The sequence below is a fragment of the Roseateles rivi genome, assembly GCF_043555845.1.
Lineage (GTDB): Bacteria > Pseudomonadota > Gammaproteobacteria > Burkholderiales > Burkholderiaceae_C > Roseateles > Roseateles rivi.
Genome location: NZ_JBIGHZ010000005.1, coordinates 1 through 112,342, shown reverse-complemented (window position 1 = coordinate 112,342; position 112,342 = coordinate 1). Strand labels below are relative to the sequence as shown.

Annotated in this window: 101 protein-coding genes, 1 tRNA gene and 2 pseudogenes (1 of these 104 cut by a window edge); 52 read left to right on the top strand and 52 right to left on the bottom strand. The window is 65.3% G+C overall.

Annotation, left to right across the window (positions count from 1 at the left end; translation table 11 throughout):
* Both ACG0Z6_RS13210 and paeA read left to right on the top strand, forming a co-directional pair.
* On the top strand, positions 1-392 hold the 3' end of the coding sequence (locus ACG0Z6_RS13210; RefSeq protein ID WP_394462153.1) for a cell division protein FtsZ. The gene continues 679 nt to the left of window position 1, outside the view; only the last 392 of its 1,071 coding nucleotides appear in the window; the start codon falls outside the window, past its left edge; its stop codon occupies positions 390-392.
* A 36-nt stretch (positions 393-428) separates the two neighbouring features.
* Entirely contained in the window at positions 429-1,736 is a 1,308-nt protein-coding gene (paeA, locus tag ACG0Z6_RS13205; protein WP_394462151.1) for a polyamine export protein PaeA, read from the top strand.
* Positions 1,737-1,755: 19 nt separating this feature from the next.
* On the opposite strand, the gene ACG0Z6_RS13200 is transcribed toward paeA, so the two are convergent.
* The 4 genes from ACG0Z6_RS13200 to ACG0Z6_RS13185 all read right to left on the bottom strand — a co-directional run bounded on the left by ACG0Z6_RS13200 (position 1,756) and on the right by ACG0Z6_RS13185 (position 5,159).
* The gene (locus ACG0Z6_RS13200; RefSeq protein WP_394462149.1) at positions 1,756-3,354 is read right to left on the bottom strand and encodes a methyl-accepting chemotaxis protein; all 1,599 of its coding nucleotides are present in this window, start codon (positions 3,352-3,354) and stop codon (positions 1,756-1,758) included.
* A gap of 225 nt (positions 3,355-3,579) precedes the next feature.
* Entirely contained in the window at positions 3,580-4,350 is a 771-nt protein-coding gene (gene xth / locus ACG0Z6_RS13195) for an exodeoxyribonuclease III (RefSeq protein ID WP_394462146.1), read from the bottom strand.
* A gap of 3 nt (positions 4,351-4,353) precedes the next feature.
* Positions 4,354-4,581 (bottom strand): zf-HC2 domain-containing protein, encoded by a 228-nt coding sequence (locus tag ACG0Z6_RS13190; RefSeq protein WP_394462144.1) that lies wholly within the window; start codon positions 4,579-4,581, stop codon positions 4,354-4,356.
* Entirely contained in the window at positions 4,575-5,159 is a 585-nt protein-coding gene (locus tag ACG0Z6_RS13185) for a sigma-70 family RNA polymerase sigma factor (protein ID WP_394462142.1), read from the bottom strand. The genes ACG0Z6_RS13190 and ACG0Z6_RS13185 overlap by 7 nt, the downstream gene beginning before the upstream one ends.
* Before the next feature lie 90 nt (positions 5,160-5,249).
* Here ACG0Z6_RS13185 and ACG0Z6_RS13180 point away from each other — a divergent pair, with 90 nt between their 5' ends.
* From ACG0Z6_RS13180 to ACG0Z6_RS13170, 3 genes are read left to right on the top strand one after another with little or no spacing between them, the layout of a single operon-like run.
* Positions 5,250-5,540, top strand: coding sequence for a BufA1 family periplasmic bufferin-type metallophore (locus ACG0Z6_RS13180; RefSeq protein ID WP_394462140.1), 291 nt, complete (start codon positions 5,250-5,252; stop codon positions 5,538-5,540).
* A gap of 3 nt (positions 5,541-5,543) precedes the next feature.
* Positions 5,544-7,412: an MbnB/TglH/ChrH family RiPP precursor modification enzyme gene (locus ACG0Z6_RS13175; RefSeq protein WP_394462137.1), complete on the top strand. Its 1,869-nt coding sequence runs from the start codon at positions 5,544-5,546 to the stop codon at positions 7,410-7,412.
* Complete coding sequence (locus ACG0Z6_RS13170) at positions 7,402-7,917, top strand: DoxX family protein (RefSeq protein ID WP_394462135.1); 516 nt, start codon at positions 7,402-7,404, stop codon at positions 7,915-7,917. Before ACG0Z6_RS13175 ends, ACG0Z6_RS13170 begins: the two co-directional genes overlap by 11 nt.
* A gap of 9 nt (positions 7,918-7,926) precedes the next feature.
* Here ACG0Z6_RS13170 and tolA read toward each other — a convergent pair whose 3' ends face one another.
* The 14 genes from tolA to ACG0Z6_RS13100 all read right to left on the bottom strand — a co-directional run bounded on the left by tolA (position 7,927) and on the right by ACG0Z6_RS13100 (position 18,461).
* The gene (gene tolA / locus ACG0Z6_RS13165; RefSeq protein ID WP_394462133.1) at positions 7,927-8,844 is read right to left on the bottom strand and encodes a cell envelope integrity protein TolA; all 918 of its coding nucleotides are present in this window, start codon (positions 8,842-8,844) and stop codon (positions 7,927-7,929) included.
* 10 nt (positions 8,845-8,854) lie between these two features.
* Positions 8,855-9,289 (bottom strand): ExbD/TolR family protein, encoded by a 435-nt coding sequence (locus ACG0Z6_RS13160; protein ID WP_394462131.1) that lies wholly within the window; start codon positions 9,287-9,289, stop codon positions 8,855-8,857.
* Positions 9,290-9,301: 12 nt separating this feature from the next.
* On the bottom strand, positions 9,302-9,991 hold the full coding sequence (gene tolQ, locus ACG0Z6_RS13155; protein WP_394462129.1) for a protein TolQ: 690 nt from the start codon (positions 9,989-9,991) through the stop codon (positions 9,302-9,304).
* 97 nt (positions 9,992-10,088) lie between these two features.
* Entirely contained in the window at positions 10,089-10,514 is a 426-nt protein-coding gene (gene ybgC, locus ACG0Z6_RS13150) for a tol-pal system-associated acyl-CoA thioesterase (RefSeq protein ID WP_394462128.1), read from the bottom strand.
* 21 nt (positions 10,515-10,535) lie between these two features.
* Positions 10,536-11,033, bottom strand: coding sequence for a transcription antitermination factor NusB (gene nusB, locus ACG0Z6_RS13145; RefSeq protein WP_394462126.1), 498 nt, complete (start codon positions 11,031-11,033; stop codon positions 10,536-10,538).
* Positions 11,030-11,494 carry a 6,7-dimethyl-8-ribityllumazine synthase gene (gene ribH, locus ACG0Z6_RS13140; RefSeq protein WP_394462124.1) on the bottom strand — a complete coding sequence of 155 codons (465 nt, stop codon included), beginning with the start codon at positions 11,492-11,494 and terminating at the stop codon, positions 11,030-11,032. The genes nusB and ribH overlap by 4 nt, the downstream gene beginning before the upstream one ends.
* Before the next feature lie 19 nt (positions 11,495-11,513).
* Entirely contained in the window at positions 11,514-12,608 is a 1,095-nt protein-coding gene (gene ribBA, locus ACG0Z6_RS13135; protein WP_394462122.1) for a bifunctional 3,4-dihydroxy-2-butanone-4-phosphate synthase/GTP cyclohydrolase II, read from the bottom strand.
* A gap of 71 nt (positions 12,609-12,679) precedes the next feature.
* Entirely contained in the window at positions 12,680-13,810 is a 1,131-nt protein-coding gene (gene ribD / locus ACG0Z6_RS13130; RefSeq protein ID WP_394462120.1) for a bifunctional diaminohydroxyphosphoribosylaminopyrimidine deaminase/5-amino-6-(5-phosphoribosylamino)uracil reductase RibD, read from the bottom strand.
* A gap of 52 nt (positions 13,811-13,862) precedes the next feature.
* Complete coding sequence (locus ACG0Z6_RS13125; RefSeq protein ID WP_394462118.1) at positions 13,863-14,972, bottom strand: prepilin-type N-terminal cleavage/methylation domain-containing protein; 1,110 nt, start codon at positions 14,970-14,972, stop codon at positions 13,863-13,865.
* A 5-nt stretch (positions 14,973-14,977) separates the two neighbouring features.
* Positions 14,978-16,345 (bottom strand): hypothetical protein, encoded by a 1,368-nt coding sequence (locus ACG0Z6_RS13120; protein WP_394462116.1) that lies wholly within the window; start codon positions 16,343-16,345, stop codon positions 14,978-14,980.
* A complete protein-coding gene (locus tag ACG0Z6_RS13115) occupies positions 16,297-17,010 on the bottom strand; it encodes a PilW family protein (RefSeq protein WP_394462115.1) in 714 nt (237 codons plus the stop codon). Before ACG0Z6_RS13115 ends, ACG0Z6_RS13120 begins: the two co-directional genes overlap by 49 nt.
* A complete protein-coding gene (locus tag ACG0Z6_RS13110; RefSeq protein ID WP_394462113.1) occupies positions 16,995-17,450 on the bottom strand; it encodes a type IV pilin protein in 456 nt (151 codons plus the stop codon). The genes ACG0Z6_RS13115 and ACG0Z6_RS13110 overlap by 16 nt, the downstream gene beginning before the upstream one ends.
* A gap of 9 nt (positions 17,451-17,459) precedes the next feature.
* Entirely contained in the window at positions 17,460-18,020 is a 561-nt protein-coding gene (locus ACG0Z6_RS13105) for a GspH/FimT family pseudopilin (protein ID WP_394462111.1), read from the bottom strand.
* Between the two features lie 356 nt (positions 18,021-18,376).
* Positions 18,377-18,461: transfer RNA gene (locus ACG0Z6_RS13100), tRNA-Leu, on the bottom strand.
* 87 nt (positions 18,462-18,548) lie between these two features.
* Here ACG0Z6_RS13100 and cysM point away from each other — a divergent pair.
* Positions 18,549-19,463 (top strand): cysteine synthase CysM, encoded by a 915-nt coding sequence (gene cysM, locus ACG0Z6_RS13095; RefSeq protein WP_394462109.1) that lies wholly within the window; start codon positions 18,549-18,551, stop codon positions 19,461-19,463.
* Positions 19,464-19,507: 44 nt separating this feature from the next.
* Positions 19,508-19,735 carry a sulfurtransferase TusA family protein gene (locus ACG0Z6_RS13090; protein ID WP_394462107.1) on the top strand — a complete coding sequence of 76 codons (228 nt, stop codon included), beginning with the start codon at positions 19,508-19,510 and terminating at the stop codon, positions 19,733-19,735.
* Positions 19,736-19,825: 90 nt separating this feature from the next.
* Here ACG0Z6_RS13090 and galU read toward each other — a convergent pair whose 3' ends face one another.
* The 4 genes from galU to ACG0Z6_RS13070 all read right to left on the bottom strand — a co-directional run bounded on the left by galU (position 19,826) and on the right by ACG0Z6_RS13070 (position 27,795).
* Complete coding sequence (gene galU / locus ACG0Z6_RS13085) at positions 19,826-20,692, bottom strand: UTP--glucose-1-phosphate uridylyltransferase GalU (protein WP_394462105.1); 867 nt, start codon at positions 20,690-20,692, stop codon at positions 19,826-19,828.
* A gap of 105 nt (positions 20,693-20,797) precedes the next feature.
* Positions 20,798-23,626, bottom strand: coding sequence for a valine--tRNA ligase (locus tag ACG0Z6_RS13080; protein ID WP_394462103.1), 2,829 nt, complete (start codon positions 23,624-23,626; stop codon positions 20,798-20,800).
* A gap of 138 nt (positions 23,627-23,764) precedes the next feature.
* Entirely contained in the window at positions 23,765-26,083 is a 2,319-nt protein-coding gene (locus tag ACG0Z6_RS13075) for a penicillin-binding protein 1A (protein WP_394462101.1), read from the bottom strand.
* A 170-nt stretch (positions 26,084-26,253) separates the two neighbouring features.
* A complete protein-coding gene (locus tag ACG0Z6_RS13070) occupies positions 26,254-27,795 on the bottom strand; it encodes a methyl-accepting chemotaxis protein (protein ID WP_394462099.1) in 1,542 nt (513 codons plus the stop codon).
* Between the two features lie 143 nt (positions 27,796-27,938).
* Here ACG0Z6_RS13070 and sbcB point away from each other — a divergent pair, with 143 nt between their 5' ends.
* The 7 genes from sbcB (at position 27,939) to ACG0Z6_RS13035 (ending at position 36,994) form a co-directional block, all read left to right on the top strand.
* Complete coding sequence (gene sbcB, locus ACG0Z6_RS13065; RefSeq protein WP_394462097.1) at positions 27,939-29,378, top strand: exodeoxyribonuclease I; 1,440 nt, start codon at positions 27,939-27,941, stop codon at positions 29,376-29,378.
* A gap of 139 nt (positions 29,379-29,517) precedes the next feature.
* Positions 29,518-30,258, top strand: coding sequence for a hypothetical protein (locus ACG0Z6_RS13060; RefSeq protein ID WP_394462095.1), 741 nt, complete (start codon positions 29,518-29,520; stop codon positions 30,256-30,258).
* 296 nt (positions 30,259-30,554) lie between these two features.
* Positions 30,555-32,633 carry a type IV pilus assembly protein FimV gene (locus ACG0Z6_RS13055; protein ID WP_394462093.1) on the top strand — a complete coding sequence of 693 codons (2,079 nt, stop codon included), beginning with the start codon at positions 30,555-30,557 and terminating at the stop codon, positions 32,631-32,633.
* Positions 32,634-33,046: 413 nt separating this feature from the next.
* On the top strand, positions 33,047-34,876 hold the full coding sequence (locus tag ACG0Z6_RS13050) for a DEAD/DEAH box helicase (RefSeq protein WP_394462091.1): 1,830 nt from the start codon (positions 33,047-33,049) through the stop codon (positions 34,874-34,876).
* A 50-nt stretch (positions 34,877-34,926) separates the two neighbouring features.
* On the top strand, positions 34,927-35,571 hold the full coding sequence (locus ACG0Z6_RS13045; RefSeq protein ID WP_394462089.1) for a DUF1294 domain-containing protein: 645 nt from the start codon (positions 34,927-34,929) through the stop codon (positions 35,569-35,571).
* Between the two features lie 13 nt (positions 35,572-35,584).
* A complete protein-coding gene (locus ACG0Z6_RS13040; RefSeq protein ID WP_394462087.1) occupies positions 35,585-36,112 on the top strand; it encodes a GNAT family N-acetyltransferase in 528 nt (175 codons plus the stop codon).
* A gap of 30 nt (positions 36,113-36,142) precedes the next feature.
* Positions 36,143-36,994 carry an NUDIX hydrolase gene (locus ACG0Z6_RS13035; protein WP_394462085.1) on the top strand — a complete coding sequence of 284 codons (852 nt, stop codon included), beginning with the start codon at positions 36,143-36,145 and terminating at the stop codon, positions 36,992-36,994.
* 22 nt (positions 36,995-37,016) lie between these two features.
* On the opposite strand, the gene ACG0Z6_RS13030 is transcribed toward ACG0Z6_RS13035, so the two are convergent.
* On the bottom strand, positions 37,017-37,757 hold the full coding sequence (locus ACG0Z6_RS13030; RefSeq protein WP_394462083.1) for an arginyltransferase: 741 nt from the start codon (positions 37,755-37,757) through the stop codon (positions 37,017-37,019).
* Between the two features lie 9 nt (positions 37,758-37,766).
* Positions 37,767-38,528, bottom strand: a complete 762-nt coding sequence (gene aat / locus ACG0Z6_RS13025; RefSeq protein WP_394462081.1) for a leucyl/phenylalanyl-tRNA--protein transferase — start codon at positions 38,526-38,528, stop codon at positions 37,767-37,769.
* A 56-nt stretch (positions 38,529-38,584) separates the two neighbouring features.
* On the opposite strand from aat, the gene ACG0Z6_RS13020 reads away from it, so the two are divergent.
* Together ACG0Z6_RS13020 and ACG0Z6_RS13015 are read left to right on the top strand one after the other, a co-directional pair.
* Positions 38,585-38,950, top strand: a complete 366-nt coding sequence (locus ACG0Z6_RS13020) for an ArsC family reductase (RefSeq protein ID WP_394462850.1) — start codon at positions 38,585-38,587, stop codon at positions 38,948-38,950.
* A 15-nt stretch (positions 38,951-38,965) separates the two neighbouring features.
* Positions 38,966-39,697 (top strand): riboflavin synthase subunit alpha, encoded by a 732-nt coding sequence (locus tag ACG0Z6_RS13015; RefSeq protein ID WP_394462079.1) that lies wholly within the window; start codon positions 38,966-38,968, stop codon positions 39,695-39,697.
* Positions 39,698-39,757: 60 nt separating this feature from the next.
* Here ACG0Z6_RS13015 and ACG0Z6_RS13010 read toward each other — a convergent pair whose 3' ends face one another.
* The 6 genes from ACG0Z6_RS13010 to ACG0Z6_RS12985 all read right to left on the bottom strand — a co-directional run bounded on the left by ACG0Z6_RS13010 (position 39,758) and on the right by ACG0Z6_RS12985 (position 46,612).
* Complete coding sequence (locus tag ACG0Z6_RS13010; protein WP_394462077.1) at positions 39,758-40,267, bottom strand: hypothetical protein; 510 nt, start codon at positions 40,265-40,267, stop codon at positions 39,758-39,760.
* A 215-nt stretch (positions 40,268-40,482) separates the two neighbouring features.
* Positions 40,483-40,701, bottom strand: a complete 219-nt coding sequence (locus ACG0Z6_RS13005; protein ID WP_394462076.1) for a formate dehydrogenase subunit delta — start codon at positions 40,699-40,701, stop codon at positions 40,483-40,485.
* A gap of 21 nt (positions 40,702-40,722) precedes the next feature.
* Entirely contained in the window at positions 40,723-41,577 is an 855-nt protein-coding gene (gene fdhD / locus ACG0Z6_RS13000; protein ID WP_394462075.1) for a formate dehydrogenase accessory sulfurtransferase FdhD, read from the bottom strand.
* 16 nt (positions 41,578-41,593) lie between these two features.
* Complete coding sequence (fdhF, locus tag ACG0Z6_RS12995) at positions 41,594-44,470, bottom strand: formate dehydrogenase subunit alpha (protein ID WP_394462073.1); 2,877 nt, start codon at positions 44,468-44,470, stop codon at positions 41,594-41,596.
* Between the two features lie 22 nt (positions 44,471-44,492).
* Positions 44,493-46,064 (bottom strand): formate dehydrogenase beta subunit, encoded by a 1,572-nt coding sequence (locus ACG0Z6_RS12990; protein WP_394462071.1) that lies wholly within the window; start codon positions 46,062-46,064, stop codon positions 44,493-44,495.
* On the bottom strand, positions 46,061-46,612 hold the full coding sequence (locus ACG0Z6_RS12985; protein ID WP_394462069.1) for a formate dehydrogenase subunit gamma: 552 nt from the start codon (positions 46,610-46,612) through the stop codon (positions 46,061-46,063). Before ACG0Z6_RS12985 ends, ACG0Z6_RS12990 begins: the two co-directional genes overlap by 4 nt.
* Before the next feature lie 251 nt (positions 46,613-46,863).
* Between ACG0Z6_RS12985 and ACG0Z6_RS12980 the strand changes: the two genes are divergently transcribed.
* The 3 genes from ACG0Z6_RS12980 to ACG0Z6_RS12970 are packed head-to-tail and all read left to right on the top strand — an operon-like array spanning position 46,864 to position 51,772.
* Positions 46,864-48,240, top strand: a complete 1,377-nt coding sequence (locus tag ACG0Z6_RS12980) for a hypothetical protein (protein WP_394462067.1) — start codon at positions 46,864-46,866, stop codon at positions 48,238-48,240.
* Entirely contained in the window at positions 48,237-48,941 is a 705-nt protein-coding gene (locus tag ACG0Z6_RS12975) for a hypothetical protein (protein ID WP_394462065.1), read from the top strand. Before ACG0Z6_RS12980 ends, ACG0Z6_RS12975 begins: the two co-directional genes overlap by 4 nt.
* A complete protein-coding gene (locus ACG0Z6_RS12970; protein WP_394462063.1) occupies positions 48,941-51,772 on the top strand; it encodes an ATP-binding protein in 2,832 nt (943 codons plus the stop codon). Before ACG0Z6_RS12975 ends, ACG0Z6_RS12970 begins: the two co-directional genes overlap by 1 nt.
* A gap of 6 nt (positions 51,773-51,778) precedes the next feature.
* Here ACG0Z6_RS12970 and ACG0Z6_RS12965 read toward each other — a convergent pair whose 3' ends face one another.
* Genes ACG0Z6_RS12965 through lptF form a run of 4 tightly spaced genes read right to left on the bottom strand, consistent with a single transcriptional unit; the run spans position 51,779 to position 55,423 of the window.
* Complete coding sequence (locus tag ACG0Z6_RS12965) at positions 51,779-52,723, bottom strand: CysB family HTH-type transcriptional regulator (RefSeq protein WP_394462062.1); 945 nt, start codon at positions 52,721-52,723, stop codon at positions 51,779-51,781.
* Positions 52,724-52,731: 8 nt separating this feature from the next.
* Positions 52,732-53,127, bottom strand: coding sequence for a sirohydrochlorin chelatase (locus ACG0Z6_RS12960; protein ID WP_394462060.1), 396 nt, complete (start codon positions 53,125-53,127; stop codon positions 52,732-52,734).
* A gap of 26 nt (positions 53,128-53,153) precedes the next feature.
* Positions 53,154-54,332 (bottom strand): LptF/LptG family permease, encoded by a 1,179-nt coding sequence (locus ACG0Z6_RS12955; protein WP_394462058.1) that lies wholly within the window; start codon positions 54,330-54,332, stop codon positions 53,154-53,156.
* Positions 54,329-55,423 carry an LPS export ABC transporter permease LptF gene (gene lptF / locus ACG0Z6_RS12950; RefSeq protein ID WP_394462056.1) on the bottom strand — a complete coding sequence of 365 codons (1,095 nt, stop codon included), beginning with the start codon at positions 55,421-55,423 and terminating at the stop codon, positions 54,329-54,331. Before lptF ends, ACG0Z6_RS12955 begins: the two co-directional genes overlap by 4 nt.
* A gap of 28 nt (positions 55,424-55,451) precedes the next feature.
* Here lptF and ACG0Z6_RS12945 point away from each other — a divergent pair, with 28 nt between their 5' ends.
* From ACG0Z6_RS12945 to ACG0Z6_RS12930, 4 genes are all read left to right on the top strand, one after another.
* Positions 55,452-56,915 (top strand): leucyl aminopeptidase, encoded by a 1,464-nt coding sequence (locus ACG0Z6_RS12945; protein ID WP_394462054.1) that lies wholly within the window; start codon positions 55,452-55,454, stop codon positions 56,913-56,915.
* 33 nt (positions 56,916-56,948) lie between these two features.
* Entirely contained in the window at positions 56,949-57,383 is a 435-nt protein-coding gene (locus tag ACG0Z6_RS12940; protein WP_394462052.1) for a DNA polymerase III subunit chi, read from the top strand.
* Between the two features lies 1 nt (position 57,384).
* Entirely contained in the window at positions 57,385-57,720 is a 336-nt protein-coding gene (locus ACG0Z6_RS12935) for a hypothetical protein (RefSeq protein ID WP_394462050.1), read from the top strand.
* Positions 57,721-57,908: 188 nt separating this feature from the next.
* Entirely contained in the window at positions 57,909-59,009 is a 1,101-nt protein-coding gene (locus tag ACG0Z6_RS12930) for a branched-chain amino acid ABC transporter substrate-binding protein (RefSeq protein WP_394462848.1), read from the top strand.
* 89 nt (positions 59,010-59,098) lie between these two features.
* On the opposite strand, the gene ACG0Z6_RS12925 is transcribed toward ACG0Z6_RS12930, so the two are convergent.
* Positions 59,099-59,356: an acyl carrier protein gene (locus ACG0Z6_RS12925; protein ID WP_394462048.1), complete on the bottom strand. Its 258-nt coding sequence runs from the start codon at positions 59,354-59,356 to the stop codon at positions 59,099-59,101.
* A gap of 161 nt (positions 59,357-59,517) precedes the next feature.
* Here ACG0Z6_RS12925 and ACG0Z6_RS12920 point away from each other — a divergent pair, with 161 nt between their 5' ends.
* The 3 genes from ACG0Z6_RS12920 (at position 59,518) to ACG0Z6_RS12910 (ending at position 64,420) form a co-directional block, all read left to right on the top strand.
* A complete protein-coding gene (locus tag ACG0Z6_RS12920; protein ID WP_394462046.1) occupies positions 59,518-61,125 on the top strand; it encodes an acyl-CoA ligase (AMP-forming), exosortase A system-associated in 1,608 nt (535 codons plus the stop codon).
* Between the two features lie 35 nt (positions 61,126-61,160).
* Positions 61,161-62,426, top strand: a complete 1,266-nt coding sequence (locus tag ACG0Z6_RS12915) for a pyridoxal-dependent decarboxylase, exosortase A system-associated (RefSeq protein ID WP_394462044.1) — start codon at positions 61,161-61,163, stop codon at positions 62,424-62,426.
* 233 nt (positions 62,427-62,659) lie between these two features.
* Positions 62,660-64,420, top strand: a complete 1,761-nt coding sequence (locus ACG0Z6_RS12910) for a M14 family metallopeptidase (RefSeq protein ID WP_394462042.1) — start codon at positions 62,660-62,662, stop codon at positions 64,418-64,420.
* A 72-nt stretch (positions 64,421-64,492) separates the two neighbouring features.
* Here the strand turns inward: ACG0Z6_RS12910 and ACG0Z6_RS12905 are convergent, their stop codons facing one another.
* The 7 genes from ACG0Z6_RS12905 to ACG0Z6_RS12875 form a co-directional block, all read right to left on the bottom strand.
* Positions 64,493-66,460, bottom strand: coding sequence for a peptidase U32 family protein (locus ACG0Z6_RS12905; protein WP_394462039.1), 1,968 nt, complete (start codon positions 66,458-66,460; stop codon positions 64,493-64,495).
* Positions 66,461-66,522: 62 nt separating this feature from the next.
* On the bottom strand, positions 66,523-67,242 hold the full coding sequence (locus tag ACG0Z6_RS12900) for an energy transducer TonB (RefSeq protein WP_394462037.1): 720 nt from the start codon (positions 67,240-67,242) through the stop codon (positions 66,523-66,525).
* 6 nt (positions 67,243-67,248) lie between these two features.
* Complete coding sequence (locus ACG0Z6_RS12895; RefSeq protein ID WP_394462035.1) at positions 67,249-68,115, bottom strand: ATP-binding cassette domain-containing protein; 867 nt, start codon at positions 68,113-68,115, stop codon at positions 67,249-67,251.
* A gap of 4 nt (positions 68,116-68,119) precedes the next feature.
* Complete coding sequence (locus tag ACG0Z6_RS12890) at positions 68,120-69,220, bottom strand: FecCD family ABC transporter permease (protein WP_394462846.1); 1,101 nt, start codon at positions 69,218-69,220, stop codon at positions 68,120-68,122.
* A gap of 5 nt (positions 69,221-69,225) precedes the next feature.
* A complete protein-coding gene (locus ACG0Z6_RS12885; protein ID WP_394462033.1) occupies positions 69,226-70,143 on the bottom strand; it encodes a heme/hemin ABC transporter substrate-binding protein in 918 nt (305 codons plus the stop codon).
* Positions 70,140-71,246: a hemin-degrading factor gene (locus ACG0Z6_RS12880; protein ID WP_394462031.1), complete on the bottom strand. Its 1,107-nt coding sequence runs from the start codon at positions 71,244-71,246 to the stop codon at positions 70,140-70,142. Before ACG0Z6_RS12880 ends, ACG0Z6_RS12885 begins: the two co-directional genes overlap by 4 nt.
* A gap of 32 nt (positions 71,247-71,278) precedes the next feature.
* Positions 71,279-73,534, bottom strand: coding sequence for a TonB-dependent hemoglobin/transferrin/lactoferrin family receptor (locus ACG0Z6_RS12875; protein ID WP_394462029.1), 2,256 nt, complete (start codon positions 73,532-73,534; stop codon positions 71,279-71,281).
* A gap of 230 nt (positions 73,535-73,764) precedes the next feature.
* On the opposite strand from ACG0Z6_RS12875, the gene ACG0Z6_RS12870 reads away from it, so the two are divergent.
* Complete coding sequence (locus ACG0Z6_RS12870; RefSeq protein WP_394462027.1) at positions 73,765-74,196, top strand: hypothetical protein; 432 nt, start codon at positions 73,765-73,767, stop codon at positions 74,194-74,196.
* Here ACG0Z6_RS12870 and ACG0Z6_RS12865 read toward each other — a convergent pair.
* Positions 74,109-75,188, bottom strand: coding sequence for a S1C family serine protease (locus ACG0Z6_RS12865; RefSeq protein WP_394462025.1), 1,080 nt, complete (start codon positions 75,186-75,188; stop codon positions 74,109-74,111). The two genes, ACG0Z6_RS12870 and ACG0Z6_RS12865, sit on opposite strands and share 88 nt — an antisense overlap.
* 199 nt (positions 75,189-75,387) lie before the next feature.
* On the opposite strand from ACG0Z6_RS12865, the gene ACG0Z6_RS12860 reads away from it, so the two are divergent.
* Both ACG0Z6_RS12860 and ACG0Z6_RS12855 read left to right on the top strand, forming a co-directional pair.
* Positions 75,388-76,188: an ABC transporter ATP-binding protein gene (locus ACG0Z6_RS12860; RefSeq protein ID WP_394462023.1), complete on the top strand. Its 801-nt coding sequence runs from the start codon at positions 75,388-75,390 to the stop codon at positions 76,186-76,188.
* Positions 76,189-76,218: 30 nt separating this feature from the next.
* Positions 76,219-77,319: an ABC transporter permease gene (locus tag ACG0Z6_RS12855; protein ID WP_394462021.1), complete on the top strand. Its 1,101-nt coding sequence runs from the start codon at positions 76,219-76,221 to the stop codon at positions 77,317-77,319.
* Between the two features lie 12 nt (positions 77,320-77,331).
* On the opposite strand, the gene ACG0Z6_RS12850 is transcribed toward ACG0Z6_RS12855, so the two are convergent.
* A complete protein-coding gene (locus ACG0Z6_RS12850; RefSeq protein WP_394462019.1) occupies positions 77,332-77,781 on the bottom strand; it encodes a DUF3052 domain-containing protein in 450 nt (149 codons plus the stop codon).
* Between the two features lie 304 nt (positions 77,782-78,085).
* Here ACG0Z6_RS12850 and aceA point away from each other — a divergent pair, with 304 nt between their 5' ends.
* The 3 genes from aceA to ACG0Z6_RS12835 all read left to right on the top strand — a co-directional run bounded on the left by aceA (position 78,086) and on the right by ACG0Z6_RS12835 (position 81,385).
* Positions 78,086-79,381, top strand: a complete 1,296-nt coding sequence (aceA, locus tag ACG0Z6_RS12845) for an isocitrate lyase (RefSeq protein ID WP_394462017.1) — start codon at positions 78,086-78,088, stop codon at positions 79,379-79,381.
* 187 nt (positions 79,382-79,568) lie between these two features.
* Positions 79,569-80,510, top strand: a complete 942-nt coding sequence (locus ACG0Z6_RS12840) for an alpha/beta hydrolase (protein ID WP_394462844.1) — start codon at positions 79,569-79,571, stop codon at positions 80,508-80,510.
* A complete protein-coding gene (locus ACG0Z6_RS12835) occupies positions 80,507-81,385 on the top strand; it encodes a GNAT family N-acetyltransferase (RefSeq protein ID WP_394462015.1) in 879 nt (292 codons plus the stop codon). Before ACG0Z6_RS12840 ends, ACG0Z6_RS12835 begins: the two co-directional genes overlap by 4 nt.
* A gap of 7 nt (positions 81,386-81,392) precedes the next feature.
* On the opposite strand, the gene ACG0Z6_RS12830 is transcribed toward ACG0Z6_RS12835, so the two are convergent.
* Together ACG0Z6_RS12830 and ygfZ are read right to left on the bottom strand one after the other, a co-directional pair.
* Positions 81,393-81,656: a DUF4936 family protein gene (locus ACG0Z6_RS12830; protein ID WP_394462013.1), complete on the bottom strand. Its 264-nt coding sequence runs from the start codon at positions 81,654-81,656 to the stop codon at positions 81,393-81,395.
* A 3-nt stretch (positions 81,657-81,659) separates the two neighbouring features.
* Entirely contained in the window at positions 81,660-82,622 is a 963-nt protein-coding gene (gene ygfZ, locus ACG0Z6_RS12825; RefSeq protein WP_394462011.1) for a CAF17-like 4Fe-4S cluster assembly/insertion protein YgfZ, read from the bottom strand.
* Between the two features lie 52 nt (positions 82,623-82,674).
* Here ygfZ and mltG point away from each other — a divergent pair, with 52 nt between their 5' ends.
* The 7 genes from mltG to ACG0Z6_RS12790 all read left to right on the top strand — a co-directional run bounded on the left by mltG (position 82,675) and on the right by ACG0Z6_RS12790 (position 87,667).
* Positions 82,675-83,709, top strand: a complete 1,035-nt coding sequence (mltG, locus tag ACG0Z6_RS12820; RefSeq protein ID WP_394462009.1) for an endolytic transglycosylase MltG — start codon at positions 82,675-82,677, stop codon at positions 83,707-83,709.
* Positions 83,675-84,328, top strand: coding sequence for a dTMP kinase (gene tmk / locus ACG0Z6_RS12815; protein ID WP_394462007.1), 654 nt, complete (start codon positions 83,675-83,677; stop codon positions 84,326-84,328). The genes mltG and tmk overlap by 35 nt, the downstream gene beginning before the upstream one ends.
* Positions 84,322-85,365 (top strand): DNA polymerase III subunit delta', encoded by a 1,044-nt coding sequence (holB, locus tag ACG0Z6_RS12810; RefSeq protein WP_394462005.1) that lies wholly within the window; start codon positions 84,322-84,324, stop codon positions 85,363-85,365. Before tmk ends, holB begins: the two co-directional genes overlap by 7 nt.
* 21 nt (positions 85,366-85,386) lie before the next feature.
* The gene (locus ACG0Z6_RS12805) at positions 85,387-85,773 is read left to right on the top strand and encodes a PilZ domain-containing protein (RefSeq protein ID WP_394462003.1); all 387 of its coding nucleotides are present in this window, start codon (positions 85,387-85,389) and stop codon (positions 85,771-85,773) included.
* A 12-nt stretch (positions 85,774-85,785) separates the two neighbouring features.
* Positions 85,786-86,583, top strand: coding sequence for a TatD family hydrolase (locus ACG0Z6_RS12800; RefSeq protein WP_394462001.1), 798 nt, complete (start codon positions 85,786-85,788; stop codon positions 86,581-86,583).
* 2 nt (positions 86,584-86,585) lie between these two features.
* The gene (locus ACG0Z6_RS12795) at positions 86,586-87,284 is read left to right on the top strand and encodes an ankyrin repeat domain-containing protein (RefSeq protein ID WP_394462842.1); all 699 of its coding nucleotides are present in this window, start codon (positions 86,586-86,588) and stop codon (positions 87,282-87,284) included.
* Positions 87,285-87,409: 125 nt separating this feature from the next.
* Entirely contained in the window at positions 87,410-87,667 is a 258-nt protein-coding gene (locus tag ACG0Z6_RS12790; RefSeq protein ID WP_394461999.1) for a hypothetical protein, read from the top strand.
* A gap of 96 nt (positions 87,668-87,763) precedes the next feature.
* On the opposite strand, the gene ACG0Z6_RS12785 is transcribed toward ACG0Z6_RS12790, so the two are convergent.
* From ACG0Z6_RS12785 to ACG0Z6_RS12775, 3 genes are all read right to left on the bottom strand, one after another.
* The gene (locus ACG0Z6_RS12785) at positions 87,764-88,363 is read right to left on the bottom strand and encodes a PEP-CTERM sorting domain-containing protein (protein WP_394461997.1); all 600 of its coding nucleotides are present in this window, start codon (positions 88,361-88,363) and stop codon (positions 87,764-87,766) included.
* Between the two features lie 342 nt (positions 88,364-88,705).
* Positions 88,706-91,735, bottom strand: a complete 3,030-nt coding sequence (locus ACG0Z6_RS12780) for a Tn3 family transposase (protein WP_394461995.1) — start codon at positions 91,733-91,735, stop codon at positions 88,706-88,708.
* 549 nt (positions 91,736-92,284) lie between these two features.
* A complete protein-coding gene (locus tag ACG0Z6_RS12775) occupies positions 92,285-92,635 on the bottom strand; it encodes a hypothetical protein (RefSeq protein WP_394461993.1) in 351 nt (116 codons plus the stop codon).
* A gap of 79 nt (positions 92,636-92,714) precedes the next feature.
* Here ACG0Z6_RS12775 and ACG0Z6_RS12770 point away from each other — a divergent pair, with 79 nt between their 5' ends.
* Entirely contained in the window at positions 92,715-93,023 is a 309-nt protein-coding gene (locus ACG0Z6_RS12770; RefSeq protein ID WP_394461991.1) for a helix-turn-helix domain-containing protein, read from the top strand.
* A gap of 20 nt (positions 93,024-93,043) precedes the next feature.
* On the opposite strand, the gene ACG0Z6_RS12765 is transcribed toward ACG0Z6_RS12770, so the two are convergent.
* Positions 93,044-93,376, bottom strand: coding sequence for a helix-turn-helix domain-containing protein (locus ACG0Z6_RS12765; RefSeq protein ID WP_394461989.1), 333 nt, complete (start codon positions 93,374-93,376; stop codon positions 93,044-93,046).
* A gap of 139 nt (positions 93,377-93,515) precedes the next feature.
* Between ACG0Z6_RS12765 and ACG0Z6_RS12760 the strand changes: the two genes are divergently transcribed.
* A complete protein-coding gene (locus tag ACG0Z6_RS12760; RefSeq protein WP_394461987.1) occupies positions 93,516-93,965 on the top strand; it encodes a hypothetical protein in 450 nt (149 codons plus the stop codon).
* 104 nt (positions 93,966-94,069) lie between these two features.
* A complete protein-coding gene (locus tag ACG0Z6_RS12755; RefSeq protein WP_394461985.1) occupies positions 94,070-94,339 on the top strand; it encodes a hypothetical protein in 270 nt (89 codons plus the stop codon).
* A 361-nt stretch (positions 94,340-94,700) separates the two neighbouring features.
* Here the strand turns inward: ACG0Z6_RS12755 and ACG0Z6_RS12750 are convergent.
* A pseudogene (locus ACG0Z6_RS12750) lies at positions 94,701-95,930 on the bottom strand (efflux RND transporter permease subunit); the annotation flags it as partial.
* Here ACG0Z6_RS12750 and ACG0Z6_RS12745 point away from each other — a divergent pair.
* Positions 95,906-96,379, top strand: a pseudogene (locus tag ACG0Z6_RS12745) (transposase); the annotation flags it as partial. The pseudogenes ACG0Z6_RS12750 and ACG0Z6_RS12745 overlap by 25 nt on opposite strands.
* Positions 96,380-96,646: 267 nt before the next feature.
* Positions 96,647-97,564: a hypothetical protein gene (locus tag ACG0Z6_RS12740; RefSeq protein ID WP_394461983.1), complete on the top strand. Its 918-nt coding sequence runs from the start codon at positions 96,647-96,649 to the stop codon at positions 97,562-97,564.
* 123 nt (positions 97,565-97,687) lie between these two features.
* Here the strand turns inward: ACG0Z6_RS12740 and ACG0Z6_RS12735 are convergent, their stop codons facing one another.
* Complete coding sequence (locus ACG0Z6_RS12735) at positions 97,688-98,068, bottom strand: 4'-phosphopantetheinyl transferase family protein (protein WP_394461981.1); 381 nt, start codon at positions 98,066-98,068, stop codon at positions 97,688-97,690.
* A gap of 126 nt (positions 98,069-98,194) precedes the next feature.
* On the opposite strand from ACG0Z6_RS12735, the gene ACG0Z6_RS12730 reads away from it, so the two are divergent.
* The 8 genes from ACG0Z6_RS12730 to ACG0Z6_RS12695 form a co-directional block, all read left to right on the top strand.
* Positions 98,195-98,407, top strand: coding sequence for a hypothetical protein (locus ACG0Z6_RS12730; protein ID WP_394461979.1), 213 nt, complete (start codon positions 98,195-98,197; stop codon positions 98,405-98,407).
* A 142-nt stretch (positions 98,408-98,549) separates the two neighbouring features.
* Positions 98,550-99,068 carry a sigma-70 family RNA polymerase sigma factor gene (locus tag ACG0Z6_RS12725; RefSeq protein ID WP_394461977.1) on the top strand — a complete coding sequence of 173 codons (519 nt, stop codon included), beginning with the start codon at positions 98,550-98,552 and terminating at the stop codon, positions 99,066-99,068.
* 88 nt (positions 99,069-99,156) lie between these two features.
* Positions 99,157-99,387, top strand: a complete 231-nt coding sequence (locus tag ACG0Z6_RS12720; protein WP_394461975.1) for an MbtH family protein — start codon at positions 99,157-99,159, stop codon at positions 99,385-99,387.
* 4 nt (positions 99,388-99,391) lie between these two features.
* Positions 99,392-100,126: a thioesterase II family protein gene (locus ACG0Z6_RS12715; RefSeq protein ID WP_394461973.1), complete on the top strand. Its 735-nt coding sequence runs from the start codon at positions 99,392-99,394 to the stop codon at positions 100,124-100,126.
* Positions 100,113-101,078 carry a TauD/TfdA family dioxygenase gene (locus ACG0Z6_RS12710; protein WP_394461971.1) on the top strand — a complete coding sequence of 322 codons (966 nt, stop codon included), beginning with the start codon at positions 100,113-100,115 and terminating at the stop codon, positions 101,076-101,078. Before ACG0Z6_RS12715 ends, ACG0Z6_RS12710 begins: the two co-directional genes overlap by 14 nt.
* A gap of 25 nt (positions 101,079-101,103) precedes the next feature.
* The gene (locus tag ACG0Z6_RS12705) at positions 101,104-106,404 is read left to right on the top strand and encodes an amino acid adenylation domain-containing protein (protein ID WP_394461970.1); all 5,301 of its coding nucleotides are present in this window, start codon (positions 101,104-101,106) and stop codon (positions 106,402-106,404) included.
* On the top strand, positions 106,401-110,876 hold the full coding sequence (locus ACG0Z6_RS12700; protein WP_394461968.1) for a type I polyketide synthase: 4,476 nt from the start codon (positions 106,401-106,403) through the stop codon (positions 110,874-110,876). Before ACG0Z6_RS12705 ends, ACG0Z6_RS12700 begins: the two co-directional genes overlap by 4 nt.
* Before the next feature lie 13 nt (positions 110,877-110,889).
* Positions 110,890-112,342 (top strand): condensation domain-containing protein (locus ACG0Z6_RS12695; protein ID WP_394461966.1); only part of this gene is annotated, 1,453 nt, incomplete at its 3' end.

Here is a 112,342-nt window from a genome sequence, read left to right as displayed (position 1 = left end):
AAATCGCCGCGCGCCATGGCTTTACGGCCGGGGCACTGCCCGGGCGTTTGGTGCTGCCTTCGTCTGAAGAAGGCGCGCCGCCGGTGCTGACGCTGAGCTACGACGCCCAGGCCGCCATGGCCGACGAGGCTCAAAACGTGGTGGTGCGCGAGCTGACCCTGGCGCTGGATGTGCAGCAAACGCCGGAAGCTCTGGAGCCCTTTGCCGCCTGGCAAGAGGCCTCGCGCGGCCTGGCGCGCGACTTCGAGGCCGATGTCTGCGACGATAGAGGTCAGGTGCTGAACCTGCACGCCTTCCAGTCGATTGGGCAGGAACTCAGCACCCTCTACAAAGCCCTGGCCTCGCGCGACCTGGCAGCGGGCTCGTCCGCGGCGAGGCGCTTGTTCAGCTGAGGCCCGATTTGCGCCCATGCCCGTGAAGGAGCCCGCGTGAGCACCAGCCTGTTTTTGATCGGCTTGCTGATTGCCGCCAGCGCTTTCTTCTCCATGGCTGAGTTGTCTCTGGCGGCTTCGCGGCGTCTGCGCCTGCGCCAGCTGGCTGACGAAGGTGACGCCCGCGCCCTGGCCGTCTTGAAGGTGCAGGAGCAACCGGGCTACTACTTCACCGTGGTGCAGATCGGCGTGAACACCCTGGCCATCTTGGCCGGTGTGGTGGGCGAGGGCGCGCTCAGCCCGCACTTCGAAGACTTGCTGCGCTTGATTTGGGACGACGCCGCGGCGCAGCGCTGGGGCTTTGTGCTGTCCTTCTTCTGCGTCACCGCCCTGTTCACGGTGCTGGCGGATTTGCTGCCCAAGCGCCTTTCCATGAACGAGCCCGAGCGCGTGGCCATGGTGCTCATCGGCCCCATGCAGTGGCTGACGCTGCTGCTCAAACCCTTGGCCTGGGGCTTCAATGCGCTGGTGGACGCGCTGCTGCGCCTGCTGGGCCGCCCGGTGCGGCCGGACAACACCATTACGCACGCCGACATCCTGGCGCTGGCCGAGGCCGGGCAGCAGGCCGGTGTGGTGGCGCAGGCCGAGCAGCAGGTGATTGAAAACGTCTTCGAGCTCGAGACGCGCACCGTCGAGAGCGCCATGACCTCGCGCGAGCGCATTGTCTTTCTGACCCTGGATGACGATGACGCCCTGGTGCGCGTGCGTGTGGCCGAGGCTCCGCACAGCACTTATTTGGTCTGCAAAGACGGCATTGACGACGTGGTGGGTTATGTAGACGCCACCGATTTGTTCCAGCGCGTGCTCACGGCACAGCCCATACGCTTGGCGCAAGACACGGGGCTGGTGAAGAAAGTGCTCATCGTGCCCGACCGGCTGACCCTGGCCGAGGTGCTGACGCAGTTCAGGCAGGCGCACGAGGACTTTGCCGTCATCGTCAACGAATACAGCCTGGTGGTGGGTGTGATCACGCTCAACGACGTCATGAGCACCGTCATGGGCAGCATGCTGGCCACGGACGATGAAGAGCAAAGCATCATCCGGCGTGAAGACGGCAGCCTGCTGGCCGACGGCATCACGCCGGTGCCCGATTTGTTGCGCGCGCTCAACCTCGACGAGCTGCCGCACTCCGGCCAGTACGACACGCTGGCGGGCTTTTTGATGGTGATGCTGCGCCGCATTCCAAAGCGCACCGACCATGTGGAGTGGGCGGGTTGGCGCTTTGAGGTGGTGGACGTGGACAGCCACCGTGTGGACCAGGTCATGATCAGCCGCCTGCCCGGGGCTCCCGCGGCAGACGGCTAGAGGCGCCGCTCTTGTGGGTTCAGGCTGCTTCAGCCAGCTGCTTGGCTTTGGCCTGACGGCGCAGCGCCACAGCATCGCCGAGTGACTGCTGCCGCGCACCCAGCTTGAACACAGCCAGCGAGGCCTGCACGGACTGCGCGTGGTCGGAGAGCTGCACTGCGGCGTCAGCGAGTTTGTCCACCAAGCCCGCGTTTTGCTGCGTGATGCCGTCCATCTGGCAAATCGCCTCGTGGATTTGCGACACGCCACTGAGCTGCTCGCGCGCCGTGCTTTGGATGGCGCACAGCAAGCTGTTGATGTGCTGCACCGAGCCCAAGGTGTCACTCATCTGCGAGCGAGCCTGCTCGGCCTGTGAGGTGCCGTGCTGCATTTGCGCGGTCGAGCGCTGTGTGAGCTGGCGAATTTCCCGCGCAGCGGTGGAGCAGCGCTGGGACAGCGCGCGCACCTCGCTGGCCACCACGGCAAAGCCCTTGCCATGGTCGCCCGCCCGCGCGGCCTCTACCGCGGCGTTGAGCGCCAGCAGATTGGTCTGGAAGGCAATGCCGTCGATGGTCTGGCTGATGTCGGCAATGCGGTCAGAAACCTTGGCAATTTGCGCCATGGTTTCATGCACGCTGGCCACCACATCGGCGCCCTCTTTGGCCATGCTGCTGACGCGCTCGGCCGAGCTCACGGCCTGCATGGTGGTCTCGGTGTTTTGGCTGGCCGTGGCCTGAATCTGATGCGTGCTGGCCGCGGTTTGCTCCAGGCTGGCGGACTGCGCCTCGGTGCGCGCAGCCAAGTCTTGGTTGCCTTGGCTGAGGTCTTGGCTGACGCTCATCATGCGCTGCAGCTCTTGTTGGGTGTCAGACACCAGTGCGCGCATGTTCACGCTGAGCTGGCTCAGCGCACCTTCGAGCGGGCGCAGCAACAAGTTGCCGCTGACGGGCACTTGGCTGCTGAGGTCCCCGGCGGCAAGACGGTTGGCAAAACCGCAGATGCGCCGCAGCCCTTGCGCTTCGTGCCGGGTGAGCGCGGCGTTGTAGCCCAACGCGGCCACGAGGGCGGCCAGTGGCGCCGCCCAGCTCCAGCTGGCTGGCAGCGCCCAAATGCCCATGAGTAGCGCAAACAGGGCCAGTGAGGACAGGGGGTTGAGGCGTGGCCAAAGAGCGGCCACGCGCGCCAGACCCCGCGGCTGCACACGCCCTGCGCGCAGCGCAATGCTGCCAGGTGCATGGCGCATTTGCTCATAAAGCGCCTGGGCGGCCTGAACTTGCTCGCGGCTGGGTTCGGTACGCACGGACATATAGCCCACGGGGCTGTCGCCATCCATCAGCGGCGTCACATTGGCCTGCACCCAGTAGTGGCTGCCGTCCTTGCGGCGGTTTTTCACCAAGCCCAACCAGGGGCTGCCGCTGGCAATGGTTTGCCACATATCGGCAAAAGCCTCGGGGGGCATGTCTGGGTGGCGTATGAGGTTGTGGGGCTGGCCCATCAACTCCTCTCGGCTGTAGCCACTGACCTCAACAAATGCACTGTTGCAGTGCAGGATGCGGCCTTGCAAATCGGTGGTGGACACCAAAGACTCGCCGCTCGGAAAGGGGTACTCCTGATCTACAACAGGCAGATTCAGACGCATGGTGGGTTCAGGTTCAGGGATGTTGGTCGGAAGGTGCTTGGCAAGTGGTCAAGCGGGCGGTCACCCTGAATCACCACCGCGTACACGCCGCCTCTTTCGGCTTGATTCACATCAAGCGGGAATGAGGGTGCCTCGCCATGTGTGAGAAAGCTCACGCTGGGGACAGCATTCTCCCGTGGGTCAGGGGGTGCTCTCACCCTGCCCAAGCCCTGAACAAAACCGGAATCAGCCCTCTGATAGCTCGACCACCACGGGTGTGTGGTCGCTAGGGCGCTCGTTGCGGCGCGGTGCTTTGTCGATGCTGCAGCCCAGCACACGTTCGCGCAGGGGCTGCGAGACCAGGATGTGGTCGATGCGCAAGCCCTGGTTTTTGCGGAAGGCCAGGTTGCGATAGTCCCACCAGCTCCAGCTCTTGGGCGCTTGCTCAAAAAGCCTGAAGGCGTCGTGCAGGCCCAGCTGCAGCAGCTGCTGGAAGTGTTCGCGTTCTTGCGGTGTGCAGTGGATTTGCCCGGCCCAGGCCACGGGGTCGTGGACATCGCGGTCTTCGGGGGCGATGTTGAAGTCGCCCATCAGCACCAGCTGGGGGTGCTGCGCCAGCTCTTGCGCCAGCCAGGTGCGCAGCGCGTCGAGCCAGGCCATTTTGTAGACGAACTTCTCGCTGTCAGGAGCTTGGCCGTTGGGGAAGTAACCACCGACCACACGCACGCCGCCGACTGTGCCAGCAATCACCCGGGCTTGCGGGTCTTCAAAGCCGGGGATGTTTTTGACCACGTCCGTGGCCGCCTGGCGGCTGATCAGCGCCACGCCGTTGTAGGTCTTCTGGCCAAACCATTGCACCTGATAGCCTGCGGCGTTGATCTCGGCCACGGGGAATTTGTCGTCGGTGAGCTTGGTTTCTTGCAGCACCAAGGCGTCCATGGGGTGCTGGGCTAACCAGTCCAGCAGCTGGGGCAGGCGCACGGCCAGCGAGTTCACATTCCAGGTGGCGAGTTTCATGACTTACTTCTGCTTGGGCGCGGATGCGCCGGGGTCGGGGGTGTCGGTTTCGCTGTAGTGCCGCCAGGCCGCACCGGCGCGGTCCAGCAGTCGGACTTGACGCCCAAAGGCCGCACAGGCGCGGCAAATGCGCAAATGCAGGCGCTGGCGCCAGGGCAGCGGGTGGCCGCCATTGTCCCGCGCCTGGAGCAGGGCCAGGGCCACTTCCTTGCAGTTGGGTAACTTCAGCATGGCTGCTCCAGGGGGGTGTCAAACCAGCGCTGTTGCAGGCATTCGCGCAGCCGCAGCCGGGCGCGGTGCAGGCAGACAAAGAAGTTGCTGCTGCTCATGGCCAGCTCTTTGCAAATCTCGGCGCTGTCGAGGTCCAGCCATTCGCGCATCATGAAGACGCGGCCTTGCTGTGCGGGCAGCAGCTCCACACAGGCTTCGAGCACGCGCAGAAAGTCCACTTGCTGCAGGGCTTGCTCGGGCTGGTCGCCCCAATCTATGGGCGGGTTGATCCAGCGGCCCTGGGCGGTGAAGAGCAATTGCTCCAGCGCCTCGTCGTCTTCATCGCTGGGCAGTGCGACTTCGCGCCGCTGGCGGCGCAGCTGGTCCACCAGCTTGTGCTTGAGGATGCCCACCAGCCAGGACTTGAGCTGCGAGCGCCCTTCAAAGCGCTGTGGCGCTTCCAGCGCGGCGAGCAGGGTCTCGGAGACCACGTCCTCGGCCCACGCGTCGTTGCGCAGCTGCAGCCGTGCGTAGCGCAGCAACTCAGGGCGCAGCCGGTGCAGCTGCGATTGGATGTCGGTGGGGTTGGGGGTGCTCATGTGCGGGCCAGTGTAAGGTTTGGACCCGGTTCTTCGACTTAGCTACAACCCAGCCAAGGGGGTTGGGTTGAACTGCATCGGAGGACTCTTATGAATCAACGTGTTGCATGGATTGGCTCGGCCTTGGCCGCATCGCTGGCGCTGGGCTTGGCTCAGCATTCGCAGGCCCAGGACAAGATGAGCAAGGAAAAGTGCTACGGCGTTGCCAAAGCCGGGCAAAACGATTGCGCCAGCCTCGGTGGCAGCCATTCCTGCGCGGGCCAAGCCAAGGCCGACATGCTGCCCGATGAGTGGAAGTACGTGCCCAAGGGTGAGTGCAAGGCCAAGGGCGGCATGACGGCCGAGGAAGTCAAGGCCAAGATGGCCGACACCAAGAAGTAAGCCATGTGCGCTGCCCCAGCCGCAGCGCCTTGTGCTGGGTTGGCGCCCTCGGCCGTTGGGCTGGGGTGGCGCCAACCGCACTACCAGGTGCTCATGAACGCCGCGCATTGGCGCGAGCAGATTGATTTTCTTGAAGTCCACAGCGAGAACTTTCTGGCTCCGGCCAGTGCCTCGCGCGTGCTGCTGCAAGACATGGCGCAGCAGCGGCCCATTTCTTTGCACGGCGTGGGGCTGGGCTTGGGCTCGGCAGGGGCGCTGGACGCAGAGCACCTCGCCCAACTGCGCGATCTGGTGCAGGACATCAGCCCGGCGCTGCTGTCCGAGCACGCATGTTTTACGCGTGCGCACTGGGGTGGGCGCTGGCACCATGCGCACGACCTGCTGCCGCTACCCTGGAGTGCTTCGGCCCTGGCGCATCTCGCCGCTCAGGTGGCGCAGGCCCAGCACCGCTTGGGTCGAGCGCTGCTGCTGGAAAACCTCAGCAATTATTTGCAATGGCAGGGTGAGGAGCCCGAGCTGGCCGAGCCCGAGTTCTTCAACCGGCTCTGCGCCCAAGAAGGCTGTGGCCTCTTGCTGGACCTCAACAACCTGCTGGTCAACGCCCTCAACGACGGCTTGGCCCAGCCGGATGCTCTGGCCTATTGCCGTGCGTGGATTGAGGCCATCGAGCCGCAGCATGTGGGCCAGTACCACCTGGCGGGCCACAGCGCTGGACCGGACCTGGTGGTGGACGATCACGGCAGCGCCGTGCCCGAGCCCGTGTGGGCGCTCTACCGCCATGCGCTGCGGCGCATCGGCCCGCGCCCCACTTTGATCGAGTGGGACAACAACATTCCCGAGCTGTCCGTGCTGCTGGAGCAGGTGCGCTTGGCGCGGCAGCACCAACAAGCAGTCCAGAACGATCTTCCTCAAACCGCGCCGCCCAAGGGCTTGGTGCTGGCGCATGCAGAGTCTCCATCGCCCAGCACCGACGCCAGCACCAGCACTTGGCCGCAAGGCCAGCGCCAGCTGCTGCAAGCCCTGCGCCAAAGCCAGGCCGATTTGCCTGCGAGCTGGCAGGCCCGGCGTGGTGTGCGTGGTGCGGCCCCGCGCGCGCTTTTGGCCTACCGCCAGCATGCCGCCGTGCTGGCGCAACGAGTGCTCGCGCAGCGCCACCCCGTGCTGATGGGCTTGATGGAGGCGCAGGAGCCCGGCAGCTTTGCGCGCATGGCCTGGCAGGCCTGGCGCGAAGACGGGCCCTCGCAAGGCGATGTGGACACATGGTGCGGCCCGCTGCAGCGCTGGCTGGCGGCGGTGCCAAGCGAGCAAGCTCAGGCCTGGGCGCTGCTGGCGCAGCTGGAGGGCTGGGTGCAAGCTGCCGAGCGTCTGCCCCATCTGGGCCAGAACCCGGCCGAGCTGCAGCAGCTGTGGGCTGCCATGAGCCAAGGTGCGGAGGACTGGCTGGCCTGGCGCCTGCGTTTGGCGCCGCATCTGCGCTTTCTTGCCTTGCCCGAGGGTGTGCTGGGGCATTGGGGCGCGTGGCCGCAAGCGCCTGCGGACACGGTGCTGAGCCACTGGCTGCAAGCCCCGCCGGGTTTGCCGTGGTGCAGCGGCCTTGAGCGCCCAGAGCTCGCGCCCGCACTGCATCTGGCCGTGTGGCGTGCGCCTTCAGCCGAGGTGTGTGTGGCGCCGCTGCCTGCCGCTTTGGGGTCGTGGCTGGAGGCTTTGCAAGCTGGGCAGTGCTTGGGCGAGGCCCTGTCGGCGCTGCATCCCGAAAGCACCGCGGGCCAGGCAGCCTTGGCACTGCTGCCAGCTTGGTGGCAATGGGCCAGCGCACAGGCCTGGGTGTGGGGCTTTAGGCCCGATGGGGTGGGAGATCAACATGAGGAATAGGCTCAAGGCCGTTGCGGCCACAGAGACCCGGCCTGCTTTGCAGCGCGCAGTGGCATGGCTGTGCGCCACGCGCTCGGCACTGGAGCGCCCGCTGCAAGCGGCTCAAGACCTGGCGCTGCTGGCGGCCAGGCTTGATGTGGCCTGGGTGTTTTGGCGCTCGGGGCTGACCAAGATTCAGGATTGGTCCACCACCCAGCTGCTCTTCACCGAGGAATACCGAGTGCCCTTGCTGCCGCCCGAGCTGGCGGCTTGGCTGGGCACTGGCGGCGAGCTGCTGCTGCCCGTGCTTTTGGCCTTTGGGGTGGCGGGGCGTTTGGGGGCGCTGGGCCTGAGCGTGGTGAATGTGGTGGCTGTGCTCAGCCTCAGCACCATAGCGCCTGCGGCGCAAGAGCAGCACTTGCGCTGGGGCCTGCAACTGATGGTGCTGCTTCTGTGGGGCAGCGGGCGCTATGCCGTGGATGCGCTGCTGTGCCAGCGCCTGGGGCTCAAGCTCGCGCCGCGCTGAGAGGCGGGCTTAGAGCTCGCGCGGGCGGAAGGCGATTTCCAGCTGCGCGGGCACCCGGCCGTCGGTGTCGCGGGGCAAGACCTCGGTCTTGGTGATGGCGCGCAGCACGGCGCGGTCCCACTCGCTGTCGCCGCTGGACTTGATCAAGCGGCTGTCGACGATGGTGCCGTCGGGCGCCATGCGCAAGGCCACCACCGCCTCTGGGTTGGTGGCACCCACGACGTAGACGATGTTGGGTTTGATGCGTGCCTTGATGCGCCCGGCGTAGTTGGACGAGGGCCCTGCGCTCTTGAGCGCTGTGCCGCTGGCTTCCGCACCGCCCGAGGCTCCGGCCAGGCCTTGGATGCGCTTGAGGTGTTCCTGGCGCAGGGCTTCGCGCTGCGCGGCCTCGCGGTTCTCGGCGTCTTTGCGCGCTTTGGCTTGGCGGTCTTGCTCGGCCTGGCGTTGGCGTTGCTCGGCCAGGGCTTTCTTGTCGCGCGCTTCTTGTTCCGCGCGTTCACGCTGCTCGCGCTCGGCCTTTTCTTGCGCCAGCTTCTCGCGTTTTTGGCGCTCGGCCCGCAGGCGTTCGGCTTCCTTTTTGCGCTCTTGCTCGCGGGCCTTGGCCAGGGCGATTTCGGCCTCGCGCTGTTCTTGCTCAAGCTGCTGGGGCTCGGGCTCCGGGGCGGGCTTGGGCTTCGGGGTTTCGGCCGCAGGCTCTGGCGGGGGCGGTTCCTGCGCACGCGGTGCGGCCGCCACGGGCACACTGGCCCACAGCTCGGCTTCCAGCGCCACCACGGGCTGGCTGTGCCAGTGCGTGGCCACGGACAGGGCCAAAACCAGCGCCAAGTGAGCACCCAGCGCAAAAGCAATGCCGCGCGCCATGCCACGCTGCGCGGGCGGGCGCAGGGCATCGAGATCCAGTGGAGAGGCCGAGGCCAGAGCACTCATGGCGCGTGGGTCAGGGTTGTGCCGCTGCGTTCTTCACCGCCAGGCCCACGCGCAGCACGCCGGCGCGCTGCAGCACGTCCATGGTTTTCACCACGGCTTCGTAGCGCACTTTGCGGTCGGCCGAAATGACCACGGGCACTTGCGCATCGCCACCCTGGGCCTGGCGCACTGCGGCGGCCAAATCGGCATGGGTGAGGCCTTTTTGCTCGCCGCCGTCGATTTTCAGCTTGAGGCTTTCGTCTTCGGCCACGATGACTTGAATCACCTGCTTGGGCTGCTGGCGGCTCGCACCCACGCTGGGCAGGTCCACCACGCCGGTGGTGATGAGCGGCGCGCTGACCATGAAGATGATCAACAGCACCAGCATCACGTCGATGAAGGGCACCATATTGATCTCGTTGATGGTGCGGCGGCGACCCCGTCCGCGGGAGGCAATGGCGGCCATGGTTGGACTCCCTCAGGCGTTGGTGGAGCCAGGCTGCGTGGCGTTGCGCTGCAGGATGTTGGAGAACTCTTCGATAAAGGTCTCCAGCGTGATGGCGCTGCGGTCGATTTGCCGCGCAAAGCGGTTGTAGGCCAGCACGGCAGGAATGGCGGCAAAGAGGCCAATGGCCGTGGCCACCAGGGCTTCAGCAATGCCAGGCGCCACCGTGGCCAGGGTGACTTGCTGCAGGTTCGAGAGGCCCACAAAGGCGTGCATGATGCCCCAGATGGTGCCGAACAAGCCCACGTAGGGCGACACCGAACCCACCGAGGCCAGGAAGGAGAGGTGGGACTCCATGGCGTCGAGCTCGCGCTGGAAGCTCGCGCGCATGGCGCGGCGTGCGCCGTCCAGCAGCGCGCCGGGGTCGGCCATGCGGCGCTCGCGCAGCTTCAGAAACTCGCGCATGCCGGAGGCAAAAATGCGCTCCAGCGGCGCCGTTTCCTGCTTGGCGCTGACGCCGTTGTAGAGCTCGTTGAGGTTGCGGCCGGACCAGAACTCCTGCTCAAAAGCCTCGTTGCGCGACTGCAGACGCGACAGCGCAAAGAACTTGTTGAAGATGACGCTCCAGCTGGCCAGCGACACCAGCAGCAGCGCGGCCATGACCAGCTGAACCACCAGACTGGCTTGGGCAATGAGGTTGATGATCGAGAGGTCTTGGTTCATGGTGGCCGGTTCGCGCTCGGGTCAGAGAGTTCAAAAGAAGATCGTGCGGCTGGCAAGCCCCAAAGCCGGGGCCCTGCCAGGCCAAGCGCCGCAGCGCTCAGCCGCCCAATGTTCGCAGGATGTCTGCGGGGATGCGTGCCGGGCGCAGCTCCTGCGCGCTGACACAGCCAATGCGTATGCTGCCCTCGGTCAGCAACTGCTCGCCGCGCCAGGCTTGCTGCGTCACCACCAGGCTGGCGCGCCCGATTTGGCTGGGCACGACGGTGATGCGCAGCCAGTCGTCCAGCCGCGCGGGCGCCAGGTAGCGCATCTGGGTTTCGCTCACCACAAACAGCAAGCCCTGCTCGCGGCGCATGCGCTCTTGCTCAAAGCCCAGCTGGCGCAGCCATTCGGTGCGGGCGCGTTCTAGGAACTTCAGGTAATTGGCATAAAACACCACGCCACCGGCGTCGGTGTCTTCCCAATAAATGCGCAGCTCGTGGCTGAAAGGCGTGCTGGGTGGGACGGTCAGTTCACTGCTCATGAGTGCGGGCGGGGCAGGGGCTCAACGACGGTCTTGACGGGCGGCTTGCACTTCTTGGGGGCGCAGGTCGATGGCGGCGCGGTCCAGCACGCCGTTGACGTATTTGTGCCCGTCGGTGCCGCCAAACGACTTGGCCAGCTCCAGCGCCTCATTGATGGCCACTCGGTAGGGAATGTCCACGCAGTACTTCAGCTCGTAAGCACCCAGCAGCAAGATGGCGTGCTCGATGGGGGAGAGCTCGGTGGTCTTGCGGTCGGTGTGGCGGCCCAGCACTGCGTCGAGGTCAGCGGCTTCGTTGACCACGCCGTGCAGGATGGCGTCGTAGTGGGCTTGGTCGCAGCGGGCAAAGCCTTCTTGCTCGCGCGTGTGGGCGTCCACCGCGCCGATGTCCTCACCCGTCAAGAGCCACTGGTAGAGCCCTTGCAGGGCCGCTTCGCGCGAGCGGCGGCGTGCCGATTTGGCCCCAGGGCGCTTGGCGCCGGGCTGCTTGGACTTGGGAGAAGCTGGGGAGGTACTCACTGTAGTGCTTTCAACAACTGCGCCATTTCAATGGCGACTTGGGCTGCATCGCGCCCCTTCTCCTCGACACGGGCCCAGGCTTGGGCTTCGTTTTCGACGGTCAGGATGGCGTTGGCAATGGGGATGTGGTGGTCCAGTGAGAGCCGGGTCACGCCCGCGCCGCTCTCGTTGGCCACCAGCTCGAAGTGGTAGGTTTCACCGCGGATGATGCAGCCCAGCGCCACCAGCGCGTCGTGGCGCTTGGTGCGTGCCATGGCCTGCAGGGCCACGGGCACTTCCAGCGCACCGGGCACGGTGACGTGTTCAATGGCGGCCGCGCTCACGCCGTGGCGTTGCAGCTCGGCCATGCAGGCTTGGGCCAATTTGCCGGTCATCTCGGCATTGAAGCGGGCTTGGACGATGCCCACTCGCAGCCCTTGACCGTTGAGCTGCTGGGGGTTGCCTTTGTCGGAGTCTTGCATGGTGGCTGCGCTTGGCAAATCAGCGTTGGTGGGCGGTTTCGAAACCGGTGACTTCCAGGCCATAACCGGCCATGCTGGGCATGCGGCGTGGGCTGCCCAGCAGCTTCATACGCTGCACACCCAGTTCCCGCAGGATTTGCGCGCCCACGCCATAGGTGCGCAGGTCCACGGCGCTGGTGCCTGCGGGGCGCTGTGCGCCTTGCAGACGCTCCAGCAACTGCCCGTCAGCGTCGCCGGCGTTGAGCAGCACGGCCACGCCTTGGCCACGCTGCTGCAAAGCGGCGAGGGCCTGCAGCAGCGGCCAGGAATGCCCGCCTGCATGGGTTTCCAGCAGATCAAGCGCACTGAAGGGCTCGTGCACACGCACCAGCACTTCGTCTTGTGGCTGCCACTGGCCCACGGTGAGGGCAAGGTGGGTGGCGCCAGTTCGGTCGCCGAACACATGGCAGTGGAATTCACCTGCCGCAGTGCTCAGGCTGCGCTCGAAGTGGCGGTGCACCAGCGATTCATGGCGGCTGCGGTGCTCGATGAGGTCGGCAATGGTGCCGATCTTCAGGCCGTGCTGGGCTGCAAACACTTCGAGATCGGGCAGGCGCGCCATGGTGCCGTCGTCGTTCATGATCTCGCAGATCACGCTCGACGGTGTCAGGCCGGCCATGCGCGCCAAGTCGCAACCCGCTTCGGTATGGCCCGCGCGCATGAGCACGCCGCCGTCTTGCGCTTGCAGCGGGAAGATGTGGCCGGGCTGGACCAAGTCGCTGGCCTGGGCGTTGCGGGCCACGGCGGCCTGCACGGTGCGGGCGCGGTCAGCGGCCGAGATGCCGGTGCTCACGCCTGTTGCGGCTTCGATCGACACCGTAAACGCCGTGCCGTGGCGCGTGCCGTTGTGGCTGACCATGGGCGGCAGCTGCAGCTGTTCGCAGCGCTCGCGCGTGAGCGTCAGGCACACCAGACCTCGGCCGTACTTGGCCATGAAGTTGATGGCTTCGGGACTCACATGGTCGGCGGCCAAGACCAGATCGCCTTCGTTTTCGCGGTCTTCCTCGTCGACAAGAATGACCATGCGGCCGGCGGCCAACTCGGCAACAAGCTCAGGAATAGGGGAAATAGGCATGGCGCAATTGTAGGCGGCGCCACCGCCCGGGAGTGCGCTCGCGCGGCGCCCTAGGGGCGAGATGGCGATTTTTAGCGCAAGGCGCGCAGCCGCAGGTCGCTGCCAAGCAGCTGTGGCGCCAGCCAGCGCCAGCGTGTGGCCTGCGTCAGCGCCGTGAGTTCCGGCAGCACAGCCTGCGGCCGACCGGGGCCCAGCAAGGTAGGCGCCACATAGAGCAGCAGCTCGTCCACCAAGCCTTGCTGCAGCAAGGCGCCGTTGAGCACAGCTCCGGCCTCGACGTGCAACTCGTTGACTTCGCGCTGGCCCAGGGCCTGCAGCAGTGCTTGCAAATCCACCCGCTCGCCCTGAGCGGGCAAGGCCAGCCATTGTGCGCCCGCACTGCGCAAAGTCGCTGCGGCTGCAGGTTCACCCAGGCCGCACACCAAGGTGGCGCCGGGTTCGGCGAGGATTTGCGCCTGCAGCGGCGTGCGGGCGTGGGAGTCCAGCACCACACGCAGGGGTTGGCAGTGCGTGGGCAGCTCACGCACGCTCAGGCGGGGGTTGTCTGCCAGCACGGTGCCAATGCCAGTGAGCACGGCTTGTGCACGGCGCCGCCAGGCATGGCCGTCCCGGCGTGCCTCTGGTCCTGTGATCCATTGGCTTTGGCCGTTGCGCAGCGCGGTTTGAGCATCAATGGAGCAGGCTACCTTCATGCGCACCCAGGGAGTGCCGCGCGCCATGCGCGTCAAAAAACCGACATTCAGCGCTGCGGCCGCTACGGCCAGTGGGTGCTGCGGGTCGAGTACGCGCACCTCGATGCCCGCAGCACGCATGCGCGCCAGCCCAGCGCCGGCCACCTTGGGGTGGGGGTCGGCCAGGGCGACGACCACCCGCGAGAGCCCGGCGGCGATGAGCGCATCACAGCATGGCGGCGTGCGCCCAAAAAACGCGCAGGGCTCCAGCGTGACATAGGCCGTGGCACCCACTACGGTGTTCCCCTGCTGAGCCGCATCGCGCAACGCCATGACTTCGGCATGCGCTTGCCCCACCTGCTGGGTGTGGCCCTGACCCAAAACCTGACCGCCTGCCGAGGTGATGACGCAGCCCACGCGCGGGTTGGGGTCGCTCAGGCCAATGGCCTGCTCAGCCAGACTCAATGCACTGTGTAAGTGGGCCCAATCCGCCGACGCTGGTAGGGGATCAAATGACTCGGAGGTCGGCATGCGAAAACTCGGCGGTAGACATACGGGCAGTCTAGCGGCAGCGCCGCTGTGCTCAGGGTTGGTGCGCCTGTGTGCCCCAGCTCTGAGCGGGCTGGTTGGTGCCTTGGCCGCGGAGTCCGGGGCAGCTGCTGCCAAAGGGAATGACGAGGAAATTTTGGTGAATCAGCGCTTGGGTGATGTTTTCGTAGCGCGCGGGGTGTTCTTCGCGCTCGATATCACCGTCGCCGTCCAGGTCAGCGCTGTAGCGGCACACCCTCAGCCCACCGGGGGTGAGCGGCAAGTGCTGCAGCAGCAAACGGCCTGACCAGCGTGGGCGATCGGGCTGCAGCGGCACCACACACAGGTAGCGCACCATGGCCTGGGCCTTTGGGGCTGCTGGCGCATCGTCAAAGCACTCGGCGGGAGCGGCGTCTTCTGATTCGCGCTGCACCAGTTCCAGGCGCAAGGGGTAGGCGGGGCCCACAGCAGCGCCCTCTTGAGGCAGGCCGCCATCACTGAACTGCACATGGCCGCTGATGGGCAGGGCTTTGAGCTTGCCCATGCAGGCGCGCAGCGCTGCTGCGCTGAGCTGCGCCGGTGGCACATCGGTGCGGCAGCGCCCAAGCAGCAGACCACTGTCGCGCTCCCAGATCCAGACTTCGTCCGCCTGCATCCAAGGGCGCTCCAGCGACCACTCTCCCAAATCCACCGCCTGCGGCGGTATGGCCGCGTGCCTGCCCAAATGCGGGCGCCAGGGGTGGTGTGCCGCCGCGACGCTCAGGCTGAGGGACAAGACCGGGTCAGTGTCAGTCAGCAGGCTGTGCAGTTGCAGGCGCGCGGGCTGGCCCATGCGGTTCAGCCACAGTACCTCGGTGGAGAGGGCTTGCTTCACGCCAGCCTCGTCCAACTGCCAGCGCTGCGTGCCTGTGTACGCGGTGTTGCGGCCAGCAAAGGGGAGTTCTTGCTCATTGGGTGGGCCGATCAGGCCGCGCTGCTGGGCCAATTGCTGCCGCACCCAGGTGGCAGCTTCGCTCATTTGCTGACCGTGCTCAGCAGCCACGCGCCAATGGCGCTGCAGGGCCACCAGGCCTAGCAGCCCCACCGCAAGCACCAAACTGGCCACCAGTACTTCCAGCAGGCTGGCGCCGCGCTGGTTTGAGGTGCTTGATGGGCGCGGCGTCATGGACTTCAGCCCAGCTGATTCCAGCTTGCGGGCACGGGCACAAAACTGCCCTCATGGGCATGCAAGGCCATCAGCGCCTGGGCATCAAAGCGCACGGTCACGGGGCTTTCGACCCGCATGCTGCCGCCCACCAACACCGCACCAAGCACGTCAGACACGCCACCAGCCGCCGACTGCCACTGCAAATTGCCCGCCACCAGCAAAGCACCATGGAGCGTGAGCGCGGCTTGCACCCGCAGCGACCCGCGCGCTGCCAGCAGCAGTGGGGCGTCTGCGCTGCCCAGGTTCAGCGGTGTGCTCAGAACGGCACCGTCGGGCAGCACCACAAAGCGCTGCCCTTGGTCGACGGCAGCTTGCAGCGCCGCCGAGCAGTCCTCGGCGCAATCCAGCACCTGTGCCCCAGGCTGTTTGAGGTAGCGCTCCCAAGCCATGCCAATGTGATGGCGCAGCAGCTCGGTCTGGGCACCCTGAGCGCTGTCACCCACGCGCAGCGCCTGGGGCAGGGGTGTGCCACCAACGGAGCGCGAGGCGGCAGAGAGCTGCAAGTCCGCTGGGCTCAGCACTTGCGTGGCGTTGAGCAAGAGGCCTGGGCTGCGCGGATCTTGGTTGTGCAAGGTGAGCTGCTGGGCGCCGTGCAAGTCCTGCCCCAGCAGCAGGGCAGCCGCGGGCAGCACCTTGAGGCTGCTGACCAGCGCCAGGTCCTGGGTGATGAGCTGGCGACTCTGGCCAGGCGGTGCCTCGGCCTGTGCGCCATCTGCGGGAAAGCTTAGGCAGCCGCGTGTGCGGCCATTGCAGCCTACTGCCCAGACGCGAAGCACCGAGGGTTGCGCCGGGAGGGCCTGCAAGCGCAGGGCGAAGCCACCTTGCGCGTGTTCCGCATCTGGCAGCTCGGCGGGGGTGTCGCTGGCGCACTGGCACTGCAGGCGGCCCTCAGCAGTCATCACACAGGCGGCTTGCCAGGGCGCTGTGGGGTGACGCAGCTGCCAGCCGCCGTCTTCGCGGGCTTGCAGCAAATGGGCTCTGAGCGAGCGTCCGGCAGGCGCGCCTGCGCAGGGCGGCGCTGCGGAGGCCCTGGTGTTGAGCTGTTGCTGCAACCAGGCCAGGCCGGACTCCGCCATGTCTTGTGCCACCACACGCCGCCATTGGTTGGCGCCCAGCTTTTGCTCCAGCGTTTGTACACGGCTGATGTGCAGCATGGCCAAGGTGGTGAGGTAGAGCAGCACGGACACTGTCAGCAAGGTGCTGAAGCCTTTGATCCATCGACGTTGTGGGATCTGGCCGTGCTGGCGTGGTGTGCGGGTCATGGGCGCGCGGGCTCCTGTGCTCAGGCGCAGGCGGTGCGAAGCACCGGGGTTCGCAGTGGCACTTGCCATTGCAGCTCCCTGCTGAGTTCTGGCCATTTGGGGGACTGGACTTGGAGGCGCAAGTCCAACACCCGGCGGCTCACTCCAGGCGCAGCCGCAGAAGCTGCGGCACCCGGGGCGCACAGTTCGGGCGCATCAATGTCGTTGCCTTGAAGGCGGAGCTCGAAGGCGGTGACGCGCATCAGCGCGGTGTCGTTCAAAGGCTGAAAGTTGCCGCCGTTGAGCCTCTGCAGCAACTCGTTGCGCCGCCACGCCACGCCTTGCCATTCGTCGGCATCAATGCGCTGGTTTTCGGCGGACTCCGGTGCCTTGGGGCGCTGGCGGTTGTCGTGGCTGGAGCGAGCGAAGCTCAGGCCTCGGCCCCCTGGTGTCAGCTGCAAGCTGATGTAGGGGTTGTTGATGGGGCTGGGGTTGGTGGTGGCATCCCAGACACCGCGTTCCGGACTTTCCCAGGCGTTGGCACGCTGCAGTTCTTTGGTCAACAGATCTGCTGCGGCGCGCAGGTCTTGCTCCAGACGCACGGCCTCGGCCAAGCGGCTTTGATCGGCTAGTTGTTGCCCGACATGCTCCAGGGCCAGGCTGCTGACCAACAGCCCCAAAGTCATCGCGACCATGAGCTCAACCAAGCTCACCCCGCGGTGTCGGGTTTTGGAGCGCATCACTGTGGCCAGCATGATGCGGCGCTGTCGCGCCCCTGCTCGTCTTGCGCCAGGTAGCGGGTGTGGGCGTGCTGCACTTCAAGGCGGATGATTTGGCAGGGACGGTCCTTGGCCTGTGCCCCTTGTGCGTTGGCGCTGACGCGGTAGCCGCCCTCGATCAGCTCAAGGGTGAGTGTGTAGTGGCCGTGTGCGGAGCTGGTGCCCAAGCCCAGGCCTTGTGCGCCCAGCTCTGCGCTGTAGCTCGGGTTCAGGCTGCGCCAGCGTTCCTGAGCCAGCTGCACCTGGGCAAGGCTGCTCAGGGCATCGGTGCGGCGGGATTTGTGCACTTGCTGGGTCCAGACCGGCTGGGCTACCAGGGCAAGAATGCCCACGATGCAAAGCACAACGATCAGCTCGATCAAGCTCAGGCCCCGCATTTGCTGTGGCAGCGGATATGAGGTGCGGCGTGTGCTCATGGCAATTCCTCAAGCGCAGACGGGAAATCCCAGTGCTGGCGTGCCGGGGCTGCAGGCGCGTACGCGCCCCATGAGGCTCACCACATGGCGAATTCGAGCTTGTTCCGAGAGGCTGAGCTCCAGCGTGCCTGTGCTGCTGACCGTGCCGTGCTGCCCACTGAAGAGCAGCTGTTGGACATTGCTGGTAAGGGTGGGGCGGCCAGGCTTGTGCTCAAACATGCGTGTGGCAATGAGCTGTGCGCCGCTGTCGCAAATGGCCTCGCGCTGTTGGGTGCACTGGCAGGCTTGCTGCGCCCCGGTGTGGAGCACATAGCAGCGGCCACCGGGGATGTCTTGCAGCTGAAGGCGTACGGTCTTTGATCCCAGCAGCGCTTCGGAACGGGCCAATTGCAAGTCAGCCACCAAGTTGCGAGATGCTGACTTCAGCCGCTGTGCGGCCAGCAGGTCTGCAAACCAGGGGGTGGCCGCGCTCAGCAGCGCCAGCAGCACAGCCAGGGTGGTGCAGAGCTCAATTAGCGTCAGTCCGCGCGGCGTTCGGGCTGTTTCACAGCGGGGGTGGGGCCTGTGCATTGCAACCTCACGAGTACCGTGGAGGCGCAAATATTGCTGGCACTGAACGGCGCCGTCTTCGCTAAACAGTGGGGCGAACCGGTCCTGCCAAAGGAGGGGTCAGGTGAGGCATTTACACCCATTTGGGTGTGTTGTCCCAAAACTTTTGGGAGAAACCAAGTTGGCAGGTGCGTTGCTTGGCAGCGATAGCTGTCAGCATGATCAGACGCCTGCTGATCCAACAAAAGCGGATCAAGCGAACCCACGATCAGCTCGCCAGTGGCAATGATCTGCCTGGGTCTTTTGTGGAAGTTCAAGCCCATGACTGGGCAGGTTTTGCTGATGCACGCTGTCCACAACACTTGTGAGTTTTGTTGTGGTGCCCGGGGCCGGACTCGAACCGGCACACCTTGCGGCGGGGGATTTTGAGTCCCCTGCGTCTACCGATTTCGCCACCCGGGCGCATCAGCTTCGCGGCTTGTGTGTCTGCGCTGCGAAGCCTTGAATTATGCCATGAAATTTGTGCGTGGGGCTGAGACAATGCACAACATGACTCAGGCACATAACTACCCCACTTTGGAAGACGTGATTGGCCGCACGCCCCTGGTGCGTTTGCAGCGCTTGCTGGGGCCCGATTTGGAAGCACGCGGCAATGTGCTTCTGGCCAAGCTCGAAGGCAACAACCCGGCAGGCTCTGTCAAAGACCGGCCAGCCATCAGCATGATTCGTCGCGCTGAAGAGCGCGGTGATATCCAGCCTGGCGACACCTTGATTGAGGCGACCTCAGGCAACACCGGCATTGCCCTGGCCATGGCCGCTGCCGTGCGGGGCTACCGCATGGTGTTGATCATGCCCGAGGACCTCTCCATCGAGCGTGCGCAAACCATGAAGGCCTTTGGCGCGGAGTTGATCCTCACACCCCGTTCCGGCGGCATGGAATACGCGCGGGATTTGGCCGAGAAACTCCAGCACGAAGGCAAGGGCAAGGTGCTTGACCAATTTGCCAACGCGGATAACCCACGCATCCATTACGAGACCACCGGCCCTGAGATTTGGCAGGACACGCAAGGCCGGGTGACGCACTTTGTTTCCGCCATGGGCACCACGGGCACCATCACCGGGGTTTCGCGCTATCTGAAGGAACGCAAGCCCGATGTGCGCATCGTCGGCGCACAGCCTGCCGATGGCTCACGCATTCCTGGTATTCGCCGCTGGCCCGAGGCCTACCTGCCCAAGATTTACGACGCGCGCGCCGTTGATGAATTGGTGCTGGTGTCGCAGTCCGATGCCGAAGACATGGCGCGGCGTCTGGCGCGTGAAGAGGGCCTGTTTGCGGGTATTTCCGCAGCCGGTGCCTGCTGGGTGGCGTTGCAGCTGGCGCAACAGTTGCGCAATGCCACGGTGGTGTTTGTGGTGTGCGACCGGGGTGACCGGTATTTGTCGACAGGCGTTTTTCCGGCTTGAAGCCGGGCGTGCCAGAATCAGCCAACTTTTGCGCGAGGACGGATATGGAGATTCACAAAGAACTCGACACCCGCGGGCTCAACTGCCCACTACCCATACTCAAGGCCAAGAAGGCGCTGGCGGATATGGAGAGTGGCCAACTGCTCAAAGTGGTCGCCACAGACCCGGGTTCGCCCCGCGACTTTCAGGCCTTTTCGCGCCAAACCGGTAACGAGCTGGTGTCGCAAAGCACGGAAGGTGCAGAGTTTGTGCATGTGCTGAAGCGCCGCTGAAACTCGCGCAGCTTGCATCGCACTGGCGGCAGAAATAGCAAAAGGCCTCGCATGCGAGGCCTTTTGCATGGGCTCCACGCGAAGCGTGCTTTAGAGCTCCAGCGACTGCAAATACTCGCGGAAGCCTGCGCCCAATTGCGGGTGGCTCAAGGCCAAATCCACATTGGCCTGTAAGAAACCTTCCTTGCTGCCGCAGTCATAGCGCTTGCCGCGGTAGGTGTAGGCAAACACTTTTTCGCGGCGCAGCAGACCGGCAATGCCGTCGGTGAGCTGGATTTCGCCGCCCACGCCGCGCGGCTGGTTGGCGATTTCATGGAACACGCCGGGCGTCAGGATGTAGCGGCCGGCCACACCCAGGCGCGAAGGGGCGGCTTCCGGAGCAGGCTTTTCAACGATGCGGGTCACGTCCAGCAGGCGGTCGTTGACGGCAGTGCCCGCGACGATGCCGTAGCGGCGGGTGTGCTCAGCAGGCACTTCCTGCACTGCCAAGATGGAGGCACGCCACTCGGAGTACTGCTCCACCATCTGCGCCAGCACCGGGGGCTCGCCCACCATCAGGTCATCGGCCAGCAACACAGCAAAGGGCTCGTTGCCCACCAGGCGCTGCCCGCACAGCACGGCGTGGCCCAGGCCCAGGGCTTGGGCTTGGCGCACGTAGATGCACTCCATGTCGTCCGGTTTGACGCTGCGCACCACGCTCAGGAGCTCGTCCTTTTTGGCGTTCTCCAGCGCGACTTCGAGCTCAAACGTCATGTCGAAATGGTCTTCGATGGGGCGCTTGTGGCGCCCTGTGACAAAGATCATTTCGCGAATGCCTGCGGCGTAAGCCTCTTCCACGGCGTACTGAATCAGCGGCTTGTCCACTACGGGCAGCATTTCTTTGGGCTGTGCCTTGGTGGCAGGTAGAAAACGGGTGCCCAGTCCAGCAACCGGAAAAATGGCTTTGGTAACCTGCATGAAAGTTCCTCTCCTCTACGTTTCTGAAGTCAGCCGACTATCCCAAAGGTCTGTATCGGCTTTTGTGTATCGCATGTCGCTGCTTTAGGTGCCCTGGCTATGGCATCAGCCCAGACGCTGCAGTTGCTGCTGCAGGCGTGCCAGCGTGGCGCTGAAATCCTCAACGCGCGCGCGCTCCTGGGCCACCACGGCCTCGGGTGCACGGGCCACAAAGCTCTCGTTGGAGAGCTTGGCTTGCGCTTTGCTGATTTCACCTTCCAGGCGGGCGATCTCCTTGCTCAGGCGTGCAGTTTCGGCTTGCACGTCGACTTCCACCCGCAGCGCCAAGCGTGCTGGGCCATGCACCAACACAGGCAGGTTGCGGCTGGCATCGTCGAACTGGGCTTCGTCTTGCAACAACTGCACATCGGCCAACTTGGCCAAAGTCTTGAGCAGGGGCGCGGCCGAGGCCACGAAACCGTCGTCACCGCCCACGAGCAAGGGCACGCGCTCCGCGGGTGAGAGCCCCATCTCGCCGCGCAGGCTGCGGCAGGTGCCGACCAGGTCTTTGAGCTTGGCCATCCAGGCGCAGGCGGCTTCGTCGATTTTTTCCGGCTCGCCAACAGGGTAGGGTGCCGTGACGATGTGCTCGGTGTTTTTGCGGTCGGCCACCGGCGCGACGGTTTGCCACAGCGCCTCGGTGATGAAGGGGGCGATGGGGTGCAGCAGGCGCAGCACCACTTCCAGCACTCGAATCAAGGTGCGGCGCGTGGCTCGGGCTGCGGCTTCGTTGCCGCTGTCCTTGGCCACTTGCAGCTGCACCTTGGCGATTTCCAGATACCAGTCGCAGTACTCGTTCCAGACAAAGTCGTAGAGCACGTTGGCCACGTTGTCCAGGCGGTAGTCCGCAAAGCCTTGCGCCACATGGAGCTCCACGCGCTGCAGCTCGCTGACGATCCAGCGGTCGGCAGCTGAAAATTCGTTAAAGCCTTGCGGGCACTTGCCTTCTGGGTGCTGCGCGAAAAGCCCGGTGTCCTGGCCTTGCACGTTCATGAGCACAAAGCGCGTGGCATTCCAGAGCTTGTTGCAGAAGTTGCGATAGCCCTCGCAGCGCTTGGTGTCGAAGTTGACTGAACGCCCCAGCGTGGCCATGGCCGCAAAGGTGAAGCGCAGCGCGTCAGCGCCATAGGCGGGGATGCCTTCGGGGAACTCTTTCTCGGTGGCTTTGCGCACCTTGGGTGCGGTTTCAGGCTTGCGCAGGCCTTGGGTGCGCTTGTCCAGCAGCGGGGCGAGTTCGATGCCGTCGATCAAGTCCACCGGGTCCAGCACATTGCCTTCGCTCTTGCTCATCTTCTTGCCCTGTGCGTCCAGCACCAGGCCGTGGATGTACACATGCTTGAAAGGCACCTTGCCGGTGAAGTGCTTGGTCATCATGATCATCCTGGCCACCCAGAAGAAGATGATGTCGTAGCCCGTGACCAGCACAGCGGAGGGCAGGAAGAGATCTTGCTCCACGGATTGGCCCGGCCAGCCCATGGTGGAGAAGGGCACCATGGCCGAAGAGAACCACGTGTCCAGCACGTCTTCTTCGCGCTTGAGCGTTTTGCCCGGCGCCTTGGCCTGGGCTTCAGCTTCGCTGCGGGCGACGTAGATTTGGCCATCCTCGTCGTACCAGGCCGGAATCTGATGGCCCCACCAGAGCTGGCGCGAGATGCACCAGTCCTGAATGTTCTTCATCCATTGGTTATAGGTGTTGACCCAGTTCTCGGGCACGAACTTCACCTCGCCGCTGGCAACGGCCTCAATGGCGCCATCGGCAATGCTCTTGCCCTGTGCACCGGGCTTGCTCATGGCCACAAACCATTGGTCGGTGAGCATGGGTTCAATGACCTGGCCGGTGCGGGCGCAGCGCGGCACCATGAGCTTGTGCTTTTTGACCTCGACCAGCAGGCCTTGGGCTTCGAACTCGGCCACGAGTTTTTTGCGCGCCACAAAGCGGTCCAGGCCGACATATTCGGCGGGAATTTCGGGCACTTCGGCATTGCTGACTTTGGCCTCGAGGTCAAAGATGGTCAGCATGGGCAGGCCATGGCGCAGGCCCACTTGGTAGTCGTTGGTGTCGTGGGCTGGTGTGACCTTGACCACGCCGGTGCCGAAGTCCTTGTCCACGTAGTCGTCGGCAATCACAGGCACCAAGCGTCCGGTGATGGGCAGCTTGACTTGCTGGCCAATCAGGTGGCGGTAGCGCTCATCTTCGGGGTGGACCATCACAGCGGTGTCGCCCAGCATGGTTTCGGGGCGGGTGGTGGCTACCACCAGGGATTCATTGCCCTCGGCCAGCGGGTAGCGGATGTGCCACAGCGAGCCGTCTTCCTCCTCGCTCTCCACCTCCAGGTCGGAGACCGCCGACTTCAAAATCGGGTCCCAGCTCACCAGGCGCTTGCCGCGGTAGATCAGGCCTTCTTCGTAGAGGCGCACAAAGGCTTCGGTCACGGCCGTGGAGCGCGGCTCGTCCATGGTGAAGTACTCGTGTGCCCAGCTCACGCTGGCACCCATGCGGCGCATTTGCTGGGTGATGGTGTTGCCCGACTGCTCTTTCCACTCCCAGACGCGGGCGACGAAATTCTTGCGGCCCAGCTCATGCCGGTTCATGCCCGCTTCTTGCAGCTGGCGCTCCACCACGATTTGCGTGGCAATGCCGGCGTGGTCCGTGCCCGGCACCCACAGCGTGTTGTGCCCGCGCATGCGGTGGTAGCGCGTGAGCGAGTCCATGATGGTTTGGTTGAACGCATGGCCCATGTGCAGCGTGCCCGTCACATTGGGCGGCGGCAGCTGGATGCAAAAGGACTCGCGGCTGGCATCCAGCGTGGGCGCGTAAAGACCTTGCTGTTCCCACAGCGGGCCCCAGTGGGCTTCCAGGTCTTTGGGTTCGAAGGATTTGGCGAGTTCGGTCATGGCGTGGGCGCCCGCAGATGCGGGGCTCGATAAAAGTCTTTGGAAGGCTGTTGCAGCCAGTTGCACATTGTAGTGAGGCCCAGGGGCCGCTACGGCCGGGCACCTGGGCTGCGTACCTGGTATCGCCGCAGGCAGCGCTCAGGGTTCGACGTCGCTGCTGGCGTTGTGAGGCACCTCTGCGGCCTCAGCCGCAGAAGCCGCGCTGGCACGCTGCGGCGCACCGTTGCTGCCCAGGTAGTGCCAAGCGCCATCTTGCGCAAACTCGGCAAACAACCATTCAGGGCCTTGCGGGCCTTCACTCATCACCAGACCTTGGCTGGGCGCTTGAAGTGGCTGCAGCGGCGTGTTGCGCAGCGCGACGTTCATGAAGTCAATCCAAACCGGCAGCGCCAGACCGCCGCCGGATTCACGGTCGCCCAAGGAGCGGGGCTGGGCGTAGCCCAGCCACACGGCGGCCACCACTTGCTTTTGAAAGCCCACAAACCACGCGTCCATGGCTTGGTTGGTGGTGCCGGTTTTGCCGTAGAGGTCGTCTCGGCGTAGCTGCCCGCTGGCGCGCGCGGCCGTGCCGCTGCGCATCACCTCTTGCAGCATGGTGCTGGTGACAAAGGCATTGCGCTCGCTGATGGCGCGGTTGCTCTCACTCAGCTGCGCGGCGGGGGCTTCAAAAAGTACTTGCCCGCTGGCATCGGTGATGCGCTCAATCAGCCAGGGCTTGAGTAAATAGCCGCCATTGGCAAAAGCGGCGTAGGCGCTGGCCATTTGCAGCGGCGTGGCTGTGCCACTGCCCAAGGCCAGGGTGAGGTTGGCTGGCTGTTGCCGCGTATCCAAACCCAGCTTGCCGGCCCATTGCCTGGCGCGCTCAGGGCCTATGGTTTCAATGAGCCGAATGCTCACCATATTGCGCGAGCGTGCCAGGGCCTGGCGCAGGGTGATGGGGCCATCGAACAGACCGTCTGAGTTTTTGGGCTCCCAGTCGCCATAGACCAAGGGGGCGTCTTCCACCACCGTGCCTGGGTAAGCGCCATCTTCCAGCGCGGCGGAGTAGAGCAGTGGCTTGAAGCTGGAACCGGGTTGGCGCATGGCCTGCGTGGCGTGGTTGAACTGATTGCGCGCAAAATCAAAGCCGCCCACCAGTGCGACCAGCTTGCCACTGGCGGGCTCCAAGGCCACCACAGCGCCTTCAACCTCGGGGGCTTGGGCCACACGCCATTGCGCCGTGCTGCTGCTGCCGCGCGCGGCCGGCAGGGCTTGCACCCGCACCACCGCACCACGGCGCAGCTTGAGCTGCGGCGCGGCATTCGCGCTCAAGCCGGGCAGGGCTTGACGCAGGCCTTCGCCTTCGATGCGAATGACCTCGCCGCTGAGCAGGGCCAGCTGCAACTGCCTCGGGCTGGCCTCGGTGACCACGGCCACGCGCAGGTCGTCCAGGTCCTGATGGTCTTGGCTGGCTGCGGAGAGGGCTTGCTCAATGCTTTCGTCGTCAGAGCTGATGGGCACATAGCCCAGAGGGCCGCGCCAGGCTTGGCGGCGGTCGAAATCCACCAGGGCGCGGCGCAGTGCTTTGTAGGCGGCAATCTGGGCATCAGACTGCAGCGTGGTTTTGACACTGAACCCGCGCGTGTAGGCGGCTTCGCCGTATTGCTCGTACAGCGATTGGCGCACCATCTCAGCAGCGTACTCAGCGTGGATGGGCCGCTCTTGCACGCGGCGCAGTTGCAGAGGCTCGGCCAGGGCTTGGTCTGCAGCGGCTTGCTGGATGCGACCGGTGTCCACCATGCGCCCCAGCACCACGGCTTGGCGGCGCTTGGCGCGCTCGAAGTTCTGGATGGGGTTGGCGTAGTACGGGTTCTTGGGCAGGCCCGCCAGCATGGAGGCTTCAGCCAGTGAGAGCTGCTTGAGCGATTTGCCGAAGTAGGTGTTGGCTGCAGCCTCAAAGCCATAGGCGCGCTGCCCCAGATAGATCTGGTTCATGTAGATCTGCAGGATCTCGTCCTTGCTCAAGCGGCTCTCAATCTTGAGTGCCAGCAAGACTTCCACGAACTTGCGCGTGTAGGTTTTCTTTTTGCTGAGGTAGAGGTCCCGCGCCAGCTGCTGGGTGATGGTGGACGCACCCTGGCTGCGCGATTCGCCGAGATTGGCCAGCAGCGCGCGGCCAATGCCCAGCACCGAAATACCTTGGTGCGAGTAGAAACCATCGTCTTCCACCGCCAGCAGGGCATCGCGCATCAGCGGTGGAATGTCTGCAAGCGGTACCACACGGCGGCGCTCGCTGCCGAATTCCTGCAGCAGTTCGCCGTCCGCGCTGAAGATGCGCAGCGGCTGCTTGGGTTGGTAGTGGGTGAGCTCGTCCAGGTCAGGCAGCGTGGCATAGACCCCGGCGGTAGCCACCAACAACACGCTGCCCAGGCCCAATGCCAGCCAGGCCGCCACGCGCCACCACGGACGTTTTCCCAAGTGTTTGTCGCCCGAAGGTGAGGTAGGGGGAGTGTGCTGCGCGCGCGAAGAGTTCATGGGGGAGCAGGCGTGAGGGCGGCTGACGGTAACCGCTCAAGTGGCGGCGATTATTCCCCATCAGATCCCCCGTTTTGAGGGAGCAGCTCAACGCGCCTGAGCTGCTTGCGGCGTCAGCGCAGCTTGAATTTCGTCATGAGCGCGCTGAGCCGCTGCGCTTGCTCGGCCAGACTGTCCGCCGCCGCGGTGCTTTGCTCCACCAGGGCAGCGTTTTGCTGAGTGACTTGGTCCAGCCGCGACACGGCGCAGCCAATTTCCCCGAGGCCCGTGGCCTGTTGCTGGCTGGCGCGGTTGATTTCTTGCAGCAGGGCTGCCACTTCATTGACTTCCTTGACCATGTCTTGCACGGTGTCGCCCGCAGCGCTGACCTGGGCGGTGCCTGCATGTACCTTGGTGGAAGATTCTTGAATCAAGGTCTTGATTTCCCGCGCCGCCGAGGCGCTGCGCTGGGCCAGCGCACGCACTTCGCTGGCCACCACCGCAAAGCCGCGCCCTTGCTCGCCTGCGCGAGCAGCTTCCACCGCGGCGTTGAGCGCCAGGATGTTGGTCTGAAACGCGATGCTGTCGATCACGCCGATGATGTCGCCGATGCGGCTGGAGCTTCGGGCAATGTCTTCCATGGTGTGTACCACCTGGCTGACCGCATGCCCGCTTTGGCTGGCCGTGGAAGCAGCCGCCAGCGCTTTGGCTTCAGCGCGCTGGGCATTGGCCGCGTTTTCGCGCACCGTGCCGGCAAGCTCCTCCATGGACGCCGCGGTCTGCTCCAGATTGCTGGCTTGCTCTTCAGTGCGGCGGCTCAGGTCATTGCTGCCTGCGGCGATTTGCTCTGATCCTGTGGCAATGGTTTGAGCGGTGTCGCGCACTTCGCCCACCACGTGGCTGAGTTGCTGCGTCATGTCTGCCAGCCCTTTGAGCAAGTGCCGTGCTTCGCGATCACCTTGCTCCACCACCTCAGCGCTCAAGTCTCCAGTGGCTACCGTACGGGTCACGACCACCGCTTGGGCCAAGGGGCCAGCCACACGCCTTGCGGTCATGACGCTCAACACCAGCAGCACCACCGGGGTGGCTAGCGCCAAGGCGCCAATGAGCAGCAAGGTGTTGTCGCCCAACAGTTCGTTGGCGGCTTGCTGTTCCTCGTTGAGTGCAGCAATTTGGTCGCTGAGTTTTTCCATGTCCTCTTCGAGCACTTTGAAGGACTGGTCAAAGTGCGTGAGCTGTTGGCGCGCCGCTTGCGGGCGCTCAAAGGCTGCATGGACGACGCTTTGAGCCGTGCGGATGTAGTCATCCAGCTTGGGGCGCAGTTGAGTCACGGTTTGCTGCACGGGCTCGGGCAGGGGCATGGCTTTGAGGGAGTCGGCCAGCCTGGTGAAGTTTTCAACATGTTCACTGAGGTCTTTGTTGACGTCGTCTTGCTTGGGCGTATCGCCTTGGGACGCTGCGTAAAGCGCAGCCAGCACATCCGAGCGCAGGGCGTCGTGCATCATGTCCGCTTCGGTTTGAGCACGCAGCGCCTCACCAACGAGCTGCATATTGCGACCGGCGTCAATGAGCTGTTGCAGCGCGGTGAAGCTCAACGCGCCGCCCAGCAGCACACAAAGACTTGCGGCAGCGCCTTGCATCAGTAGGCGCTGTGTGATGGTCAGGCTTCGGGCCATGTGAGGTACTCCCTGGTACTGCTTTTGCCGCCCAATGACGGCGCTGTTGCTCGTGTCAATTCGGCGCATTGCAGGCGCCGCTGAAGTCAAAGGATGCGTAACACCGGAAGAATCACGCAAAGTCCTGGGGTATCGTTCATGCCATGAATGACACGAGCTTTTTTTGGCACGACTACGAAACCTTTGGACGCGTGCCGCGACGTGACGCGCCAGCCCAGTTCGCAGGCGTGCGCACAGACGCTGACCTCAATGAAATCGACGCGCCGGTGATGGTGTATTGCCAACCGCCGCGCGATCGCTTGCCTGAACCCGAGGCCTGCCTGCTCACCGGGATAGTGCCGCAAACCTGCGCCGAACAGGGGCTGCCAGAGCACGAATTCGCGGCACTAGTCCACGAACATTTGGCTAGACCTGGCACCATCGGGGTGGGCTACAACAGCATCCGCTTTGACGACGAGGTCACACGCTTTTTGTTTTGGCGCAATTTGCTCGACCCTTATGGAAGGGAATGGCAAAACGGTTGCGGGCGCTGGGACTTGCTGGACGTGGTGCGCTGCGCCTACGCCCTTCGCCCGGAAGGTATTGTTTGGCCCAGGCATGAAGACGGCAGTGCCTCCTTCAAGCTGGAACATCTCACCCAGGCCAACGGCATCGGCCACGCCAATGCGCACGATGCCCTCAGCGACGTGCGTGCCACCATCGCGCTGGCGCGGCTCATCAAGCAGCAGCAACCCCGGTTGTGGGACTTCTGTCTGAAGCTGCGCAAGAAAGAGGCGGTTTGGACTGAAATCGGTGTGGGCAAACCGTTTTTGCATGTGTCAGGTATGTACGGTACCGAGCGCGGCTGCATCGCACTGGTTTGGCCTTTGGCGCCGCACCCGACCAACAAGAACGAACTCATCGTCTGGGACTTGTCGGTGAACCCCGAGCTGCTCCGCGGCTTGAGTAGTGAAGACTTGAAGGCGCGCATCTTCACGCGCCAAGACATGCTGCCCGAAGGTGTGAGCCGTCTGCCCATCAAGACCATTCACGTTAACAAATCACCTGTGGTGATTGGGCAAATCAAGGCACTCTCAGACGCACAGGCTCAGCGCTGGGGGCTTGATGTCGCGCAGGCACTCAGTCACGCGCAGGCGCTGGCGCAGTGGGGGCGTGAGCTGGATGGTCTGTGGGGCGAGGTCTTCCACCGCGACTTCGACAGTGCCAGCACCGATGTCGACGAAGACCTCTATGGCGGCTTTGTGGGCAACACCGATCGGCGCAGGCTGGAGCGTCTGCGGACGCAGTCTCCACAGGCGCTGGCACAGCAAACTGCCAGCGGGGGGCTTGGCTTTGAGGACCCGCGCTTGGAAGAGCTGGTGTTTCGCTTCCGTGCCCGGAACTGGCCGCAGTACTTGAGTGAAGCCGAGCAGCAACGCTGGGTGCGTCATTGCCAACAGCGGCTGAGCAGCGAGACCATGGCACGCTATATGGACCATCTGGATGCACTGGGTCAGGAATACGAGCAAAGCGAAGACGCGGCCGCTCAGCGCTCGGTGGAGATCGTCGGTGCACTGATGGACTGGGCCTCCGAGCTGGCGTGACATCTTGGGCGCTTGCTGCCATCGCATATGTGCTGCGCGGCTTTGTTGGGCCTGGTGCCGTTACAGGGTGCGCGAGCTGTGCCGATAGTGAGGGCAGAGGTCACATAAATCTGAGTGGCTGATCGGAAGCGCGACGAATATGGTCTGGAAACGCCTCAAACGATGGTGGAGATTGCGCACCAACGCAGCGCGTTGGGCGGAATTTTCCGCCTGGGCGCAAGGCCAAGGCGGCAGCATGCGCCTGTTCCCAGACGGGCGTGGATTTGCGCTTGATTTCCCCAGCCATGTTGGCGGCGCGCTACGCATCGAGTGGGGGGGCTCCACGCGTCGGTACGTCGTCGGACAGGAGCTGCGAATTCGGCACCAATGTGGGTTGGATCCAGAATTGCAACTTATGGTGATTGAACGCACCTTGATGGAGGCGCTGGAGCGCGAGGTTTTCGAGGCTTACACCGATACCGTAAAAACCCGCAGCGACACGGATACCCCGGAAGAAATGCGCTGGCTCGTGATGTTCCAAAAACTCGGGGGTGACGTTGCACGTTTGGCACGGCAGCATTTCGGCGTTTTGGGCTTGAGGCGTGAACTGTGCACAGCCTGGATGGACCCACCTTTTGAAGAGGCATTGCATTACGCGGTTCAAGATTTGAAGTTGACTGGGCGGCCTCTGGTCTTGATGTGCATGCGCAGCGCCGTGGTCTTAAGGATACAAATGCCAGTGCCAGACCTGCATGCCATAGAGCACCTAGTGCGGCTGGTTCAGCGCGCTGGGCGCTCGGCTCACTCCATCTATTTGACACACGATCCAGTGCTTGGCGACAGTCTTTGGCGCTCTACCGCAGCCACGGCATGGACCCCGGAAGGTAATTCGCCTGCGTGATGGCAAATTGTGAATTTGTCCCGATATTGCGTTGCGATTCGCTGAGTGAGGTGCCATTAGGCACAAGAATTTGCACAATTCCAAATCGAGGGTGGGCTGAAAACCCAATCTGCCAGCAACGCTCGACTCGGGGGATCTTGAGTCCCCTACATGAGTGGACAGCTCGCACAGTGGTGTGAAATATTCAGACACTCTTGCCTACCCGAAGTTGTGCCGCATGATGTCCCGCATTGCGGCAGACGACCCTGTCGCGCGTTTTGTAGGGGTGGCGGCGCGCGGCCGCATGCTAGAGTGAAATGAAATCTCCCAATCGAAAAGTAATGCGAGGAAGCTCCCCAATTAACCGCTCGTGGCTGCGTGCAGCAGTGCCTTTGCTTGGCCTCACCCAGGCGTTGATGGGTGCGGGTTCGGTGTGGGCATTGGGCGTAGGGAAAATCGAATCTCACTCCCAGCTCGGACAGCCGCTGAAATTGAGCCTGCCCCTCCAGCTTTCCAAAGGGGAAACCATCTCCGCGGAATGTCTGCAGGTAGAGGTCATGGTCGGCGACGACAAATTGCCCGGCGCCCTGCTGCAAACTGATTTGGGCGCACAGTCTGCGCATGGCGTGAGGCTGCTACATGTGGAGAGCACGGGCCGCATTGATGAGCCCATGATTCAAGTGCGGCTCACTTTGGTCTGTCCGCTGCGGATGACGCGTCAGTTCGTGGTGATGCTTGATCCGCCCGGATTTCATCTGGGAGACAACGCGCTCGCAGCACTGGATGCCGCTGGGCAAGATGTGTCCACGGCGGTGGTCACAGCGTCAACTACATCGGCCACGCCGCTGGCTCACCGTGCAGGTCGAGAAAAGGGTGGCCGACAGGAACGCACGGGTAGTGGCCGCAGAGATGTGTCCGGCCAGGCGCATGTCGGCAGTCAACCATTGACCAAGCGCCCTGGGGCTTTGTCGCCGCAGCGCCTGGCTGCCAGCGAACCCACCGGGGCACAGTTGCGTCTTGAGGCCCCCAGCATGGGCTTGCGGCTGTTCCAGTTCGACAACACCTTGGGTCCGCAGGGCACCGCCCCGAGCGACGACAGCGCAATTGGCTTGGAGCGGCAGCTGGCGCAGTTGCGTGAACAGCAAGCTCGTACTGCGCAACGCGCTGCGCTGCTGCAGCAGCAGTTGGCTGCCAAGGACAGCGAGCCCAAGCTGGATATGCTGCATTGGCTGCTGGGTGGTGGCAGCGCTTTGTTTGCTGCTTTGAGTGTCTTTTTGTGGGTGCGCCAGCGTCGGGTCGCAAAGCATTGGTTGGAAGATGATGGTGAGGTCGCCGCGACCCCCGCAGAACCCAAGCCCCAAGAGTTCGATCCGGCCGTCAAGGTGGCGCAGGTCGATGGGAAGCTGAGCTCAGGCCCCTCTGGCGTGTCCAAAGTTGTGCGGCCAGCACTGGGCGGCAGTTTCTCGTTGCAGGCCCCAGATGTGGCGGTGAATGAGGGGCGTGATGAGCCTGTGACGTACCCAGGCGACCCCTACCATGACCAAGCCGTGCGGCAAGCTGAACCGCATTCGGTTGAGCCCCAGTTTGCTCGAGCTGAACTTCAGCCTTTTGAGGTGCAGGCCACCGAGGCGCCACAACTGTCGAAGATCTCCCTGGACTTCTCTCAGGACCAAGAGCAGCCTGTCAACGTGGACGGCCTTTTGGATTTGGAGCAGCAGGTTGAATTTTTCAAGGTACTGGGGCAGGAAGAGGCGGCGATTGAGCTGCTGAGTCAAAAAATGGCCGCTTACAAGCACGTCAGCGGCCTGCCGTATTTGCGCTTGCTGCAACTGCTTAAGCAGCACAACGATCACCAAAATTTTGATGCAGTAGCACTGCGCTTCGCCACTGAGTTCAAGGCCCCACTGCCACAGTGGGACGAAGATTTGGAGTCGGGTGCTGGTCTTGAATCGCAGGCTGAGTTGCTGTCTCACGTCCAATCCGGCTGGCGCGACAGCAAGAACATGCTACTGCTCTTGAACGATTTGCTGACCCAGCCCAATCCGTTGACGTCGCAACTGGATTTGCAATGCTACGGTGATTTGTTGATGCTCTATTGCGTCAGCAAGGACTTGGCTGAGCATCCTCAGCAGCATCTGGTCGATGACTTCAGTGTCGACGTGCTCTTGCCCTTGAGCGGAGCCGAGGGGGCCCGCCCGGTGTTCAATGTGGACTCGGGTCTTGAGGTGGATTTGCCGCTGGACATCGACTTGCCGGTGGTGGAGCTGCCCAAGGTCGATATGCCGAAAGTGGACTACCCTCAGGCGAGTGCATTCCCTGCCAAGGCATTGGATGTGGAGTTTGACTTTCAGCTCGAGCCCAAACTCCCTTCGCCGGTGGGCAGCAAAGACATCTAATGACGACGTGCCAGCACTTGAGTTGTCACGGGATTTGGTGAAAACCCGTGTCCCTGCTATAGTTGCGTTTCTTCGTTCGTCTCCTCTGACCAAAGGCGTACCCGTGTTGTCATCCCCTAGGGGCTAGGCACACTGCTACGTCGCCTTCGGGTTCGGTCGGCGGCGATGCCGTCGCTCACGACTGTTCCCCGGCGCCCCCGCCAGGCATTGAACGCATTGAGCTTGCTGCTGCGCTACGCATGGCGGTGAGGGTGCGCTTCGCCAAGCCCTGGTGGTCGACGCGAGCTTGTCTCCCAGCGACCTGACCCTAGCTGCCCTGTTGCCACGCTGTATGTTTGTGGCCGGCGCAGTGGTCGTGCCTTGTGCATGCCTTGATGCATGCGGATTCGGTACGGCAGTGCTTTGGATATGCCATGACTTTTGATCGCGAAACCTCCCCTGAATTGATTGCTGACGCTCCTGCCGTCGTACAAAGCAACATCACGGAGGCTACTCCCGCATTTGCCTCTTTGGGCCTGCATGAGGCTCTGGTGCGTGCTGTGCATGACTCGGGCTACGAGTGCGCCACCGAGGTGCAGGGCCAAGCCATTCCGCCCGCACTCAGTGGCGAGGACTTGATGGTCTCCTCTCGCACGGGCTCGGGCAAGACCGCCTCTTTCATCCTGCCCGCGCTGCAGATGGTCATCGCTGCTCGCGGTGAGCTGCAAGAAGCGGCCAAGCGCAAGGGCGCACCGCGTGGCCGTGCTCCCGCAGGTCCTACCGTGTTGGTGCTGGCACCCACGCGTGAATTGGCGCAGCAAGTGGCCAAGGCGGCTCAAACCTATGGCCGCCACATTCAAGGTCTGCGTGTAGCCACGGTGCTGGGTGGTATGCCCTATGCGCAGCAGATTCGCATGCTCTCGGGCCCCTTGGATATCTTGATTGCCACGCCCGGCCGCCTCATGGACCTCATCGACAGCGGCCGTTGCTCGCTGGAACAGGTGCGCATGTTCGTGCTGGACGAGGCCGATCGCATGCTGGACATGGGCTTTATCGAGGACATCGAGTACGTGGCCAGCAAGCTGCCCGAGCAGCGCCAGACGCTGATGTACAGCGCCACGTTCGCAGGCAATGCCGGTCGTCTGGCGTCGCAGCTGATGCGCGAGCCGCGTCGCATCGAGGTCAGCGGCCACACCGAATCGCACGCCAATATCGAGCAGCGTCTGCACTGGGCTGACAACAGCCAGCACAAGCGCAAACTGCTGGAGCACATTCTGGCTGAGCGCGATCTGGACCAAGCCGTGGTGTTCACCTCCACGCAGCAGGACGCTGAATGGCTGGCCGAGCAGCTGGCTGAAATCGGTCACCGCGTCGCTTCGCTGCACGGCGGCATGCCCCAAGGCAAACGCAATCGCACGCTGATGGCTTTGCGCCGCCGTGATCTGCGCGTGCTGGTGGCCACCGATGTGGCAGCCCGCGGCATCGACGTGCCCACCATCTCGCACGTCATCAATTACGGTCTGCCCATGAAGGCTGAGGACTATGTGCACCGCATCGGTCGCACGGGTCGTGCTGGCCGCTCTGGCGTGGCCGTGACCCTGGCTGAGCGCCAGGATCTGATGATGATCAAGCGCATCCAGCAATTCACCACGCAGCCCATCCCTGTGGCGCGTATTGAAGGCTTGGAGCCACGTATGGAAGAGCCGCGCATCTTCATGAACAGCCGCCCTGTGCGTGATGGTCGTGGTGCTCCGGCTGGTCGCGGTGGCCATGGCGGCCGCGGTGGTCCTCGCGGTGGCGATGGTTTTGGCCCCCGTGGTGGCAACTTCCGCGAGCGTGGCAATGAGCGCGTGTTTGACAACAACCGCTACGAAGGCCCTGCGGGCGAGCCGCGTTTTGACGCCCCTGCACGCGGTCATGCGCGTCCTGATGCACGCCCCAACGACCGCGCTGGCGCTGGCCGTTTCGAAGGTCGTCCGGAAGGTCGCTTCGAACCCCGTGGCGAAGGCCGCTTCGAGCGTGGCCCCCGTCAAAGCTTTGGTGGTGACCGCCGTGGCCCCGGCACTGGTCAAGGGTTTGAATCCCGTGGCCCAGCTCGCCCTGATGCCGCACTGGGTCAAGGCCCCCGCGCCGCCTTCCAGCGTGACCGTGACGCGGCCCCGCGTTGGGAAGGTGCACGCCAAGACGGCCCCGGTGCGCGTCCGGCGCGCAAGCCTGCCGGCGCAGGCAAGCCCTTTGGCAAAGGCCCGCGCAAGAGCTTCTGATTTGGCCTTGTTTGGGCGAAGGTGAGACGGCTTAGGCGCTCAGAGCTGACATGTCTGTTGGGCAAGTTAGGCAGCAAGGCCGCCTGGTGCATTGGAACCCTGCCAAGGGCTACGGTTTCATTGCGCCTTCTGGCGGTGGCGACAAAGTCTTTGTTCCCCGTCAGGCCTTTGAGCGCCAGGCTCAGGCACCGCGCCTGGGCGATTTGCTGAGCTTTGTGCTGGTGCGGGACGCCCAGGGCAAGCCGCAGGCGCAGCAGGTGCGTGTGCTGAGTGCGAGGGCCGCGAAGACGGCCAGCCCCTCAGCACCGAGTCCTGTCACTCCCTCTACGGGTAACGGCGACGCCTGGTCGCTGTGGCTGGTGCCCGGCTTTGCGGCCTTGGTGGGCTTGACCCACCTGGCTTGGCCGCTGCCGCGCGGGGTGTGGAGCTTTTACATGGCCATGAGCATGGCCACGTTTGTGGTCTATGCCCTGGACCGCCGTGCTGCCCGACTTGGGCGTTGGCGTGTGGCTGAAAACACGCTGCATCTGTTGGCCCTGCTCGGCGGTTGGCCCGGCGCTTTGCTGGCGCGGCGCGCGCTGCGCCACAAAATTCGCAAGCTGGCCTTCACGCGGCGCTTCTGGTGCACCGTGGCCGGCAACATTCTGGTTTTTGTTTTGGTGTTCACGCCGCTGCTCACGCGTTTCGTGGCGTGACTGTGTTTGGAATATGGTTCAGTACAAAGTGATCACCCCGGCTGATGTGCCGGTGGTGCTGGCGCTCCAGGCCCGCTGCTACGGGCCTCAGTTTTTGGAAAACGCGCAGGCCTTCGAGGCCAAGCTGCAAGCCGCGGCCGGATTGCACTGCAGCTTTTTGGCGCTGGACGAGCGCGAGCCCGCGCGCGCACTGGGCTACATCATCAGCCTGCCTGTTCAGGGGCACCAGCTGCCTGAACTCAATGCGCAGGCGCTGCCTGCGGCGGCACGCCCTTGCACGCTCTATCTGCATGACTTGGCGGTCTCTCCCGAAGGACGCTCGCAGCGCGTGGGTGCGGCCTTGTTGCAGCAGGTGATCGGCCGCGCGCGCGACATGGGCTTGCAGCACATGGCGCTGGTGGCCGTGCAGGGCTCGACGGCTTACTGGGAACGCCATGGCTTTGAGGCCGTCAACGACGCACTGCCCAGCGGTGTGCGCCGCCACCTCAGCAGCTTCGGCCCGCAAGCCTGCTATATGCGCCGCGCTCTGCGCCCGCACTGAGCCCCTCCAGCGGCGCCACAATCGGCGCCCATGGCTCTGACTTTTCTAGCTCCATCACTGACGCCCGCTGAGCGCGGCGTGCTGCGCGCCGCAGGTCTGCGCGCGCAGCCAGCGTGGCCTCCGGCACCCAGTACTCGGCTGTGGGTGGACGGTCACGCAGTGGGCTGGTTGGAAGCCCCGCAGCAGGCGCAATGGCTGAGCGTTGCGCCACTTCCTCCTCACGATTCCAAGGGCTGGCACTGGCACACAGGCGCTCCGCAATGCGGCTGGCGCAGCCGCCACATGCAGCGCTTGGCTCAGCGCCTCGCGGCTGTGGGGGCGATTGCGGGTTGGCGCAATGAATGGCAGGACGTGCCCGCATTGCAAAGTGCAGCAGGCAGCGAAACTGACGCCCCCGTGGTGGCATGGCTGGAGCGCGCCGCATTTCGGTTTTTCGGCCTGCGCAGCCGTGCCGTTCACATCAATGCTTGCGACGCAAGTGGGCGCTGGTGGTGTGGTCGGCGGGCCGCAAACAAGAGCCGTGATCCAGGCCTCTTGGACAACCTCGCCGCTGGCGGTGTGGCGGCAGGTGAAAGTCTGAAGCAATGTGCGCTGCGTGAGCTCTGGGAAGAGGCGGGTGTGCCGCTGGGCGCGCCCCTGGCGCTGCAGGGCTGCGGTGTTTTGCACAGCCGCGCATGGACCGTCGAAGGCTGGCACAACGAGCTGCTGCACTGCGCCGTGATGGCGCTGCCCCCTGGCTTTGTGCCCCACAATCAAGACGGTGAGGTGGCAGCTTTTGAGTCCTACACGCCCGCCGAGGTCGTGGCCGCCATTGATGCGGGCCTCTTCACGGTGGACGCCGCAGCGGCGTTTGCGCAAACCTGGTTGGGCAGCGAGGGCTGAGCGGGCCCACGGCTCACGCCGATCAAGCCGCATCCGCACCCGGCTCTGGCCCTTGCCATTGGCCGTCTTGCAGGATTTGATAGGGCGCGAAGCGGCTCTTGTAGGACATCTTGGGGCTGGCCTTGATCCAGTAGCCCAAGTACAGGTGGGGCAGGCCCAGGGCGCGCGCTTGTTCGATTTGCCACAGCACGTTGTAGGTGCCGTAGCTCGCGCCCTCGGTGGGTTCGTAGAAGGTGTAGACGGCTGAGAGCCCATCGCTCAAAACATCCAGCACCGACACCATGGCCAGCTGCCCCGCTGGGGTGCGGAATTCCACCAGGCGCGAATTCACCCGGCTTTGCAGGAGGAACTGGGCGTATTGGTCCATGCTGTCGTGGTCCATGCCGCCGCCGCTGTGGCGCTGCGTTTGGTAGCGCAGGTATAGGGCGTAGTGCTCTTCGCTATAGCCCAGCTGGATGACGCGGCTGCGCAATGCTTGGTGCTGCTTGGCAGCGCGGCGCTGGCTGCGGTTGGGTACGAAGTCTTTGACCAAGACGCGCAGCGGCACGCAGGCCTGGCAGTTGTCGCAATGAGGGCGGTAGGTGAAGAGCCCGCTGCGACGAAAGCCTCGGGCAACGAGGTCGGAGTAAACGTCGGAATGGATGAGGTGGCTGGGGGTTGCGACTTGCGAGCGCGCCATGTGGTCGCTCAGATAGCTGCAGGGGTAGGGCGCCGTGGCATAGAACTGCAGTTCGGCCAGCGGGAGTTCTTTGGGGTGGGTCACGGCTGGTGCTCAGGAGGGGAGGACCAAGGGCGCGTCTGCCCCCAACAGCCAGGCCCAATGCTGTGGTCGGTAGACCCAAGGCCCGGCGTTGGGGCCATGGGCGTGCTGGGCCAAGTGAGCTTCAAAAACATCCCGCGCCACGGGCCTGGCACCCAAAGAAGCCAAGTGCGCCGTTTGCTGCTGGCAGTCTATCCACGGGATGTTGAGCGCCCGACAGTGGCTGACCAAGTAACACAGGGCGAGCTTGGAGGCGTCGGTGCGGTGGGCAAACATCGACTCACCATAGAACATTTGGCCCAGCGCCACGCCGTAGAGGCCGCCCACGAGTTCGCCGTCCACCCAGGTCTCCACGCTGTGCACCACGCCTTGGTCGGCCAGCTCGACGAAAGCCTGCTGCATGTCCGGCACGATCCACGTGCCACGCTGGCCCTCGCGCGGAGTGCTGGCACAGGCGCTGATGACTTCGGCCGTGGCGCTGTCGACGCGGATAGTGCAGCCGGGGGTGCGCAGGAAATGGCGCAAAGTCTTGCGCAGCGAGCGCGTGAGCCGGAACTCCTCGACGGGCAACACCATGCGCGGTGCCAGCGACCACCACAGAATGGGTTGGTCGGCACTGAACCAGGGAAAGATGCCCTGCCGGTAGGCCGCCATCAGGCGTGCCGGACTCAAGTCGCCGCCTGCCGCCAGCAGGCCGGGCGCATCAGATTCTGCGCCCCAGGCCTTAGAGGTGGGCGGGAAGTCAAGCGTGCCGGGAAGTAGCCAATCAACCATGGGCTTGCATGGTAGCGTGCTGCCCTGGCCCATGCGGCAATATCACTGTGACGGACATGATCATCCTCTACGGCATCCCCAACTGCGACAGCGTCAAACGCGCCCGAGCCTGGCTCACGGAGCAAGGGCTCGGCTATGAATTCCATGACTTCAAAAAAGCCGGCGTGCCGCAGCCTGAGCTGCAGCAGTGGCTGCAAGCGCTGGGCTGGGAGCGGGTGCTCAACCGCGCGGGCACCACATGGCGCAAGCTGGACGACGCCACCAAGGCCCGCGCCCAGGACGCAACTTCCGTGGCGGCGCTGCTGTGCGAGCACCCCAGTGCCATCAAACGCCCGCTGGTGCGCTGGTCTAGCGGCCAGTACAGCGTGGGCTTTGATGCTGCGCAATTTGCGCTTCTGGCCGCTGGCGCGGCAACCCACTGATAAGCTCGCAGCCCTATGTTTACAGGCATTGTTCAAGGTGTGGCCCAGGTCCTGGCATTGCAGGACCGTAGCGGCCTGCGCAGCCTGCGCTTGCAGTTCCCCACTGGGTTTGGTGAAGGCTTGGAGATTGGCGCCAGCGTTGCGTGCGACGGCGTTTGCCTGACCGTGACGGCGCTGCCCGCGCCCGACCAGGCGGATTTCGACGTGATGCAGCAAACGCTCACCCTGACCACGCTGGGTGCGCTGGTGCCGGGCAGCCGCATCAATGTGGAGCGTGCGGCACGCGACGGCGCGGAGATTGGCGGGCACCCGCTCTCCGGCCATGTGGATGTGATGGGGCAGGTGGTGGAGGTGCGCCAGCCCGAGAACAACCATGTGTTGCGCATGGCACTGCCCGCGCCCTGGATGCGCTACGTCTTTGCTAAGGGCTATATCGCCGTCAATGGTGCGAGCCTGACGGTGGCCCAAGCCCAGCGCGAGCGCGATGGCTCAGGCTGGTTTGAGGTCTGGCTGATTCCTGAAACGCTGCGCATGACCACCTTCGGTGACAAAACCGTGGGCGCAGCCGTGCATGTGGAGATCGACCGCAGCACCCAGGTGTTTGTTGACACCGTGCGCGCTGCGCTCGACGAGAAGCTGGGGCCGCTGCTGCCTGCCTTGGAGCGCCTGCTGGCTCAACAAGGGCTGAGCCTGGATGAGTTGCAAAACCCGCCTGCGCAACTGGGCGCCGCCAGTCAAAAGGCCTAGGGTCTAAGGCTTTGGGGAAGGGTAGTCACCAGCGGCCGGGAGGCCGCTGGTGCGCTGTTTTCAGTGCAAGTCGTCGCTGCGCGCGGGCCAGCGGATGCTCAGGGTGGGGGCTTCGTCTGCGGCCTTGGGCCAGTGCAGCTGCGCCCCGGCCAGTGAGAGCTGGGTTTGTAGCGCGCGCAAGGTGTCAGCGGGAATTGCCGCGGCGCTGGGCGCGGGGTGAAGTTGCAGTGCCAGGCCATGCCCCTGTGCCTGCAGCGTGATGCGCGAGAAAGGCTGACCGGAGCTGAGCAGGTGGCGGCAGCTCTCGCTGACGCTGCGCACCACCATGCGGGGCAATTCTTGCAAGTCGCCGCTGAGTTCCAGCAAGGGCGCCTGCCAAGCGGTGTTTTGAGCGCCCAGTGTTTCCAGGGTGGCTTCCAGGGCCAGCACCAGCATATTGGGCAGCGTCTGCAGGCTCAGCGCCGGGCTGCTGCTCAAGGCCGCAGTGCTGGTGGAGGCGGAGGCAGACAGGCTGGAGCGAGCACCATCGGACAGCGGCGGGGCGAAGGTCACCAAAGTGGGGCTGGACATGAGCGGCTCCTGGAAATACAGCTGGCAGGGCCGGGAAATCGGCTCGCTATACCGATACTAAAGGCCGGGCCATGGGTGTCAATCCCAGTAGATCGGTCTGCCTGATGAGTGCTGTAGGAGGCGCTGTCAAATACTTCACGAAATACCCGATTGAGTGACGCGAGCTTGCATTCCGACCCCCTTTGACCATGGGGGTGAAAGGCTTGCGAGGGGGCTCAGGGCGTGCTGAGCTTTGCAAGGGCTTGCTGCACCAGCGGGTGCAGCCCTTGTGCGCTGCCTTTGCGTGCTTCATCCAGCAGCTGGCGGCGCATGCGCGGTTCCCAGAAGCGGCTGATGTGCTGGGCCACACCGCTGCTGGCCTCCTCGGGGTCTGGCATGGCGGCGAAGAAGTCGGCAATGCGGTTGGCCATGCGGATGAGGTTGTCGGTGTCCATAGTGGGGGCTTGGGTGAACTTTCACAAAGTAGCAGGCGGCGGCGTGTAGGCCACCAAAGCATTGCCGCGCACAAAGCCCAGCAGGGTCAGGCCGCAGTCCCGCGCCACCTCCACGGCCATGTGCGTGGGGGCAGACACCGCTGCGAGCATGCCCATGCCAGCACGGGCGGTTTTTTGCACCATTTCAAAGCTGGCGCGGCTGCTGATCACCACCATGCCCTGCTGCCGGGGTGTGCCCTGGCGCAGCAGGGCGCCTATGAGTTTGTCCAGCGCGTTGTGTCGGCCGACGTCCTCGCGCACCAGCTGCAGCTGGCCTTGGGCGTCACACCAGGCTGCGGCATGGGTGGCGCCGCACAGGGCCAGCCGTGTTTGGTGCTGTTGCAACTGCGCCATGGCGTGGCAGACCTGGGTGGCACTCAGCGCGGGTGGTGCCACAGCAGGCAGAGGCAGGCGAACTTGAGCCAGGCTGTCGGCACCGCAAAGGCCGCAACCGGTGCGCCCGGCCGCGGCACGGCGGCGCGCCTGCAGCTGCCAGGCGCAGCCCGCCATGACGCGCATGTGCACCTCCCAGCCCTGTTCGCTGCGCTGGGGCTCGCAGTCCAGCACGTCTTGCGGCTGGGTGATCCACCCCTCGGTATAGGCCAAGCCCAAGGCCAGGTCTTCGAGGTCGGCTGGGGTGGCCAGCATCACCAGCTGGGTGATGCCATCCACCACAAATGCCACGGGCACTTCCTCGGCCAGCACGTCAGGTTGGGCTTTGGGGGCACAGCCCTGGGCGTAGCGCCACACAGGCGCAGGCAGCAGGCCCTCAGGCAGCGGGCTGCCGCCATCGGTTTTTGGCAGGCTCGTGCTGAGGGGGGGGAGCGTGGCGGACATGGGGGATGGCGGCTCTTCAGTTGGGGCTGCGTGCCTGTGCCAGCAGAGCCAGCTGCTGCTCATGGAAGGTTTTGAAATCCTGCTGCCAGGCGCTGGGTTGCATGACCTTGCTGACCTGTACCGCCGTGACTTTGTACTCCGGGCAGTTGGTGGCCCAGTCTGAGCTGTCGGTGGTGATGACGTTGGCGCCAGACTCGGGGAAGTGGAAGGTGGTGTAGACCACGCCAGCGGGCACGTCTTGGCTGACGCGTGCACGCAGCACGGTGTCACCCGCACGGCTTTGGATGCCGACCCAGTCGCCGTCGGCAATGCCGCGCTCTTGGGCGTCGTGGGGGTGGATGTCGAGCCGGTCTTCGTCATGCCACTGCGAATTGGCGGTGCGGCGCGTTTGGGCGCCTACGTTGTACTGGGTGAGCACGCGCCCGGTGGTCAGCAGCAGCGGGAAGCGGCGGGTGACTTTTTCGTCGCTGGGCACGTATTGGGTGTTGAAGAAGCGGCCCTTGCCGCGCACAAATGTGCCCACGTGCATGGTGGAAATGCCTGCCTCGGGCGTGTTGGCGTTGCAAGGCCATTGCACCGAACCCAGGCGCTCGATCTTCTCGTAGCTCACGCCCGCAAATGTCGGGGTGAGCGCGGCGATCTCGCGCATGATCTCCTCAGGGTGGGCGTAGTTCATGGGGTAGCCCAGGGCATTGGCCAGGCGCTGGGTGACCTGCCAGTCCGCCAGGCCTGCCAGCGGTGCCATGGCTTGGCGCACGCGCGAAATGCGCCGCTCGGCATTGGTGAAGGTGCCGTCTTTTTCCAGGAATGAGCTGCCGGGCAGCAGCACGTGGGCGTACTTGGCGGTTTCGTTCAGGAAGATGTCTTGCACCACCAGACAATCCAGCTGCGAGAGGGCTTGGGCCACGTGCTGGGTGTTGGGGTCGGACTGCACGATGTCCTCGCCCTGCACATACATGCCTTTGAAGCTGCCAGCCAGGGCGGCCTCGAACATATTGGGAATGCGCAGGCCCGGCTCGGGCGAGAGCCTCACGCCCCAGGCCGCCTCGAACTGGCCACGCACGGTGGCGTCGCCCACATGGCGGTAGCCGGGCAGCTCATGCGGGAAGCTGCCCATATCGCAGGAACCCTGCACATTGTTCTGGCCGCGCAGTGGGTTCATGCCCACGCCTTCGCGGCCCACCATGCCGCAGGCCATGGCCAGGTTGGCAATGCCAATCACCATGGTGGAGCCCTGGGCGTGTTCGGTCACACCCAGGCCGTAGTAAATGGCCGAGTTGGGACCCGAGGCATAGAGCCGTGCGGCAGCACGCAGCTCGGCAGCGGGCACGCCGCTGACGGCTTCAAAGGCCTCAGGCGAGTTTTCCGCTCGGGCGACAAAGGCGCGCCACTCGTTAAAGCTCTTGGTGTCGCAGCGCTCGGCCACATAGGCTTCGTTGACCAGCCCTTCGGTCACCACCACGTGGGCCATGGCGGTGATGACGGCCACATTGGTGCCGGGGCGCAGCTGCAGGTGGTGCTGGGCACGCACATGCGGGCTGCTCACCAGCTCGATGCGGCGTGGGTCCACCACGATCAGGCGCGCACCCTGGCGCACGCGGCGCTTGAGGCGCGAGGCGAACACGGGGTGGGCGTCGCTGGGGTTGGCGCCGATGACCATGATCACATCGGCCTGGCTGATGCTCTTGAAGGTCTGCGTGCCCGCCGAGGTGCCAAAGGTCTGCCCCATGCCGTAGCCCGTGGGGGAGTGGCAGACGCGCGCGCAGGTGTCCACATTGTTGTTGCCAAAGGCCGCGCGCACCAGTTTTTGCACGAGGTAGACCTCCTCGTTGGTGCAGCGGCTGGAGGTGATGCCACCCACCGCATCCACTCCGTGCTGGGCTTGGATGGCTTTGAAGCGCGAGGCGGCAAAGTCAATGGCTTCGTCCCAGCTGACTTCGCGCCAGGGGTCGGTGATGCGCTCGCGCACCATGGGCGCACGGATGCGGTCGGCATGGGTGGCGTAGCCCCAGGCAAAGCGGCCTTTCACGCAGCTGTGCCCTTCGTTGGCTTGGCCGTCTTTCCAGGGTGTCATGCGCACCACGGTGTTGCCTTTGAGCTCGGCCTTGAAGGCACAGCCCACCCCGCAGTAGGCGCAGGTGGTGATGAGTTCGCGCGTGGGCTGGCCCAGCTGGATGACGCTCTTCTCGACCAGCGTGGCGGTGGGGCAGGTCTGCACGCAGGCGCCGCAGCTCACGCATTCGCTGTCCATCAAGCTCTGGTTCTGGCCTGGGGTGACGCGCGCTTCAAAGCCGCGCCCGCTGATGGTCAGGGCAAAGCTGCCTTGCACTTCCTCGCAGGCACGCACACAGCGGTTGCAGACGATGCATTTGGCCGGGTCGTAGCTGAAGTAGGGGTTGGAGTGATCGGCCTCATCCTGGGTGTGGTGGGCGCCGCAGACGCTGGCCACCTCGGCCCCGGCCACGCCATAGCGCACCTCGCGCAGGCCCACGGCGCCGGCCTGGGTTTGCAGCTCGCAGTCGCCGTTGGAGGCGCAGGTCAGGCAGTCCAGCGGGTGGTCGCTGATGTAGAGCTCCATGACGTTGCGCCGCAGCGCTTGCAGCCGCTCGGTTTGCGTGCGCACCACCATGCCTTCTTCCACCGGCGTGGTGCAGGAAGCGGGCGTGCCCTTGCGGCCTTCAATCTCCACCAGGCACAGGCGGCAGGAGCCAAACGGCTCCAGGCTGTCGGTGGCGCAGAGCTTGGGAATGGGGGTGCCCGCCAGCGTGGCAGCGCGCATCACCGAGCTGCCTTTGGGCGCGCTCACGCGCATGCCGTCGATGGTCAGCGTGACCATCTCCGTGCTGGTGCTGGCCGGGGTGCCGTAGTCGACTTCTGAAAACAAGGTGCTCATGGGTGGCTCCTGGGCGTGCGGGTCAGGCGGCAGTGGTGGCGCTTGCAGCGCTGCGCAGACCGAAGTCGTCGGGGTAATGATTGAGGGCAGACAGCACGGGGTAGGGCGTCATGCTGCCCATGGCGCACAGGCTGGCTTGCTGCATGGTGTCGCACAGCTCGCGCAGCAGCACTTCTTGCTGCTGCTGAACCTGGGTGTCGCGGGCGGCCACCAGGCGGTCTATGACCTCCACCCCGCGTGTAGAGCCAATGCGGCAGGGCGTGCATTTGCCGCAGCTCTCCAGCGCGCAAAAAGCCATGGCGTGGCGCGCCAGACCGGCCAGATCGGCGCTGTCGTCATGCACCACCACGCCGCCGTGGCCCACCGTGGCACCCAGCGCGGCGTAGGCCTCGTAGTCCAGCGGCACATCCCACTGCGACTCGGGCACGTAAGCGCCCAGCGGGCCGCCCACCTGAATGGCTTTGACAGGCCGCCCGCTGCGCGTGCCGCCGCCAAAGTCAAACACCAGCTGGCGCAGGGTCAGGCCAAAGGCCTTTTCCACCAATCCGCCGTGGCGCACATTGCCCGCGAGCTGAAACGGCAGCGTGCCGAGGCTGCGGCCCACGCCGTAAGCGCGGTAGAAGTCGGCCCCGCGCGCCAAGATCAGCGGCACGCTGGCCAGGCTGATGACGTTGTGGATCAAGGTCGGCTGGCCAAACAGTCCCTGCAGTGCGGGCAGCGGCGGCTTGGCGCGCACCACGCCACGCCGACCTTCGATGCTCTCGAGCATGGCGGTTTCCTCACCGCACACATAAGAGCCCGCGCCCACGCGTACTTCCAGGTGGAAGCTGCGGCCGCTGCCCAGAACGTCCTCGCCCAACCAGCCCTGTTCTTGGGTGCGGGCGATGGCTTGGCGCAGCGTGGCCACGGCGTGCGGGTATTCCGAGCGCGTGTAAATCACCCCTTGCGTGGCGCCCACGGCCAGCGCGGCAATGCACAGGCCTTCGATGAGCATGAAGGGGTCGCCCTCCATGACCATGCGGTCGCTGAAGGTGCCTGAGTCGCCTTCGTCGGCATTGCAGACCACATACTTTTGCGCTGCCTCGGCCGTGGCCACGGTGCGCCACTTGATGCCCGCCGGAAAGGCCGCGCCCCCACGGCCGCGCAGGCCGGAGTGCAGCACCTCCTGCACCACCTCGGCAGCGCTCAGGGCCAGGGCCCGGCGCAGCCCCTGCAGGCCGCCGTGCGCGAGGTAGTCCTCGGTGCTGAGCGGGTCGGTGAGGCCCACGCGCGCAAAGGTCAGGCGCTCTTGCTGCGCCAGGTAGGGCATGGCGTCGGTCAGGCCCAGAGCCAGAGGGTGAGGGCGGTCGTGCAGCAGGGCGTCCACCAGGCTGGGCACTTCGGCCACTTCCATGGGGCCAAAGGCCATGCGGCCTTGGGGTCCCGCCCATTCCACCAGGGGCTCCAGCCACAGCAGGCCGCGCGAGCCGTTGCGCACCAACTCCAGCGCCACGCCACGGCGTGCGCACTCGGCTTGCAGCGCGTCGGCCACGGCGTCGGCGCCCAGGGCCAGGGCCGCGCTGTCGCGTGGTACCCACAGTTTGAGTGTGCTCATCGGGCGGTCTCCTGGGGCTTGTCGCTCTCGTCATCGGTGGCTTGGCGCAGCAGCTCCACGAGCTTGTGCGCATCCACACGCCCGTGCAGGGCTTGGTTGAGCTGCAGTGCGGGCCCGCTGGCGCACAGGCCCAGGCAGTACACCGGCTCCAGGGTGAAGGCGCCGTCGGCGCGGGTTTGGTGCATGTCGCAGTCCAGCAGGCGCTGGGCGTGCTGGGCCAGGTCTTTGGCGCCGCAGGCCAGGCAGGCCTCGGCCATGCAGACTTGCAGCACATGGCGCCCCGGGGGCTGGCTGCGGAAGTGGTGGTAGTAGCTGATGACGCCGTGCACCTCAGCACGCGAGCGCGCCAGCGCCTCGGCAATGGCGGGCACGCAGTCCGGCGGCACCCAGCCCAGGCGGTCTTGAATGGCGTGCAGCAGCGGCAGCAAGGCGCCGGGCACATGGCGGTGCGCTTCAATCAAGTCAGCCACGGCAACGTGGTGGCCTTCGCCCGGCTTGGGTGGGTTGGGCTCGCCCCGTGTGGCGGTGCGGGTGGTGGTGGCAGTCATCAGGGCTCCTGGCGTCCGCGCTCAAAAAGCAAACAAGGCGGGGGCTGGGTCAATGCGAAGCAGTTTAGGCCGTGGGCCAGGGGCCATCCTCGCTTTGCATGAGAGGGGGCGCAATATGAAGCGTTCAGCGCAGCACATATGGCAACTCACCTCATAAGTGATTACCCCTTATTGCCACAAAGCAAGCGGCCTCATGCAGGGGAGCGGCTTGGCGTCGAGGGGAGCGAGCGGCGCAGTGATAATCCGCCGCCATGACGTTTGACTCAGGGCGCGCGGACGAGGCACTGCGCGAGGAATTTTCAGAACAAGGCTGCGAGAGCTACTTCCGAGACGGCCAGTTGCCGCAGGACTCGCTGCTGTGGTGGCAGCTCGAGCGCAATGACGCGCTGCTCAATGCGCACCGCGCGCTGTTCTACGGCCCGCCGGGTTTGGTGCGGCTGCGGGTGTGGGTGTTCATCGAGCTCCTGAGCCTGCCGCAGGCGCGCATCACGCGCGAGACCCTGAATCAGCACTTTCATGTGCTGCGCGACGAGGCGCTGGAGCTGGTGCTCAAGCGCCTGCGCGAGGCCAATTTGCTGAGCTGGGACGGCTCCCAGCAGCTCTACAGCGTGACCCCGCTGGCCCAGCAGATGTTGGCCTTGCTCTCACCGCTCACGCAGGCCCAGGGCGAGGACGGCGACCTCAGCGGTCTGCTGGCCACCGTGGCGGGCGCGCAGCAGCTGGGCACGCTGGAGCCCGCACAGCTGCAGCACTTGCGCGCGCAGCTGGCACGGCTCTACGACGAATTTGCCGACGCCATTGCCTCGGGCTCAGAATTCAATCTGCGCCGCGCGCGCAGCCGTTTTGAGCGGGCACTGAGCCTGGTGGAGCGCGCCAGCGAGGCGCTCAAAGCCATCATCGAGCAGGCCCAAACCGACGGCAATGCACGGTTGGAGCGCCTGGCGCGCGAGCTGGGCCTGGCGCAGGCGCGGCTGCTGGCCATGGCCAGCCAGTTCAACCGCGCGCTGCAGCAGGCCGACCGCCAGCGCGTCACCCTGGGCTCCACCGGCATCACCACCACCGATGTGCGGCGCTGGTTGCAGGGCGTGCCCTTTTTGGAAAACCTGGCACTGGGGGCGTTGTCGCGCCCCGTCCACCCGGTGTTTGTGGCCCAGCATGAGTTGCTGGACAGCTGCGAGGCTGAGTTCGAGCGCGACCGACCCGTGGCCGCCTTGCCCGAGCCACTGCCCCAGGGCGTGCAAGCCCCGCTGGGCGAGCTGGCCGTGATGAGCCTGCCGCCTGAAATGAGCCAAATGCAAGCCGTGCTGGAGCGCTGGCGCGCCGAAGGCCACACCCAGCACGATCTGCGCGAGGCCGTGCTGGGCGGCAGCTATGCGCGCGCGGCCTACCGTGCGCAGCTGCTGCCCCTGCTGGGTGACCCGCAGGCCCAACACCTGGCCGGCGCCACCGGCGACATGGCGCGCCAACCCTGGCGCGTGCGCTGGTCGGTCGAGCAAGGCCCGGTGGACGACAGCTATGTCTCCTGGATGAGTCAAGGCCTGCTGCACACCACCGACAGCGAACCCGAACTGCCGCCCCCGCTGCAAGCGCCGCTGCTGCACCCACCTACGCCCGATACACAAGCATGAGTTCTGCTCTCGACGACGCCGCGCAACTGGCGGCCCAACTGCTGGCCCGGCGCTGGCTGCCCCGCAACCAGCCCCTGGTGCGCCGTGCCCTCATCGACCAAGAGCTCTGGCGCGCGCTCAACGAGCGCCTGGGCGCTGTGGGCCTGCGCGTGGTGGACAACGTCTATGCCGACCACATCAGCGTGGCGCTGCTGCGCCCGGCCGAAGTGGCGGTGTTTGGCGAGACCGGCCTGGCCAACAACAACAACCTGGAACTGCCGCGCGACGGTGTGGCCCTCTTGGTGGTGCTGTGGGCGCTGATCGTGCTGCCCAAGCGCCAGCGCCAGCTCAACCGCGCTGATGCCCAAGAGGACCAGGGCGAAATGTTCGCCACCGACAAGCCCCTGCCCAGCGCCTCGGCCAGCGCCCCGACGCTGTCCTACCGCAGCTTGCTGGCGGACTTTGGCAACCAGCTGGGCAAGAAGATGCGCCTGGACGCCAACCTCAAGCTGCTGGAGCGCCAAGGCTTCATCACGCGCAAGGGCGAAGACATCACCGAGGGCCCGCTGCTGGACTTGCTGCTGGACTACGACACCCTGGCGCCGCGCATCCTCGACGGTGCGCTGGCCGATGTGCTGGCACGCAGCACCGATGCCCATGCCGGCGTGCAGATCAACGCCATCTTGGCCGCGCGCCATAACGAAGAAGCCGAAGACGCCTGATGTTTCACCTGCAATCGCTCGAACTGCTGCACTGGGACTACTGCCGCCGCGTCAGCATGCCGCTGGACGGCAACATCATCACCATCGCCGGGCCCAATGGCTCGGGCAAAACCACGTTGCTGGATGCGCTGCGCACGCTGCTGGGCTTGGAGTGCTCGGGCGGGCGCACCTACAAAACCTATGCCCGCCACGCCAACGCCGACGTGGCCTGGCTGCGCGCCCTGGTGGACAACCGCCCGCGCAGCCGCCAAAACAGCAGCCGGCCCTTTGCCAGCTCGCTGCTCTACGCCGACCAAGTCACGCTGGCCTGCCGCATTTCGCGCCAGGGTGGGGACTGGGTGCGCCGCTATGTGCTGGTCGACGGTGTGCAAGACATCGAAACCCTGGACCAACGCCCCGAGAAAGACTGGCTGGGTATCGAAGCCTGGAAAAAACGCCTGGAAGCCGCCGGCCTGACACGCGCCATTGGCCGCGTGCTGGCCCTGGAGCAGGGGCAGACCGACCGGCTGTGCGAGCTCAGCCCCAAAGAGCTGCTGCGCCTGGTGTTTGAAGTGTTTGGCGACCAGGAAGTGCTGGACCGCTACGAGCTGGCGCGCAACCACCAGCAGCAGCTGCTCAAGGAAGTCGAGCAGTCCAGCCACGAGCTCTCCCACACCCAGGCCCAGCTCTCGGACCTGGCCAACCGCGTCAACAGCTACCAGCAATACCAGCTGCGGCTCAAAGAACGCGAGCGCCTGGCCACCGAGGTGTTGCCCGTCATGCAGTGGGCCGAGGCGCGCCAGCGCTGCGCCCAGCAGCTGCGCGAACTGCACCGCCAGCGCTTGTTTGCGCAAAGCGATGCACGCGGCATCCGCCACCAGCGCCAGCAGCTGCTGGACTTCTTCAACGCTCAGGAAGCCGCGCGGGCGCAGCTCGGCGAGCTCGAAGCCGCCCGCAAGGTGGCGCGCCAGGCCTTTGACGCTGCGCGCGAAGGCGAGCGCCCGCTGGAGCAGCTGGCCAAGCGCGAAGAGGAGCTGCGCCAGCTCGCCGCCGTGGAAACCGATGGCGAGCAACTCACCCAGCGCTTGCAGGCCCTGGGCGAGCAGCAACACGCGCTTCGCGAGAACTACACGCGCAGCAACGACCAGATGCGCAAGGCCCAGGCCGCGCTGGACGCCCTGGCCGGCCAGCAACTGCCCCCGCCGCCGCCTGAGGTGACGCGCTTTTTGCGCCAGCTCAGCGAGGCCGGCATTGCCCACCACGTGCTGGCCGATGCCATCGACATCGCCAACGACACCTGGCGCGCGGCGGCCGAAGGCTTTTTGCGCCCCTCGCGCTGGGTGGTGGTGCTGGCCCAGCCGCAGGACGAGCGCGAGGCCCTGCGCATCGCTGCGCGCGAGCGCTATCGCCACTACGTGGTGGCGCAGGCCGAACACGCCCCCGCGCAAGTGCCGCCCGACAGCCTGCTGGCCGCGCTGCGACTCAATGCCAAGCTGCCGGGTTGGCTGCTGCGCCAGCTCGCCACGGTGCGCTGCGTCAAAGACACCGACCAAGGTGCGGGCGTCAGCGGCGAGTGGATCACCGCCGACGCCTACTACCGCGACGGCCGCGGCGGCCGCAGCCTGTGGGTGGAGCCGCGCGAGTACCAGTTCGGCCTCTCCGCCCTGGACTCGCGCCGCGCCAGTCTGGACAAAGAACTGGCGCGCTACGACTTGGAACTCTCGCGCCTGGCCAAAGAGCAGGCCGAAGTCGAACGCCAGCTCAAGGACGCCCAGCGCGCTGCTCAGGGCCACAAAGCCGCGCTGGAATTGGTCGAGCGCTCCGAGGAATTTGCTCAGGCGCGCGCCCGGCTGCCCGCGCTGCGCCAAGCGCGCATCGAAGCTGCCACACGCATGGGCCAGCTCGACCAGGACCACGAGCGCGCCGTGGCCACGCGCACGCGCGCTGAACGCGATTACGAGTCGGCGCAGGCCCAGCTCAAGTCCAGCGAAGACGGCGTGCTGCGCTCTGAGCGCGACTGGCTGCAACGCCGCACCGAGCTGCAGGCCAGCGCTCGCGCCTCGCGCGAGACGCGTGCGCGCTTCCCGCACAGCTGGATTCACGCGGCGCGCCTGGCCGCGCTGCGCGATGAGTTTGAGAACGCCAAGCAGGCCGAGATTGCGCTGCGCCACGTGCAGCAGGAGCTGGACCAAGGCCTCAGTGCGGGCACCTGGGAAACCGACCCACAGGTGGCCGAGCGCCACACGCGCATGCAAGTGGCCGTGCTGGAGCAAAGCACCCAGCTCGACGACCGCCGCGCCAGCAACGAAATGGCACGCATTGCCGCCTTCAACGCCCGCGAGCGCTACATCGACGTGCTGCGCGCCACCGTGCGCCGCTACAAAAAGAATGTGCAGGAGCTCGGCGAGTTGGCGGGCGTGCTGGCCCAGGCCGAGCTGCCGCACCTCGACAACGACGACACCGTGCTGGCCCAGGCCGGGCTGCATGTGCGCTTTAACTTCGACGGCAAGGGCGAAGTCGGGCTCAACGACGGCGAGGCCTCGGGTGGCCAGCAGGTGCTCAAGAGCTTGATCCTGCTGGTGGGTTTGATGAAGGACGACGACGCGCCGGGCGGCTTTGTCTTCATCGACGAGCCCTTTGCGCACTTGGACGTGCGCAACATCCAGCTCGTGGGCCACTTCCTCAAGAGCACGCGCGCTCAGTACCTGCTCACCACCCCCATCACGCACAACGTGGAGGTCTTCGAGCCCTCGGAAATCACCCTGGTGACGAGCAAGAAGCCGCGCGGCGAACGCTGGGCGCCGCCCATTGCCGTGCTGGCGCGCCGCGCTGAGGTGTCGCCCTACGACTGAGTGTGCTCAGAGATCGTAGGCGTCGCCGTCGCCACTCATGGCGCGCTGCAGCAGCTTGCGGTCCAGGCGGTCGGACAGCAGTTCGGCAAAGCTGAACACAAAGTTGCGCAAATAGGCACCGCGCTTGAAGGCAATGCGCGTGGTGTTCTGGCCAAAGGTGTGGCCCAGCGGGCGCCACACCAGGTCGCTGTCGGGCGGGTCGTCGCGCACGGCCATCTCCGCCACAATGCCCGCGCCCAGGCCCAGGCGCACATAGGTCTTGATCACGTCTGAATCAATCGCCTCCAGCACCACCTTGGGCTGCAGCTGGCGCTGCGCAAACGCGCGGTCAATGCGCGTGCGCCCCGTGAAGCTGGGGTGGTAGGTGATGAGCGGCTCTTGCGCCAAATCTTCCAGCGTGATGCGCTCGAGCTGCGCCAGCGCGTGCGCGCGCGGCACCACCAGTACGTGCTGCCAGTCGTAGCAGGGCAGGGTCACGAGGTCGGTGTAGTTGGACAGCGACTCGGTGGCCAGGCCGATGTCTGCACTTTCCTCGAGCAGCATGCGCGCCACTTGATCGGGGCTGCCCTGGTGCAGGCTGATGTGCACCTGCGGGTATTGGCGGCGCAGCTGCGCCACGGGATTGGGCAGCACGTAGCGCGCCTGCGTGTGCGTGGTGGCGATGGAGAGCGTGCCCACGTCTTGCTTGGAGTACTCCTCGCCAATGCGCTTGAGGTTGCCGACCTCGCGCATGATGATTTCAATCGACTTGAGCACCGCCTTGCCCGGCTCGGTGATGGTGCGCAAGCGCTTGCCGTGGCGCGAGAAGATGTCGATGCCCAGCTCTTCTTCCAACTCCAAAATGGCCTTGGAGACACCGGGCTGCGAGGTGAACAGGGCCTTGGCGGTCTCGGTCAAATTGAGATTGCGCCGCGCAGCCTCTTGCACGAAGCGGAACTGGTGCAGGTTCATGATGTGTTTCAGTTTGCCGCCGGGGCCTGCGGGCTTTGCTCGATGAGCTGGTGCGCCGCTAGGGCCATGGCGTTGATGACAGCGGCCTGTTCGCCCAGCGCGGCGTGCAGCACCCACTCCACCTGCGGGTGGGCCTCACGCAGGGCTTGCAGCCGTGGCGGGATGTCCCGCAGCACATGCCCGGCGCTGCCCAGGAAGGCAGGCAGCACGTCCACGCGCGTGCAGCCCGAGGCCACCAGGCTCTGGCCCGCGGTGTCCAGGTCGGGGCTCATGAATTCCAGATAGGCCACTGCCACGGGGTCTTGCGGGCGCAGCGCCTGCAGCTGGCTGGCGAGCTGGATGAAGGGGCGAGCCCATTCGGGATTTCGGGCCCCGTGGGCGAGAAGTAGCAAGCCGTGGCGCATGGTGTTGGTTCTGCGAAAAATTGGGCTCAGCGGTTGCGAACCAGCCAAGCGAATGAGGCCATGGACAAGCCCAGGAAGAGGGCTGCGGGCGCGCCCGCCACCAACCAGGGAGTCCAGTCTTTGAGCACGCCGAGGTGGCCGGCCAAGTTGTTCAACAGCACAAAGCTGATGCCCAGCATGATGCCGCCAAACACCTTGACGCTGACGCCGCCGGAGCGGAAGTGCAAGTAGGCAAAGGGCAAGGCCAGTGCGAGCATGACCATGCAGGCGAAAGGATAAAAGGCTTTGAGCCAGAACTGGATTTCAAAACTCTGGGCTGATTGCTCTTGGCTGGAGAGGTGGCGTGTGTAGCGGTAGAGCTCCAGCGTCGACATATTCCACGCGGGCAGTGTGGCGGCAGCCACCAGCTGTGGGCCTAGCGTTGAGCGCCACTGCAGCTGTGCCACCTGCAATTGGCGCACCTGGGGCGTGTCGAGCTGCGGTACATCTGGCTGGGCATTGGCGGCGACGGGTTTGAGCTGTTCACCCAGTGGCTCGGTCAGCGGCGTGGGAGGCGATGCCCAGGCCGTGACGAGGGCATCTTTGAACAGCCAGGTGCCACCGTCCTGGACCTGTGCGGACTCGGCCTGCAGCCGCGTCAGCATGCGCCCTTGAGGGTCGAATTCAAACACCACCACCTGCTCCAGCGCACCGCCGCCGCGCGCGCGTTCGATGCGCACCGCGTAATGCGTGTCGCCCAGCGCAGTGGACTGGCGGTCTTTGAGCCAGGCTACGCCTTTGCTGGCTGCGCTGCCGGTGGCCGTGGCGCGCACCTGCGCGGCCTGGCGGTCGGCCCAGGGGGCAATGAAATCGCCCACCACAAAGGCCACCAAACCAAAGCCCAGCGCCAGGGTTGAGAGCAGGCCCAAGGCCCGACCGGGGCTCAGCCCTCCGGTGCGCAAGATGGTGAATTCGCTGTTCTGCGCCATGCGCGACAGGCTGAAGATGCTGCCAATCAAGATGGCAATGGGCAGCAGCTCGTAAAAGTGCGAGGGCAGTTTGAGCACGCACATCCAGGCCGCCGCCGCCGCACCCGCACCGGCGCGCGTGAAGCGCTCCAGGTCGTCTACAAAATCCAGAAAGAAAAACAGTGCCAGAAAGCCCACCATCACAAAGCCCACCGAGCCCAGGATGTCCTTGTAGAGCATGCTGCGAACGGTCTTCATGCACAGGACTCCGCGCGGTGGCGCCATTGCAGGCGGTTGGCGTTGTCGCGCCACCAAATCAGCGCCAGCGCCAGCAGCAGGGCGCCGCCGTGCAGCGCCAGCAAGACTTGGGGCAGGCCCATCCAGCCGCGCGAGACCCAGCTCTCGCTGAGCGTGATGAGGTTGAAATACACAGCAAAGCTCAGCAGCGCAAACAGCAAATTCCAGCTGCTGGCGCGGCGCGGGTTGGTGGCGGCCAGGCCCAGGCCCAATAGCATCAGCGTCACACAGCCCAGCACTTGGCCAAAGCGCCAGGCCAGCTCGCCGTCACCGGCTTTGCTGCGTTCGCGCAGCAGCTCCAGCGTGCTGCGGGTTTTGGGCTTGCGCTCTTCGGTGCGGCGCATCACCTGCTCATCCACTTCCAGGCTGTAGCGTTCAAAGCGCGCCAGGGTTTTTTCGCCGTCGCGCAAATCCATTTCGTTGCGCTGCCCATGCTCCAGCACCAGCAGGCGCTGGGTGTCGGTAGTCTGGAGGTAGCCGCGCGAGGCGGTGGTCACAGACTCTTTGTTCTCGCCCGAGAGCATGATGAAGACATTGCGCGCAATCGCGTCGTCTTGGTGGTCGCGTTCGATGAAGAACACGCGCTGCCCGTCGGCCGAGCTTTGGAACTGGCCTGGTGCCACACGCGAGAGGTCGCCGCGCCGTTCAAACTGTTCGCGCAGCTGTTGGCTGTTTTGATTGCCCCAAGGCCAGATCAGCAGCATCAGCACCGCCACGGCCCCAAATACTGGCCAAGCCATGCGCAGGGTGGGGCGCACAAAGTTGCGCAAGCCCACGCCGCTGGCAAACCAGATGGTGGCTTCGGAGTCGCGGTACATGCGCCCCAGCGTGGCCACCACGGCGACAAACAAGGACAGGCTCAGGATATTGGCCAAGTAGGACAGCGTGGCATAGCCCAGGAACAGCAGCACATGCTGGGGCGACACGCTGCCCTTGGCCGCCAGACCCACGGCCTTGATCATCATCATGGTCACGACGATGGTGATGATGACGGTGAAGCTCACGCCAAAGGTCTTGGCCAGCTCCTTTCGCAACGTGGAATCGAATAACATCTGCGGACTTTGTCTACCTCTCACTATTATGGACTTGCGTTTTCAGTCGGCCGGGTTTGACGCGCTCAATAGCGTGGCTACAGACGCCCTGGTACTGGTGTTGGCGGGCGGCAGCGTGCCCGCTGATTTGGACCCCACCGTGTCGGCATTGATCAAAGACGCGATCAAGCTCGGTGACTTTGAGCTCAAAGCCGGACAAAGCTTGGTGCTGACGCGCCCGCAAGGCCTCAAGGCGCATCGCCTGGTGCTGGCAGGCACGGGCACTGACCACGTCAAGGGTGCTCGCGCTGCGGCGCAGGCCGCCATTGCTCAGCTGAAGTCGCGCGGTGCGGCTTCGGCCGCCGTGGCTTTTGTGGGCTACGCCGCTGAGCACGCTGAAGCGCTGGCGGAGCAGCTGGCGCTGGCCGCTGCCGATGCGCTCTACACCTACCGCCACACCAAGCCCAGCGCCGCTGCGCCGAGCAAGCTCGCACGCATCAGCCTGCTGGGCGACAAGGCTGCCATGAAGGCCGCCAAGGTGGGGCTGGCACGCGGCCAAGCCATTGCCGCTGGCGTGGAACTGGCACGCGAGTGCGCCAACCGTCCGGGCAACTACGCCACCCCGAGCTTCCTGGCCGAGCAAGTGCGCGCCCTGGGCCGCAGCCACGCGCTGAAGGTGGAAGTGCTGGATCAAAAAGCCATTGAAAAGCTGGGCATGGGCTCCTTCCTGGCCGTGGCCAAGGGCTCTGACGAGCCGCCGCGTTTCATCGTGGCGCGCTATGACGGCGCCGCCAAGAGCCAGGCCCCCGTGGTGCTGGTGGGCAAGGGCATCACCTTTGACTCGGGCGGCATCTCGCTCAAGCCCGGTGCCGACATGGACGAGATGAAGTTCGACATGGGCGGCGCTGCCAGCGTGCTGGGCACGCTGCGTGCCGTGGCCGAGCTCAAGCCCAAGGTCAACCTCGTGGCCATCATCGCGGCCTGCGAAAACATGCCCAGCGGCCGTGCGCTCAAGCCCGGTGACGTCATCACCTCCATGTCCGGTCAGACCATCGAAGTGCTCAACACCGATGCCGAAGGCCGCCTGATTCTGTGTGACGCTCTGACCTACGCCGAGCGCTTCAAGCCCGCGGCTGTGGTGGATGTGGCCACGCTCACGGGCGCTTGCGTCATCGCCCTGGGCGGCGTGCGCAGCGGCATGTACGCCAGCTGCGACCAACTGGCTGCCGAGCTCGAAGCCGCTGGCGACCAGGCGTTGGACCCCTGCTGGCGCATGCCGCTGGACGCGGAATATGACGATGGCCTCAAGAGCAACTTTGCTGACTTGGCCAACGTGGGCTCGCGTGCCGGTGGTTCCATCACGGCGGCCAAATTCCTGCAGCGCTTTGCCAGCAAGTACCGTTGGGGTCACCTGGACATCGCCGGTACGGCCTGGAAATCGGGCGCAGGCAAAGGCGCTACGGGCCGCCCCGTGGGCTTGCTGACGCACTACGTGCTGTCGCAGGCCAAGTAATCCGCAGAGCAGTTGCAAACCCAGGCCCAAGTCATGTCCGAGGTGCTGTTCTATTCAGGTGTTTCGGACAGGCTGGGCTTTGTCTGCAAGCTGCTGCGTAAAGCCGTGGCCAGCGGCGCGCGCGTGGGGGTGTGTGGCCCGCAGCGCGCGCTCGACAAGCTAGACCAGGCCCTGTGGGTGCATGAGCCCCACGAATTTGTGCCGCACCTCAGCGTGCGGCCCGATTCCGACCCCGAGCTGCTGCAGCGCACGCCTGTGCTGCTGGTCTCGCAGCTCGAGCAACTGCCGCATCGCGAGGTCTTGCTCAATCTCGAGACCGAGGTGCCCACGGCGTTTGACGAATTCCAGCGCATTTTGGAAGTGGTCTCTACCGAGGCACAGACAGTGCAATGGGGCCGCCGCCGCTACAAACACTACCAGCAAGCCGGCTGCGAAATGCAGCACTACGTGGCTGGGGAAGGGCGTTGAAATGCGCAATGACCGCCCAATGCCGCGCGTGGTGCCCACGCTCACGGAAGTTCTTGATGTGCCCGCAGCCAGCGGCTTTCTTGACTTGAGCGAAGAGCTGCCAGGGCCCAGTCCGGCACTTTTGCCCAAGCCCGAATCTCTAGCCGTGGATGCCGCCAGTCTCGACAGTGATTGGCAAGACTTGGCGCCAGCGGCTCACGCCGATTTGGAGGCGCTGTGCCAGCAGATTGAGGCCCGGCTGCGCGGCCAGCTCAGCTTGCACGTGGAAGTTTTGGTGCGCGATGTCATGGAGCAGCTGCGCCCTGTGCTGGACCGCGAGCTGCGCCGCCATCGTTGAGCGGCAGGCCTTAACGGCCCTCCAAACTGTTGGTTGACCGCCGCGCGCCCATGCTTTCCCCATGTGGCTGGTCCTTGAAATCGGGTTAAGGTCGAACGCGTTGAAAGATTCAACAGCAACTTCACTCTAGTGGTTTGGAGGATTACATGCGAATCAACGCAAACGTGTTTGTCGGGGCCATTGCACTCATGCTCGGTACCGGAGCCATGGCGCAAGAACTGGTGGTGAAAATTGGCCATGTGGGGCCAACCAGTGGACAAATCGCCCACCTGGGCAAGGACAACGAACTCGGCGCGCGTCTGGCCATCGAGGAACTCAACGCCAAGGGCGTGACCATTGGCGGCAAGAAGGCCAAGTTTGAGCTGCTGGCCGAGGACGACGCAGGTGATCCCAAGCAGGGCACGGCTGCCGCGCAGAAGCTGGCGGATTCCAAAGTCAACGGCGTGGTGGGTCACCTGAACTCGGGCACCTCCATCCCCGCGGCCAAGATCTACAGCGACGCAGGCATTCCACAAATCAGCCCTTCGGCCACTCATCCCAAGTTCACGCGCAGTGGCTACAAGACCACTTTCCGCGTGGTGGCTGACGACGTGCACCTTGGCGGCACGCTGGGCAAGTACGCTGTGCAGCAAGTCAAGGGCAAAACCATTGTGGTGGTGGACGACCGCACGGCCTACGGCCAAGGTGTGGGCGACGAATTCATCAAGGGCGTGAAGGCTGCAGGTGGCAAAGTGGTGGCGCGCGAATTCACCACCGACAAAGCCACGGACTTCACCGCCATCCTGACCACCTTGAAGGGCAAGAAGCCCGATGTGATCTTCTTTGGTGGCATGGACGCAGTGGCCGGCCCCATGCTGCGCCAGATGAAGCAACTGGGCATCAGTGCCAAGTTCATGGGTGGCGACGGCATCTGCACGGCCAACCTGCCCAAGTTGGCCGTGGACAGCTTGGCTGACGACCAAGTGGTGTGCGCCGAAGCCGGTGGCGTCGAAGGTGCTTCCAAGAAGACTTTGGAAGACTTCAAGACCCGCTTTGAAGCCAAGTTCAACACCAAGGTTGAAATCTACGCGCCCTATGTGTACGACGCCGTCAACGTGATGGTGGCTGCCATGGTCAAGGCAGGCTCGGCCGAGCCTGCCAAGTACCTGCCGGTGTTGGCCAAGACCGAAGGCTACAAGGGCGTGACGGGCACCATCAGCTTTGACAACAAGGGCGATATCAAGAATGGCGCCCTGACCATGTACACCTACCGCGGTGGCAAGCGCGCTGAAATCGCTGTGGTGCGTTAAGCCTCATGAGTAGAGGCTCGGTTTGAGCCGCAGCACGCGACGGGCGCCCTCTGAGAGGCGCCCGTTTTCTTTGTGCGCTGAAGTGAAGCTCAGCGTTGGGCTTGGCGCAGCTGCAGCACGAAGTCATGCAGCGCTTGCAGCGTGGCAAAGCGGCTGCCGTCGAGGTCGCCCACTTCGATATTCAAGCCGTAGCGCGCCTCCAGCGCGGCCAGCAGGCTCACCACGGCCATGGAGTCCAGCTCGGGCAGGGCGCCCAGCAGCGCGGTGTCTGGGGTGAAGCTGAGCGCACGGCCCTGCAGCTGTAGCACATCGTCCAGCAGGTGACGGAGCTCGTCGAACAAATCCATGGCGGTCAGGGGCGGCGCAAAGCAGCGTGGGCGAAAAAACGCGCGATTCTAAATGCACGCCCTCAGCTCGGCAGGGCTGGGCAGAACAAGCCACAATGCCGACTCGGTCGGCCACGCCCGGCATTGCCTTGGTTTTGGGCGCTTCAGCGCTGTTGCTTTTGATGACTGTGTCTTCTTCGCCTTCCATTGAATCACCGCGTCTGTTGCACGATTTGTGTGCCGCAGCGGCCCAGCGCTGGCCTCAAAGCGCGGCCTTGGTTGATGCCCGTGGGCAGCTCAGTTTTTCGCAGCTGCACCAGCAGGTGGGGCAGTTCGCCAAAGGCCTGAGCGCGCTGGGCGTGAAGCGCGGGCAGCGCGTGGCCGTGTACCTGGACAAGCGCATCGAAACCGTGGTGGCCTGCCTGGGCGCCACGGCGGCGGGCGCGGTGATGGTGCCCATCAACCCCGTGCTCAAACCCGCGCAAGTGGCGCATGTGCTGCAGGACTGTGGCGCCGTGCTGCTGGTCAGTAGCGCCAGCCGTTGCAGCGTGTTGGAGGGCTGGACGGGAGCAGGGCTGCGCCACCTGGTGCTGGTGGACGGTGGGCTGGCTCAGAGTGCCGAGCTCGCCATGCATGACTGGGCGGACTTGATGGCACAGCCTGCCGCTGCGCCAGAGTTGCCCATCCTGATTGATGCTGACCTGGCCGCCATCCTCTACACCTCGGGCAGCACCGGCAAGCCCAAGGGCGTGATGCTGTCGCACCGCAATTTGGTGGCGGGGGCGCAGAGTGTGGCCAGCTATTTGGGCAACACCGAGCAGGACTGTTTGCTGGCGGCGCTGCCGCTTTCTTTTGACGCGGGCTTCAGCCAACTCACCACTGCTTTGTGCAGCGGTGCGCGCCTGGTGCTCTTGAACTGGCTGTTTGCGCGCGATGTGCTGGCGGCGATGGCGCAGCATGGCGTCACGGGCTTGACGGCCGTGCCGCCGCTGTTCATGCAACTGGCGGCCTTGCCATGGCCCGACGAGGCACTGCGCACGCTGCGCTATCTGGCCAATACGGGGGGGCGCATGCCGCTGGAAACCCTGCAGCGCCTGCAGCAGCGCGCCCCTGCCGCACAGGTGTATTTGATGTATGGGCTGACCGAGGCGTTCCGCTCCACCTATTTGCCGCCGCAGGAATTGGCACGCAGGCCCGATTCGATGGGCCGCGCCATCCCCAACGCCGAGGTGCTGGTGCTGCGCCCCGATGGCACGCCTTGCGACGCTGACGAGCCCGGCGAGCTGGTGCACCGCGGTGCGCTGGTGGCGCTGGGCTATTGGCGCGATGCCGCGCGCACGGCCGAGCGCTTTCGCCCGCTTCCGCCGCAGGCGCTGCCCGAGCATGATGCGCGGCCCCTGCCGGAAATTGCCGTCTTCAGCGGTGACACCGTGCGCCGCGACGCCGAAGGCTTTTTGTACTTTGTGGCGCGCAGCGACGAGATGATCAAAACCTCGGGCTACCGTGTCAGCCCCACTGAGGTGGAAGAGGTGCTCTATGCCACCGGTCTGGTGCAAGAGTGCGTGGCCTTTGGCGTGGCTGATGCGCAGCTGGGCCAGCGCATTCAGGTGGTGGCTGCGGCGCCTGCAGCGCAAAGCCTGGATGTGGCCGCGCTCATGAATGCCTGCCGCCAACAGCTGCCCAGCTATATGCTGCCCGCCCATGTGCATGTGCTGCCCGCGCCCCTGCCGCGCAACGCCAACGGCAAGCTCGACCGCGCCGCCTTGCGCGCCCAGTTTCAGGCCGACTGAAGGGCTGCTGGCGCTACTCATTTTTGCTGTTCGATATGTCCACCACTACGCCGCCCATCCACGCCCCCATGCACCAATTCGAATGGCGCGAAGGCGCACCGCTGCTGGGCGGCTTCACGCTGGAGCAGCTCGCCCAGCGCGCCGGGCAAACGCCGTTTTATGCCTACGAGCGGCGCGCGCTCACGCAGCAAGTGCAGGCCTTGCGCGCGGCATTGCCTGCGGAGGTGGAGCTGCACTACGCCATCAAGGCCAACCCCATGCCCGCGCTGCTGGCGCACCTCAAGGGCTTGGTGGATGGGCTTGACGTGGCCTCGGGCGGCGAGCTGCTGCGGGCGCTGGACACCGGCGTGGACCGCCAACACATCAGCTTTGCTGGGCCCGGCAAGCGACCTGCTGAACTGCGCCAGGCCCTGGCTGCGGGTGTGCTCGTCAATGTGGAGTCGTTGCGTGAGCTTGATGTGCTGGCCCAGCTCAGCGCCGAGATGGCTTGCCCCGCGCGCGTGGCGCTGCGCATCAACCCCGACTATGAGCTCAAGGGTGCGGGCATGCGCATGGGCGGCGGCGCCAAGCCTTTTGGGCTGGATGTGGCGCTGATTGAGCCAGCCTTTGAGCGCATTCGCGCAGCGGGGCCAGAGCGGCTCGGTTTCGAAGGCTTTCACCTCTTTGCCGGTTCCCAAAGCCTGCGGGCTGACGCCATCGCGCAAGCCCAGCAGCAAGCCTACGAGCTGGCCCTGCACTGGGCGAGCAAGGCCAGCGCGCCCGTGCGGGTGCTCAACCTGGGTGGCGGCTTTGGCATTCCCTATTTCCCGGGCGACCAGCGCCTGGATTTGGCCCCCATCAGCGCCATGATGTCGGGGCTGGTCGAGCGCGCACGCCACGAGCTGCCGCAGGCCCGCCTGGTGCTGGAGCTGGGGCGCTACTTGGTGGGCGAGGCGGGTGTCTATGTCTGCCGCGTGGTGGAGCGCAAGACTTCGCACGGACAGGTCTATCTGGTGTGCGACGGGGGGCTGCACCACCACCTGGCCGCTTCAGGAAATTTTGGCCAAGTGCTGCGCCGCAACTACCCCGTGGCCTTGGTGCGCCAGCAAGCGGGCGCTCAGGGCCAGGGCGACGGCGAGCTCGAAACCGTCAACATCGTCGGCCCGCTGTGCACGCCGCTGGACCTGATAGCCGACCGCGTCAGCCTGCCACGCGCAGACGTGGGCGATTTGGTGGTGGTTTTCCAGTCGGGCGCCTACGGTGCTACGGCCAGCCCGCAAGGCTTTCTGGGTCATCCGACCGTGTTGGAAATGGTGGTCTGAAACGGACCTGCGGGCAAATCAATCGACGAAATCCCAGGCCCACCCCAGGCATGGGGGCTCCATGACCTGGGACGCTGTTTGAAGGGGCATGGCGGCTTGTAGGCGGAAATTGAAGTGCCTATGCTCGCGCCACCTTCCAGCGTGTACCGCGAGTTTGCGTGGCCTGTTCTGCCGCAGTACTGGGTGGTGCCGGATGACCGTGCCAGCGGTGCGCGTGTTCACAGGAGACCCCGATGACACGCAAAGCTTTTTCCTGCAACCCGGGCTATTGTTTGGCGGCTTTGCTGTCCTTGGCCGCACCTGCCCTCGCCCTGGCTCAGGCCTCGCTGCCTCAGCCCACCATCCATGGTCGCGAAGCCGCTCCGCGCCAAACCATGCGCGCCTATTTCGATGATGTGCGCAAGGCTCGCGCCATTGCGCACAGCCGCTTTGAGACTTTGGCCTCGGAGTACGAGCTGGGCTATGTGATTGTTCAGCTCAACGAGCAAGAAGCCAGCGAGCTGCGCGCGATGGGATTCCGCCTGGTGCCAGACCCCCACTGGATGACGCAGCAGCTGGAGCAAGCCCGCAAGGAGTCCGAGGCGCGAGCCCGGGCGTCACAAGCGACGGCTACCGGCATTCCCAACTACAGCTGCTACCCCACGGTGGAAGAGGTGTTCACTGAGGCAGAAGGGATGGCCGCCAACAAGCCTCAGCTGGCCAGTTGGATAGACATTGGCGACTCCTGGGCCAAGGGCGCGGGGCAGGGCGGCTACGACCTGCGCGTGCTCAAGCTCACCAACAGTGCGGTGAGTGGCGACAAGCCCAAGCTGTTCATCAACGCCGGCATTCACGCCCGGGAATACACCACCACGCCGTTGGTGCTCGAGTTCGCGCGCAAGCTCTACAACGGCCACGGCGTGGACGCCGATGCCACCTGGATACTCGACCACCACGAGGTGCACCTGCTGCTGGCCACCAACCCGGACGGGCGTAAAAAGGCCGAGAGCGGTATCTTGTGGCGCAAGAACACCAACACCGCCTACTGCGGCGCCACCAGCAACTACCGTGGGGCTGACCTCAACCGCAACTTCGGCTTCACCTGGAACATCAGCAACGGCGGCGGGTCCAGCGGCAACGCTTGCTCTGAGACTTACCGCGGCCCCAGCGCCGCTTCAGAGCCTGAAACCCGAGCCGTTGAGGCTTACATCCGAAGCCTGTGGCCGGACCGGCGCGGCCCCAACCGTACCGACCCTGCACCGCTGGACACCAGCGGCATCCATCTGGACATTCACAGCCACGGCCGCCTGCTGCTGTGGCCCTGGGGCTCCAACGGCGCGCCTGCGGGCAACGACACCCAGCTGGCGACCTTGGGCCGCAAATTTGCCTACTGGAACCGCCATACGCCTCAGCGCTCGCTGGATCTGTACGAAACCGATGGCACCAGCGATGGCCCCAGCTACGGCGAGCTGGGCGTGGCCTCGTTCACCTTCGAGCTGGGCACGGCCTTCTTCCAGCAGTGCAGCTACTACAACTCCACCGTGCTGCCGGACAACATGCCCGCGCTGATGTATGCCGCCAAGGTGGTGCGCACGCCCTATCAAACGCCCGCTGGCCCTGACGTCACAGCCCTGGCGCTGAATTACAAGCGCGTGCCGCAGGGGCGTCCGGCCACTTTGGTGGCGCGCGTGGACGACACGCGCTACAACCAGACCAACGGCACAGAACCGACCCAAACCATCGCTGCCGCCGAGGCCTATATCGACGTGCCGCCCTGGCTGAGTGGCGCACGCGCCATACCGCTGTCAGCGCGCGATGGCAGCTTTGATGCCAACAACGAATACGTTGTGGGCCAGATCGATACGACTGGGCTCTCCGTGGGGCAGCATTTGGTCTATGTGCGCGGACAGGACGCTGCAGGCAACTGGGGCGCATTCAGCGCGCTCTTCATGCAGGTGGATGCGCCAAACCGCACCGCGCTCACAAGCCCTCAAAAAGAAGCGCAGCGGCGCTGAGGACGGCTTACCGCGATGCCGATGCAGCCGCTTGCGTGGCTGCGTCGGCTGGCTTGGTGCAGCCAGGCCTCATCAGGCCTGGGGCCTGGCTTTGTAGAACTTCACCGGGGCCGCGTGGGTTTGTTGCAGCACGCTTTTCTTGATTTTGCCCACCACATGCATTTCGCAGGGTTTGCAGTCAAAGCGCAGGGTCAGCTTTTCTTTGCCGTTGATGAGCTGTAGCGGCTCGGCGCGCACCGTGCCTTGCACGCCCGTCACGCCCTTGGCTTGCTTGGGGCAGAGCGAGAGGCTGTAGCGCACGCAGTGCTTGGTGATCATGAGGCTGACGTCGCCCAGCTCTTGCTGGCTCTCGTACGCAGCGTCGACCACGCGCACGCCGTGGTGCAGGTAGAACTGCTGGGCGGCGTGGTTGTAGACGTTGGCCAGGTAGCTCAGGGTGTCGTCGGGGTAGGCGGCGGGGGGCTGCACGGGCGTGGCACGGGGCAGGCGTTGCCAGGCTGCGGCGCGGGCGGCTTCCAGTTCAGCCAGGGCCTGGCGGCGCAGGGCGTTGAGCTGGCTCAGGGGCAGGAAGAGCGCTGGGCCGCTCCAGTGCAGGCTCAGTTCGCGGGCTTCGAAGTCGGTGCCGCCGAGCTTGGCCAGCGCCTCGCGCAGCTGGGCTTGGGCTTTGTCGGGTTGCTGGGCGCGCTGCTTTTGCAGGGGCAGTTCCACATAGGCGGCATGGCCGTCTTCGTCGCTGAGCTGCAGGGCCACGCCGTCGGGCACTTCCAGCAGCGTCATGTCCAGGGCGATGCGGCGCTCGGCCGATTTCTTTTCCAGCACGCGGTCCCAGGCCATGTCGCGGTTGCGCGAGAGGGCCACGTCGCGGCGCAGGTCTTTGAGCGCGGCCAGCGGCTCGTTGGGCTGCACACGCCACTGGCGGAGGCTGGCGTCCAGCGCGGTGGCGATGTTCACGCGCAGGCCCACCAGCTCGTGCTGCAGGTCCAGGTAGGTGAGGGCGTCGCCGTTGTTGAGTGGGCTCACGCCTTCGTCCAGCCTGCAGTCGAAGTGGTCGCTGCCCACGTGGCTCACCCAGCCCAGCGGCAGGCCGGCGTGTTTGGGGGTGTCGAAGGCGCCGATGTCGTCTTGGCGCCCGTTGACGAAGTAGTCCGTGGCGCCGCGGTTGAAGCTGCGCTGTGGGTCGGGGGTGAAGCGCAGCCGGGTGTGGCCGCTTGAACCGCGCGCCAGGCTGGGGCGCTCGTGCAGGACTTCGTCCAGCAGGCGCCGGTAGTGGCCGGTGATGTTCTTCACATAGCCCATGTCTTTGTAGCGGCCTTCGATCTTGAAGCTGCGCACGCCCGCATCCACCAGCGCGCGCAGGTTGGCGCTTTGGTCGTTGTCCTTCATGGACAGCACGTGTTTTTGGTGCGCCACGATGCGCCCCTGGCCGTCCACCACCTCATAGGGCAGGCGGCAAGCCTGCGAGCAATCGCCCCGGTTGGCGCTGCGCCCGGTGTGGGCGTGGCTGATGAAGCACTGGCCGCTGTAGGCCACGCACAGCGCACCGTGGATGAAAAACTCCAGCTGCGCGCTGCTGAGCGCCTCGGCCATGGCGCGGATTTGCGCCAGCGTCAGCTCACGCGCGGCCACCACCTGCGAAAAGCCCACGTCTTGCAAAAAGCGCGCTTTCTCGGGTGTGCGGATGTCGCATTGCGTGCTGGCGTGCAGCTGTATGGGCGGCAGGTCCAGCTGCAGCAGGCCCATGTCCTGCACGATCAGCGCATCGGCCCCGGCCTCGTAGACCTGCCAGGCTAGGCGGCGCGCGTCTTCGAGCTCGTCGTCGCGCAAGATGGTGTTGAGCGTGATGAAGATGCGCGCATTGAAGCGGTGTGCGTGGCGCACCAGGCGCTCAATGTCTTCAATCGCGTTGCCCGCGTTGTGCCGCGCGCCGAAATCCGGGCCGCCGATGTAAACCGCGTCCGCCCCGTGTTGAATGGCCTCGATGCCGATGTCTGCTGTGCGCGCCGGTGCCAGCAGCTCTAGGTGTCTGGGTGATGCACTCATGGTGGTGGGGGATTTTGGCGCAGCTGCGCTGCGCATCCCCATGCGGGTAAAGCCGCACCCGATCACCCCTCCAAACTGAAACGCACCGGGAACTGAACCCAGCTGGCAATGGGCTGCTGATTGATGTGGCCGGGGTGAAAGCGCCAGTGGCGCACGGCGCTGAGGGCGGCGTGGTCCAGCAGCTCCCAGCCGCTGCTGCGCAGCAGCTCGATGAGTTGGGCGCGCCCGTCGGCCTCAACGCGCACGCGCAGCCACACCACGCCTTCTATGCCCTGCTCACGCAGCAGTTCGGGGTAGCGCGGCGGCGGGCTGTGGGCATGGTCGGGGCGGGCCAAGGCGGTGGGCGCGCCGGCACCTGGGGCCGGATTCAAGGGCGTTGGCTTGGGGGTGGCGGGGGCCGCGGGCGTCGCATCGGCAAGGGTTTGTTGTGGCAAGGGCGTGGAGGGCCCGGTGCTGCTTGGCGGCGGTGGTGCCGTGACCAGATCGGTGGCCTTGCTCGAGCTGAGGGCTTCAGCGCTGGCTTGAGGTGGCACGCGGCTTGGCTGCGCCGCCTGCACCAGGGTTTGGCGGCGCGTGTGTGAGCCCTCTGGATGGGGCAGCGGCAACAGGCGCAGGGTGATGGTGTGGCCAGGCTGGGTGGCGGCGCGTGCGCTCTTGTGTGCTGGCCCCAAGGTGCCGCCTGTGCCCAGCACCCACAGCAGGAACCCCAGGTGCAGCGCCGCGCTGGCCCACAGCCCGCTGTGACTGGGCTTGGGGGACCAGGGCGGCGTGGACTGGCGCATGCGACCTCAGGCCCCTGCGGCGCATGCCGCGCTGCGGGTTTGGCGTGTGGCGCGCCAGCGCTGCAGGGCGGGGACCACGGCGCTTTCGCCCTCGGCGCTGTAGGCGTGGCACAGAGGCAGACCGTAGAGCGCTTCGAGCAAGGGCAGTGCACGGTTGGGGGTGGCGGGCAGGTCGGCCACCAGCTGGCCTTGCTGCATGAGCCACAGGCGCTCAAAGCTGTTGAGCGCTTGGTTGATGTCGTGCAGCACCGCCACCACGGCGTGTTGGCGCTCGCGGGCGTAGTGCTGCAGCGTGTCCATGAGCTGCCATTGCAGCCCGGGGTCTAGCGCAGCCAGCGGCTCGTCCACCAGCAGCAGGCCGCCCTGGCAATCCCACAGCTGGGCCAGCACGCGCGCCAGTTGCACGCGGGCTTTTTCGCCGCCCGAGAGGGTGTCAAAACGGCGCTCCAGCAGGTGTTGGGCCTGCGCGCTGGCGGCGGCTTGGGCCACGATGGCCTCGCGCTGCGGGTCGTGGCGCAGCGCCACGCGGCCCAGTGCGATGACCAGCGCCACCGGCAGCCCGAACGCCACCTCGTGGGACTGCGGCATCACCGCGCGCTGGCGGGCCAGCTCGGCCAGGGGCCAGCGTGCCAGCGTACGGTCGTGCAGCTGTAGCGTGCCGCTGGCTGGGCTCAGCTCCGCGGCCAGCAGCTTGAGCAGGGTGGACTTGCCCGCGCCACTGGGGCCCAGCACGGCCACGCGCTCGCCCTGCTGCAAAGACAGATTGATGGGCCCCAGCGGCTGGGCGCCCAGGCGCAGCCGCGCCTCGCGGCACTGCAGCAGCAACGGTGTCAAGGGCCAACGCCGGGGGGTATTGAGATCCAAAGGACGCATGGTGTCAGCCTCCGTGGCGCAGCCCGCGCAACAAGAGCAGGAAGAAGGGCGCGCCCAAGAGCGCAGTGAAAATTCCCACCGGGATTTCGGCCGGCACGGCCAGGGTGCGAGCCAGGGTGTCGGCCCCGAGCAGCAGGAGTGCGCCCAGCACCATCGAGAGCGGCAGCACGCTGTGCTGGTCGGCCCCCAGCAGCAGGCGCACCAGGTGTGGCGCCAGCAGCCCGATGAAGCCAATCATTCCGCACCACGCCACGGCCAGGCCGTTGAGCACCGCCACCACCAGCACAATGCCCCAGCGCAGGCGCGGCAGCGACACCCCCACATGCCCGGCTACGGCCTCCCCCAGGGCCAGGGCGTTGAGGGCAGCGGCCATGCGCCGCGCCAGCACCGCCGCCAGCACCAGTGCCACACCGAGCACGGCCACCAACACCCAGCGTGCGCCGGCCAGCGAACCCAGGGTCCAGAAGGAGAGGCTGCGCAGTTGCTCGTCTGTGGCCAGATAGGTGCACAGGCCAATCACCGCCGCAGCCAGCGCATTGAGCGCAATGCCGCACAGCAAGAGCCCGCTGACCGAGTGCGCACTGGTGAGCCAACGCGCCAGCGCGTCCAGCAGCACGCACACCCCCACAGCACCGGCAAAGGCTGCCAGGGGCAGCAGCCAGTAGCGCCAAGCCAGGGCCTGAGCCCAGGCGCTGTCGGCCAGCAGCACGATGGCGAGCGCTGCTGCGCAGGCCGCGCCGCTGCTCACGCCCAAGAGGCCGGGGTCGGCCAGCGGGTTGCGAAACAGCCCCTGTGTGAGCGCGCCGCAAAGCCCCAGCGCTGCGCCAACCAAGACCGCCAGCCCCACGCGCGGCAGGCGCAGCTGGGCCAGCACATAGGCGCCGCCGCTCAAAGGGGCGTCCTGCCCCCATTGAATCCACGACCACAGCGCCTCCACGTCGTGCAGGCCCACGCGCACTGCACCGCGGCTGGCCGCCCAGACCATGAGCAAGGCCAGCACGCCCAAGCTCCAGCTCAGCGGGTGCTGGCGCAGCCCGTTCATGGCGCGCTGTGCCAGCACCTGCACCGGGCTGGCGGGTGCGTGGTTCTGCAGGGCTTGGGGCAGGGCGCTCATGGGCGCTGCCCCTGCATGGCGCTGTGCAGCCGCGCATCCAGCTCGGCCACGGCGGCTGGCAGGCGTGGGCCAAAGCCCAGCAGGTACATGGTTTCCATGGCCAGCACGCGGCCATGGCGGCCGGCCGGTGTTTGCGCCAGCCCGGGCAGTTGCAGGGCGCCGTCGTGCCCGCCCATGGCTTGGTAGCCCTGTTCGGTGAGCAGCAAGACATCGGGTTGCGCGGCAATCAAGGCCTCTGGGGTGAGGGGCTTGTAGCCCTCAAAGCCCTGCACCACATTGCGCGCTCCGGCGTAGGCCAGCACGGCATCGGCACTGGTGGCGCGGCCGCTGACCATCATTTGGCTGGGGCCGTGGGACATCACAAACAGCACCCGCGGTGCGGGCGCACTGCGCCCAGCCACACGGGCGCGCGTGGCCTGCCATTGTGTGCTGAGCTGCTGGGCCAGCGCTTGCGCGGCCTCGCGCCGGCCCAGCAGTTCGCCCATGCGCTGCACGCGCTGGACCACACCCTCAAAGCGCTTGTTGGCAGGCAGCACGGTGAGTGGCACACCGGCTTGTTCGAGCTGGCGCAGCACCGCTGGCGGTCCGGCGTCTTCGGTGGCCAGCACACGCGTGGGGGCCAGCGCCAGCAAGCCCTCGCTGGAGAGCTGGCGCGCGTAGCCCACGCTGGGCAGCTGGCGGGCCGCGGTGGGGAAATTGGAGGTGGTGTCCACCCCCACCAGCTGGGCTTGTGCGCCCAGGGCATAGACGGTTTCGGTGAGCGCACCACCCACACACACCACGCGTGCGGGGCTGCTGCCGCGCGCCGTGGGGGCCAGCGTCAGGGCCAGCAGCGGTGCACCACTGAGGCACTGCAGCAGGCGGCGGCGCGTCGGGCTTGTGTTGGGGCAGGGCGAGGGCAGGCGGCGGCTCATGCGGCCTCCTGCTGGGCGGCGGGCATAGACTGCAGCAGGGCGCGCCAGTCTTGGCGCTCGGGCTCTCCGGGTTTGCGCACGCCAAAGAACATGGCGATGACCTGGCCGTGGCTGTCAAACAGCTCCAGCGAACTGACCACGCCGTCGCTGGTGGGCTTGCGCACCAGCCAGGCTTGGGCAATGTGGTCAGCGCGCAGGTGCAGGTTGAAGCCTGGGTCCAGCACATTCACCCAGGGCCCCAGCACCGTGATGCGCTGCACCGCCCCGCTGTGGATTTGGATGATGCCGCGGTTGCCCACAAACACCATCAGCGGCACGCTGTTTTGCGCACCGCGCTGCAGCAGGGGCAGGGCGCAATCGGGGCTCAGGCGCTGGGCAAACTGGGGCTCCGCCAGGCGCAGGGCTTGGGTGCGGCTCAGGCCGTGGGTTTTGAGCAGACCGAAGAATTCATGCGTGTCGCGCAGGTCGCGCCAGGCTTGGCGAAAGGCCAGCACGTCCACTTGCGTGTCGGGGCATTCGGGCTCGGGCTGCGCGGCCGCATCAGGCGCCAGCGCTGGGGGCTGTGCCGTGCTGAGCTCTGGCGCTGCGTAGTGCTGCACCAGTGCGGCATAGGCGCCGTGGTCGCTGTTTTGGCGCAGAAAGACTTTGTGCACGGCCTGTCCCTGCTCGTCGAAAAACTGCAGGCTGTGCTGCGCGGTTTTGCCACTGCAGTCCTGCACCGCGAAGCCCCAGCGCCAGTGTTTGTAGAAAAGCCGCAGGTCGATGTCGGCGCCCAGCACCAGCCCGACATTGGCGTTGTGGCTGGCCTTGCGGTAGACGCCCACCTTCTCGTGCACGCAGGCGGCGTTGCGCGTGAGGGCCATGAGCTCGCCCAGGCTCTCCAGGCGGCCCATCAAGCCCGCCCAATCGGGCTGCAGCGCCGTGGCTTGGAGCGAGGCGTCGCTGTGCTGGGTGTGGGCGGCGAGCAAGGCCGCCTCGCTCACGCCCAGTTGCTGTGCGATGTCGCGCTGGCGCAGCCCATCGCGGCGCAGCTGGGTGAACTGTTGGCGCAACACTTGGGGGCCTGGCTCAAGAGGGCGTGTGGCGGCAGGGGAGAAGCTCATGGGGAACTCCTGAAGCGTTGTGGGTTTGTGGGTCAGAAGTCGTGGCGCAGGCTCACGCGAGCGTTGCGGCCGCTGGCGGTGTAGGCATCGGCCACGGGGCTGTTGGCAGGCAGACCACGCACGTCAGACCACAGCCAGTAGCGGCGGTTGAAGAGGTTGTCGACATGCGCTTGCAGCGTGAGTGCGGGCGTGGCCTGCCAGCGCAAACTGAGGTTGAACACCGTGGACGCGGGCGGTGCAAACGGCACTTGCCTGGGAGTGGCGTCGATGTCTGAGAGCTTTTTGGCGCGCTGGTGTTGCACGGCCAGTCGCGCGCCCCATTGCGCCCGCTCCTGGGCAAGCCAGGCCTGCAGCTGCAGCGGGTTGACGCTGTTGAGTGGCCGGCTCACGCCGGCGTCCACAGTGTGGCCGCGTGACCAGGCCAGACCGCTGCCCGCGCTCAGGCCTTGGGTGCCCAGCCACTGCAGGCGCAGCTCGGCGCCGCGTATGCGGGCCTGTGTGCTGTTGACGTACTGGAACTTGAGCGGGTCGCTTACCGTGCCGGTGCCGCCCACGGTTTTTTGCTGGATGAAGTCGCTGTAGCGGTTGTCGTACAGCGCCAGCGACCAGCGCAGGCCCGCGCCGGGCTGGCTCTGACTGGCGCTCCAATGGCCGCGCACACCCAGCTCCAGGCTGTTGGCGTGCTCGGGCTTGAGATGGGGGTTGCCCAGCGTCATATAGCCCGAGGCCACGTTGGAGAAGCCGTTGTTGACCTGGTCGGGTGTAGGCGCGCGAAAGCCTTGCGCCCACTGCGCATAGGGCGTGGCCAGCGGCGCGAGGCGCCACACCAGGCCCAGGCGCGGGGTCCAGGCCTGGTCGCGCAGCGCCGTGACGGGCCCGCCGCCATAGCCCGCCAGGCTGGGGCTGAGTTGGAACTGCTCCAGACGCAGCGCGGGGATCAGGTCCAGCGGGCCCCAGCTCAGCTCGCTTTGTGCAAACAGCCCGGATTGGGTGAAGCGGGTGTCCGGAAAAGGCTTGGTCGGAAAGGTTTCACCCCCTGGGGGCACGGTGCCGTCGCGCACGCTGCTGATGCGTGCTTGGCTCCAGTCCAGCCCCAGGCTCAGGCGCTGGCGCAGCGCTCCATCAAGCGCGCTGCCACCGTTGAACTCCAGCTGTGTGCTCATGCCCGAGAGCTGGGTGTCGTAGCGGTTGTCGCGCAGCCGGTCGCTGGCCGTGTGGCGGTCTTCCTTTGCCCATTGCCGGGTGTCGGCGCGCTGGGTGTAGAGCAGCGTGTGGGCGCGCTGCAGCAGCGCGGCCTGCGGCTGGTGGTAGCGGTGGTGGGCCGAGAGGCGCTGGCGTTGCACGCGGTCTTGGGCATCCAGATCCACCACGCTGCTGGCTTGCAGCGGGGGCTTGGCGCGCGCGGAGTAGACCTCGGTGTTCTGGTGCCGCTGCAGCACTTCCAGATGGGCTTCGAGCTGGTGGGCTGCTTGGGGCTTCCAGCCCAGCTTGCCCAGCACATAGCGCTGGCGGTAGTCCAGCGGGTTGGGGCGTGTGCGCTCCAGATTCTGGGCGCTGTTGAGGCCTTGGTTGCTGGTCTCGTGGCCTTGGGTGCGGCTCATGAGCAGCAGACCTGACCATTGCTCGCCTTGGGCGGCGGCGCTGCCGCTCAGCGCCAGGCTGCGGTCCAGGCTGCTGTAGCGTGCGCTGGCAAAGCCGCCGCTGTTGCGCCCCGGGCCCAGCACATCAACCACGCCCAAGGTGCTGAAGTTCACCGCACCCGCCAGGCCGTCGCTGCCGAATTGGGTGGAGGCCGGGCCGCGCAGAATTTCGGCCTTGCGCAAGCCCTCAAGGGCCACATAGTCGCCCCGTCCCGTGGCAAAGGCACCAAACGAAAAGGCCAGGGGCAAGCGTATGCCGTCCACGGCCATCAGCACCTGGTTGCCCTCCAGCCCGCGCACGTTCACGCCCTCAATGCCGGCACGGCCCGCCGCAGAGCCTGCTGCCGTGAAGCGCGGCGCCACCTGGCGCACCGACACGCCCAGCTCCTCGGCAAACCACTCTTTGATGTGCCGTGCGCCGCGCTGCTGCGCTTGCGCCTGGCTTGGCGCTGTGACGGTGGCCGGTGTGTTCTGCGCGCTGCGCGCAGTGCGCGTGGCGCTGACGGTCACCTCCTGCAGCGGGGTGTCCTTGAGCGCCGTGGCGCTGAGCGCAGTGCGGGAGGTTTCGGGTGATGTGTTGTGTTGAGCGTGGGCCTGGGGCAGCAGCAAAGAGCCCAGGGCGCAGGCCCAGGTGGTGGTGCGCAGCATGGATGTCTTGTGTGTGAGACGAACCCTTGCTGGCGCTGCGGCTGGCCGGTTGGTAGAACTGAAATTCAGGCCAAAGTATAAATGCGATCTATTCGCATTTGTTGCAATCCACGCTGGCTTTACGGACTTGGGGGTTGGGTCAGTGCCATTGCGGTGACGGCTGTGAATTCCTCACGGAAGCTGCGCTTGGCAGATTTGATTCGGAACGCTGCATCAACCACTATTGATTCATGAACACGCACACCACCCCCTATCTGGTCCGAGCCCTGTTCCTGGCGGGCTTGGTGTTGAGCTCCGTGCCTGCACATGCCGAGGTGTTTGGCACGACCTTGCCAGGTGAGACGACGGTCAGCTTTGCGACCGTGCAGTACGCGGACGAAGCTCCAGCAGAGCCCCATTGGCGCAGCCAGCCGCTGTGGCAGGAGCAGCAGGAGCCCTCTAGCGTCGGCGTGGTGACACGCGTCGTGTTGCAGTCCGCCGAGCCACGCAGTGTGCCGGAGCCCGCGCAGGCGGCCTTGTTTGTGGGTGGGCTGATATGCCTGCTGCTGTGCCTGCGCCGCCCGCGCAAGCGGTCTCAGTCGTCGCTGGCAGACAAGGTCACGGCCACGGTGCGTGAGCGCCCGGCGTTCCACACCGTCAGGCTCACGCGCTCGCCCATCTGACGTGCTTCCAGCAGGCTGAGCAGGTCGTCCCAATCGGCCACGGCTTGGCCGTTGAGGGCGGTGATGACGTCTCCGGCCACGATACCCCCGTCGCGCCCGCGTCTGAAGGGCTGTAGCCCAGCCTGCGCGGCCGGGCTGCCGCCTTGCACCGCCACCAGCGGCACACCTTTGGGCAGGCGCAGGGCCTGGCTCAACTGTGCAGAGCCCCCGCTGACCCCCAGCGCCGGGCGGATGAAGCGCCCGTCTTTGATGAGCCGCGGCACCACGCGGTTGACCTCGTCCACGGGAATGGCAAAGCCAATGCCGGCGCTGGCACCGCTGGGGCTGTAGATGCTGGTGTTCACACCGATGAGCCGTCCGGCCGAGTCCAGCAGCGGCCCGCCGGAGTTGCCGGGGTTGATGGCCGCATCGGTTTGAATCGCACCGCGAATGGTGCGCTGGGTCATGGACTCGATCTCGCGGTTGAGCGCCGACACCAAGCCCCGCGTCAGCGTCTGATCCAGCCCAAAGGGGTTGCCAATGGCGTAGACGGTTTGCCCCACTTGCAAGTCGCGGCTGCTGCCCAGGGGCACGGGCTGGAGCTTGTCGCGCGGGGCTTGGATGCGCAGCACGGCCAGGTCGCGGTCGGGGAAGGCGCCCACCAGGCGCGCGGAGTAAGTGGATTGGTCAGCCAGCGTCACGCGCGCGGCATCGGCGCCCTGGATGACGTGGTAGTTGGTGACGATATGCCCCTGCTCATCCCAGAAAAAACCCGTGCCCGTGCCGCGTGGCACCTGGTGCACGGCGCGGCTGAAGAGGTCGCGCTGCGTGTCCAGCGTGGTGATGTGCACCACCGAAGGCGAGGCCTTGCGAAACAGCGCCATGGTGCTTTGCTCTTGCGCGTCTAGCGGGCCGCGCGGCGTGACGGCGCGTGGGCTTTGCGCCAGTGCGGGCAAGGCCGCGCAAAAAATCAGGGCACACAAGGCCCGACGAAGGTGCGGGTGACTCAGCATGTAGCAGCTCGCCAAAACAGTTTGCTTCAGTGACCAAAGCCCAGCGCTGCAGAAGCACTCCGGGCTCTGGCAATGATAGGGGGCTGGCTGTCGATTCACGCCTTGCACTCACCGTTGGGCGCATGCCCCTGGCTGCGCGGGCCCGCGCTGCCTACGCTGGCGCCAGCTCGGGTGGTCCGGGCCAGAGGAGTGACTGGCAATGGAAGCAAAACAAGAGGTCGCAAACCCGTCTCAAGGCATCTTGCTGCAGGCCTGGGGGCTCAAGAAGAACTACGGCGACCGTAGCGCCGTGCGCGGCTTTGACTTGCAGCTGCGCCGCGGCGAAATCGTGGCCTTGCTGGGGCCCAACGGCGCGGGCAAGAGCACCACGGTGGGCATGTTGGCCCAGCTCATGGCGCCTGACGGGGGCAGCTGCCAGCTGTTGGGCCAGGAGGTGCGCGGCGACGCCGACCCGATCAAAGCCCGCCTGGGCCTGGTGACACAAGACCTTGCTCTGCACGAGCCCTTGAGCGCACAGGCCAATTTGCGTGCTTTCGGTGGTCTCTATGGCCTCAAGGGGGCGGTGCTGGCACAGCGTGTGGAGGCCGCGCTGAACCTGGCCGGTTTGAGCCAGCGCGCGCACGAGGCTGTGAGCCGCTTCAGCGGAGGCATGAAGCGGCGCCTGCACATTGCCTGCGCCTTGCTGCACCAGCCCGACGTGATCATCCTGGACGAGCCCACCACGGGCGTGGACGCCCAAAGCCGCAACGCCATCTTCGACATGCTGCTGCAGCTGCGCGACACGGGCCATGCGCTGCTCTACACCACGCACTACATGGAAGAAGCCCAGCGCCTGTGCGACCGTGTACTCATCATGGATGCAGGCCGCGTGCTGGCCCAAGGCACGGTGGCTGAACTCAGCGCGCTGCTGCCCGCCGCTGAGCGGCGCCACGACGGCAGCACCGATTTGGAGCAGGTCTTTCTGCACCTCACCGGCCGCGCACTGCGCGACTGCGCCTAAGCCGCAATCTCTACACACCAAGGAGTTCCCATGACCGCATGGATGTCATTGCTGCGCCTGCAGCTCCAGCTCTACTTCAGCAACCGCAAGGCCGTGCTGCTGAACCTGCTGCTACCTCTGGTGGTGGCTGCATTTTTTGGCAGCATCTTTGTGCCGCAAAGCCGTGAGGCCAAGGCCGTGGTGCTCACCGTGGGTTGGGTGGACGAAGACGCCAGCGCACTGAGCCAGCGTTTGGCGCAACAGCTCACCCAAGGCGGCAGCGTGCAGCTGCTGCGCCTGAGCAAAACGCAGGCCCAGCAACAGGTGCGAGACGGCAAGCTCTCCCTGGCCGTCTGGCTGCCCCAGGGCTTTGGTCAGAGCATGGCGACCGCGGCCACCCGCGAGCCCCTGATGCTGTGGCACGAGCCCAGCGCCACGCTGTCCCAGGCACTGCTGCAGTCCTTGCTGACGCAGTCGCTGAGCCATACCGCTGCGGCCGCGAGCAGCGGCCCCGTGCTGCCCGTGCAGGCGCAGGCGCTTTCCAACTACAGCGGCTACAACAGCTATGCCCACGCTTTTGCCGGCACGGGCGTGCAGTTTGTGATGATGCTGGGCATCGAGTTGGGTGTGGGCCTGCTGGTCCTGCGCCGCAGCGCCCTGTGGCAACGCCTGCGCGCCGCGCCGCTGTCCAAAAGCGTGCTGGTGGCGGCGCACTTTGCCAGCATCGCCCTCATTGCTTCAGCCCTGTTGACCCTGGTGCTGGCGCTGGGCATGGCGGTGTTTGGCTTTAGCGTGCAAGGCAGCGTGCTGGGCTTGGCACTGGTGGTGCTGGCTTTTGGTTGCTTCACCGCGGGGCTGGGCCTGTTGCTGGCCGCCGTGGGCGGCAGCCCGGAAGTCACGCGCAGCCTGGCCATCATGGTCACGCTCGTGCTGGTCATGCTGGGCGGCGGCTGGGTGCCCACCTTTGTGTTCCCGCCCTGGCTGCAAAGCCTCACCACCTGGGTGCCCGTGCGCTGGGCCGTGGACGGGCTCGAAGCCATGACCTGGCGCGCCCTGCCCATCGAGGTGGCTGCCACTCACGCCAGCGCGCTCATGCTCACGGGCGCAGCCCTCGTCGCCCTGGCGGTATGGCGCTTGCGGTGGAGGGAGTAGGCGAACTGCCCCTCACCCCCTGAGCTCTTTGCGGATCACCAGCTTCAGGCCTGACCAAATCTCGCTCACGGCGCAGACTTTGACGTCCACCAAGCCCAGCGGCTGGGCCACGGCGCGGATGGTGTCTTCGGTGATGTCGGTCTTGACCTTGGAGGCCTTTTTCGGCCACGACACCCAAACGGCCGCTGTTGGGTTCATGGACTGGCGGATGGCTGCCAGCGTTTGTTCCAGTTCGGCGCGGGCTTGCACAAACAGGTGCAGCACCGTGGTGGTGGGGCTCAACTGCTGCACGCGCTGCAGCCCGTCGGGCAGCTCTCCCAGCAGCGCCATGTACTCAGCGGGTTCGTTGAGCACCCACAGCTGTGTGCTGGCATGGAGCCCCAGCTTCTTGGGTAGCGGTGTTCCTGAGTAGCCAGCGGGCATGGGCAGCTCCAAGCGGTGAAGGGCGTGAGGCCCTTCCATGAGGATAGCCTAGGCGAGCTCGCGGCCAGTCGCCTTGGGTGAATTCCCGGCTCAGCTTGGGTGGGGGCAATTCGCATATTGAAAACGTGTTTTCACAATGTGGCATTTGCGTTTGTTGCGCTGCATCAATCTTTCTCATTATGGGGATTCGCTTTTTGCATGCCGAAATGAAAACTCCAACCTATTGATTAGAAAGGGAAATATTTTTAGTCTTATATAAGACACAAGTCTCCCGCTCCCGCGCCTGTGCTCATAGGCTTGAAGCCAAGCAATCCCGCTTTTTCTTCATCGCTAGGAGTCACCCATGAGCCAAGCCACACGTGAGCAGCAGATCGCAGCCCTGGAACAAGACTGGGCCACCAACCCCCGCTGGAAGGGCATTGAACGCGGCTACAGCGCCGCCGACGTGGTGCGCCTGCGCGGGTCGGTGCAGTTGGAGCACACGCTGGCCAAGCGTGGCGCAGAAAAGCTCTGGAAGCTCTTGAACGAAGAGCCTTTCGTCAACGCCCTGGGCGCGCTGACGGGCAACCAGGCCATGCAGCAGGTCAAGGCGGGCTTGAAGGCGATTTACCTCTCGGGCTGGCAGGTGGCGGGCGACGCCAACAGCAATGGCGAGATGTACCCCGACCAGTCGCTGTACTCCGTGGATTCGGTGCCCAAGGTGGTCAAGCGCATCAACGCAACCTTCAAGCGCGCCGACGAAATCCAGTGGAGCGAGGGCAAGGACGAGATCGATTTCTTCGCCCCCATCGTGGCCGACGCCGAAGCGGGCTTTGGCGGTGTGCTCAACGCTTTTGAGCTGATGAAGAGCATGATCGACGCGGGCGCGGCGGGCGTGCACTTTGAGGACCAGCTCGCCAGCGCCAAGAAGTGCGGGCACATGGGCGGCAAGGTGCTGGTGCCCACGCGTGAGGCCGTGGCCAAGCTGGTGGCAGCGCGTCTGGCCGCCGACACCATGGGCGTGCCCACACTGCTGGTGGCGCGCACCGATGCTGAAGCGGGTGACCTCATCACCAGCGACATCGACGACAACGACAAGCCTTTTTGCACCGGCGAGCGCACGGTGGAGGGCTTCTACCGCACCGCCAACGGTCTGGAGCAAGCCATCAGCCGCGGTCTGGCCTACGCGCCCTATGCCGACTTGGTGTGGTGCGAAACCGGCAAGCCGGACCTGGCCTTTGCCAAAGCTTTCGCACAAGCCATCCATGCCAAGTTCCCCGGCAAGATGCTGGCCTACAACTGCTCGCCCTCGTTCAACTGGAAGAAGAACCTGGACGACGCCACCATCGCCAAGTTCCAGCGCGAGCTCGGCGCCATGGGCTACAAGTTCCAGTTCATCACCCTGGCCGGGTTCCACAGCCTGAACTACTCCATGTTCGACCTGGCCTACGGCTATGCGCGCCAGAACATGAGCGCCTTTGTCGAGCTGCAAGAGAAGGAGTTCGCAGCGGCCGAACGCGGCTTCACCGCCGTGAAGCACCAGCGCGAGGTGGGCACGGGCTATTTCGACGCCGTGACCACCACCATCGAAGCGCAGGCCTCCACCGCGGCGCTCAAGGGCTCCACCGAGGACGAACAGTTCTTCGACGGCAAGCATTGAGCCAGCGCTAAAGCCGGAGCCGGGCCTTTGTGCCCGGCTTTTTGCTTTGCCGCGCTGAATCAAAGGGGGAGGGCGGTCGCCCAAAGCAGGGCGTTGGGCTTTGCGACAATCGCCCCCTCACACCCCCAAAACACTGCGCCAAAAGTGCAGGAGCGCCTCGTTGTCCACCTCACACCTCACCCCCCGCATGGCGGCGGTGCTTGAACGCATACACCGCGCCAACCGCCCGGCCTTTCACAGCCTCAGCCCCAAACAGGCGCGCATTGCCTATTTGATGGGCGCGGAAATTCTGGATTTGCCCCGCGCGCCACTGCCCCGCGTGCAGAACTTGAGCATCCCCGGTCCGGCAGGACCCCTGGGCGCACGGCTTTACGCCGCGCAAACGCAAGAGGCCGGGCCCTTGCCGGTGCTGCTGTACTTTCATGGCGGTGGCTTTGTGATTGGCAATCTGGAAACGCACGACTCGCTGTGCCGCCAGTTGGCGCTGCGCAGCGGGGCGGCGGTTCTGGCGCTGGACTACCGCCTGGCGCCCGAACATGTTTTCCCCGCCGCCGTGGACGACTGCTGGGCGGCGCTGCGCTGGCTGGTGAGCCAAGCCAGCGAGTTGGGGCTCGATGCCCAGCGCGTGGCCGTGGGCGGCGACAGCGCGGGCGGCACGCTGGCCGCGGTAACGGCGCTTCATGCGCGCGACATTCGCCAGCAGCTGGGCGTGGCGCTGTCGCTGCAGCTGCTCATCACCCCCGGTGCCACGGCCCATGCCGACACCGACTCGCACCGCCGTTTTGCCCAAGGGCATTTGCTCGATGCCGAAGGCATTGCCTGGTTTTTCGACCACTACATCGAGCCCACCCAGCGTGAGGACTGGCGCTTTGCGCCCCTGCTGGCCGAGGACCATGCCGATCTGGCCCCCGCCTGCGTGATCCTGGCCGAAGCCGACCCGCTGGTGGACGAAGGCCTGGCCTACGCCGACATGCTGCGCGGCCAAGGCAACGCCGTGCAGCTGGAGCTCTACCGCGGCGTGACGCACGACTTCATCAAAATGGGCCGCAGCATTCCCGAAGCCGAATTGGCCTTGGATGCCTGCGCCAGCGCACTGCGCGCCGCCTTTGGCCTGGAGGCCACCCTGTGAGCAAGCTCCCCCTGGCGCAAGACCGCCACAGCTACCGCTGCGTGCAGCGCCTGCGCGTGCGCCCCAGCGATGTGGGCGCCCAGCAAAGCGTGGCGCCCGCGCAGTTTCTGAGCTATTTGGAAGCCGGTGTGAGCGCCTATTGGCGCGCGCTGGCCCTGAGCGAGGGCACGCGCAAAGCCTTGGTGAGCGAGGCCCTGCAGCTGCGCCGCTGCGAGCTGAACTACGCGCTGCCCGCGCGCGACGATGAACTGCTGGAAGTGGGCCTGCGCTGCCTCAGCGCCCAAGGCCCCAGCCTGCGCATGGCGGCCGCCGTGTTTCGCGGCCCCGATTGCCTGGCCCACGGCGAGCTGGAGTTCCAGTGGCAGGGTGAGCCCGCACGGCTTGGCGAAGCCTCGCCCCAGGCGCTGCAAGCCCTGGTGCAAGCCTACGAGAGTGGCCAGAGCATGACCCTGGTGCGGGTGGGCTCGTGGGCCGAGCTGGGCGCGCATGCTCAGGCCATTCGCCAAAGCGTGTTCGTGGACGAGCAGGGCATTGCACCCGAGATGGAATGGGATGCGGCCGATATGGGCTGCGTCCACGCCGTGGCCTACAACCGCTTGGAGCAGGCCCTGGCCACGGGCCGTTTGCTGGAACACGTGCCCGGCGTGGCCAAAATCGGCCGCATGGCCGTGCTGCCCGCTTCAAGAGGCAGCGGCGTGGGCCGCCAGGTGCTGGACGCCTTGCTGCAAAAAGCCCGCCAGCACGGCTTTCGCGAAGCGCTGCTGCACGCCCAACTCAGCGCCGAGGGCTTTTATGTGCGCGCCGGTTTCCAGCGTCGCGGGCCGGTGTTTGAGGAGGCCGGCATCGGCCATGTCGAGATGGTGCGCCCGCTCTGAGCGCGGCTCACAGCGGGGCAAAGCGCTCGATGTGGCGCGGCCCCGCAATCCAGGGCTGCAGCGCTGCGGCCACCTGGGGTTCCAGCTGCGCGGCCTGGGCGTCCTCGTAAATCTCCATCCACGTGGCCTGTTGCAGGGCGCTGGCTTCAACGCGCTGCAACAGGCGCACGCCCGCAGCCCCAGCCGTGGCGCGGGCAAACGCCGCGTGTGCGGCCTGGGTCTGGCCCCAGTCCAGCCGGTAGTAGACGTAGAGCTGCTGGGCGTGGGGCATGGCTCAGGTCACGTCGACGAATTCATAGGGCAGGGTCAAGAGCGTCAGCACCGGCCCCGAAGCCTCGGCCAGATGCACCTGCCCAGAGGCCAGTGCGGCGAGCTTGAGCTCGGCCAAGATTTGGCCGGGCGCTGTGGCCACCACCATGCCAGCGGGCTGCTCGGGGTCGTCGCTGTGAAACAGCTCTTGCCCCACTTGTGCTTGCACGCCTGGGGGCAGGGCCAAGCGCTGTGTGCGGCGCTTGAGGGTGCCGCGGTACTGGCTGCGCGCCACCACCTCTTGCCCGGGATAGCAGCCTTTTTTGAAGTTCACGCCACCCAGCAGCTCCAGGTTGAGCATTTGCGGCACCAGCTGCTCCACCGTGGCGCTGCGCAGCCAGGCCATGCCCGACTGCACCTCCAGCAGCTGCCAAGCCTCGGCGGGGAGGGGCGGCAGCTGCGGCGCGGCTGCGTCGCTGGGCCACAGCAGCTGCCAGCGCGGGGTTTGGCCGTCGTCGGGCAAGCGCGTGACCCAGGCGCTGCGCCCACTGGCGCTGCTGCTGGGCAGAGCGCTGGCATCCCAGGTTTGCTGGGGCGCATGCGCACCCAGCCACTGATGGGCCGCCTGGCCAGCCAGGCCCCAGACTTGCCAGCCATGGGCGGCATCGTCAGCGGCCGGTGCGCTGAGCTTGCAACGTGCGCGCAGCACAAACATCGACAGGCGCTTGAGCGTGGGGGCCAGCAGCTCGGTGGGCAGGGCCAGCAGCAGTTCGTCGGCTTGGGGCTTGAACGCCAACATCACGGCCAGCAATCGGCCTTTGGGTGAGCAGTAGCCCACCAGGCGCGCTTGCTGTGCGGACTGCAGTTGCACGTCCTGGGTCAGCTGGCCTTGCAAAAAGCTGGCGGCATCGTCACCGTGGGCGCGCATCACGCCCCAGTCTGTGAGCGCCAAAGCGCCGCCTGAGGTGAGGGTAGAGGTGTGGTCCATCATGGGCCGCATTATCATCAGCACCGCGTTTCACCCTTTGAGAGACAGGACTTTGAGCCGACACGGCAGACCGCACCCATCACGCCGTTGGCGCTCCTCGCTCTTGCTGCGCCTGCTGGCTTTGCTGCTACTGGCCGCGCTGAGTTTGGGGGCTGCGCTGGCCTGGTGGTTGAGCCGCCCGCTGGACTTGGCCACACCCTCGGTGGAGCTCTCTGTCGAGCCCGGCCAAACCCCGCGCGAGGTGGCGCAGGCCTGGGTGCAGGCCGGTGTGCAAACCCGGGCGTCCTGGCTGTACTACTGGTTTCGCTTTTCGGGCGATGCGCGCAAGCTGCGCGCAGGCAGCTACGAAGTCCACACCGGCGTGACCCCCATCAGCCTGCTGGACAAAATGGTGCGCGGCGAGGAGGTGCTGGAGCAGCTGCGGCTGATCGAGGGCTGGACTTTCGCCCAAGTGCGCCAGGCCCTGGCCCTGGCCCCGGCGCTCAAACCCAGCACGGCGGGCATGAGTGAAGCCGAACTCATGGCCGCACTGGGGCGCCCCGGGCAGCACCCCGAAGGTCGATTTTTTCCAGACACCTACACCTACAGCCGCGGGGTCAGCGACCTGACCGTGCTCAAGCGCGCCCACGCGGCCATGCAGCGCCGCCTGGACGCCGCCTGGGCGCAGCGCAGCGCCGACTTGCCGCTCAAGAACGCCGAAGAAGCCCTCATCCTGGCCTCCATCGTCGAGAAGGAAACTGGCGCGGCCGCCGACCGGCCCCTGGTGGCCTCGGTTTTTGTGAACCGGCTGCGCATCGGCATGCCGCTGCAGACTGATCCGACGGTCATTTACGGCATGGGCTCGAGCTTTGACGGCAATCTGCGCAAGCGCGATTTGCAAACCGACACACCCTACAACACCTACACGCGCCGCGGCCTGCCGCCCACACCCATCGCCATGCCCGGACAAGCCGCGCTGCAAGCCACACTGCACCCGGCCCGCACGCGAGCCCTCTATTTCGTGGCGCGCGGCGACGGCAGCAGCCAATTCAGCGAAGACTTGGCCGCGCATAATGCCGCCGTCAACAAGTACCAAAGAAAGCAATAACAGCGTGCGCCAGCCCGGTTTGTTCATCACCTTCGAAGGCATTGATGGAGCAGGCAAGACCACCCACATCGACGCGACCAGCCAATGGTTGCGCGAGCGCGGTCACACCCTGCTGCACACCCGCGAGCCTGGCGGCACCGAGCTGGCCGAAGCCCTGCGCGCCCTGTTTCTGCACAAAGACATGGACGGCCTGACCGAGGCCCTGCTGGTGTTCGCCGCCCGGCGCGACCACCTGCGCCAAGTCATCGCGCCCGCGCTGCAGCAAGGCCACACCGTGCTGTGCGACCGCTTTGCCGACGCCACCTTCGCCTACCAAGGCGGCGGGCGCGGCATGGACTGGGCGCAGCTGCAAACGCTGGAGCAATGGGTGGTGGGCCCGCACCAACCGCAGCTCACCCTGTGGTTTGACCTCGACCCCGCTGTGGCCGCGCAGCGCCGTGCCCTGGCTCGCAGTGCCGACCGCCTGGAGCAGCAAGACCTCGACTTTTTCGCCCTGGTGCGCAGTGCCTACGAGCGCCGTGCCGCTGAGGCGCCTGAGCGCGTGCGCCGCATCGACGCGGGGCAAAGCATCGAGGCGGTGCGCACCCAAGTGCTGGCCCAGCTGGAGGCGCTGTGTTGAGCGCGCTGCCCTGGCTGGCTGCACCGCTGCAGCAAGCGCTGGAGCGCGCACGCGGCCATGCCTTGCTGCTGCACGGGCCTGAAGGGGTAGGGCAGTTCGAGCTGGCCTGGCAACTGGCCAAAGCCTGGCTGTGCGAAGCACGCGCCGACGCCCAGCACAGCGCCTGCGGCCACTGCCCCAGCTGCCACCTGTTTGAACAGCGCGCTCACCCGGACTTCCAAATGTTGCTGCCCGAAGCGCTGCAAGAAGCCCTGGGCCTGAGCACAGAGTCCGACGGTGAGGGGGCTTCCGGAAAATCCAAGGCCAAGCCCAGCCGTGAAATCAAGGTGGAGGCCGTGCGCCAGATGCTGAGCTTTGCGCAAGTCAGCAGCGCGCGCGGTAGTGCCAAAGTGGTGCTGGTGCACCCGGCCGAAGCACTCAACACCGTGGCGGCCAATGCCCTGCTCAAGACCCTGGAAGAGCCCAGCGGTCAGCTGCGCTTTGTGCTGACCAGCAGCGGGCTGGAGCAGGTGCTGCCCACCATACGCAGCCGCTGCCAGCCCATGGCGCTGACCCTGCCTCCTGCACACGAGGCCCTGCCTTGGCTGCAACAGCAAGCCAAGCTGGAGGACGCACAAGCCGCCGCCGTGCTGCTGGCCGCCACAGGCGGGCGCCCCCAAGAAGCCTTGCAGTGGCTCGAAGCTGGCATTGGTGCTCAGCAATGGCTGGCTTTGCCGCGCGCCATCGCCATGGGGCAGGCCAAAGCCCTGCAAGACTGGCCCCTGCCGCGCGCCGTGAGCGCCATGCAAAAGCTGGTGCATGACTTGCTGTGCCTGAACTGGGCTTGTGCACCCCGCTATTTCCCGCGTGAGGCCCTGCCCACGCGGCAGTTGCGCCGCCAAGCGCTGCAAGACTGGGCCCAGCAACTGCAGCAGCTGGCCCGCCAGGCCGAACACCCTTGGAATGCCGGCTTGTTTTTGGAGGCGCTGGTGGCGCAAGGTCAAACGGCCATGCAGCCCATGCCACGCCAAGCGGCGCCTACCGCGCCTCAGCACTGAACTCCCACAGGGACGCGCTCCATGGCAGACAACCCACCCAGCACCGCGAGCGGGCCGCTCACCAGCACGCCACGGCCCAGCGTCATTCAGCTGGTCTTCAAGGAGAAGGGCGCGCTGTACGCGGCCTACATCCCGGCCATGAAAAACGGCGGCGTTTTTGTGCCCACACAGCGCGAATACCGGCTGGGTGACGACATCTACCTGCTCATGAGCCTGCCCGACGACGCCCAGCGCTACCCCGTGGCCGGGAAAGTGGCCTGGATCACGCCCGGCAACACCTCCGGCGGGCGCACCCAGGGCGTGGGCGTGACGTTCCCGCCCGATGAAAAAACCCAGCTGCTGCGCCTGCGCATTGAGCAGGTGCTGGGCACCAGCATCGCCTCGAGCAAACCGACTCAAACCCTCTAAAGCTCCCCCCGGATGTTCATCGATTCCCATTGCCACCTGAGCTTTCCCGAGCTGCGCGAACAACTGCCCCAAGTGCTGCAGGCCATGCACGAGGCCCAGGTTCACCAGGCCATCAGCATCTGCACCACCATGGAAGAGTTCCCCAGCGTGCTGGCGCTGGCGCAGGCCCATGAGCCGCTGTGGGCCACAGTCGGTGTCCACCCCGACTCGGAAGATGTGCATGAGCCCAGCGAGGACGAACTCGTGGCCGCCGCTGCGCAGGCCAAGGTGGTGGCCATTGGCGAAACCGGGCTGGACTACTACCGCCTGGCCGGCCGCAGCGTGCAAGACATGCAGTGGCAGCGCGACCGCTTTGCCACCCACATCCGCGCCGCACGGCGGGCGCGCAAGCCCTTGGTGGTGCACACCCGCGCTTCGGCACAAGACACGCTCGACCTCATGCGCGAGGAGGGCGCTGATCAAGCCGGTGGCGTGATGCATTGCTTCACCGAAACCGAGGCCGTGGCCCGCGCTGCGCTGGATCTGGGCTTTTACATCTCGCTCTCGGGCATCGTGACCTTCAAAAACGCTGCCGAGTTGCGCGCACTGGCCCGCTTCATCCCCGCTGACCGGCTTTTGATCGAAACCGACAGCCCCTACCTGGCGCCCGTTCCGTACCGCGGGAAAACCAACCAACCCGCCTACGTGCGCCATGTTGCGGCCTGCTTGGCCGAGCTGCGCGGCGTGGACCTGCCCACACTGGCCGAGCAATGCCACAACAACACCTGCCGTTTGTTTGCGCTGCCCCCCAACTCCAGCGCCACGGCTTGACTGTGCACCTGTGTGTGGGGCTGGCGCTGCTCTTTGCCAGTGCCTGGCCCCTCCAAACGGCTGCGGGAAACCTCCCTGAAGCGGCCGCTGAGGCCAGCGGCACGGCAGCAAACCCGGGCCTCACCGGGCGCAGCACTGCATTGCACCGGGCCGCCAAGCTGGACCGTGCTCACGACATCAGCCAATTGCTGGGTGCCGGGGCTGATGTCAACGCGCGAGACGAGCAGGGCTACACGCCGCTGCACCAAGCCATTCGCGAAGAATCGGCCAACGCCGTCAAAGCCTTGCTGGCGAGCGCTGAGCTGGACGTTGCCGCCATCACCCCCGCAGGCGAAACACCGCTCATGCTGGCCGCCATCAAGGGCCAGCTGGGCTGGTGCCAAGCTTTGGTGCAACGCGGCGCGCCCGTCAACGAGCCGGGCTGGAATGCCTTGCACTACGCCGCCTCGGGGCCTTCGCATGAGGTGGTGGCTTGGCTGCTCAAGCAGGGCGCCACCGTCGACGCCCGTGCGCCCAACGGCAACACCGCGCTAATGATGGCACTGGGCTACGGCAGCATCAGCGCCGCCGAGTTGCTGCTGCAGGCCGGTGCCGACCCTGAGCTGCGCAATGACAAAGGCCTCAACACCTGGGACTACGCCCGCATGGCAGGCCGTGAAGATATGGTTCGTCGCCTGGGTTTGCGTCGAAAACCAGGGTAATTGCTTAGGAATTCCGCTGGCTTGACTAAGAGTTTGTCTGACAAAGGTTTTGGCTCGGGGCCGACTGTGCACCCAAGGGCCAGGCTTCTACAGTGGCTTCACACACTGCAAAAGGAAACCACGTCATGCCGCAACTCAACCCCAAAACCCTGGTTGGCAACCCCTTTGCCATGCTGATGAACCTGGAAGATGTGGTCCACGCCATGGAGGAGTCCGAGCCCCTGGCCTTGCTCAACCGCCGACTCTGCCGTCCTCTGGACAAGCCGCAAATCGTCAGCGCCAACGCCAGCCTTCAGGAAGAAGATGACGCTGAAGACGACAGCGCCGAACTGCCAGAGCAGACGACAGATGCCTCAGAATCCGAAATTGGAAACTGTGCTTGAGATTGATTCGAATATCATCCGATGAGAAATATAAAAACAAAAACAGCCCCTTGGGGCTGTTTTTGTTGGAGATGAGTTTTGAATCGAGGTTGGGAATTAGCGCTTGACGCGACGACGCGACATCACACCGAAAGCACCCAGGCCCGCCAGCAATAGCGCATAAGTACCCGGTTCTGGCACGGCGGTGATGCTGACGTTGTCTAGCGAGGTTCCCAGGGCGTCGCTGGTATTGATGGCGCGAAACATCAGCTCTGTGGTGCTGCCTGTGGCCACGAACTGCCCACTGAAGCTATGCCAGACGTAATCAGTCGGGGTCACAACGTCGTTCCATGTGGTGCCCCCGTCCAGTGACCAAGACATGCCATTGGTGCTGAGCGCTGTGCCCCTGCGATTGGAATAGTCAAAGCTGAAGCTGTAGGCACTTCCTGTAGTCAGCCCACTCACGGTCTGGTGAATGGTGGAGTTGATGCGTGCATCCAACTCCAAAAATTGAACACCTTGCGAGGCTGTGCCAGCAACATTGTTGCGAATTTCAATCTCGCCAACGGTCGCATTCCAACCAGTCACATTGGCGTAAATGCCAAGCGTACCGGCGGCCAAAGAAGGCTGCTCAAAACTGCCGTTGACCACCAAGTTTTGTGCTTGGGTCAACATTGGTAGAGCCAGTGCGGCAACTATTGCAAGAGTACGTTTCATTTGGATTCCCCATAAATATTTTCTGAACCTGGAAGGTGATTGCAAATGGATGCAAGCTCGCCGATCAGGGCTGGCCATATTGTTTAATGGTGCGCATATATTTATTACCCCTTATCCAATGGGGTGTGCGGACCTTTGGCCACAAAACTTGAACACTGATCTTGGGACATACAAGGTGCACCAAGCTGCAGCGCTGCAGCTCAGTCCAGTCCTTGTCGGGGTGGCCACAAGAAACGGAAAATTTAGTACGTTAAGCCATCGATGTCTAAGGGTGCCAAGTATTCTGGAGGAAATGGCATAAGGACATTCCGCCTGCTTCGCGGCGGACAATGGCGGTCGTTCTTAGCTCTCGTCAGTCGCAGACGGCTGGTGGTCGCTCGCGGCATCACTATCAGGCTGGGCCTCTGCTTGTCGCGGCGTGAATGGCCGGAGCTGTCTGAATTCACCCGGCTTCGGCTGTTTGCTACTTGCCCAACTGTAGTCACCGGTTAGCGAGATGTGGTTCCAACCCAGCGGCGAGATGTGCGCCAGCAGAGCGTCGTTGACCGGCTGTTGCAACCGGATTGTTTCGATGGCTCGTTCAAGATAGACGGTATTCCATGCGGTAATGGCTTGCATCACCAAGTTCAATCCGCTGGCACGGTTCTGCTGGTCCTCGAATGCGCGATCGCGTACTTCGCCGAGGCGATGGAAGAACACTGCCCTCGCGAGCTTGTGACGAGCCTCGCCCTTGTTGAGGCCGGCGCCTACTCGGCGCCGATAGGCTGGCTCGCGCAGCCATTTGAGCATGTGAAGACTGCGCTCAATGCGGCCGAGTTCGCGCAGTCCGAGCGCGATGCTGTTCTGCCGCGGATAGGAGGCCAGCTTGCGCAGTAGCAATGAGGCAGTAACGGTCCCTTGCCGGATTGAAGCCATCACGCGCTGACAGTCGTCGAACGTTTGATCGATGAGCTTGATATTCAAGCTCCCGCCAATGATCGCGGCCAAGGTCGGCCAATCGGCAGCCTTCCCTGGCGCAAATAAGACCTTGTCCTGCATATCGGCAATGCGCGGCGCGAAGGCGAAGCCGTGCATGAAGCAGGCAGCGAACACCTGGTCTGTGAAGCCTGCCGTGTCGGTGTAGTGCTCTTCGATCTGCAAATCCGACTCGTGGTAGAGAAGCCCGTCGAGCACGTGCGTGGCATCTCGAGCCGGCCCATTGATCACCTTGATGTGGTAGCCGGCGTACTGGCCGGACACATGGGTGTAGAACAGCACGCCCGGGTCATCCCCATACTTCGGATTCTGGAAACCGCTGCTCTCCGCATGCCCGCCGGCTTTGAACCTCTGCCCATCGGACGAGGATGTGCTGCCATCACCCCAATGGGCTGCGAACGGAAGTTTGTGGTGGAAGTTCACGAGTTCGGCCAAGGCCTTCGAGTACGTTTCCGTTCGCACGTGCCAAGCGACCAGGTATGCCAGGCGGGACGCCGTCATGCCCGGACAGGCCTCAGCCATTTTTTCCAAGCCGAGATTGAAGGCATCCGCCAGCACTGCCGTCAACAACAGCGTGTGATCCTTGTGGGGCGCCCCGCTCTTCAGATGCGTGAACTGGGCGCCGAAATCAACCCAACTGAGCACCTCCAGCAGCAGGTCCGTGATCTTGATACGCGGCAGCATGGAGTACGCCTGGATCTTCAGGGCTTCGGCCTCCGGCGGGACCTCGTTCTCGATGGGAGATATCTTGATCCCCCTGTCGTCGATCCGCACGTCGGTCAGCTCGCCTGCGGCCGCGAGTCGATTGGCTTCGTCAAGCGCTTCCCGCAGCAGCCCCAGGCGCTCCTCGAGATATTCGTTGACGTCGGTCGGTACCGGAAGGTCCAGCCGGCCCTCGGCCTTCTGACTTTCGAAAACGGCCTTTGGCAGCAGGTAGTCCTCGAAATCCTTGAACTGCCGGCTGCCGACCACCGAAACGTCTCCCGATCTCAACGCGTCCTTCAGCTCGCTCATGGCCGCCATCTCATAGAAACGCCGGTCGACGCCGTCCTCGGTGAGGATGAAGCGTTGCCAGCGCACCTTGAAGAAGTCCATTGGCGCGTTCGGGGGAACATCGCGTTCGCCCGCTTTGTTCATCTCGCGCAGCACGTCGATGGCGTCGATTAGGGGCTGCCTTGCCGGCGCGGCCCTGAATTCGAAGAGCTCCAGGAATGCTGGCGAATAACGGCGCAACTGACCGAAGTACTCGGTCAGCAGTTCCATCGAATCGAACTCCTTGTCGCGGGCAAGGCGTTTTGCCTCCTCCACGCTGCGCTGAAATTCTTCCCAGCTCAGCACGGTCTCAATGGCCGCGTAGGCATCACCATCGGCGTCACGGGCTTCAATGAGCGCTGTGCCGACATCTGCAAACAGACGTACCTTGGCGTTCAGTGACTTTCCGTCGTCAGCGAAGCGCTGCGCATACTTGTGCTTGGATTTGTTGAAGAACTGTCCGATCAGGCGGTCGTGCAGGTCCAGGATCTTGTCGGTCAGTGTGGAACCGACATCCAGCGCGATCGCCACGAGCGTGGCCTGCCGCCGAAGCGGTTCGTACTCTTTCAACTGATAGACCGCCATCTGCGCCCCTTCGCGGGCCATGCGCAGCACGCGGTCGGCGTTCACGTCGCGCCCCAGGTCGACGGGAAGATTGAGGGCGCGCACAGCTTGCAGCCGGGCCGTGTGCGCGAGGATGGTCCGAGCGCTGGGCTTGCCTGGCGGTTGACGCAGCCACGTCAGGACTGTGAGCGGGCCGCCCTTGTGGGGTTCCAGCAAGCTGTCCAGGGCCGAGCGCTGCGCGTCGCTCAACGGGGCCGTCAGCATCTTGAAGATGCGCCGTTGCGCTCTGGTCTGCACCTCGGCGCACAATCGCTCAATGGTACCTAGGGCCGGCAGCACCATCAGGCGCTTGCGCATCTCGTCTACCAAGGCTTGGGCCAGCACAATGCCCTGAGTGGACTGCATTGCGATTGGCATCAGCCAGGTCGACAGACTGCGGTGGTCGGTCAGGCCCATATTCTTCAACCCGAGCCAGCGGATGATGCTGCCGGCATGCTCGCGCCGGGTTTCATCACGGCTTGCGTACAGGGTCCACGCCGATTCCGGCGTTTTCAGTTGCGCAGCAACCATCGCCAGCAATGGCGGATGCGGGTTCTCGCCACGCGCTATCGGCTGCCCCGGAAAACGCAGATAGGCGATCTGCACGGCAACGCCCAGTCGGTTCTGAGCGCCTCGATGAGCCCTGATGAATGCCTGATCGGCTTCGCCCAGTGTGTATAGGCGGATCAGCTCGGCTTCGTCGGTAGGGAACGCGAGCAGTTGCTCGCGTTGCGCCGGGGTGAGGAGTTCGCGGCGCGGCATGCGTCAGCCGGGATTCGGTCGAGTGAGATTGAGCGCCACTCCCGGTCTCGAACAGGAAGCGCCACCGGTCGCGGCAGGCATCTCGGCGCGAGACCGCGGCTTGCACGAGGCAGAACGCTCGCCGGCTGCTGGAGTCTGAGGAAGTGCTGGCTCGATATAACGCATTGGTTGGTCGTGCTTGGTGCCGTGGTTCACTCATGCAAGGCCGATCGGTGTTCGAGATGCTTGCAGGCCCCGCCCAGCCCGATGTGTTCGAGGCGGAAGCCGGGCGGTGTCGCGATGCTGATACCCGCCAATGACGCATGGGACTGCGGCGATCGACGCGCAATGTAGCGGCCCGAATTCGACGCAACGCTAGGTGCTCGCCCGACCTGAAGGATCCTTCAGGGTCGAACGATTGACATCGCGGACATCCCGTACCGCGATAGACGGAATCTTTCGATTTTGCTTTGCTTCTCTTTGCTTTTGAGTCCGGCAGAGCGTGAAGAGAAGCGCATCGCTTTCCAATGAAGCCCCGACAGAGAGCCGCGGCAACTTGATGGCATCCCCTCAATGTGCAGGCGATGTCCACGTCATGCGCGTCCACATGTCCTCGCTGACGTCGACGGACTCGCCGAGGCCGTTGTGCGCCGCAACTGTCATCAGCATGAGCAGGACAAGCTCTTGTTCGACGGGAGGCCCGCCGAGTTCGTAGGTACGCCCTGAGGTCGTGATTGCAGATCGTTCTCTGACATTCAGGCCTTCGATGGCCGACGTGATGCGACACGAGCCGCAGTCCAGCAGCGCAAGGATATGGAAATCGCCCTCGGGCGTTCGAAGCATTCGCCACCACTTCAGCGGCACGTGCGGCTGCTCTTCAACGGGTGAAGGATCGCGCACGTTCGCAAGAACAAAGTTCATCGGGTCGCCTCATTCCTCAATGGTTCTGTATTTTTAATAACGTGGCTCCGGCGCCACAGCTTTGGGAAGCTCAGGCGACATGTCCACTCGCCCGAGAAAAATCGCACCGAAGCGCGGCCGACCCAAAGGCGCTACCAGCTTCAATGCCGAAGTAGCGCTTGCGTTCGGTGCCGTCGTGCGTGCGCTGCGGCTGGACTCCGGCCTGTCGCAGGAGAGCTTCGCGCACGTCGCTGATATCGAGCGCTCGCACATGAGCAGGATTGAGCGTGGCGCGAGTCAGCCGACCCTGTACGCCATCATGCGGATCGCCACGGCGCTCGGCATCGAGGGCAGCACGCTCCTGCGGAAGACCGAGCGCGAGCTCCGCAAGGCAGCGTCGGGCGAATAGCTGAGCATTTGGCGCGGTCCTCATCGCGCGCGGCGGCGGCCACTGCTGAAATGCACCCGGGCCGACGCTGACTTCGAAGCCGAGGTCAGTCTCGGATCGATCGAGGTGTGCGTGGCCAGCGAGACGTCGAGCTCCAGCATGAAATCGATGAAGTTCACGTCGAGCGCGCGCAGCCACGCCCGCAATTCGATGATGTCGAGCTTGCGCGACCCGCGTTCGACCCGACTCACCATCGTCTGATCTCGCCCCAGCAGTTGGGCCAGATCGAGCTGGCGCAGGCGGACCGACTCGCGTGACCTACGCAGGAGTAAGAGAAAGACATCGTGCTGGCGGCTGTGGATGGACTTGTGCATGGAAAACCTTCGGGGCCGAAAGCTATCTCATCAAATGCCGTATGCAAAAACAGAATCTAAAGCCGACGAACTCCTGAGCGAATGAGCCGGTACAGGCGATCTCTGGCGAGAATTTCAACCCGTTTTATAAAACTCAGCCATGTTCGCCACGCATTCGTCCGACCGACTCCACACGCCCGGCTCGTTGCTCCTGCCCGAGCAGTCGTACTGGCGCGCGATGGCGCTCACCGCTCACCGAGCCTGGCTATTGGCGACTTTTCGGGTGCGCGATGGCAAGGCGGAGTTTCGGCAGACCCTGTGCTTCGGCTGCGGATCGGACCTGCTGGAACGCGTCCGCGCAGTCCCTGTCGAACCGCTCGACGCCTTGGTCTTCATGGCGCCGCCGTGGCAGACACAGCGCGGCCAATGGGCTTCGCACAATGTCACCGCGATCTGGTCCGCGAGTTCCACCGCCGGCGGCCCCGACATGCTCGTTTTCGACACGGACGCGGGCAACTGCCTCGTGGCCGATCCCGCATGTGATCCGGCTGATCGGGTTCAGAAGCTCGAGCTGTTGCTCCGCATTCCTTCGTGCGGGCGGACGCTGTGACCACGCGCGAAGAACGCCTGCGCGCGCTTCACGCAGCCGCCGCGTTCCTGAAAGAGCTCACCCAAGAGGCCGGTTGACCCGCTGAACTCGAGCGGCTGGTTGCGATGGCCGTCAACGAATACCCCTCCGCCTCTGAAATCGACGCGCTATTCGTTGGCGCTGATACAGCGGCAATTCACCGGTGGGGCATGGCCTTCCTGCGCACGCGCTGCGTGCTAGAGCAGTTGATCGTGCGGGCGGAGCCCGCGGTACGGCGCGAGGCCCTGTTCATCGAGCGCCATTTCCCGGCCTGGCTCGGACTGCCAGCAACGCCGTCGGACCAGGACTGGTGGCGTATCGGATTTTTTGGGCTCGATGGCCCGGATTCGCAATGAAGCGACGTGATCGCAACGGGGCCAGCACCGACGCAGCACGTGGTGGGTTCGGCGAGGCCTTGCGGATGCCTGATGCGGCACCGACAGATCTCCGCTGGGACATGCCGCCGGTGGGCTCAGCGGAGTGCGACGCGTATCTCGAGGCTCGGCATCAGGAAACGCTGTCACAGCAAGCGATAGCGGCGAAGCCCCAACCCGATCCTTCTAACCCGACACCAGCGGCATTCCCGTGCTCAGGACGACAAGCACCGCGGCGGCCCCGTCCGCTCTCAATGATGGTCTTCGCGGGGGCGTTGCTAGTCCTGACCTTGTGCATTGCCATGTGAATTCAGACCCAAGGACCGAGCTCAGCTGCGCTCTTTCAGGCGGGCCGGCGTTGCTGGCGCATCAAAAGAAATGCCGCCGGAACCACGATCATCGACAGCAGCGGCGCCGTGATCATCCCGCCGACCATGGGCGCCGCGATGCGCTGCATCACCTCCGACCCGGTGCCCGCGCCCCACATGATCGGGAGCAGCCCGGCCAGGATGACGGCCACCGTCATCGCCTTCGGCCGCACCCGCAGCACCGCGCCCTCGCGGATCGCGTCGAGCAAGTCAGCGTCGGTCGTTCGCCCGAGCGCGATCCGGTCCTGCCAAGCGTGCTTCAGGTACAGCAGCATGATCACGCCGAACTCGGCCGCGACGCCGGCCAGCGCAATGAAGCCGACGACGCCGGCAACCGACAGGTCGTAGCCGAGCCACCAAAGCAGCCAGATGCCGCCGATCAGTGCGAACGGCAGCGCCGCCATGATCAGAAGCGCCTCGTCGAAGGCGCGAAAGGTCAGGTACAGCAGCACGAAGATGATCAGGAGCGTGAACGGCACGACGACCTTGAGCCTGGCCCTCGCGCGCTCGAGGAACTCGAACTGGCCGGACCACGAGATCGAGTAGCCGGGCGGAAGCTTCACCTTGTCGGCGACCACGCGCTGCATGTCGTGCACGGCCGAGCGCATGTCGCGTCCGCGGATATCGACGTAGACCCAGCCCGACAGCCGCGCGTTCCCGCTTCGCAGCATTGGCGGGCCGTCGCTGATACGGATGTCGGCCACGTCGGACAGCACGAGCCGCTGGCCTCGCTCGCCGACGATCGGCAAGCGACGCAGCGCCTCGAGCGAGTCGCGCAGCTCTCGCGAGTAGCGCACGCTGATCGGGAAGCGCTGCAGGCCCTCGACGGTCTCGCCGATGTTCTCGCCGCCGACGGCCGTGGCGATCACCGACTGCACATCGGCGATGTTCATGCCGAAGCGCGCCGCCTCGGCGCGGCGGATGTCGATGTCGACATAGCGCCCGCCCGTCAGGCGCTCAGCCAGCGCGCTGGTGACGCCGGGCACGTCCTTCAGCGCGCGCTCGACCTCGCCGGTCAGCCGGTCGATCGTCTGCAGGTCGCTGCCCGCGACCTTCACGCCGACCGGGCTCTGGATGCCCGTGGCCAGCATGTCGATGCGGTTGCGGATCGGCGGCACCCAGATGTTGGCAAGACCTGGCACCTGGGCGACGCGGTCGAGCTCCTCGACGAGCTTGTCCGGCGTCATGCCAGCGCGCCACTGCTCGCTTCACGCGCAATGCACTGGCGTTTGCCAACAAGACGCAGCGACGCATGGTGTCGGCAGCCATCGGCACGGTGTTCGGCCAGGACTGCCCCGACGCGGCCCGCAAGCAATGGCGCTGCGTGGCCGACCAGTTCCGCGAGAGGATGCCCAAGCTCGCGGCCTGCATGGACGAGGCCGAGAACGACATGCTGGCCTTCATGACCTTCCCGCGATCGCATTGGACGCAGATCTACTCGACCAACCCGCTGGAGCGGCTGAACGCGGAGATCAAGCGACGCACGAACGTAGTGGGCATCTTCCCCAACGACGCGGCCATCACGCGCCTGGTCGGCGCCATGATGCTGGAGCAGAACGACGAGTGGTCTTTGAATCGGCGTTACATGACGCTGGAGGGCCTGCAGTCGCTCAACGATACTGCCCCGACTCGGCTGCCCGCAGTGACACGCTGAGTATGTGAATCTCAGCCTGTCCGGGTAAGCGACTTACACCACGGCTTGGGACATCACCCTCCTACGCCACAGTCAGCTTGATCACGCTGTCAGCGAATGACGGCACAATGGAATGCAACCTTTAATGAATTCCAGTGAGACCAGGTGGCGCCTCGTGCTGGAGACAAGCGGCGACGGCGGCCGGTTGCAGATCTAGGGAAAACTGCAAGTGGCGGGCCAATGCGGAGAAAAGCCTTTCTTCGGTGGAATGTCGGCGTTGTTCTCCTGATGGCGGCGAGCATTCCGGTGATCGTCTCGGTCGACCACACAAGCCCGGCATCCCCGATCGAGCCGGGGCCGCCGCGAACAGAGCCAATCTCGCAATCAATTGGACAGGAAGACGTAGCGACTGTCGCAAAGATGACTGTGCCCCTATTGTCGACGCCGGGGCACACATTGCCCTCGGCAACTCTGCGTTCGTTAGGGGAGAGCGCTCCCGAAATTCTCTTTGCCGCCTACACGCGTGGCAGGAATTCTTCTCTGCCATTGGAGAAGTACGCGGCCTATTACGTGGCATCGTTCTGCGCACCCGTAGTGCTCGGCTCCGACTCGTCGGCCACAATGAGAGCATCCGAGTCGTGGGGGCAGAACATCCTCCTGGCGACGAACAGCCTGCGCGAGCGATGCCGGCTTTTCGCCTCAATCCCTTCCCGTGAACTCACGGCGCAAGTGCGGCGGCTTCAAGACGAAGTCATTGACGCAAGGTTTGAGCTAAGCCCGGTGCTCGTGGAACTCTTGCGAGACGAGACGGATGCCGACGAAATTCGTCGCACCCGACGTGCGCTGAAGGAGACCTTCGAGCGCTACGGTGCGGACGCTCTGCAGTGGGCGGGGCCAGGTCTCGCGATTTGGATCGACTTCGCAGCAACCGACACCAATTGGAAATCGTCGTTGGATCCGCTGTTGCACGACGCGGATCTCGCGGCCATCTTGCCCGTGGCGATGTGCTTCTCCGGGTTCAAATGTGGGCCTGATGGAATCCTCTATCTGCGGCTGTGTTCGACTGCGGCTCGATGCGGCAGGTCGGTGGATAGTGATGTTCTCAACCGCCTTTCGAGTGTCGAACGACGCGACAAGGTCGAGCAGCAAGCGAAGTTCATCGCGCGCGTCTTGGAAACCAAGGAATTTGGTCGCCTCGGCCTTTAGGCACGCTCGGGCTCTTGAGGAAAGGACTGGATACCAAGCTGAGCCCTCTCGCCGACGGGCATCCGCAATAGATGGCTCTCAACACCCAGCACCTGGAACACATCACCCGGACGGATGCGTCGATCAACCAAACCAGTGACGTTGGATTACATCAACCGCATCGCCTGCCTTGCTAGCAAGCGCCGCCACATGATGCGAGTCGACCGCAACATGCTGGATTTGCCACGGGGCGCTGCCCGGAATTTGGACAAGCTCCGCTGGACATCCATGGTCGTCGACGACGCAAAGGGTTCGAGGATCGATGGTCAGCCCCCGTCCATCCGCCTTCAAGCAGGCTTCCTTGGCCGTCCATATCTGCGCGAAGAGGGTGGCTGGGTCGTCTGCGCGCTCAAGAACTTCAATTTCGACTTGATGACACGCCGCCGCCACGGCCTCGAGCTTTGACTCGTCGATGCGCTCAATGTCCACACCGATCCGCGACCTGGAGCAGGCCAGCATGGCCATGGCGTCGCGGTGGCTCCAACTGAAGTCGAAATCGGCCGGACTTAGCTGCGGCCTTCCATGGGAGCCACGGCGGAAGACAAGCTCGTGGGGATCCCGCCCCACGTACCGCGCGAGCAGGCTGCGTAGATGTTGCTGTCCATTTGCGAACCTGTCGCACAGCAGTTGCGTGGCGAACCGGTTGGCGCGCAGTCGCTCGGCGGCATCAAGGAGCACTGGATCACCCGCGCGATCTCGATCGACCATCCACAGGTGCACTTGGCCTGGTCGAAGCGCCAAGACACTGGTGATGTCACGACCAAGCCAGCCGACAGAGCGTTCGACCGTGTTGAGTGGAGTTGATGGTGGATTGCGTGCCATTGGCGTGATATGCCGATAAAGACAATGATTTACTAATGCGAATCGTTATCATTTGCAGTTTCTGTAGAACAGGAGCATACTACTGTCGTCCCGCAATGAGGTGCGGGACGGATGGGATGTTTACATGTTGAATCAAGGTTCGGCGGCGCTGCGCTCCGCCTTTGTCGGGCATCGTGAGCCTCTCCGGCGCGCTGCATTGGCCATCGTTGGAAGTCCTGAACGAGCAGATGACGTGCTGCAGGACGCCTACCTGCGCCTTCATGGGGTCTCGGAGGCGACCAGCGTGCGCCAACCGCTCCATTTCTGCTTCAGGGTGGTCCGGAACCTGGCGCTCGATCATTGGCGCAAGGCTTCCTTCGAGTCCGATCTCATGGCCGCGCAGGAGGAGGCCGAGCACGTTCCGGCGACGCAGGCTACACCAGAGCAGCACGCGATCAGCCGACAGCTATTGGCATTGGTTGACCGTGTAATTAACAACTTACCTACACGTACACAAAAGGCCTTTGAGCTCTATCACCTCAGTGGCCTGACGCAACGCGACATAGGCCGGGAGATGGGGGTTTCGACGGGACTCGTCAATGCGCTCCTTCGCGAAGCGAGCGACGCATTGCTGCTCCACCACCGTGGAGCCGGAAAAGCGTGATCGCGCTGAACATTTCTCGCGTCCAAACGTCATCTTTCAAAGCAGTCTCGCTCGTTCGCAAGACACCCAACTACTGAGGATCGCTCCCATGTCTACCAGCTGTTTCGACCGCGAAGACGAAGTCTTCATCGTTTTGATCAACCACGAAGATCAGTACTCGATCTGGCCACATTGGAAGGCGGTACCGCAGGGCTGGACTGCTGTCGAAGGCATCAAAGGCGACAAGAAGACGGTCACCGAATTCGTCGACAAGACGTGGACCGACATGCGCCCGCTGTCACTGCGTCGTTGGATGGACGAGCAGGCTCGGGTCGCTTGATTCGATGATCGATCTGCTGTGCCTTCCCTGCGCGGGCGCGAGTGCCACGATGTACATGCGCTGGCGCCGCCTAGTGCCCTCCTGGCTGAGTCTGGTGCCTATTGAGCTCCCAGGGCGCGGCGCGCGTTCCGACGAGGCGTTCGCGACCGACTTCGACGCGCTCGTGGGGCAGATCAGTCGCGAGATCATGGGTGGTCGACATCGACAGGGTGCTCGTCCCTACGCGCTGTTCGGCCACAGCATGGGTGGCCTGCTCTCCTACGGGGTGGCCCAGCGCCTGCGGTTGCTCGGCGCGCCACTGCCGCGCTACTTGTTCGTGTCGGGGAGTCCTGCGCCGTCGCGTCGCGATGCCAAGCGTTTCACGGACAAGGTGGGCGACGAAGCGTTGATCGCGGACCTCCGTGCGCACGGAGGCACGCCGGAAGAGGTCTTCGAGAACCCCGAGTTGCTGCGCATCACGCTCGATACCTTGGCGGCGGACTACCGCGTTTGCGCGAGCTACTCGCACCGCGCTCTTCCCCCGCTGCCGGTGCCCGTGCACGCGTGCGGGGGCCGTGATGACGACATCTCGGTGGATGACCTGCTGGCCTGGGGCGATGCAACGAGCGCGGGCTTCTCGCTCGAGTGGTTCACCGGTGGTCACTTCTTCATCCGCCAGCACGAGCGGTCGCTGCTGCAAGGCGTTGCCGCACAGTTGGCGCGCACGAACGAAACGAGGCTTGTTCATGACGCCGTTTGAACGCAATGGGCCGCGCGGATGCGAGCTTCCCGTTCTCATCACGCCATCGCTGACGGGCGAGTCGCTGCTCGACGCACTGGCGCGGCTGCGCGACCAGATCGAAGCTCACCTGCTGGTGGTCGGCGGCGTGTTGCTGCGCGGATTTTCGGTGCCGACGGTCGATGCCTTTCGGGAGTTCGCGGCCGGTTTCGGGCATCCGCTGCTGAGCTATGAGTTCGGCTCGACGCCGCGCAGCGAAGTCGGGGGAGGCGTCTACACGTCTACTGAGTACCCCGCGCATCAGCACATCCCGCTGCACAACGAGCAGGCCTACACGCGCGAATGGCCGATGAAAATCTGGTTCCACTGCGTGACGGCGGCGCCGAGCGGCGGGGCAACCCCGATCGCTGACAGCCGCGCCATCCTGCGTCGTATGCCGGCGCCAATCCGTTCGCGCTTCGAGTCGGGACTCGTCTACGTCCGCAACTACGGAGACCTCGACCTGCCTTGGCAGAAGGTGTTCAACACCGACAGCCGTGCGGCGGTGGAAGCGTTCTGCCTTCGTAGCGACATCCGTTGGGAGTGGACGATTGAGGGTGGGTTGCGTACGCGGCAGCTCGTCCAGGGCCTCGCGGCCCATCCGCGCAGCGGGGAGCGGGTGTGGTTCAACCAGGCGCATCTCTTCCACGCTTCGAATCTGCAGGCCGAAGTGCGTGAATCGCTCGAAGAGCTCTATGGCGTCGAGAACCTCCCTCGCAACGTCGTGTACGCCGATGGCACGTCCATACCGGACGGTGTGCTCGAGGAGATCCGTGCCGTGTTGGCCGAAGAGACGGTGAGCTTCGCATGGCAGCAGGGTGACGTTCTCATGCTCGACAACATGCTCGTGGCGCACGCGCGTGAACCATATCAAGGGCCTCGAAAGGTCGTCGTCGCGATGGCCGAGCCCCACAACAACCTGAGTGGCTTCTGAAGCTCTCTTCGAACTCAAGCAGTCCATGAGTCTGGTGACATCCGCTGTGACCGCGGCAGAGCGCCGCCATCCGCGCAACTTCGTCGAGCATCTGAGTGCGCTGTCCCGTGATCGGGCTGCCGATCTGGCGCTCGTCGCCATGTCGCGCGAGGGTGAGGTTCGGCTCGACTACGCAGAGCTGGACCGGCGAGTGCGAGCTGTCGCTGCGCTGTTGCAGCAACGCTTCGAGCCGGGCGCTCGGGCGCTCCTGCCGCTCGACAACAACGAGCACTATGTCGTCGCGTTTCTCGCATGCCTGCACGCAGGTCTGATCGCCGTGCCGGTCTTCCCTCCGGAGTCGGTACGGGAGCAGCACCTGGCGCGACTGGCTTCGATCGCCGCAGACTGCTCCGCCGCCGTCGTGCTCACGACAAGCGACGTGGTCGATCTGCTGCGCGACCATGCCGACCTGTTCGGCAGCGCGGCGACCATTGCCGTCGACGGCATCGACGCTGCAATGGCAGCGCAATGGGTTCCGCACGAGCCGAGTGGTGCGGACATCGCGTTCCTGCAGTACACGTCGGGTTCGACCTCGATGCCCAAGGGCGTGATGGTCAGCCACGCCAACCTGATGGCGAACGAGCGCGCAATCGAGGAACGCCTGGGCGTGCGGGCCGACGACGTGTTCGTCAACTGGCTCCCGCTGTATCACGACATGGGCCTGATCGGCGGACTGCTGCAGCCGCTGCATCGCGGCATCCCTGTCGTCCTGATGAGCCCGAGCTTCTTCCTGGAGCGGCCGGTGCGCTGGCTCGAGGCGATCGCACGTCATGGCGGGACGATCAGCGGGGGGCCGGACTTCGCCTACCGCCTCTGCGTCGAGCGTGTGAAGGACGGGCGGCTGGCCGAGCTCGATCTATCGAGCTGGCGTGTCGCGTTCTCGGGCGCGGAGCCGGTGCGCAGCGACACCCTTCACGCGTTCGTCGAACGCTTCGCCTCGTCGCGATTCGATGCCGGTGCCGTGTACCCGTGCTACGGGCTCGCCGAAGCCACACTGCTGGTCAGCGGCGGCCGGCGCGGAAGTGGATTCCTACCGCGCGCGTTCGATGCAGCAAGCTTGGCGGCGGCGCGGCCTCTTCACGCAAAGAGGAACTCGAGCGGCAGCGCGGTCGAGGTGGCCACCCTGGTCGGCTGTGGCATCGCGCCGACGGAGCATTCGATCCGGATCGCTGATCCTGCAACGGGCTCGCCAACGGCCCCCGGTTGCGTCGGCGAGATCTGGTTCAGCGGCCCCAGCGTGGCGCAGGGCTACTGGCAGCGCGCCGAAGAAAGCGCGCGCACTTTCGTCGAGCGCGATGGCGCCCGGTGGCTGCGAACGGGCGACCTCGGCTTCGTCGATGAAGGCGAGCTGTTCATCACCGGGCGGATCAAGGATCTGATCATTGTGCGGGGGCACAACCTGTACCCGCAGGATATCGAGCGATGCATCGAGTCCGAAGTGGAGGGAGTCCGCAGCGGACGCGTCGCCGCGTTCGCGGTCGACACTGAATCAGGCGAGGGCATCGGTATTGCAGCGGAGGTGTCTCGAAGCGCAAGACGCCAAGGTTCGACCCAGCTGCTGATCGAGGCTCTGACGACCGCGGTAGGTCGGCAGAGCGGCGAGCGTGTGTCCGTCATCGTCCTGCTGAATCCCGGTGGTTTGCCCAAGACATCGAGCGGCAAGCTGCAGCGCGGCGCATGCCGGCAGGGATGGCGTGCAGGAGCCCTGGATGCCTACGCGATATGGGAGACGGGGCGGTTCGTGCTTGGAGAGTCCGGCGATGGGGTGTCGCCAACAGGGGAGACGGACCCGACCACCGCACTGGAACGGGAACTCGGTTCGATCTGGCGCGCTGCGCTGGGCGCGTGCGCCGAGCAGCAGAGCCTGAAGGATCTGCACTTCTTCTCCAGCGGTGGGAGCTCGCTGACGGCCACGAAAGTCGCAGCGGAAGTCGCCCAGCGATGGAAGGTGTCGTTCCCGGTTCGGTTGGTCTTCGAACACCCCCGGCTCGTCGACTGTGCGGCAGCGCTGCAGTCGCGCCTCGATGCCGGTTCTTCCGAAACCCCGATTCCGCGCCTTCCCGCCGACCAACGCGGCCGGCCGCTTCCACTGTCGCACGCGCAGGAGCGTCAATGGTTCTTGTGGAATCTCGACCCCGAGAGCGCGGCTTATCACGTCAGCTTCGGATTGAGGCTGCGTGGCGCATTGCAGATGACGTCCATGCAGCGGGCGCTGGACGCCGCGGTCGGCAGGCACGAGGCCTTGAGGACCGTGTTCGGCCGCGGCAGCAACGGCATCGCCTTCCAGCAGGTATCGCCTGCCTCGTCGTTCGAAGTCCCGGTCATCGACCTGCGGACCGTGCCGGAGGCCGAGCGCGAACGAGCGGCCGTAGACGAGGCTCGACGCCTGCTGTCCGCGCCGATGGATCTGACCCGCGGCCCACTGCGGCGAGCGAGCCTGCTGCGCCTGGGCGAGCGGGAGCATGTGCTTGTGCTGGTGTTCCATCACATCATTTCCGATGGTGCCTCCATTCAGCATCTGATCGGCGAGATCGCGCGCGACTACGCCGCGCATCTGCAAGACGCGATCGCTCCGGCTACCGCTCCTGCGATCCAGTACAGCGATTACGCGCTCTGGCAACGCGGGTGGCTCGCTGGCGGCGAGGGCGCGCGTCAGCTTGCATGGTGGCGAGATCATCTCGGTGACGATCAGCCGGCATTGCGCCTGCCTGGCGAGCAGGTTGCTTCGGCCACGGCTCGCGCCCTGCGTCTCTCGATCGAGTTGCCATTGGCGTTGACCGAGCAATTGCGCTCCCTCGTCCGCGCCGAAGGTGCCACGCTGTTCATGGCGCTGCTCGCGGGATTCCAGGCGCTGTTGCATCGCTATACGGACCAGACCGACATCCGCATCGGCGTGCCGGTCGCCAATCGAGAACGTGCCCAGACCCAGGGCGTGATGGGTATGTTCGTCAACACACTCGTCGTGCGCGGAGACGTTGAGGGACGCCGCAGCTTTCTCGATCTTCTCGGGCAGGCTCGCAAGACGATGCTCGGTGCGCAAGCCCACCAGGACCTGCCGTTCGAGCTTCTCGTCGCGGCCTTGCAACCTGCGCGCCACGCCGGCCAGAGTCCGCTGGTGCAGGTCGTCCTGAACCACCGCACCGAGGACTCCGACGCGCTGTCGGCGTTGCCAGACCTCGTCGCGAGCGAGTTCGCGCTTCCCGAGCCGGCAGCCCAGTTCGCGCTGGCGCTCGACGCGATCGAGCGAACGGGCGGCCGCGTTGAACTGCGATTCAACTATCCGGAGGCGCGTTTCGAGTCCGGCACGATCGAGCGTCTCGCGTCGCACTATGTCGGGCTACTCGAAGCCTTGAGCGTTCGCCCGAAGCAGTGCATCGGCGAGGTGCCCTTGTTCGCTGGTGAGGCCCGCGGAGGGCAGGTGCCTGACGCGACGACGTCTCTTCCTGTACATCGGGCCTTCGAGCAGCGCGCGAAGGAGCGCGCCGATGCGCCGGCGGTGATCTTCGGTGACTCGCAGCTCAGCTACGCCGAGCTCAATGCCTCCGCGAACCGGCTTGCCCATCGACTCAGGGCGCAAGGCATCGGGCCGGACGATCGCGTGGGCATCCTGCTCGAACGATCGCCAGCGATGCTCGTGGCGGTTTTTGCCGTGCTGAAGTCCGGCGCTGCCTATGTGCCGCTCGATCCCGACTATCCGCGGCCGAGGCTGGCCTTCATGGCGCAGGACAGCGGCATCAAGGTGCTGATCTGCGCGACCAGGCAAGACGCGCAGCTTCCGGCCGTCGATATACCGGTGCTGAGGGTCGATGCCGCGGCGGTCGATGCCGAGCCCGATTCGAACCCGAACGAAGCCGTGCATGGCGAGTCGCTGGCCTATGTGATCTATACGTCCGGATCGACGGGCTTGCCCAAGGGCGTCGGCGTCTCCCACGGGGCGCTGTCGCGGCACCTCGAGGCGGCGCAAAGCTATCTGCGCCTGTCGTCGTCGGATCGCATGTTGCAGTTCTCGACGATCAGCTTCGATGGCTTCGTCGAGCAGTTGTTCGCTCCGCTTGCGGTCGGCGCAGCCATCGTGCTGCGAGGTCCTGCCTTGTGGACGTTGGAAGAGTTCCAGCGCGAGGTGATCGAGCGGCGCATCAGCATCGCCGATCTCCCGGCCGCCTACTGGAACCTGCTGGCACAGGACTGGGCTCGTCAGGGAAGTGTCGACCGAGGCGAGTTGCGCCAGGTACAGGTTTCGGGCGAAGCCATGCCCGCGCAGGGACTGCGCGCCTGGCGCGCGGTCAGGATCGATGGCGTCCGACTGCTTAACCTCTACGGCCCGACGGAATCGGTCGTCACGGCGACGGTGCAAGATTGCGCAGAGATCGCGCCTGAATCGGACCACGCGCCGATCGGCCGCGCGCTGGCCGGGCGGCACCTGCATGTTGTCGATGCCGATCTCAATCTCGCACCGCTCGGCGCGGTCGGCGAGCTGTGCATCGGCGGTCCGCTGCTGGCGCGCGGCTACCTGGCGCGTCCTTCGCTGAGCGCCGAGCGCTTCGTTGCGGACCCCTTCGACACGCGAGGGGGGCGCATGTATCGCACCGGGGACCTCGTGCGCTGGAACGCCGCCGGGGCGCTCGAGTTCATCGGTCGGGCGGACCGGCAGATCAAGCTGCGTGGCCTGCGGGTGGAGCTTGGCGAAATCGAGACGCAACTGCTTGCCGATCCTGAGATCGGCGAGGCGGTCGTCATTGCGCGCGACGACGCAGCAGGGCTGCGCTTGATCGGTTACGTTGCGCCGCGCGCGGGATTGACCGTCGATGCGATCGAGCTGCGCCAGCGGCTCGCGGCGGCATTGCCGGATCACCTGGTGCCGGCCCTGTTGGTGGTGCTCGAGCGCCTGCCCGTGGGCGTCCACGGCAAGGTCGATCGATCCGCCTTGCCGGATCCGTTGCCCGCATCTGAGCGAGTGACCGAGCCGCCTCAGGGCGACATCGAGTCGGCACTGGCTGGCATCTGGACCGAGCTGCTGCATGTGCAGCGCGTCGGCCGTCACGACAGCTTCTTCGAGCTCGGCGGGCATTCGCTGCTGCTGCTGCAGGCCCATCGAATGATCGAGGACAGGCTCGGCAAGAAGCCGGCGGTCGTCGATCTCTTCAAGTACCCCACGCTGGCCACGCTGGCAGCGTTCCTGGCCGCGGCCGGCCCGGCGGAGCCGCAACGTATTGCCGAGGTCGAAGCACGCGGCCGCCGGCAGCTCGGCGCGTTCCTGCCCCGCCGCACCAGCAAGACGACAACATGAGCTATTCACTGCAGGACCGCACGGGTGCGGAGATCGCCATCGTCGGCATGGCCGGCCGTTTTCCGGGCGCCGACAACGTCGATGCCTTCTGGCGCAACCTCCAGGCCGGCCTTGAATCGGTCACCCGCTTCGATGCGGAGGAACTTCGCCGGCAAGGCGTCGATGCGGCGCTGCTCGACGACCCGAACTACGTGAAGGCCGGCGTGCTCCTCGAAGGGCTCGATCGATTCGACGCGGGGTTCTTCGGCTACTCGCCACGCGAAGCGCAGCAGTTCGATCCTCAGCACCGCCTGTTCCTCGAAACGGCGTGGGAAGCGCTCGAGCACGCGGGCTACGGCGAGCCGGCAACGAATCCGCTGACGGGCATCTATGCGGGATGCGGTGCGAATCTCTATCTGATGCGCCATCTGCTGCCTTCGCTCGACTGGCGCGGCGGCGACATCTCGGCGCTGTTGGGGCTGATGAACGGCAACGACCAGGACTCGCTCGTGTCCCGCGTCGCCTTCAAGTTCGATCTTCGCGGTCCGAGCTTGGCCGTGCAGACCGCATGTTCGACCTCGCTGGCTGCCGTGCATCTGGCTTGTCGCGGGCTGCTGAACCATGAAGCCGATCTCGCGCTTGCCGGCGGCGTCTGGCTCAACCTGCTCCAGCAAGGCGGCTATCTTCACCAGCCAGGTGCGATCCTGTCGCCGGATGGCCACTGTCGCGCATTCGACGAGCGCGCGGCGGGCACGCTGATCGGAAGCGGTGTCGGCGTCGTGGTGCTGAAGCGCCTCGACGAGGCGCTGGCGGATGGCGACACGATCCACGCGGTCATCAAGGGCTCGGCGCTCAACAATGACGGCGCAGCGAAGGTCGGTTTCGCCGCGCCGAGCGTCGACGGACAGACCGAAGTGATCGTCGCGGCGCATTCGATGGCCCAGGTTCCGTCGGACGCCATCGGATACGTCGAGGCGCATGGCACGGGCACGACCCTCGGAGACCCGATCGAGGTCGCCGCGTTGACCCAGGCGTTCCGCCGCGGTTCCGAGCGACGAGGCTACTGCGCGCTCGGATCGCTGAAGACGAACGTCGGACACCTGGACGCAGCGGCTGGGGTTGCCGGACTGATCAAGGCGGCTTCGGCCGTCCGCGACGGGGTGCTTCCCCCCAGCCTCAATTTCGAGCGTCCGAACCCGCAGATCGATTTCGCGGGCAGCCCGTTCTATGTGAATACCCAGAGCAAGCCGTGGCCCAAAGGCGCGCGGTATGCCGGCGTCAGCTCGTTCGGCATGGGGGGGACGAATGTCCACGTCGTGCTGGAGCAAGCTCCTCCCATGGAGCTCGTCGTGGCGGAAGACATCGGCCTGCAAGTGCTGCAGCTGTCGGCGCGGAGTTCTGCATCCCTTGCTGCGGCGCGTCGTCGCCTCTCTGAACGGTTGGGGGAGGAGTCGCCCCCGGGTCTGACGGACATTGCTTACACGCTTCGGGCCGGTCGCAGGCACTTCGAGCACCGCGCCGCGCTGATCGCGCGCGATCTGTCGGAAGCTCGGACGGCGCTGGACGGCGCGAGCGCGAACGAGCTGTTCGAGGGGCGGGTCTTGTCCGAACAGCCGACGGTGGCGTTCCTGTTCCCTGGGCAGGGGGCCCAGCATCCGGACATGGGCCGCGCGCTCTATGAACGCGAGCCCGTTTTCCGTGCTGCGGTCGACGAGGCATGCGACAAGCTGTGCGAGCCTCTCGGGCTCGACCTGCGAAGTCTGCTGTTCCCGGCCGCCTCGAATGCCGTCGAGGCGGCGGAGCGACTCCAGCAGACTGCGCTGACGCAGCCGGCGCTGTTCGTGATCGAGCATGCGATGGCGAAGCTTTGGATGCGCTGGGGGCTGGCGCCGGACGCCATGCTCGGCCACAGCATCGGCGAGTACGTGGCTGCCTGCGTGGCGGGCGTCTTCGACCTCGATGCGGCGCTGGCAATCGTCGCGCTGCGCGGCAAGCTGCTGCAGGCAACCGAGCCCGGGGCGATGCTCGCGGTCAGCCTGTCCGAAGCCGAGCTTGCAGCGTTCGAACTGGCGGGCTGCGACCTGGCCGCGGTCAACGCCGATGCGTTGTGCGTGCTGGCCGGATCGACGGATGCCATCGCGGCAGCCCAAGTGCTGATTGAAGCCCGTGGCGCCGCTGTTCGGCGCCTCCATGTCTCGCACGCGTTCCATTCGGTGCTGGTCGAGCCCATGCTCGCCGAGTTCGAGCAGCACCTTGCGCGCGTGCGTCTTTCTGCGCCGCGTATTCCGTTCGTGTCGAACGTGACGGGACGCTGGATCACGCCGGAGGAAGCGTGCAGTCCGGCCTACTGGGTGAAGCACCTGCGCGGCACCGTGCGCTTTGCGGCCGGCCTCAGCGAACTGCTCGCCAAGCCCGATCGGGCATTGCTCGAAGTCGGTCCGGGCGAGACCCTCAGCGGCCTGGCTCGGCGTCACCCGCTGGCGGGCTCGGCGCGACCGATCGTCGCTTCCCAATGCCACCCGCAACGTGCGGCGTTGAACGCAGACCAGCCCGCGCGCTGCATCGCCAGGCTGTGGGTCGCCGGCGTTGCGGTCGACCGCTATCCGCATTCGCCCGGCCGTCGCGTGCCTCTGCCGACCTACCCGTTCGAGCGGCAGTCGTACTGGATCGAGGCGCCGTCGGCGGCACGGGGGGCACGGGCGGCAGCGCCCCTCGCGCCTGTCTCGCTGAAGCGGCGACTTCCGATTGACGCGTGGTTCCACCAACCGGTCTGGAAGCGCGTGCCATTGCCGCGTCATGTGCAGCGCCCGGCGTGTGCTGGCGCCGTGCTGCTGCTCGGCCCGGCCGAAGGGGTGTGCGCGGCCTTGCGTGTCGAGCTTGCCGCCCGCGGCCTGAAAGTCGTGCACGCCGCGGCAAGCTCGTCCAAAGATGAAGTCGAGGTCCTGTTGCGCGAGGTCGAGCGCGAGCATGGCACGCTCGCGGCAATCTGCCATCTGGGCTCGCTGAACCGCGGAACGCCGCCACCGGAAGCCATGCAGGAGCGCGGACTGCACAGCCTGATCGCTTTGGCCCAGGCGCTCGACGCGGTGAGCGTCTCCGCAGTGCAGCCGCTGACCATCACGGTTGTCTCCGACGGGCTCGAGGACGTGACGGGCGCCGAAGTGTTGCGCCCGGAGAAGGCCACGCTGCACGGCCCCTGCAAGGTGATTCCGCAGGAGTATCCGCAGCTCGCTTGCCGTTTGATCGACATCGTCGCGCCGGCAGCACGCAGCGACGCCGAGCGCGCGCTCGCCCGCCAGATTGCGCTGGAGATCGAGGGCGGAACGGGCGTAGAGCTCGTCGCGTATCGCGGTGCCCATCGGTGGATTCGAGACTACGAGCCACTGCTCGGCCACCCGGGCAACGATTCGGGAGGCGACGTGCCGCTGCGCAAGCACGGTGTCTACCTGATCACCGGGGGGCTCGGCGGTATCGGCCTGGCATTCGCGCGTCACCTCGCTCTGAACTGGCAGGCGCGGCTGGTCCTGGTCGGGCGAGGGGCGCCCGACGACGCGCAGCGCGCCGAGCTGTCCGCCTTCGAGGCCGCCGGCGCGGAAGTGTTGGCGTTGCAGGCCGATGTGGCTGACGAGCGCGGACTTCGAGAGACGCTTGCCGTGGCGCGGGCGCACTTCGGTGCGATCGACGGCGCGATTCACGCGGCCGGCGTCGCTGGTGGTGGCCGGATCGCCCAGCGGGACCGCGCGGCGATCGAGAGGGTGCTTGCGCCGAAGCTCGACGGCACCTTGAACCTGCTCGATGCCCTGGGCGACGATGCGGCGGACTTCGTGCTGCTGTGCTCGTCGCTGACCGCGGCCACAGGCGGTTTCGGCCAGGTCGACTACTGTGCTGCGAACTGCGCGCTCGAGGCGATTGCGCAGCGTGCTGCGCGCGACGGGCGCCGGCGCGCGATTGCCGTCGCCTGGGACGCGTGGCGCGATGTCGGCATGGCGGCCTCGCAAAGGTTGCCGGACGGATTCGGTATCGATCCGGCCGAAGCAGGCGAGTTGCTGGAGCGCGTGCTGGCGGTCGCTCCATCGGCACAGCTGGTCGTCTCGACCATTGACCTCGAGCAGCAGTTCGCACAGTCCGCCTCGACGCTGGATGCAAGCGAATTGCTCGCTGATCCGATCGCCCCGCGCGCACGCCATCCGCGACCGGCGCTGCCGACGCCTTACGCAGCACCGCAAAGCGAACTCGAGGAGGGGCTCGCGGCGCTGTGGGGCGAGTTTCTCGGCATCGACTCGATCGGCGCCGAGGACCACTTCTTCGAGCTCGGCGGCGACTCGCTGCTGGCCATCCAACTGGTGGCCAGGCTGCGGAGTCTCTACGGCGTCCAACTGCACCCGGCAGAGTTTTTCAAGACCCCGACGATCGCCGCGCTGGCCGCGACCGTCGAACTGCGCCTGATCGAAGCGATCGAGCACGAGGAAGCGGCGAAGGGCGCTGCGGTTTGAAGGTTTGTTGTCCATGTCCAATCCGCTGAATCTGTCCGAGCGCCGAGCAGGCCTGACCCCGGAACAACGAGCGAAACTCGCTGCCCGGATGCGTGGCGCTGCCGCTCCGGCAACCGCCGAGACGGCCATTGCGCCGCGCTCGCCATCTGCGCCCGCGCCGCTGTCCTTCGCCCAACAACGGCAGTGGTTCCTCTGGCGACTCGACCCGACGAGCCGGGCCAACCATCTGTCCGGGGGACTGAAGCTGTCGGGTCGACTCGACGTCGCGGCGTTGCATCGCGCGCTCGAGGCCTTGGCTCGGCGGCATGCGTCGCTGCGTACCACCTTCCGCGAGCGTGAGGACGGCTCGGCCGAACAAGTCGTGTTGGCATCGCCCGGGGTCGAGCTACCGTTGATGGACCTCGCTGGCCAAGCAATGGACGATGCCGCGCTCCGATCGGCCTGCACGGAGCCCTTCGACCTCGAGCAAGGTCCGTTGTGGCGCACGCGGCTCTTCAAGCAGGGCGATGACGAGCATTGGTTGCTCGTAGCCATGCATCACATCATCTCGGATGCATGGTCGACCCAGGTGATCCTGGACGATCTCGGGCGGCTCTATCGGGAGGAGGTCGACGGCTCGCCGGCCGACATGTTCACGCTGCCGATCGACTACCGCGACTACGCCGAGTGGCAACGTCGTGAGGTCGAATCCGTCGAGGTCAGGCGGCAGTTGGAGTACTGGCGAGGCCGGCTCGGCGGCGTCCAGCCCGTCCTGGTCGTGCCGACCGACCGGCCGCGCATGGCGAAGCAGTGCGCGGCAGCCGCCCAGCACGATCTCGCGCTGCCACCGGCCCTGACCGACATGCTCCGCAAGCAGGCACAGGCGAGCGGGGGAACCTTGTTCATGTCGCTGCTGGCTGCCTTCAAGGGACTGCTGTTCCGGCTGACCGGCGAGTCCGACCTGCGCATCGGGGTGCCGATCGCTAACCGCCTGCGCGCCGAAACCGCAGGCTTGGTCGGCTTCTTCGTCAACACCCAGGTGCTGCGCGGCGTGGTCGACGCGAGGATGTCGCTCGATCGACTGTTGGAAATCGTGCGGCAGGCCTCCTTCGACGCTCAGGCGCATCAGGATCTGCCCTTTGAGCGCCTCGTGGAGGCACTGCAGCCGGAGCGCAGCGTCAATCAAAGCCCGCTGTTCCAGGTGATGTTCAACCATCTGCGCCGCGACCATCGCTCGCTGGCGGACTGGCCGAATCTCCGCGTGCGGCCCTGGGACCTGCGCGAATGGGAGGCGCAGTTCGACTTGAGCCTGGAGACGGTCGAGGCCGCGGATGGAACCGTGACGGCCACGCTCATTTACGCGGCGGAGCTGTTCGAACCGACGACGATCGAGCGGCTGGGCGATCACTACCTGGCGATGCTGCAAGCGCTGGCCGAACATCCAGAGCAGGCGCTGGGCGAGGTTGAGCTCGCAGGCGAGGCGGAGC

Bases quoted from the DNA above. Each gene is read 5' to 3' on its own strand.
- ACG0Z6_RS12955 (WP_394462058.1), bottom strand. From the start codon at position 54,332: ATGAAGACCGTTCGCAGCATGCTCTACAAGGACATCCTGGGCTCGGTG.
- ybgC (WP_394462128.1), bottom strand. From the start codon at position 10,514: ATGAGCAGTGAACTGACCGTCCCACCCAGCACGCCTTTCAGCCACGAG.
- ACG0Z6_RS12915 (WP_394462044.1), top strand. From the start codon at position 61,161: ATGTCCACCACTACGCCGCCCATCCACGCCCCCATGCACCAATTCGAA.
- ACG0Z6_RS12900 (WP_394462037.1), bottom strand. From the start codon at position 67,242: ATGCGCCAGTCCACGCCGCCCTGGTCCCCCAAGCCCAGTCACAGCGGG.
- ACG0Z6_RS12805 (WP_394462003.1), top strand. From the start codon at position 85,387: ATGGCAGACAACCCACCCAGCACCGCGAGCGGGCCGCTCACCAGCACG.
- ACG0Z6_RS12705 (WP_394461970.1), top strand. From the start codon at position 101,104: ATGAGTCTGGTGACATCCGCTGTGACCGCGGCAGAGCGCCGCCATCCG.
- ACG0Z6_RS12700 (WP_394461968.1), top strand. From the start codon at position 106,401: ATGAGCTATTCACTGCAGGACCGCACGGGTGCGGAGATCGCCATCGTC.
- cysM (WP_394462109.1), top strand. From the start codon at position 18,549: ATGACTCAGGCACATAACTACCCCACTTTGGAAGACGTGATTGGCCGC.
- ACG0Z6_RS12895 (WP_394462035.1), bottom strand. From the start codon at position 68,115: ATGCGTCCTTTGGATCTCAATACCCCCCGGCGTTGGCCCTTGACACCG.
- fdhD (WP_394462075.1), bottom strand. From the start codon at position 41,577: ATGTCCGCCACGCTCCCCCCCCTCAGCACGAGCCTGCCAAAAACCGAT.
- ACG0Z6_RS13045 (WP_394462089.1), top strand. From the start codon at position 34,927: ATGTCTGTTGGGCAAGTTAGGCAGCAAGGCCGCCTGGTGCATTGGAAC.
- ACG0Z6_RS13170 (WP_394462135.1), top strand. From the start codon at position 7,402: ATGAGGAATAGGCTCAAGGCCGTTGCGGCCACAGAGACCCGGCCTGCT.
- ACG0Z6_RS13125 (WP_394462118.1), bottom strand. From the start codon at position 14,972: ATGACGCCGCGCCCATCAAGCACCTCAAACCAGCGCGGCGCCAGCCTG.
- sbcB (WP_394462097.1), top strand. From the start codon at position 27,939: ATGAATGACACGAGCTTTTTTTGGCACGACTACGAAACCTTTGGACGC.
- ACG0Z6_RS12935 (WP_394462050.1), top strand. From the start codon at position 57,385: ATGCGCAATGACCGCCCAATGCCGCGCGTGGTGCCCACGCTCACGGAA.
- tolA (WP_394462133.1), bottom strand. From the start codon at position 8,844: ATGAGTGCTCTGGCCTCGGCCTCTCCACTGGATCTCGATGCCCTGCGC.
- xth (WP_394462146.1), bottom strand. From the start codon at position 4,350: ATGAAACTCGCCACCTGGAATGTGAACTCGCTGGCCGTGCGCCTGCCC.
- ACG0Z6_RS13050 (WP_394462091.1), top strand. From the start codon at position 33,047: ATGACTTTTGATCGCGAAACCTCCCCTGAATTGATTGCTGACGCTCCT.
- ACG0Z6_RS12855 (WP_394462021.1), top strand. From the start codon at position 76,219: ATGACCGCATGGATGTCATTGCTGCGCCTGCAGCTCCAGCTCTACTTC.
- lptF (WP_394462056.1), bottom strand. From the start codon at position 55,423: ATGTTATTCGATTCCACGTTGCGAAAGGAGCTGGCCAAGACCTTTGGC.
- ACG0Z6_RS12905 (WP_394462039.1), bottom strand. From the start codon at position 66,460: ATGAGTGCATCACCCAGACACCTAGAGCTGCTGGCACCGGCGCGCACA.
- aceA (WP_394462017.1), top strand. From the start codon at position 78,086: ATGAGCCAAGCCACACGTGAGCAGCAGATCGCAGCCCTGGAACAAGAC.
- ACG0Z6_RS13040 (WP_394462087.1), top strand. From the start codon at position 35,585: ATGGTTCAGTACAAAGTGATCACCCCGGCTGATGTGCCGGTGGTGCTG.
- ACG0Z6_RS12785 (WP_394461997.1), bottom strand. From the start codon at position 88,363: ATGAAACGTACTCTTGCAATAGTTGCCGCACTGGCTCTACCAATGTTG.
- ACG0Z6_RS13175 (WP_394462137.1), top strand. From the start codon at position 5,544: ATGTGCGCTGCCCCAGCCGCAGCGCCTTGTGCTGGGTTGGCGCCCTCG.
- ACG0Z6_RS12790 (WP_394461999.1), top strand. From the start codon at position 87,410: ATGCCGCAACTCAACCCCAAAACCCTGGTTGGCAACCCCTTTGCCATG.
- ACG0Z6_RS13005 (WP_394462076.1), bottom strand. From the start codon at position 40,701: ATGGACACCGACAACCTCATCCGCATGGCCAACCGCATTGCCGACTTC.
- ACG0Z6_RS13090 (WP_394462107.1), top strand. From the start codon at position 19,508: ATGGAGATTCACAAAGAACTCGACACCCGCGGGCTCAACTGCCCACTA.
- ACG0Z6_RS12720 (WP_394461975.1), top strand. From the start codon at position 99,157: ATGTCTACCAGCTGTTTCGACCGCGAAGACGAAGTCTTCATCGTTTTG.
- ACG0Z6_RS12765 (WP_394461989.1), bottom strand. From the start codon at position 93,376: ATGCACAAGTCCATCCACAGCCGCCAGCACGATGTCTTTCTCTTACTC.
- ACG0Z6_RS13160 (WP_394462131.1), bottom strand. From the start codon at position 9,289: ATGGCCGCCATTGCCTCCCGCGGACGGGGTCGCCGCCGCACCATCAAC.
- ACG0Z6_RS12960 (WP_394462060.1), bottom strand. From the start codon at position 53,127: ATGCGCCACGGCTTGCTACTTCTCGCCCACGGGGCCCGAAATCCCGAA.
- ACG0Z6_RS12910 (WP_394462042.1), top strand. From the start codon at position 62,660: ATGACACGCAAAGCTTTTTCCTGCAACCCGGGCTATTGTTTGGCGGCT.
- ygfZ (WP_394462011.1), bottom strand. From the start codon at position 82,622: ATGGACCACACCTCTACCCTCACCTCAGGCGGCGCTTTGGCGCTCACA.
- ACG0Z6_RS12775 (WP_394461993.1), bottom strand. From the start codon at position 92,635: ATGAACTTTGTTCTTGCGAACGTGCGCGATCCTTCACCCGTTGAAGAG.
- ACG0Z6_RS12980 (WP_394462067.1), top strand. From the start codon at position 46,864: ATGACGTTTGACTCAGGGCGCGCGGACGAGGCACTGCGCGAGGAATTT.
- ACG0Z6_RS12770 (WP_394461991.1), top strand. From the start codon at position 92,715: ATGTCCACTCGCCCGAGAAAAATCGCACCGAAGCGCGGCCGACCCAAA.
- ACG0Z6_RS12740 (WP_394461983.1), top strand. From the start codon at position 96,647: ATGGCGGCGAGCATTCCGGTGATCGTCTCGGTCGACCACACAAGCCCG.
- ACG0Z6_RS13035 (WP_394462085.1), top strand. From the start codon at position 36,143: ATGGCTCTGACTTTTCTAGCTCCATCACTGACGCCCGCTGAGCGCGGC.
- ribBA (WP_394462122.1), bottom strand. From the start codon at position 12,608: ATGCCTATTTCCCCTATTCCTGAGCTTGTTGCCGAGTTGGCCGCCGGC.
- ACG0Z6_RS13055 (WP_394462093.1), top strand. From the start codon at position 30,555: ATGAAATCTCCCAATCGAAAAGTAATGCGAGGAAGCTCCCCAATTAAC.
- ACG0Z6_RS13015 (WP_394462079.1), top strand. From the start codon at position 38,966: ATGTTTACAGGCATTGTTCAAGGTGTGGCCCAGGTCCTGGCATTGCAG.
- ACG0Z6_RS12735 (WP_394461981.1), bottom strand. From the start codon at position 98,068: ATGGCCATGCTGGCCTGCTCCAGGTCGCGGATCGGTGTGGACATTGAG.
- ACG0Z6_RS12840 (WP_394462844.1), top strand. From the start codon at position 79,569: ATGGCGGCGGTGCTTGAACGCATACACCGCGCCAACCGCCCGGCCTTT.
- ACG0Z6_RS13120 (WP_394462116.1), bottom strand. From the start codon at position 16,345: ATGGCAAGTGCCACTGCGAACCCCGGTGCTTCGCACCGCCTGCGCCTG.
- ACG0Z6_RS13020 (WP_394462850.1), top strand. From the start codon at position 38,585: ATGATCATCCTCTACGGCATCCCCAACTGCGACAGCGTCAAACGCGCC.
- ACG0Z6_RS13190 (WP_394462144.1), bottom strand. From the start codon at position 4,581: ATGCTGAAGTTACCCAACTGCAAGGAAGTGGCCCTGGCCCTGCTCCAG.
- ACG0Z6_RS12920 (WP_394462046.1), top strand. From the start codon at position 59,518: ATGACTGTGTCTTCTTCGCCTTCCATTGAATCACCGCGTCTGTTGCAC.
- ribD (WP_394462120.1), bottom strand. From the start codon at position 13,810: ATGCCGACCTCCGAGTCATTTGATCCCCTACCAGCGTCGGCGGATTGG.
- fdhF (WP_394462073.1), bottom strand. From the start codon at position 44,470: ATGAGCACCTTGTTTTCAGAAGTCGACTACGGCACCCCGGCCAGCACC.
- ACG0Z6_RS12730 (WP_394461979.1), top strand. From the start codon at position 98,195: ATGTTGCTGTCCATTTGCGAACCTGTCGCACAGCAGTTGCGTGGCGAA.
- aat (WP_394462081.1), bottom strand. From the start codon at position 38,528: ATGGTTGATTGGCTACTTCCCGGCACGCTTGACTTCCCGCCCACCTCT.
- ACG0Z6_RS13105 (WP_394462111.1), bottom strand. From the start codon at position 18,020: ATGCACAGGCCCCACCCCCGCTGTGAAACAGCCCGAACGCCGCGCGGA.
- ACG0Z6_RS12760 (WP_394461987.1), top strand. From the start codon at position 93,516: ATGTTCGCCACGCATTCGTCCGACCGACTCCACACGCCCGGCTCGTTG.
- ACG0Z6_RS12780 (WP_394461995.1), bottom strand. From the start codon at position 91,735: ATGCCGCGCCGCGAACTCCTCACCCCGGCGCAACGCGAGCAACTGCTC.
- ACG0Z6_RS12875 (WP_394462029.1), bottom strand. From the start codon at position 73,534: ATGCTGCGCACCACCACCTGGGCCTGCGCCCTGGGCTCTTTGCTGCTG.
- ACG0Z6_RS13185 (WP_394462142.1), bottom strand. From the start codon at position 5,159: ATGAGCACCCCCAACCCCACCGACATCCAATCGCAGCTGCACCGGCTG.
- galU (WP_394462105.1), bottom strand. From the start codon at position 20,692: ATGCAGGTTACCAAAGCCATTTTTCCGGTTGCTGGACTGGGCACCCGT.
- ACG0Z6_RS12970 (WP_394462063.1), top strand. From the start codon at position 48,941: ATGTTTCACCTGCAATCGCTCGAACTGCTGCACTGGGACTACTGCCGC.
- ACG0Z6_RS12990 (WP_394462071.1), bottom strand. From the start codon at position 46,064: ATGAGCACACTCAAACTGTGGGTACCACGCGACAGCGCGGCCCTGGCC.
- ACG0Z6_RS13115 (WP_394462115.1), bottom strand. From the start codon at position 17,010: ATGCTGGCCACAGTGATGCGCTCCAAAACCCGACACCGCGGGGTGAGC.
- ribH (WP_394462124.1), bottom strand. From the start codon at position 11,494: ATGCAAGACTCCGACAAAGGCAACCCCCAGCAGCTCAACGGTCAAGGG.
- ACG0Z6_RS12725 (WP_394461977.1), top strand. From the start codon at position 98,550: ATGTTGAATCAAGGTTCGGCGGCGCTGCGCTCCGCCTTTGTCGGGCAT.
- ACG0Z6_RS12800 (WP_394462001.1), top strand. From the start codon at position 85,786: ATGTTCATCGATTCCCATTGCCACCTGAGCTTTCCCGAGCTGCGCGAA.
- ACG0Z6_RS12850 (WP_394462019.1), bottom strand. From the start codon at position 77,781: ATGGAAGGGCCTCACGCCCTTCACCGCTTGGAGCTGCCCATGCCCGCT.
- ACG0Z6_RS13080 (WP_394462103.1), bottom strand. From the start codon at position 23,626: ATGACCGAACTCGCCAAATCCTTCGAACCCAAAGACCTGGAAGCCCAC.
- ACG0Z6_RS12880 (WP_394462031.1), bottom strand. From the start codon at position 71,246: ATGAGCTTCTCCCCTGCCGCCACACGCCCTCTTGAGCCAGGCCCCCAA.
- tolQ (WP_394462129.1), bottom strand. From the start codon at position 9,991: ATGAACCAAGACCTCTCGATCATCAACCTCATTGCCCAAGCCAGTCTG.
- ACG0Z6_RS12925 (WP_394462048.1), bottom strand. From the start codon at position 59,356: ATGGATTTGTTCGACGAGCTCCGTCACCTGCTGGACGATGTGCTACAG.
- ACG0Z6_RS12945 (WP_394462054.1), top strand. From the start codon at position 55,452: ATGGACTTGCGTTTTCAGTCGGCCGGGTTTGACGCGCTCAATAGCGTG.
- ACG0Z6_RS13110 (WP_394462113.1), bottom strand. From the start codon at position 17,450: ATGAGCACACGCCGCACCTCATATCCGCTGCCACAGCAAATGCGGGGC.
- ACG0Z6_RS13200 (WP_394462149.1), bottom strand. From the start codon at position 3,354: ATGCGTCTGAATCTGCCTGTTGTAGATCAGGAGTACCCCTTTCCGAGC.
- tmk (WP_394462007.1), top strand. From the start codon at position 83,675: ATGCCGCCGTCAACAAGTACCAAAGAAAGCAATAACAGCGTGCGCCAG.
- ACG0Z6_RS13010 (WP_394462077.1), bottom strand. From the start codon at position 40,267: ATGTCCAGCCCCACTTTGGTGACCTTCGCCCCGCCGCTGTCCGATGGT.
- ACG0Z6_RS12860 (WP_394462023.1), top strand. From the start codon at position 75,388: ATGGAAGCAAAACAAGAGGTCGCAAACCCGTCTCAAGGCATCTTGCTG.
- ACG0Z6_RS12865 (WP_394462025.1), bottom strand. From the start codon at position 75,188: ATGCTGAGTCACCCGCACCTTCGTCGGGCCTTGTGTGCCCTGATTTTT.
- ACG0Z6_RS13060 (WP_394462095.1), top strand. From the start codon at position 29,518: ATGGTCTGGAAACGCCTCAAACGATGGTGGAGATTGCGCACCAACGCA.
- ACG0Z6_RS12885 (WP_394462033.1), bottom strand. From the start codon at position 70,143: ATGAGCCGCCGCCTGCCCTCGCCCTGCCCCAACACAAGCCCGACGCGC.
- ACG0Z6_RS12830 (WP_394462013.1), bottom strand. From the start codon at position 81,656: ATGCCCCACGCCCAGCAGCTCTACGTCTACTACCGGCTGGACTGGGGC.
- ACG0Z6_RS12755 (WP_394461985.1), top strand. From the start codon at position 94,070: ATGGCCGTCAACGAATACCCCTCCGCCTCTGAAATCGACGCGCTATTC.
- ACG0Z6_RS12965 (WP_394462062.1), bottom strand. From the start codon at position 52,723: ATGAACCTGCACCAGTTCCGCTTCGTGCAAGAGGCTGCGCGGCGCAAT.
- ACG0Z6_RS12930 (WP_394462848.1), top strand. From the start codon at position 57,909: ATGCTCGGTACCGGAGCCATGGCGCAAGAACTGGTGGTGAAAATTGGC.
- ACG0Z6_RS13180 (WP_394462140.1), top strand. From the start codon at position 5,250: ATGAATCAACGTGTTGCATGGATTGGCTCGGCCTTGGCCGCATCGCTG.
- ACG0Z6_RS12985 (WP_394462069.1), bottom strand. From the start codon at position 46,612: ATGACTGCCACCACCACCCGCACCGCCACACGGGGCGAGCCCAACCCA.
- ACG0Z6_RS12710 (WP_394461971.1), top strand. From the start codon at position 100,113: ATGACGCCGTTTGAACGCAATGGGCCGCGCGGATGCGAGCTTCCCGTT.
- ACG0Z6_RS12870 (WP_394462027.1), top strand. From the start codon at position 73,765: ATGAACACGCACACCACCCCCTATCTGGTCCGAGCCCTGTTCCTGGCG.
- ACG0Z6_RS12715 (WP_394461973.1), top strand. From the start codon at position 99,392: ATGATCGATCTGCTGTGCCTTCCCTGCGCGGGCGCGAGTGCCACGATG.
- ACG0Z6_RS12975 (WP_394462065.1), top strand. From the start codon at position 48,237: ATGAGTTCTGCTCTCGACGACGCCGCGCAACTGGCGGCCCAACTGCTG.
- ACG0Z6_RS12940 (WP_394462052.1), top strand. From the start codon at position 56,949: ATGTCCGAGGTGCTGTTCTATTCAGGTGTTTCGGACAGGCTGGGCTTT.
- ACG0Z6_RS13070 (WP_394462099.1), bottom strand. From the start codon at position 27,795: ATGGCCCGAAGCCTGACCATCACACAGCGCCTACTGATGCAAGGCGCT.